The sequence below is a fragment of the Marinobacterium profundum genome (assembly GCF_001528745.1).
Classification (GTDB): Bacteria; Pseudomonadota; Gammaproteobacteria; order Pseudomonadales; family Balneatricaceae; genus Marinobacterium_A; species Marinobacterium_A profundum.
This window is the reverse complement of the sequence record NZ_BCNS01000145.1, coordinates 1-113,199: the sequence shown is the minus strand read 5'-3', so window position 1 is coordinate 113,199 and position 113,199 is coordinate 1. Positions and strand designations below refer to the sequence as shown.

Below are 113,199 nucleotides of genomic sequence, written 5' to 3'. Positions count from 1 at the left end.
ATGATGAAGCATCCCTGCTTCATGTATTAACCGCCGGGTAAATAACGCCATGAGGATTAACGCGAGACATTTCCGGACTCAAGCTTGAGGCGATACTCATTGGCCATCATCTTCCAGCGCGGCAGGTTTTTCAGCACCCCCAGGCGCTCCAGATAAGATTCAGACAGTTTGCAGGACAGGTCAGCGCCGGGGCCATTGGACAGCGCAGGCAAGAGCGCGTCGGCCAGGTGAAGCGCGCTCAGGGGCTCAAAGCGGGTGCTGGGGGATGCAGTGGGAAAATGATGCAGCAACACGGCCTCGACCACGCTGAAGGGCAGGTTCCACAACCCCAGCAAATAAGCCGCGGCCTCGGCGTGGGTCAGGCCCAGGCGCATTTTCTCCATGGCATACATGGGCTGACCCATGCGCACAGCTTCATCCATCAGTGTCTGATAGGCTTCAGGGCTCTTGTTCGCCAGTACCGAAATGCCAAAATCATGCAGCAGGCCAGCCAGAAAGGCCTGCCCCTGCTGGTTGCGGTCCAGGCCGGCATCGGCACCAATTTGCTGTGCCAGACGCGCCACCAGCATGGAGCGCTGATGCAGCTTGGAGAACGAAAATGCCGTCCAGCTATCGCGCTGGCGATAGCGGCTGAACAGGTGCGTCGCCAGCATCAGGTCGCGAATCATGCGCACGCCTATAATGGTCACCGCCTCATCAATACGACTGATCTGGCGCCTCAGGCCAAAGAGCGCCGAGTTGACCAGTTGCATGATCTTGGCGGCTATCGCCGGATCCTGCTCGATAATGCCCGCAATACTCTTGGCGTCGGACACATCGGAGCTAAGAGCTTCATTCAGCTCACGGTAGACGGTCGGCAGAGTGGGCAGACGCCCAAGGCCACTGATGTAGTCCCGAATGGACGACTTGTTAACCAGGCCTTCAATTTTCAGCGCATACTCAATCGCCGCGGTAATCTCGGCGCCGGTGCTGTTGTCGGGAAGTGTCTGGTGGGCTACTTCCAGGGCTCTGGCGGAACTCGCCGGGGTCAGGTGGCCGCTAATCAGAATACGTACTATGCCAGGGCGTGCCTCAGCAATTTTTTTCAGCAACCCCAGTGCCTTGTAGGGCTGATGGTAGGCCACCACGACCAGCACCTGGGAGTCGTAGTATCTCAGCCGCGACTCTACCTCACCCTCATCATCCAGACACATAACATCCCAACCCGGGTGCCTGCCGACTTCGTGGGCTGCTCCGCGATGACTGAGCTTGGCGTCGCAGAACAGAATTCTGCAAACTTGACCGCTGCCTGTTGCCGCGCTCATTCAATATCCCCGGATGTATAGTGACTCACCCTTTTTAGTCCTAAAAACGCGCTTTGTCGACAGCGCATCGGTTCATATGCAACGTTAAAAAGCGTAGAATCCGACAACTTCGTTTCAGTCCACCAGGTTCCATTAGCCGACTTATGACCCAGAATCCGCGCAAGATCCTCGTTACCAGTGCCCTGCCCTACGCCAACGGCCCCATTCACCTGGGCCACCTGGTGGAATACATCCAGACCGATATCTGGGTGCGTTTCCAGAAGCAGCGCGGTCATCAATGCACCTATGTCTGTGCCGACGATGCCCACGGCACGCCTATCATGCTCAAGGCGGATCAGCTGGGCATCAGCCCTGAAGAACTGATCGCCAAGGTCAGCACCGAGCATCAGCGTGATTTCGCGGGTTTCATGGTGGATTTTGACAACTACTATTCCACCCATTCGGACGAGAACCGTGACTTCGCCGCACTCATCTACAAGCGCCTGAATGACGGCGGCCATATCGCCCGTCGCACCATTACCCAGGCTTACGACCCTGAAAAGCAGATGTTCCTGCCGGATCGTTTCGTCAAGGGTGAGTGTCCCAAATGCGGTGCTGCCGATCAGTATGGCGACTCCTGCGAAGCCTGTGGCGCGACCTACAGCCCGGTCGAACTGAAGAACGCCTACTCCGCCGTCTCCGGTGCCAAGCCCATCGAGAAGGATTCTGAGCATTTTTTCTTCAAGCTCGGCGATTTCGAACAGTTTCTGCGCACCTGGGTTAATACGGACGATCATGTACAGGAGCACATGATCCACAAACTCAACGAATGGTTTGAGTCGGGCCTGCAGCAGTGGGATATCTCCCGCGATGCACCCTACTGGGGCTTCGAGATTCCCGATGCACCGGGCAAGTACTTTTACGTCTGGCTGGATGCGCCCATTGGCTACATGGCTAGCTTCAAAAACTGGTGCGACAGCAACGACGTCGAATTTGACGACTACTGGGGTGAGTCCTCCGAGGCCGAGCTGTATCACTTTATCGGCAAGGATATCGCTTATTTCCATACGCTGTTCTGGCCGGCAATGCTCAAGGGTGCAGATTTCCGCACGCCGACAAAGGTATTCTGCCATGGTTTTCTGACCGTCAACGGCCAGAAGATGTCCAAGTCCCGCGGCACCTTTATTATGGCCGAGAGCTACCTCAAGCACCTGCGCCCTGAATACCTGCGCTACTACTTTGCCGCCAAGCTGGGTTCCGGCATCGACGATATCGATCTGAGCCTGGATGATTTTCGCATGCGCGTAAACGCCGACCTGGTCAACAAGGTGGTGAATATAGCATCGCGTTGCGCAGGCTTTATCGCCAAGAAATTTGACGGCCAGCTCGGTGCCAGCCTGGTTCAGCCTGAACTCTACAACGACGCCGTCAAGATGGGCGAGACCATCGCCCTGGCCTACGAGCAGCGTGAATATGCCCGCGCCATGCGCGAGATCATGCATATAGCCGACAAGGCCAACCAGTATATTGATGCCGCCGAACCCTGGGTGCTGGCCAAGCAGCCGGAACGAGCGCAGGACGTACAGGACAGCTGCACACTGGGCATTAACCTGTTCCGCGTGATTCTCAGTTATCTGGCTCCAATACTGCCCCAGGTAGCCGATGAGGCCGCACAGTTCCTCAACATTGAGGGATTCGCCTGGGATGACATCCAGACTCCGCTGCTGAACCATCGCATCAACAAGTTCAAGCCGCTGATGCAGCGCGTTGAACCCGAGGCTATCGACAAGATGGTGGAAGACTCGAAACAGTCCATGCCGGCACCCGCTCCGACAGCACCGGCCGTAAAAAGCCCGCTGGCGGCAGAGCCTGTTGCCGACACCATCGAGTTTCCGGACTTTGCCAAGGTTGACCTGCGCATTGTCAAGATCGCCAAAGCCGAGCATGTGGAGGGCGCCGACAAGCTGCTGCGTCTGACCCTGGATCTGGGCGGTGAAACCCGCAATGTCTTCGCCGGAATCAAGTCTGCCTATACGCCCGAACAGCTCGAAGGCAAACTGACCGTCATGGTGGCCAACCTGGCGCCGCGCAAGATGAAGTTCGGCGTCTCCGAGGGCATGGTACTGGCCGCAGGCCCAGGCGGGCAGGATCTGTGGATCCTGGAGCCCCACGAGGGTGCTCAGCCAGGCATGCGGATTAAGTAAATCGTGCCCACAGGCCCCGCAGTTTTAATCATTGCGGGGCCTGTCTTCCATCACCTTCTGTTTGCTCCACCCTCCACCCTCCGGCCTTGGCCACCATCTCAATTCCTATCCTGCAGCACCACGACTATCCCATTTGATAATGGCTTTTAGCCAATTGATCCCGCGCAGTCACGCAAAATTCGCGATGCGTTCTGCAAATCATTGCAAAGTGCAACCTGGCTGCCGCACCAAACACAACTCAACTACAGACCAGATAAAGCCTTTTACTTAATAGCCTGATCCAGCATGGACTTCACGTACATTGTCGTAACCACGCCGCCGCCAGCCTGCCAGGACCGGGATCTGACTGATCCACAAGCCTCGCAGCTCATGCCCGTAAACTCGATATTCATAACTGGCCTGATCTATGCAAGTGCAATAAATTGGTGCGCGTTTGGACTCATTCTGGTGTAAATGCCCGGAAACGATATGAGCGCGCTGAGGCAGGAGTCTGAATTGACACTCCCCGCGCTCAAAATCAGCGCGGTTATATCCGTAAGCTGTATCTCGCTTTAACTCGATGCAGCTGCACTCCCAGCCCTGATCAGCTGGCTAAATACTGGGAAACATTAGAGTTTTATCAAACAGATAACGGGCTACTGGTACGCCACTGGCACCCGCGTTTTTATTGACGAGGTGATCAACAAACAATTGTGCCGACGCGCTTAATTCTTTACTGTAAGTGCATATACAGGTCAAATCACATGGTCTATCGTTAGAACGATTCAGTCTATAAAGCAAGCGACAGCGGGAGGCTCGCAGCGCACATTCAGGGTGGTACAGGCAGATTGTGGCACGCCTGTTGCAACACTTCGAAAGACACAGCGCTATCAACTGATAGCGTCCAGAAATCCACAGAACACAATAAGAATTACATGCCTGATCTCAGGAGGATCATTCCATGATGAAGAAAGCTCTCGCAACAGCCATAGTCATGTCTACCGCTATCTCAGGACTGGCTGCAGCGGAAGGTACGCTCGAAGCCGTAAAGGCGCGCGGCGTATTGCAGTGTGGTGTTACCAGCGGAGTACCCGGCTTTTCCGTACCGGATGAGCAGGGCAACTGGAAAGGCCTGGATGTTGATGTGTGCCGCAGTATCGCAGCCGCGACTCTGGGCGATGCCAGCAAAGTTAAATACATCCCTCTGACTGCCAAGGAGCGTTTCACAGCGCTGCAATCCGGCGAAATCGATGTTCTCTCCCGCGTAACCACCTGGACCCAGACCCGCGATACCCAACTGGGCCTGAACTTCACCGGCGTGACCTACTACGACGGCCAGGGCTTCCTGGTCAAGAAAGAACTGGGGCTGACCAGCGTCAAGGAACTGGATGGCGCCACCGTCTGTGTTCAGTCCGGTACTACTACCGAACTCAACCTGTCTGACTACTTCCGCGCCAACGGCCTGACCTTCACACCGGTGGTATTCGATACCAACGAACAGGCGGCTACCAGTTTTGATACCGGCCGTTGCGACTCCTTTACCACAGACCTTTCCCAGGCCTACGGTCTGCGTACCCGCATGAGTGATCCGGATGCTGTTGTGGCACTGCCGGATGTCATTTCCAAGGAGCCCCTGGGCCCCGTGGTTCGCCAGGGTGATGATCAGTGGTTCAACGTCGTCAAGTGGTCGCTCTACGCCATGCTGAACGCCGAAGAACTGGGTGTAAACTCAACCAACGTCGACGAAATGAAGTCCAGCGAAAACCCCAATATCAAACGCCTGCTGGGTGTTGATGGTCCCAAGGGCAAGGGCCTGGATATCGCCGATGACTGGTCTTACCAGATCATCAAACAGGTGGGTAACTACGCTGAATCCTTTGATCGCAACGTCGGCAAGGACTCTCCGCTGAAAATCGACCGCGGCATCAACGCACTCTGGAACCAGGGAGGCTTCCAGTACGCACCACCGATGCGTTAATCAAGCCACAGACACGCCGGGCCTTCGGGCCCCGTACTGACGGTCACCGGCGCCTGTAGCGCCGGCGATTAACAAACATCGGTCCCTGAACCCGTCGGTATTGGGTCACAACATAATACCGGCCGGGCTCCCACGGAGGACAATATGTCCGAAGACACACCCAAGGCCGACAAGCCGGGCCACAAACGCGTACCTGCCAGCGGGACCAGTCTCTGGAATGACCCCGCCAAGCGGGCGCTGATCTTCCAGGCCCTTCTGCTCGGCATTATTGGATTTTTGCTCTATTCCGTTGTCAGCAACACCCTCAACAATCTTGAAACCCGCGGCATCACCACCGGTTTTGGCTTCCTGAGCGAAGAAGCCGGCTTCAGCATTCCCCTCTCCCTGATCGAATACACCGCAGCCGACAGCTACGGCCGCACCTTTTTTGTCGGCCTGTTCAATACAGTGCTGGTGTCAGTCATGGGCATCATCGCAGCCACACTGCTGGGATTCGTACTCGGGGTCGCGCGGCTATCCGACAACTGGATGATCGCCAAGCTCTCGTCCATTTATATCGAGATTTTTCGCAACATACCGCTGCTGCTGCAGATGTTCTTCTGGTACTTCGCAGTACTGCGCGCACTGCCCTCGCCACGACAGAGCATAGAGTTTTTTGGCAGTTTTCTGAATGTGCGGGGCCTGTCCGTGCCTCGCCCCGTCGGCGAAGATGGCATCGCAATGGTGCTGTGGGCCTTTGTGGCAGCCATTGCTCTGAGCTTTGTGCTGGTACGCTGGGCTCATCGTCGCCAGGACGCGACCGGGCAGATTTTCCCCAGTGGCTGGGCCAGCACCGGGCTTATTATCGGCTTGCCATTGCTGGCGTTCCTGATCATGGGCGCACCTGTGTCTTTTGACGCGCCGGAACTCAAGGGCTTTAACTTTGTCGGCGGCATGACACTGATGCCTGAACTGGTTGCGCTCTGGCTCGCACTGACCATCTACACCTCGGCCTTTATCGCCGAAACAGTTCGCGGCGGCATTCTGGCCATACCCAAGGGGCAGCTCGAAGCAGCCTCGGCACTGGGCTTGCCCAAGACTCGCACCCTGCGTCTGATCGTGATCCCCCAGGCCATGCGCGTCATCATTCCACCGCTGACCAGCCAGTATCTGAACCTGACCAAGAACTCGTCACTGGCGACCGCCATCGGCTACCCCGATCTGGTATCCGTTTTTGCCGGCACCACGCTGAACCAGACTGGCCAGGCTATCGAGGTTATATCCATGACCATGGCTGTCTACCTGACGCTGAGCCTGCTCACCTCGCTGTTCATGAACTGGTACAACAAGCGCATGGCGCTGGTTGAACGCTAGCCAATTGCCGGAGAGCACCCCGTTATGAAATATGCTATCGAAGCTGCCCTGCCGCCACCGCCCAATATGGTCGGAGCCATTGGCTGGATGCGGCGCAATCTGTTCAACGGCCCGATTAACTCAGTGGCCACCCTGGTCATCGGATTTCTGGCCATCTACTGGCTGTCGCCAGTGCTGCAGTGGATGTTCATTGATGCCGACTGGATCGGTGAAAGCCGTGAAGCCTGCACCAGCGGCGGCGCCTGCTGGGTATTCATTTCCACCCGCATGGATCAGTTTCTGTATGGATTCTATCCATCGGGTGAATACTGGCGGTTAAATCTCGCCTTTGGGATGATGGCGATCCTGATCGCCTGGCTGATGATTCCCAACCTGCCCTTCAAGGGCTGGGCGTCCTTCATCACCCTGGTAATCTATCCGATCATTGCCTTTTACCTGCTGACCGGCGGTGCCTTTGGCATGCCCTCGGTGGACACCCATCTGTGGGGCGGCTTCAGCCTGAACCTGGTACTGGCCGTTGTCGGCATAGTTGCCGCCATGCCGTTTGGCATACTGCTGGCGCTGGGCCGACGCTCCGAAATGCCAATTGTGCGTTCGCTGTCGGTGGTCTATATCGAGATCTGGCGCGGTGTGCCGCTGATAACAGTGCTGTTCATGGCATCGGTCATGCTGCCGCTGTTCTTCCCCGAAGACATCAACTTCGACAAGCTGCTGCGGGCCATGATCGGCATCATCCTGTTCCAGTCGGCCTATATGGCCGAAGTGGTGCGTGGCGGGCTCCAGGCCATCCCCAAAGGTCAGTATGAAGCCGCCGATGCACTGGGGCTGAGCTACTGGAAAAAGATGATCCTGATCATTCTGCCCCAGGCACTGAAACTGATGATCCCGGGCATCGTTAACACCTTTATCGCCCTGTTCAAGGACACCAGTCTGGTGGTGATTATCGGCCTGTTCGACCTGCTGGCCATTGTGCAGGCGGCGAGCAACGACCCGGACTGGATAGGCTACGCCACCGAAGGCTATATCTTTATCGCCCTGATGTTCTGGATTTTCTGCTTTGGCATGTCCCGTTACAGCCAGCACCTCGAAAATCTGCTGCATACCGGTCACGGCGGCCGCAACTAATGCGTTTGGAGACTAATACCCATGACTGAGCCACAGATCAAGCAGGCAAACCTGGCCGTCGAGCTGCGTAACCTGAATAAATGGTACGGCGATTTCCATGTACTGAAAAACATCAACCTTGAGGTGCAAAAGGGCGAGCGCATCGTTATTTGTGGCCCGTCCGGCTCCGGCAAGTCCACCATGATTCGCTGCATTAACCGGCTCGAGGAACACCAGCAGGGTGACATCATCGTCAATGGCATACAGCTGACCGAGGATCTGAAAAAAATCGAGAATATCCGCCGCAATGTCGGCATGGTGTTTCAGCACTTCAATCTGTTCCCGCACCTGACGGTGCTGGAAAACTGCGCCCTGGCCCCCATCTGGGTCAACAAGGAGTCGCGCAAGGAAGCCGAAGCGAACGCCATGAAATACCTGGAGCGCGTGCGCATCCCGGAACAGGCGAAGAAATTTCCCGGGCAGCTTTCAGGTGGGCAACAGCAGCGCGTGGCCATTGCCCGCAGCCTGTGCATGAATCCCGATGTAATGCTGTTCGATGAACCCACTTCGGCGCTGGACCCGGAGATGATCAAGGAAGTGCTCGACGTCATGATTGAGCTGGCGCAGGAAGGCATGACCATGCTGTGCGTAACGCACGAAATGGGCTTTGCCAAAACCGTGGCCAACCGCGTTATCTTCATGGATGCCGGGCAGATTATCGAGGAGAACAATCCCCATGAGTTCTTCGACAATCCGCAGCATGAACGCACCCAGTTGTTCCTGAGTCAGATCCTGCAGCATTGAGTCCAAAATTTAACTCATGGGTGCGTTGAGTCGACAATCTCCAACAGGACGAACGCTCCCAGCTGTTCCTGAGTGAGCAAGATACACAACACTAAGCCTCAGCTACATTACCCGCCCGTTAAATGCCTGAATCAGAGCGCATTTAACGGGCACCCAGCGAGCCGCCCCCTACACCACGCCTTGCTCCACCCCAGTACACAGGCCTGCCCCACACCCTTTTTCGTCAAACTCGCACCCTGCCCTTGCTCCCTCAGCCTTTACCCCCGGCATCACAGATGTTAGAAAGCCTGTTTGCCTACCTATGGAGTTTCGACTATGGATCTGGATTCTTTTCTCGCCGCTATCGGACAGGACGACAGCCTGGATTTCAAACACAGCATGGAGGTCATCCAGGCTCACTATGATTACCAGCCCAGTGGCTTCACCAATGGCAAGGTACGCAATGAAGCTGGCCAGAATGAAGGCAGCTGCAAAATCTTCGCCTTCGCCAAACTGAACGGGCTGAGCGAAGCCCAGGCACTGGCCTGCTTTGGCGGCTTTTACCGTGATGTGCTGAATGCGCCCCAGGGCACCGACCACGGCAACATTCGTGCCTTTATGGCGACCGGCTGGGACGGCGTGGTATTCGATACAGACGCCTTGACGCCCAAGGGCTGACTTGCCGACCGGGTCAACTAACAGGACTCAGAACAGTGCCAACTGATCGGGTTGGCCACCGTCACTATGTTCGCTCAAACGATAACCGACTCCCATCAGCCGCACCGGCCGAGCGCCACGCTCGAAGGCTTCGCGCACCAGGCGCTCGTACAGCTGGATATCCGGCGCCATCGCGGCCTGAACCCGGGTCGCCTGTTCCGCCGTTGTCTGAGTGAAATCGTGGAACTTCAGTTTCACCACCGCCCCCGCGATATCCGCCGGACGCGACAGCCTGCCATAGCGCCCCGCCAGCGACTCCAGCAGTGACGGCAGTTGCTCAAGGCAAGCATCGAGATCAGGCAAATCCCGTGTATAAGTATGTTCGACGCTCACCGACTTGCGCTCCCGGCTAATGCGTACCGGGCGATCATCCTGCCCCCAGGCCAGCTCCCACAGACGCTGACCGAAGCGCCCGAAGCGACTGATCAGCACCTCAGCCCCCTGATCCCGCAGATCCGCACAGTTGTGCACCCCCATGTGCTCCAGTTTCTCGGCCGTTTTAGCCCCGACACCATGCAGCTTTTTCACCGCCAGCACCTGTACAAAGGCTTCCACCTGCTCCGGACGCAGCACAAAAAGACCATCCGGCTTGTTCCAGTCACTGGCGATCTTGGCCAGAAACTTGTTGGGCGCAACACCGGCCGACACTCGGATGCCCACCTCCTCGAACACTCGCAGGCGTATTTCCTCCGCTATGCGCGTGGCACTGCCCTGACAGCGCTGTGTGCCAGTCACATCCAGATAGGCCTCATCAAGTGACAGCGGCTCAATCAGCTCGGTGTAATCGGCATAGATGGCCATGATGCGGGCCGACACCTCACGGTATTTATCCATGCTGCCAGACACCACCACAAGGCCCGGACAGAGCGCCAGGGCTCTGGCCGTAGACATGGCCGAGTGCACGCCGAAAGCACGCGCCTCGTAGTTACAGGTAGCCACCACACCGCGCTGGTCGGCACGGCCACCCACGGCCAGCGGAATATCCCGCAAGGCCGGGTTATCACGCATTTCAACCGCGGCGTAAAAACAGTCGCAATCGCAATGAATTATTTTTCGATCCACGTTGAACTATCTGCTCCTGGCGCTGTGCGAATAGTTCGCGGCTAAGACCTGGCGCCATTGCCCTGGTGGATATTCGCGAAGGAATGTTCCAGGGAAGCACCTTGAGACAAAGCCCAAGGCAATATCGCGGCCAACTGCTAATCTTAACCCCAATGCCCATAAAGCATCCCGGTCATGGAGCCGTAGAATAATGGATGAAGATAAAGAAAGCTGGAATGATAGTGAAAGGCGCTCAGGTTCGGATCAACGCAAGAACCAGGACCGACGTGATGAGGTAAGGTTCGAGCCCGGCAAACCCGACCGGCGCAAAAACCGCGGCCGACGCGAGCCGGATCAGGATCCCTGGAGTAAAGGCAGCGTATAAACCCACTCCACACAAAGTCACTGCCAAGCACTGCCATCCAACCAAGAGGCGACCCGCAACCGGAATTGCACCAGCGCCCATTACAGTCGTGGCTCCCGGCGGCCACGACTGTCATCTTGTTGTCACCCCAGATTCAAGCCCCAGTCACATCAGAGCCATAGAGTGTGAGTCCTCCGACAAAGGACACCTCTGATGCAGCTGAATGTCGAACAGGTCGTTACCCAGAAATTCCCCGCCTTTATCGCCAGGCCCGCACCGGTTAAACGCTCAACCCTGTTTTGCCTGCGTCATCTGGTGCGGGAGCGGGAAATCAATCATTTCCTGACCGAGCACAGCGCCAGCACTGGCTTTGAGTTTATTGATCGCGTACTGGACTACTTCAATTTCAGCTACGCCCTGAGCCATCAGCACCGCATGAACATTCCTGCCACCGGTCGCGTGCTGATCGTCGCCAATCATCCGCTGGGAGCCCTGGATGGCCTTGCCCTGCTGAAACTGGTCGGGGAGATAAGACGGGATGTACGTATCGTCGCCAATGACGTGCTCTCCAGCATTGATCCGCTACAACCCCTGCTCCTGCCCGTGGACAACCTCGGCAAGGCCACCCGCAAAAAGGATATCGCCCGCATTACCCAGGCTCTGCAGGATGATCAGGCAGTTATTGTGTTCCCCGCCGGCGAAGTATCCCGCGCAGGCCTCACCGGCATCCGTGACGGCAAGTGGAACAGCGGCTTTCTGCACTTTGCCCGCAAGGCCAACGCCCCCATTCTGCCGGTTTTTGTGGGCGGCAAGAATTCTTCGCTGTTTTACAGCATCTCCGCGCTGAACCGTTCGTTTTCAACCCTGCTGCTGGCACGGGAGATGTTCAACAAGCGCTCGGTCACCATTGAGGTACGGGTAGGCGAGCCCATCGCTTTTAGCCAGATCGATGCGCTGCCACTGTCGACCCGCGAGAAAGCCCGCATTCTGAAAAAGCACCTGTACCGCATAGCCCGCAACAAGTCGCCACTGTTCATTACCGAGAAGACCATCGATCACCCCCAGGACCGCGGCAGCCTTAAAAAGGAACTCAAGGCCTGCGAACTGCTGGGCGAAACCGGCGATGGCAAGAAAATCTATCTGTTCGACTACCGCCCTGACTCCGCCGTCATGCGCGAAGTCGGGCGTCTGCGCGAGATTGCCTTTCGCAGTGTTGGCGAGGGTACCGGGGAAAAACGCGACCTGGATCGCTATGACCGCCACTACCGCCATCTGATCCTGTGGGACGAGGAGGATCTGGAAATTGCCGGCGCCTACCGGCTGGCCGAAACCGCGGGCCTTGCGATGGGTAGCGCTGACGACAGCACCCTCTACAGCGCCAGCCTGTTTCGCTACACCGACGCCATGGCACCGGTGTTTGCCCGCGGTATCGAGCTTGGCCGCAGCTTTGTGCAGCCACGCTACTGGGGGCGACGCAGCCTGGACTACCTCTGGTACGGCATAGGTGCCTACCTGCGCCGCCATCCCGAGATCCGCTACCTGTTCGGCCCGGTCAGCCTGAGCAACAGCTACCCCAAGGCTGCCAGAGACCTGGTGGTCTGGTTCTACAGCCACTATTTCCCGGATCATGACAATCTGGGTCACTCCCTGAGTCCTTTCACCATAGACGTCGCCAGCCGTGAACACCTGAGCCAATTATTCAGTGGCAGCGACTATAGCAGCGACTTTCGCATTCTGAAGGAGCAGCTTGAATGCATCGGCGTATCCGTCCCCACGCTATATAAACAGTACAGCGACGTCTGTGAAGAAGGCGGTGTACGTTTTCTCGATTTTGGCGTCGATGCCGCCTTCAATTACTGTGTCGACGGCCTGGTACTGGTAGACCTGGAGTACCTCAAGCCACGCAAGCGCGAACGTTATCTGGCAGCCCCACCCCTGCTTCAATCCGGAACCGCCTGAACCAATCAGGCTCTTGTACGTCAACTTTTTCTGGCCCCAGCACTCCAACGCTGTATTCTCCTATACTGATCGGAAAAGGAGTGCGCCATGGGTGACGTTCAAAAATCCCTCAGCCAACGCTCTAGCCATCGGGAAATTGACCAGTTCCTGCATCAGCTGGCCAAAGCTTCCACCAGTGGCGGCGGTCGGCTGGTATTCGCGCTGGATGCCACAGCCAGCCGGGAACCCACCTGGGATCATGCCTGTCAGCTGCAGAGCGAAATGTTCGAGCAGACCCGCAACCTTGGCGGACTCTCGGTACAGCTGTGCTACTACCGCGGCTACCGCGAGTTCCACGCCACCGACTGGCTGTGCAATACCGATCGTCTGATGCAACAGATGAACGCCGTGCGCTGCCTCGGCGGCCACACCCAGATTGCCAGGCTGCTAACCCATATTCGCCAGGAAACCCGCCTTAAGAAGGTTCAGGCCGTCATCTTTATTGGTGACTGCGTCGAAGAACCCGTGGATGATCTCTGTGCACTGGCCGGTGAACTTGGCCTGCTGCAGGTCCCAGTGTTCATCTTCCACGAAGGCCATGAAAGTTCAGCTGCACGGGCCTTCAAGCAAATCAGCCAGCTGTCGGGCGGCGCCTGTTGCCAGTTCGATCAGCACAGTCCACAGTTAATGCGCGAACTGCTGGGCGCCGTCGCGGTCTATGCCTCCGGCGGCCACAAGGCACTGGAACACTTCAGCCAGGGCAAGAGTGCCGTACTTTTACGCCTCACCCAGCAGCTACGAAGCTGAAACCAAACCAGACATGGACGAGGTAAACGTTGAATCCTTTCGGCCTGATCATTCTAAGCGCGGTCGCACTGGCGGGTATAATGTGGATCCAGTCACGGCCACCGCAGTTGCGCGAGCGTGCCAAGTGGCAGCTCATCATCATTATGTGCGCCCTGTTCCTGCTTTACCTGAGCGTTACTGGGCGCCTGCACTGGCTCGGAGCTCTGGCGGCGGTTCTGCTGCCCTTCAGCCGCAGGCTGATTCCGCTGCTGCGCTACCTTCCCTTCCTGCATCAACTGTATAAACGCCGCCAACAGACACCCAGCAGCAATAATCGCTCGCGCGTGCAGAGTATTATTCTGGAGATGAGTCTGGATCACGATACCGGCGCCATGCATGGCACTATCCTGCAGGGGCCGCTAACCGGCCAAACGCTGGATGGCCTGAGTGAACAACAGTTTATTGAATTGTTGCAGTACTGCCGCGATCATGACCAGGAGTCGACCCAGTTGCTGGAAGCCTATCTCGACAAGCGTTTTGGGGATAGCTGGCGCGAAGATGATCCCGGCGCCGGCAAAGACAGCCACACGAATCAGGCGGGGCCACTGAGTGAAAATGAAGCCTACGATATTCTCGGCCTCGAACCCGGCGCCAGCGAAAGTGACATTATCAGCGCCCACCGCCGCCTGATTCAAAAGCTGCACCCTGACCGGGGCGGCAGCAATTATCTGGCCGCCCGTATCAACGAAGCCAAGGACCGCCTGCTTAACTGAGGCTCGCCTCAGGCAGCGGTCCCATAGCGCGGATTTTCTGCTATGATCGCCGACTCAATTTCTGCGCTTCGGGCAATGATTACCCGCTATGACAAGGCTTTCGTTTCTATTGCTCCAGGGACCGGCAACTCCCTTCTTTGCCCGCCTGGCCGATACCCTGCTAGAACAGGGTCATAAGGTATGCAAAGTCAATTTTTGCGCCGGTGACACCCTGTTTCGCACAAAAGCCACCTCAGTTGCGTTTAACCGCCCGCTTGATGAGTGGGACAGTTTTCTCGGTGAACTGCTGGAGTTGCATGACATAGACCGCGTTCTGCTGTTTGGCGACTGCCGGCCACTGCATATGCAGGCTATTGCTCAATTAAAACAGCGTTCAATACCGTTTTTCGTCTATGAAGAAGGCTATTTTCGGCCGAACTGGATTACCCTTGAAGCAGGTGGAACCAATGCGTTCTCCGATTTGCCTCGGGACCCCGCCTGGTATATTAAACAGGCAAAAGGAGTTCCCGTTTATGCCGATGGCAACACCGTAGGCGGATCTCTGAAAATACGAGCAGGACAGGATATGGCCTATCATCTGGCCAATATCACCAATGCTCTGCGATTCCCGCATTACCGGACCCACCGCCCCCATGGCAGTCACATCGAATACCTGGGCTGGGCCCGACGATTTCCGCTGCTGCCCTGGCATGAACGCCAGGCACAACACAACTTTGAACAGATACAGGCGCACCGCCGCTCATTTTACCTGTTTCCCCTGCAGCTGGACGCCGACTATCAGATCAAGGTGCACTCTCGCTTTGATGGAATAAGCCAAGCCATTACCGAGGTTATGCAATCCTTTGCCAGCCACGCGGCGCATAATTCTGTTCTGATAATAAAGAACCACCCTCTGGATACCGGTCTGATTAACTATCGGTCGCACATTCGTCAGCTCGCCACACAGCTTGGCCTGGGCATGCGAGTCGTCTTTATCGATGGGGGCCACCTGCCAACGCTGCTGCACCATTGCACCGGCGTGATTACCATCAATAGTACCGTCGGCCTTTCAGCGCTCTACCATGGCCGGCCGACTATTGCACTGGGGCGGTCAATCTATGACCTGCCGGGCCTCTGTTTCCAGGGACCACTGAATGACTTTTGGGAAAAAGGACAACCACCTGCAAAGAAATTGTTTCGGGCATTTCGTAATACGGTGATTCACCGCACTCAGCTCAACGGTGGTTATTACAATGCCCGCGGCATAGAGCTGGCAATAGCCGGTTCCGTGCAACGCCTGACCCAACAGGAACCGCTGACAGAAACCGGAGCAAGCTACACAGGAGTGCCTTCGTGGGAAGGCTAATCAATCCCCGACATGTTCTGATTACAGGTGCCAGTGGCGGCATCGGTGCGGCACTGGCCCAGGCATACGCCCGTGACGGCGTGCTTCTGAGCCTGTGTGCACGCAACCTTGTGAACCTGCAACAAGTTGCAAATGCCTGCGAGAGAAAAGGCGCCAGGGTTAATATCAACAGCATTGATGTAACCGATATTGATGCCTTGCAAAGCTGGGTACTGGACCGCGACGCCGCTGAGCCCATCGACCTGGTTATCGCCAATGCCGGCAAGACGCTGAATGTGGGCCCTAACGGCGAAGAAGAAAGCTGGGCCGATACCAAAGCCCTGCTGTCGATCAATGTCGACAGCGCCCTGGCCACAATCATCCCGCTGATCGCCCCGATGCGCCAACGGCGCCGGGGCCAGATTGCCCTGGTCAGTTCGCTGGCGGCCTACCGCGGCATGGCTATAACTCCGGCCTATTGCGCCAGCAAAGCGGCGGTCAAGGCCTATGGCGAAGCGCTACGCGGCCTGGTGGCGGCGGAAGGCGTCGCCGTTTCGGTCATCTGCCCAGGATTCGTCGACTCCGACATGAGCCGGGAATTTCCCGGTCGCAAGCCCTTTATGATCAACGCCGATCAGGCCGCCATGATCATTCTCAAGGGGCTGGCCCGAAACAGGCCCAGGATAGCCTTCCCGTTTCCGCTTAATCTGGGCACCTGGCTACTGGCCATGCTTCCGGCCTCTTTGGCGGACTTTATTCTGCAACATATCAGCTATGGCCGCAGCCGCTGATACGCCAAGAGCCCGCACTGATCATGACGTTTACCCAACTTGTTTTGCTGATGATAACGGCGCTTGGAACAGTCCAGCTTGAGCGACTGCGCAAACCTGCCAGCTCGGGCCTTGGCGCAATAGCACTGCACCTGCTGATCATGTTTACGTTATTTCTTACGGCCTACGGCCTGACACGACGTTTCTATTTCTCCCTGCTGTGCGCACTCTGTGTCCAGCTAATTTTCATCATCGTCAACAATGCCAAGTACCGATTTTTACGTGAAGCTCTGGTATTCGCAGATTTGGCGCTCTATTCCCAGGCCATTCGCTTTCCACGCCTTTATCTTCCGTTCATTGGCGCAGCTCCCGCCATTGGGGGCGCCGTAGCCATCATTGGCAGCATCACTATTGCGACCCTGTATGAGCCACCCAGCGCCCTGTTTGCCCAGTCAGCCTGGCTTGATGGCCTTGCCGCCTTACTGCTGGCTGCGCTGCTCATTCCATTGCTACTGAAGCTCGCAGCCCACCGACCTGTGACCCTGGACGCGAATCACGACACAGCCCGCTACGGCCTGCTGCCGACCCTTGCTATCTACGCCAGCCAGGCCAGCCAAATGCCAGAACTCGAGCCGCGTACCTTTGTAGCACCGTCTTCACGACCGAACCTGATCGCTATCCAGAGCGAATCCTTTTTCGATGCCAGACGCCTGGATAACAATATCCGCCCAAATGTATTGCAGCACTTTGATCGCCTGTGCGCCCAGTCACAGGCATTCGGCCGCCTGCAAGTACCGGCATGGGGCGCCTACACGATGCGCAGCGAGTTCGCCTTTCTCACGGGGCAGGCCAACTCTGCGCTCGGTTTCGGTCGATTTGACCCCTTGCGTTACTTTCAGGGCAAAGTGCAAATTTCCGGAGCGGGATCCCTGGCGGCAAACCTGAAACAGCAAGGATATCGCTGCATCTGCATCCATCCCTACCCGGCGGAGTTTTTCGCACGTCATCGTATTTACCCTGAGCTGGGGTTCGATGAGTTTATTGATATTCGCAGCTTTGCTAGCACCGATCGCACGGGCCCCTACACCTCAGATGCCGCTGTCTGCGAGCGTATTATCAGTGAGCTGTCGAGCTCGACTCAGCCCCTGTTTATATTTGCCATCACCATGGAGAACCATGGTCCGCTGCATCTGGAGAGCATCACAGCAGACGAGCGTAATGCCTTTTTCAGCCAGCCGACTACGGCAGCAGACGACAACTTGGCGGTCTACCTGCGTCATCTCAACAATGCTGATCAGATGCTGGATCAGCTCAGCCGCTACCTTACAGACGAAGATCCAGCCGCAGTACTCGCCTGGTACGGTGATCATGTGCCGGGCATGCCGGATATCTACCAGACACGCAACTATGAAGACCCCTCTACCGACTACCTGATCTGGTCGGCAAACAGTGCTACCGCCTCACCCACTACAGCGAAAGATATCTGTGTCGAAGTACTGCCGGACCACTTGCTCGGCACCACAGAGAGTCCGAAAACTTAGTGCCACTCAAATGCTGAACAGCCGCCAACCAGGTTAACCCGCTACATTTAGCCAGAATGGCAATGGGCAAAGCGAAACAGCCTGACGCTATCTTGACCGCCCTCGCACAAGTTTCAGATAGTCCCCCAGACCCAGCACGCCGGTGACCCTTGCCACATCCGCCGCCAGGGGCCAGCCGTCATAATTGCCCCCCTCCGGCTGCCGCTTGCCGCTCTGGTTATCATCCAGCGTCGCAAGAACCCTGATCGCCAGCGCCACACCGCAGGAAAACAAACTGACATAACCTGCCATCAGACTATCGTTTGGGTTTAGTACGACGCACTGCTGTGCCAATACGCGGCCGGTATCGAGCTGAGCATCCAGCCGATGCACCGTAACACCCATTGTCGCCTCAGCTCGCAGTCGGGCATGAAACAGAGGATCAACACCCCGGTTATGCGGCAAAATCGACGGATGGATATTGATGCACCCCAGCCGGGGCAAGTCCAACAGAGGCTCTGCCACAATCTGATTGAAATAGGCAGAAAGACAGACATCGGGATCAAGGCTACGAATAAAGCTCACCGCACCGGCAGCATTAATATCCCTTGTATCAAGCAGAGGTATGCCCAGGGCTTGGGCCCTGGCATGCAGGCGACGCCTGGGCGCCAGTAGTTCAAAGCCCGAGGTCGCCAGAAGCAGATGCAGTGCATAACGCAGACCCGAGCGCTGCAGCAGACGTTGGACATCAGTTAGCGCAGCGCCATTGCGGGACAGCATCCGGGTGGAATTGACGATACCCACCACCTCAAGTCCAGGTGCCTGCAGTAGCGCCTCCAGTACCAGACTGGAGTAAAGGCTCGAGTGGGTACACAGGATCAGCCGGTGTTTCATCCGCTCAGATCACCCAGCGCAAAGCCGCTGCGGGATTGCACCCGGCTGGAATTGACAGTACAGGTACCACCGGCACTTCCATACGCATCGCGTCAGCATCACAGCTGACTCAGGGCATCGCTGATGGCGGCAAGAGTAGTGTCGATCTGGGCTTCGGTGTGAGCGCAGCTGATGAAAAAGCGCAGCCGAGCGAGTTTTTCTTCAACCGCGGGATAAACAATGGGCTGCACATTTATGCCCCGATCCAGCAGCAGATTGGACAGGCGCACCGCCTTGATCGAGCTGCCGCAGAGCAGAGGCACCACCGAGTAGCCGCAGCTAAGGCCCGTATCCAGCCCCCGCTCCCGGGCGCGGGCCAGGAAATACCGACTGCGATCACGCAGCTGTCGCACACGTTGCGGTTCTTCCTCCATCACGCGGATGGCCTCAAGCGAGGCCGCCGCCATGGGAGCCGGCATACCGACACTATAGAGAAAACCTGGCGCGGAAAACTTGAGATGATCGACTAGCGCCTGCTCACCGGCAATGTAACCGCCACAGCCAGCCATGGACTTGCTCAGGGTTCCCATCCAGATATCAACGTCCGAACCGGCAACGTCATAGTGCTCGGCAATGCCCCGCCCCCGCTCACCCATAACGCCAATGGAATGTGCCTCATCCACCATCAAAAATGCCCGGTGACGCTTCTTCAATTCAATGAACCTGGGCAAGTCCGGATGATCGCCATCCATGCTATAGATGCCTTCCACCACGATCAGCACGCGCTCAAACTCATGGCGTCGCTGTTCCAGAATGCGCCCGAGCGCCTGCCAGTCGTTGTGCGGAAAAGACAACCGGAAAGCCCCGGACAGCTGGATACCCTGCAGTACGCTGTTGTGAATCAGCGCATCGTGCAGAACCAGATCCTTGGCACCAAACAAATAACCTATGCTGGTGACGTTGGTGGCGTGACCACTGACGAATACAACCGCGTCCTCGGTGCCGTGCAGGGTTGCCAGCGCACTTTCCAGTGCCTGCTGTACCGGCCGCTCACCGGACACCGGACGACTGGCTGAAACCGAGGTGCCGTACTGGTCTATAGCGTCCTTGGCTGCCTGCGACACGCGCGGATGACCACTGAGATCAAGGTAGTTGTAACTCGAAAAGTTGATGCACTGCTGACCGTCAATGACTGATGTTGCCGTCGCGGTACCTTCGTGCAGGCGAAAAAACGGATTACTGATATTGAGCTGTTCCGCCGCCAGTCGCTGTACCATCAGCTCTCTGTAGCCCGGCAGCTTGTCAAATCGGCACAGATCATCGGACACTGGCCGACGCGAACCGGGCGACGCCCGGTGCGACGCCCGGTGCGACGCTTGGGCTTCAGGCTCACGTGCGCTGCGCTTGTCGAGCGCTTTCTGGATCAGGCTTTCCTTGGCCTTGCCGGTAAGGCCGAAGAGACCCTTGTTGAGTTTGTTCATTCAACCAGCCTCAGGGTGCCAGGCGCACTTTCCAGTGCACTGGCGATGCGCTGCGTCTCTTCCGCCGAGAAAGACTCGGCGTGACGGGCCGCCACCTGTGCGACCTGCTGGGTCGCATTCTGGCCGGTATCGTCTTGCTCTCTGTCCTCATGACACAGCTGCGTGACGATACGTTCCGTCAGGCGCTGTACCGTTGGCCCCTGGGACAGAACCATCGCCGGCAGGCTCACACCAAAGCGGCCCTCGATGGCCAGCGCCAGCTCAACCCCCATCAGTGAATCCATACCCAGATCCAGCACCGATTGGGTAATATCGATTTTCTCCGCTGGCAGACGCAGGATCTGGGCGATCTCATCGCACAGCAAACCGCTGACCAGCGCTGCAACTTCCTCGGGTGCCATACCGATAATCAGGCTGCGGATATCATCGCTGTCTTCATCATCATCGCCGTGGCGGGCATCAAGCCGACGCAGTACATCAAATTTGGGGGACTGGGCCGACGGCATCAGCCGCTGCATGTCACGCCAGCTGAAGTCCATTACTGCGGCGCCAGCGCAACCGCGGGCCAGCAATAACTGCAACATCGCCAGCGCCTGAGTCGACGTTAGTGCCTCACTGCCCATGCGTGACTGCAGCGCCTGCTTGATGGCTTCGTTGCGCGCCAGGAAGCCAACATCGTCAATCGCCCCCCAGGCCACATAGAGACCGCTCAGACCCTCGGCACGGCGTTTGCGCACCAGCGCCTCAAGATAGGCATTGGCAGCCACGTAGTTGGCCTGCCCTGGATTGCCGAAGAAGGTTGTCACAGACGAGTAGAGCACGAAGAAATCCAGCTCCAGCGTCTTGGTCAGCTCATGCAGATTAAGCGCCCCCAGCAGCTTGGGAGCCAGCACTCGCTCCAGGCGCTGCTGATTGAGGTTGCGCAGCAGACCGTCGTCGAACACCACTGCCGCATGAATGACCCCTTTAAGCGCCGGCAGACGGGTGCCGAAATCGGCGAACAGGCCTTGCAGCGCCGCTCGATCGGTCACATCAACAGCCTCAACGGACACCCGCACACCCTGGGCTTCAAGTTTGGCAATCGCCGTAGCGGCCTCTTCGGTCTGAACACCGCTGCGACCCATCAGCACCAAATGACGGGCGCCCTGTTCCGCCAGCCAGCAGGCAGAGCGCAGACCAAAGCCGCTAAGGCCGCCGGTCACCAAGAAGCAGCCATCGGCGTCCAGTGTCAATGCGGGTATCACCCGCTCAGGCTGCTCCGCAACACGCGGTGGCTGCTCAAATCCAATAACAATCTTGCCAATCTGCTTGGACTGCTGCATGTAGCGAAAGGCATCACTGGCCCGCGCGGCCGGGAATACCCGGTGTGGCAGAGTGCGCAGCACGCCTTCGTCGAAGCGTTCCATCACCTCGCGGAACAGCCGAGCGCTCAGTTCTGGGCGCTCTACCATCAACTGATCGGCATCGATTCCGTAATAGGTAATGTTGTTACGGAAGGGCCTCAGCCCCATCTTGCTGTTCTCGTAAAAGTCGCGTTTGCCCAGCTCCATAAAGCGCCCAAACGGACGCAGAATGGCCAGGTTTTTAGTGATCGCCTCACCGGCCAGTGAGTTAAGCACCACATCGATGCCCTCACCGGCGGTCAGCTGCATGATCTGATCAGCGTAGGCCAGACTGCGTGAGTCCAGTATGTGATCCACGCCCATCAGGCGCAGGAAGTCGCGTTTCTCGTCGGAGCCCGCGGTAGCGAACACCTCGGCCCCCAGATAACGGGCCATCTGAATCGCGGCTATACCCACGCCACCCGCGGCACCATGAATAAGGATTCGCTCCCCTGGCTGTACCCGGGCCAGATAATCCAACGCATACCAGGCGGTAACAAAGACCGTAGGCACCGTGGCCGCCTCGGCACAGCTCCACCCCTGGGGCAGCGCTGCCAGGGCCGAGGCCTGGGTCAACACTCGGGAGGAAAAGCAGGATGGTGCGAACCCCATGACGCGATCACCGGCCTTGAACTCAGTAACGCCCGGTCCCACGTCAATCACTTCACCGGCAAACTCCATGCCCAGGGTCGGGCCGGAAAAACCATTCTCCACCGCCTCATCGGCCAACAAGCCCATGGCGTACATTACATCGCGGAAATTGAGACCGCTGGCAATGGGCCTTACCGCCACCTCGCCCGCACCCGGTGCCAGGCAGGCCATGGGCACCCATTTCAAGTTTTTCAGCGGGCCTGGCTCAACAAAATCCAGTTTCACTTCTGTCGTTTCTGTCGGCGGCACCGACATCAACGCCAGAGGTTCCAGGCGCAGGCCATAACAGGCCTGGGCACTTAGCAACAGCTCATCTTCCGGGCTGTCCGACAACAGGAGCCGTGCGAGCTCCGGCATCAGCGGCGCCAAGTCTGCGCCCGCCAGATCGACCAGGCGGGCATTGAGCTCTGGATGCTCATTCATCAGTACCCGTCCCAGCCCCCACAAAGGCGCCTGGGACGGCACCACGCTAAAGCGCTCTGAGCCCGGGGCCGCGCACAACGCCGCGCCCGTTGTTACCAGGGTCAGGTGCGGTGGCGCAGTCCAGGCTACCCGTTCAAGTGCCTGGACCAGGCTGAGCACCGGCACGCAGCGCAGGTCCTGCAGACTTAACAGCGAAGCTGGTATCGCATCGACCGACTCCAGCCCCATCAGCTGTACCACCTGATCACAGCCGCCTGTGGCGGCAACGGCATCGAGCAGCTGCTCCATGCTATCGACTGAGAACGGATCCACCTGGAAGTCGTCACCGTCAAAGTCATAGGCAGTGCCTTGGCGCGCCAGCATGACTCGCTGACCGGATGCAGTGAGAGCCTCGCCAAGCGCCTGTGCCATACCCTTGTCATCGGCCAGCAGCAGCCAGCGTTGCTGCTGTGGCAGAACCGGCTCCACCGGAACCTGGGGAGCCTTGGCCGCCAGCAAGACGTAACTACCTTCCGTGCGGCTCGCCGCAGGCTCACGCAATGTTTCGAACTGTTCGAAGCCACTTTCATGCAGCAGCTCGGCCCAGTGTTCAGCCGGCATCAGGCGCGACAACGGACGCTCTGCGTCTGTTGTGTCCCACCAGTTTGGCAGCAAGCCCTGGGTCAGGTCGCTGAAGCGGTCCTGATTGCGCTCCAGCAACAGCAGCTGACCATCGTCAGCCAGTAGCCGACCCAACTGCGACAGCACCGTCGGAATATCATCAACCCAGTGCAGCCCCTGTCCCGCCAATACCAGATCGAAGCGGCGAGAAGCCACGGCATCCAGTAAATCCTGCCCGGCATTCATATCAAAACAGGCAAAATCCACGCAGGAATAAGCCGCCAGTTCAACTTCGGCACTGGCCAGCAATGTCTCATCAGCATCCGCCAACAGGTAGTCAGTACGCTCCTGCGGCAATAGCGCCATCAACCTGCGTGCCAGAGCGCCGGCGCCACCACCGAGGTGCAGTATGCGCAGGCGTCGGTTCGCCGGCCAGGCTGCGACTAGCTGGGCCAACAGTTCACTCAAGGTCTGGTGAACACCGGCCACGGACTGCGCTGAATCCGCCAGATGTTCCTGCAGGCTGCTCTTGGCTGGGTGCAGTAATTCAGCAACCGCACGCTCCCCCTTGAGAACCTGCGTCAGATGCAAGCCACAACGACCGGCCAGTAACAACTCGGGAAGATAAGCGGGGTAATCTCCCTGCAGCGCCAGCCAAAGCTGCTGCGCCACGGGCCATTCGTCGCCAACCAGCAGCCGGTATTGATTATCTTCACGCTCGGCCAAACCGTCTTCGACCAGAATATGCAGGTAACGCACCAGCGCCGAGCGGTAGCTGGCGCTAAAGCCCGCCTGTTCGATCAGGCCATCAAGGCTGAACCATGCATTACAACCAGCCTGGTCACGCAGTGACTCGTAGGCAAAACCGCTAACCATCATGCCGATCAGCGGTTCAACTTCTTCGAAGTGACTGGCCCGTGCCGCCTGATGCGGTTCAAGTTGCAGTCGCGCCGCCGCAGCAACAACTTCCGGCAACGGCAGAGCCGCGGGGCCAACAGGATGCAGCAAGCGGGGGCGGTAATCATAGGTCGCCGGCAAGCCCTGGTCATGGGTAAAGTTCACGCCGCGAAAACGGCAGGCCTCAGCCTCGACCAGAACCCGGCCCGCATCATCGGTGAGACAAAAGCTGGCCAATACCGACCGCGGGCTCTGCTTGATAATTCGGGCGCTGAAATGACTGACCTGCTGACAGTTACCGTACACCCGCAAGCGGTCAATACGCACCGGTATCAGGGCCGCATGCTGGCTCTCGCCACTGTTGGCGGTAAAGATACCCACCAGTACCTGGAAGCAGGCGTCCAGCACCGCCGGATGCAGCACGTGCTCCGGCAAATGAGCCGCAACGGATTGCGGCAGCGTCAACCGGGCCAAGGCGGACAAATCCCGGGTCCAGACATCGGCGATGCCCTGGAACGCAGGACCATACTCAAGCCCGACAGCATCGGCCAGACGGTAATGCTGCTGGCCGCTAAGGCGGCCATCGGCCTGCTCCCTAAGCTGGGCCAGATTCAGCTGCTGTTTGGCATCAAAGGCCGGCGCGCCGCTCAGTCGCCCCACAGCATGCAGGGTCCAGGGGTCTTCACTCAGGCGCACCCGGCTTTCGATGGTAAAGCTGCCATCCTTGGGGTAGAGGGCAAAACGCAGCGTTTTGAGGTGATCTTGCTCGAACACCAGGGGCGCGCGGATTTCCAACCCCTGAATTTCGAACTTATCTGCAGGCTCCTCGACCGTACCAAACCAGGTGCGTCCCGCCGCCAGCGCCATTTCGACATAGCCTGCGGCGGGCATCACAGCGGCGGTCCCCACCACATGATCCGCCAAGTACGGCACTAGCTGGGTATCCAGTGCATTTTCCCACACAGGCTCACCCGGCTTGATACGATAACCCAGTAGCGGATGCTCCAGCGGGCGATTGACCAGGTTGTAACCCTCCGAGGTCGTCTCATACCAGTGACGCTCCCGCTGCCAGGGATAAGCAGGCGGACGCACCAGGGCACCATCCAGGGGGAAATGGCGCGACAAATCGACCCGAGCGCCTCCCAGCCAGGCCGAGAAAACAGCCGTCTGCAAACTACTAAGGTCGTCGGACTTGCGCTTCAGCGTCGGAATAACACCGCCACTGAGGTCATGTACTTTAAGGCAGTCCCCGATATAGCCACGCATGATCGGGTGCGGCCCCACGTCCAGAAACAGACGCACACCGCGCTGAATAAGCGTCTCTATCGCGGCACCAAACTGCACCGGCTTGCGAATATTATCCCACCAGTAGGCCGCACCCAGCCTGGTGCCATCCAGCTCGCCACCGCTCACCGTCGAAATGAAGGGAATAGTCGCCTGGCACGGCGCCAGATCCGCCAGCCGTTGCATGACCCGCTCGCGTACCGGGTTCATCAAGCTGCTGTGAAAGGCGTAGTCCAGATCCAGGATGCGGAAAAACAGGTTCTGCTGCTCCATCACAGCACCCAGTGTTTCAAGCGCCGCCAGCGAGCCGGCCAGGGTCACCGCAGCGGGGCTGTTGATACCGGCAATCTCAACCTGGTCGCTAAGCTGCAGCTCTGCAATCAAAGCGGCAATCGCATCGGCCGACATCGACGCCGCGGCCATGCGCCCCTGCCCACGGGTGGTGCCCTGTGCCGCGCTACGCTCAAAGATCACGCGCACCGCATCAGCCAGACTCAGCGCGCCGCTGGCCCAGGCGGCAGATATCTCGCCAACACTGTGACCAAGCACCGCGGCGGCGTTAATGCCCTGCGCCTGCAGACAGCGGGTCAAACCTACCTGGAGCGCGAAAAGCGCAGGCTGGGCGACCTCAGTACTCGCATAGTCAGCGTCCTCTTCCGACTGGAACAACTGTCGGATCGATAGGTCCGTATAGGACCTCAGCAGCGCATCGACTTCATCAATCGCCTCGCCAAACAGCGGCTCGGCCTGTATCAGCTGACGTCCCATGCCGACCCACTGCGAGCCGTTACCGGAAAACACCAGAGCCACTGGCAAGTCCTGCCCCAGATTCTCAGCCGTGAACAGTCCACTGTCGGTCTCCCCTGCAGCGTAACGTTCAAGCCCATGGCGGATCTGCTCCAGACTTTGCCCCTGTACCGCAAGACCCCTGGGCAATAACTGGCGACGGCTGGCCTGGGTCCAGGCCAGGTCGTAATAGGACTGGGCGGGATCGGCCAGCCATTGCGCCATTTGGCCGGCTTGAGCCATCAGTGCGGCATCATTGCGCGCACTTAGCAACAGCGGCGGCAGTGCTTCAGAATCCCTGTTTTTCGCACCTGGACTGCCGGCGCCTGCCTGGCCTCGGTATTCAGCCAGTACCGCATGGGCATTGGCGCCACCAAAGCCAAAGGAATTGAGACCCATGATCAGACGCTGATCACCTTCAATCGCTGTATATTCGGTAACTGGCGCCAGGTTCCAGTTGACAAAATCAATGTTCGGATTGGGAGTCTTTAGGTGAACGGTTGGCACAAGAGCTCGTTGCTGCAGGCAGTTGATCACTTTGATCATGCCCGCCATGCCGGAAGCCGTTTCCAGATGCCCGACATTGCTCTTTACCGAGCCAATCGGCAGAGGGTTGCCGTCGCCGCGAGCCATGGCCAGAGCTTGGGATAACGCCTTGGTTTCAAGCGGGTCACCCACCGATGTGCCTGTACCGTGGGCCTCAAGATAAGTGAGATCCAGCGGCGACAGATTAATTTCATCGTATACTTTGCGCAGCAAACGGGCCTGAGCATCAGCGTTGGGTACCGTAATGCCGTTGGTGCGACCGTCCGAATTCACACCGGTATTAAGAATCACCGCATGGATAGGGTCACCATCGCGCTCGGCAGCGCTAAGCGGCTTGAGATAAAACACCGCACAGCCTTCAGAACGTACATAGCCATTACCGCTGGCATCAAACGTCTTGCAGCGACCGTCCGGAGACAGCATTGAGGCTCTGGAAAAGCCAATAAACGGAAACGGATGCAGCAGCATATTAACGCCGCCCACCAGAGCGCTAGTCGCCTCGCCTTCCCACAACGATCGACAGGCCTGATCCAGTGCCACCAGCGATGACGAACAAGCCGTATCAACCGACATGCTCGGCCCATGCAGATCGAACACATAGGATATCCGGTTCGAGGCGATGCTCGCAGTACTGCCGGTCATGGTATAGGAGTCGGCTACCGAGGGATCGTCAATGCGCCGGTACGAGTAATCTGTTCCCGCTATACCAACATATACAGCACAGTCACTGCCGGCCAGTCGCCCAGGATTCTGGGCACCGTTTTCCAGCGCCTCCCATGAAAGCTCCAGCAACAGACGTTGCTGGGGATCCATCTGACAGGCCTCCCGTGGCGAAATGCCAAAGAAATCCGCGTCAAATTCCTCTATTCGCGACAGTACGCCTGCAGCCCATGTATAGCTTTTACCCGCCTCGGATTTTCGAGGATGGTGGTAAGCGTCTTTGCCCCAGCGGCTGTCATCAATCTCGCCGACCAGATCTTTGCCATCCTTCAGTGCCTGCCAAAATTCATCAGAATTGGACTGATCTCCGGGAAGCCGGAATGCCATGCCAACGATGGCAATATTTTCCTTAGTACGACGCAAAATTATTTTACCTAACTATACTGAGCCAACTCCTGCAGCGGCAGGCACTCTTGAAATCGCACCAAATCAGGGCGGACCAAAGCGGCTATGTTACCAATTTTACTGCCGCCAAGGAATGAGTTCCGGCACAAGCCGACCCATGGTTCTCAGCGCAGCAGCAGCTCAAGAATTTCTGCGGTTTTTTCCTGCATCAGCGCCTGATCAGCCCGGCTCTCAACATTCAGCCGCACCACCGGCTCCGTATTGGAGCTGCGCAAATTGAAGCGCCACTGTGCGAACTCGATGCTGATGCCATCGGTCTGATCCACTAACAGGGCTTCGGGCTCGTAGGCCGCCCGCACTCGAGCAATGGCCGCCACAGGATCGGCCAGCTTGCTGTTGATCTCGCCGGAGCTTGGGAATGCGGCGATACGCTCAGCCACCAGGGACGACAGTGATTGCCCCTTGTTGCTCAGCAACTCGGCCACCAGCAGCCAGGGAATCATGCCACTGTCGCAGTACGCAAAGTCACGAAAATAGTGATGGGCGCTCATTTCACCGCCGTATACCGCATCTTCCAGCCGCATGCGCTCCTTGATAAAGGCATGCCCCGTCTTGGACAGCACAGGCACACCACCGGCCGCTTCTACCATATCAATGGTATTCCAGGTCAGACGCGGATCATGAATGACACGGGCGCCGGACTGCTTGTGCAAAAAAGCTTCAGCCAGCAGGCCAACAATGTAATAGCCCTCGATAAACTCCCCGCTTTCATCGAACAGAAAGCAGCGATCAAAGTCTCCATCCCAGGCGATACCCATATCAGCACCCTCGGCAATCACAACATCAGCTGTCTGGGCGCGATTTTCCTGCAGCAGCGGGTTGGGAATGCCATTGGGGAAGCTTGCATCGGGCGCATGGTGCACCTTGATAAACTCAATCGGTGCACCCAGCGCCTGTAACTGACGCTCAATGGCATCCAGCGCAGGGCCCGCAGCGCCGTTACCTGCATTAACCACCAGCTTCAGCGGCTTCAGTGCCTTGACGTCTATATAGGACAGTATCTTGGCCGCGTAGGCATCCTTGAGATCCAGCTGACTATAGCTGCCGCGCTTCGCAGGCGTTGCTGGCCATTGCTGCTCTTGTGCAATCAGCTGCATCTCCTTGAGACCGGTATCACCGGAAATCGGCCGACTGCCTTCGCGCACCAGCTTGAGACCGTTGTAGTCGATCGGGTTGTGCGAGGCGGTGACTTCCACGCCGCCATCCAGCCCCAGATGGACGGTAGCAAAGTAGATTTCCTCGGTACCCACCATGCCGATATCGACTACATCGACACCCCCATCCTGCAATCCGCGCGACAGCGCCATTTTGAGCGCTTCCGAGGTTTCCCGGATATCGCCGCCCACCACCACCGAGCGTGGTGCAAACTGCTGCGCAAAGGCACGCCCGATGCGGTACACCACATCGTCGTTCAGTTCATCACCAAGGCGACCTCGAATATCATAGGCCTTGAAACAGGTCAGTTCTGTCACGTTTCGAATCCAATTCAGTTTTAAAGATTTTGTAGCGACTAAGGCACGATCATGGGAGCCCACGCTGTGGGCTCCCATGATTAGTCAGAGACGGCCGATGCCGTAGTAGTCGAATCCCTGGGCGCGCAGTAACGCCGGATCATAGATATTGCGCCCATCCACTATCACCCGAGTGCGCAAGGCCTGAGCCAGACGGACAAAGTCCGGCGACCAGTATTCAGGCCACTCGGTCAGCAACAGCAAGGCATCGGCGCCCTGGGCCGCATCATACTTGTCGGCACAATACTGCAGTCGTGCGTTATTACCGTAGCGTTCACGCACCTCAGGCAAGGCTTCTGGGTCATGCAAGCGCACCTGGGCGCCCTGGGCCAACAGCGCATCAATGGTGCGCAGCGCCGGTGCGTTGTCGATACTCGCCACTCCCGGTTTGAAGGCCAGCCCCCAGAGCGCCACTGTCTTGCCCTGCAGATCGCACTCAAAGTGCTGCCAGAGTTTTCGAAAGGGTAGTTCCATCTGACGCTGGTTTTCGGTCAAAACAGTATCCAGCAAGGTAGAGCGGCGTTTCTCGCTAAAGAGCCCGGCCAGTCCCTCAATATACTGAGTGAAATGCTGACCACCAAAGCCACAGCCAGGCGCCAGATAATGCCGCCCGATACGCTCATCCGAGCCCATACCCTCACGCACGACTTCGATATCGACACTCAACAGATCGGCGAGATTGGCTAACTCATTGATATAACCCAAACGCAGCGCGAGCATGCCTGTAATGGCGAACTTGGTAAATTCAGCCTCACGCCGGGTCATCATCTGCAGACTCTGCACACCGCCAACAAAAGGCCGCAGCAATGCTTTTAGCAGCGCTAATCCCGCCTCGTCCTCGCACCCCACCAGCAAGCTCTGCGGACGCCCAAACTGGCTCAGGGCACTGCCCTGCTGCAGGGTGTCGGGCAGACAGATCACGTTCTGGCCTGCCCTCTGATTCAGCAGCGCCTGCAGCTTGTCGCTCGCACCTATACCGAAATTGCTCTGATTGATCAGCAGCAGCGGCGCGTCTGTGCGTTGCGCCAGACGCCTTACCAGCGCTATGGCCTGCTCTTCCTCATCCGGCGCCATGGCCAACCAGTACACACTGGCATCCAGACTCTCGTGCGCCAGTGCTGTGCTCAAGTTCCCCTGAGCTATCGCAGTTTCCAGCAGCCCCATCAGGCCAGGTTCAGCCTGTACGCTGCTCTGGCCGGGCCTAATACTGGCAACGGCAGTATCGGCATGCGACAGCGATACGCAGACATCGTTACCAAAAGCGGCCAGCTGCGCCGCGGCAACCCAGGCGGCGAGCTCGTCTCCCCAGACTGCAATTTTCATTGATAGGTTTCCATTCGTTGTGCTGCTCCGCTCCATCGTGTTCGACGCTGCTGCATGACGAGAATCTGACTCATGATGATGCCCCCGTATCACTCCTGCGCGCACCTATGGCGGCGAGCAAACCATTAGTGGCCTGATCAAAGGAGGCCCGCGGATGATCGCCACTATCCAGCACCGCCAGCAACTGTGTCGCCATGGTCTTGCCCAGCTCCACGCCCCACTGGTCAAACGGATTAATCCCCCAGATAACGGACTGCACAAACACCTTGTGCTCGTACAGCGCAATCAGCGAGCCAAGCGCCCGCGGTGTCAGCTCGTCCAGCAGTATCACCGTACTCGGCTGATTGCCGCGATAGCGCTGCCAGGGCTGAGAATTATCCTGGTCAGCGCCCAGGGCCGCATCCCCCAGCGCCAGCACCCGCGCCTGAGCCAGGCAGTTCGCCAGCGACAGCTGATGCTGGCGCTGCAGGGTTTCGCGCTGGCCGGTATAACGCCGTGCTGATACCACAAAGTCACACATCACCGGTTCCGTGCCCTGGTGCAGCAGCTGATAAAACGCATGCTGCGCATTGGGTCCGACTTCACCCCAGAGCACCGGACAGGTCCGGTGCGTGCTAGCGGTGCCATCACGCCTTACGCTTTTGCCGTTACTCTCCATCTCCAGCTGTTCGAGATAGGCCGGCAGATGCGCCAGGCGACCGTCGTAGGGCAAAATTGCGTGCGCATGAATATCCAGAAAATTGATATTCCAGATTCCGACCATCGCCAGCAATACCGGCAGATTCTGCTGCAGCGGCGTATGCCGGAAGTGCTCATCCAGGGAGTGGGCGCCAGCCAGCAGCTCCTGAAAATTATCGATACCAATTTTTAGAGCAATTGGCAGGCCAATGGTTGACCACATGGAATAGCGCCCGCCGGTCCAGTCCCAGAAATGCAGCTGACTTGCCAGAGGAATACCCCACTGCCGAGCCTTCTCAGGCGATGCCGTGACGGCGATAAAGTGCCGGCTAACCAGCACCTCGTCACGCAGCTCGCTGGCATCCTGCAACCAGCGACGCGCCGTGGCCGCGTTAGCCAGTGTATCCATGGTCGTGAACGACTTGGACGAGACGATAAAGAGGGTCGTGGCCGGGTTCAATTGCTCAAGCAGTGCCGCCAGCTGGCTGCCATCCATGGAGGATACAAAGTGCACCTCGATGCTCTTGGCCTGCTCGGGCTCAAACTCATCCAGTGCCCGGCACGCCATCATGGGCCCCAGATCCGAGCCGCCGACACCGATATTCACCACCGTATCGATAGGCTCGCCGGTATAACCTCGCCACTGACCGCTGTGCAACATATCAACCATCTGCGCCATGCGCTCAAGATTGGCATGCACCTTGGGCACCACATCTTCACCGGCCACCTGCAAGGTTGCACTGGCCGGCAAGCGCAACGCCGTATGCAGCGCCGGGCGCTGCTCGGTATTGTTCACCGCCTCGCCCTGGAACAGCGCTTCAATCCAGCCCGGCAGGTCGCTGGCCTGGGCCAGCTCCATCAGCTTGTCCAGCGTCTGCGGCAGCAGACGCTGACGAGACAGATCCAGCAACAGGCCTTCGTGACCAAAACTCAAGGCGTCAAAGCGCCCGTCCTGTAACATCAGATCCTTCAGATGCTGCTGCTTCAATACATCAGCATGGGCGCCGAGACCCTGCCAACAGCTTTCGATAGTCAATTCCCTAGTCTCCCACAGGCCATATTCATGCGCGATATCAATAAAGCGCGTCAAAAACGCCCTTAGCGCTTCTGCACTTTCTGGATGTACTCAATTAATGGCTCGCGCCAGCCCTGCCCTCAACCTGAGACGATGCCGCTCCCGCTGTTGGACATGACCAATCAGGGCCTAAAGACCGCAGTTCCAGCTCAGAAAACTGTCGGCAAAAACAGACAAAAGACCCTCGGAGCTGAGACCGAGCACCCCGATCGCCATTCAGCAGGCATTTAACCATAGGCGCAGCCATATAGCCGCAAACCGATAACAAGCAGATGTTTGAGAGTAATTAATAGACCTTTTGAATCACTCGGTTATCGGCCTTGAAGTCATGCGTATTCCGTTGCAAACAGAGTGCCACAAAAGATTGCACCCCTATAACACCCAAATGCGCACTGCCCATAACCAACAGGTCACCATGATGGTGACCTGGGTCAACGGTTACAACAAATTGAAACTTACTGCGGCGCCAGCGCTGCCCAATCCTGCGCACTCTTTCCGTGCACAATAAAGAATGGGTTCAGAATGTGCGCAGTGTTGGCATAGCTCAGAGGGGTGCCATCAAGCTGAATCACGGCACCACCGGCCTGTTCAACCACGGCCTGGGCGGCAGCGGTATCCCACAATGACGTCGGGCCGAGACGCGGATAGACATCAGCCGCCCCTTCTGCCACCAGACAGAGCTTAAGCGAACTGCCCATGGCAACCATCTCGTGCTGCCCCAGCTTTTCCAGCCAGGCGGTCGTCTCAGCACCAGCATGGGACCGACTACCCACCACGCGCCAGCTATCACCCTCAGCGTGCTCAGCGACCCTAATCGACTGACGCCCATGGGCGTCAACCTTGAAGGCGCCCAACCCCTTGAGCCCGAGATAGGTCACATCAAGCACCGGGGCATACACCACGCCCAGCACCGCAACTCCGTTTTCAATCAGAGCGATATTAACGGTAAACTCGCCATTGCGCTTGATAAACTCCTTGGTGCCATCAAGCGGATCCACCAGCCAGTAACGACCGCTGGCATCAGCACCACCAAAAGCCGATGTATCCTCTTCCGACAAAATCGGCATCTCTGGCGTTAGCACTTTGAGGCGGGCCACGATCAACTCGTGCGCCGCAGCATCAGCTTCAGTCAGCGGCGACTTGTCGGCTTTTTCTTCAATACTGAAATCACGGCCATAGATAACCATGATGGCATCGCCCGCCTCGCGCGCGATCTGCTCCACACCATCGAGCAACACCTGATCAATTGCTGTCATTTTCCCTACCCTAAATTTTCAATTCTGCGGGAGCTTGACTGCCCTGCAGTAGCCGCCCCCGCCATTGCCTTACCCGACCGCCAGCATCCCGCGCTCTTCAAGCACCGCGACTATGGAATCCGCCGCCTGCTCTGGCGTCTGTTGCGTGGTATCAATATGTATCTGTGGATTTTCCGGCGCCTCGTAAACCGAATCGATACCGGTGAAGTTCTTCAACTCACCCCGGCGCGCCTTTTTGTAAAGTCCCTTAGGGTCACGATCCTCGGCCACGCTGAGCGGAGTATCGATAAAGACTTCGATAAACTCACCCTCGGCCACCAGATCCTTCGCCATCTCTCGTTCAGAACGGAACGGTGAGATAAAGGCCGTCAGCACGATCAGACCGGCATCTACCATCAGTTTGCCGACCTCTGCTACGCGCCTGATGTTTTCAACTCTATCGGCATCGGTAAAGCCCAGATCCCGATTCAGACCATGGCGCACGTTATCGCCATCCAGCAGGTAGGTATGGTGGCCGCGAGCATGGAGCCTGGTTTCCACCAGATTGGCGATGGTCGACTTGCCGGCACCAGAAAGACCGGTCAGCCACAGTAAACAGGGCTTCTGAGACTTGTTAGTGCCGCGGGCGTTTTTATCAACATCGACGTGCTGCATGTGAATATTCTGACTGCGGCGCAGCGCGAATTTCAGCATACCCGCACCCACGGTGCTGTTGGTCATGCGATCGATCAGAATCAGACCGCCGGTATCCTGATTGACTTCGTAGGGGTCAAAGGCAATGGCACGGTCGAGCGTCAGATTGCAGACACCGATGGCGTTCAGCTCCAGCTTCTTCGCCGCTGTATGTTCGAGGGTATTCACGTTGACCTGGTACTTGATCTCGCTAACCTGGGCAGTCACCGTGCGGGTACCTATTTTTAGCAAATAGGAACGCCCCGGCAGCAAAGGCTCTTCGTGCATCCACACCAGGGTCGCTTCAAACTGATCCGCCGTTTCCGCCGGCGCCGAAATACCGGAAATAACATCGCCACGGGAAATATCGATCTCATCCGCCAGGGTCAGCGTAATGGACTGACCAGCGACGGCCTGCTCCAAGTCGCCATCATAGGTGACGATGCGGGCAATGGTGCTCTCCTTGCCGGAGGGCTGCACGCGAATGCGGTCACCCGGGCGTACCACGCCGCTGGCGATGGAGCCGGCAAAACCGCGGAAATCCAGGTTCGGCCGATTGACCCACTGCACCGGCATGCGGAATGGGCCCTGCTGCAAGCGCTCTTCTTCCAGCTCGACGGTTTCCAGATACCCCATCAGAGTAGTGCCATGGAACCAGGGCATACGCTCGCTGTGACTGGTGATATTGTCGCCCTTGAAGGCTGACATCGGGATAAAGGTCACCTCGCCGAGACCCAGCTGACGGGCAAACTCGCGATACTCTTCAACAATACGGCTGTAGGTCTTTTCCGAGTAATCGACCAGATCCATCTTGTTAATCGCCACGACTATATGGCGAATACCAATCAGTGACATCAGGTAACTATGGCGGCGAGTCTGGGTCAGAATACCCTTGCGCGCATCCACCATCAGGATGGCCGCATCTGCGGTTGAGGCGCCGGTCACCATGTTGCGGGTGTATTGCTCATGCCCCGGAGTGTCGGCAACAATAAACTTGCGTCTATCCGTGGAGAAGAAACGATAGGCCACATCAATGGTGATGCCCTGCTCACGCTCAGCAGCCAGACCGTCTACCAGCAGCGCGAAATCGATCTCGTCGCCCTGGGTACCGAACTTCTTCGAGTCAGCTTCAATCGCCGCTAACTGATCTTCAAACAGCATCTTGGATTCAAACAGCAGACGACCAATCAGGGTACTTTTGCCATCATCAACGCTGCCGCAGGTAATAAAACGCAACAGCCCTTTGCGTTCGTGCGCCTTGAGGTACTGCTCAATATCCGTTGAAATCAGATCCGATATATGTGACATCAGAAATAGCCCTCCTGCTTCTTCTTCTCCATTGATGCCGCCGAATCGTGATCGATAACGCGCCCCTGGCGCTCGGAGGTCTTGGTCAACAGCATTTCCTGAATAATGGCCGGCAGCGTATCGGCCTCCGACTCAACAGCGCCGGTCAACGGATAGCAACCCAGGGTACGGAAGCGCACCTTGCGCATCATCGGTACTTCGCCAGGGTGCAACGGCATGCGCTCGTCATCCACCATGATAAGTGCGCCGTCGCGCTCGACAACCGGGCGCTCCGCAGCCAAGTACAGCGGGACAATCGGAATGTTCTCAAGGTAGATATACTGCCAGATATCCAGCTCGGTCCAGTTGGACAGCGGGAAGACTCGAATACTTTCACCCTTGTGCTTGCGCGAATTGTAGAGTTTCCACAGCTCCGGACGCTGCTCCTTGGGGTCCCAGCGATGCTGGGCGCTGCGAAAGGAAAAAATCCGCTCCTTGGCGCGGGATTTTTCCTCGTCACGACGCGCGCCGCCGAAGGCCGCATCAAAGCCATACTTGCCCAGCGCCTGCTTAAGGCCTTCGGTTTTCATGATGTCGGTATGAATCGCCGAACCATGGGTGAAGGGATTAACGTTTTTCTCGATTCCTTCAGGGTTGGTATGCACCAGCAGATCCATACCCAGATCCTTCACCATCTTGTCACGGAAGCTGTACATTTCACGGAACTTCCAGCGGGTATCCACATGCAGCAGCGGGAACGGCGGCACTGAGGGCGAGAACGCCTTCATCGCCAGATGCAGCATAACCGCGCTGTCCTTGCCGACCGAATAAAGCATGACCGGGTTTTCAGCCTCAGCCACCACCTCGCGCATGATATGGATACTTTCGGCTTCCAGCCGTTGCAAATGTGTCAGTGCCATCGTTTTCCTCGACGTTTCTGTGTTTCCGAGCGGACCCGGGGCTGCCCGGGATGCAAGTATCGTGTGCGTTACGTTCTTTCGGCTCACCGGCGGTGCTTGCGCCGGCATAGCCAGAAGCTTGAATGATGCCTCATGACGACTTAGCCAGGCATTCAGCTCTGGCTCACGGCTGAGCTGTGCGCCATGAAAAACCAGCCCAACGGGGCCTTTGAAAGTCTCCAACAGGCGCTGAAAAAATGCCTGATAGAGGCTGGCGAGCGGCGGCTCGTCACTCAGCAACCAAAACTGCCGCCCACGCCCTGCGTGTACGTACAGCTGATAGCAGTACTTTCCATCGAGTGGATTGGCGATACGGCGCAAGCCACCCCACAGCAGGGAACCACCCTGCTTGCGGATACTGGTATCAAGCGGTTTAAGCTGATTCTTGCTCCAGCGCTGCAAGGCCACACTCTGTGGTATTGCAGTCAGCGTTGCCTTGAGCTCAGGTGCGCTCAACTGCCACTGCTGCAGCAGACGCGTAAGACTGCGGCCTGTTAGCGCGACGCCGAGCTGCTGCTGCACCCACTCGAGAATACCCTCGACTTGCCAAAGCTCGTTTCTATCCGGCTCGGCCTGCGCCAGCAGCGCAAAAAGATGCTGCAGCAACGCCTTTTCCTGTTCAGCATCAAGGCTGCGACCGGACCCGGTCTTGCGACCACGCGGCTTGACATCAACAGCGCCCCAGCCGCCTGCAACAAAGGCCTTGTAGGCGGCGATCACGGTGGGCGCACTGAGACCTGCCTGCTTGGCAGCTTGCGCCACCGTAGCACCGTCAATACGCCACTGAACTGCCCGATGCCGACGCTTGTTCAACTCTTCAGGCGATAAATGTTTTACCAACATATTCACACTAACTCATTGAATAATAATGAAAAACATTAAAACACCAGCGTAATAAGCCTGATAACTATCGACAGAGTATAAAACATACTCCTACAATGACAAGCCGACAGACGCAGAACAGCGAAGCCGAGCGATAAACAACACCTCAGCTACCCCTCGGCAGGAATGCTGTAAGCCCGCAAGAAACAACAAGGAAACTGACAATCCATGCAAAGCTGGAGCGTACTGATATCGGTCGTCGCCCTACTGGGCCTGCTCGCCAGCGGTCGCATCCCTCCCGCTATGCTGTTTACAGGCTGGGCCGGCGGCTTTGTCCTGTTCGGGGTAATTGATAGCAGCGACATGCTGGCCAGCTTCGCTAATCCGGCCCTGGCGACGCTGATACTGCTTATGCTGGTTTCACTGGCGCTGGAGCGCTCCCAGGTGCTGGACCTGTTGTCCGAAAAGCTGCTGCGCGGCAGGGAATCAGTGGCTCTGTTACGCCTGATGGGTACCACTGCGATACTGTCCGCCTTCCTTAACAATACAGCGGTGGTCGCCTCCTTTCTCGGTGCCATCAGCCGCCAGCGAAAAATCACTTCGTCGCGACTGCTGATCCCTCTCTCCTATGCCTCGATCCTGGGCGGCATAACCACCCTGATCGGCACCTCGACCAACCTGGTTGTGAGTTCGTTCGCCGTCAATGCAGGGTTGCCGGCACTAGAGATGTTCCAGTTCAGCCTGGTGGGTGTGCCCGTGGCACTACTCTGCATTCTGGTGCTGCTGCTCAGCGCCCGAAACCTGCCTGCCAATCAAACAGACGCACAAGACAGTAGCCTGGAATATTTTCTCAACGCCCTGGTACTCAGCGACTCTGCGCTAATCGGCAAAAGCATCGAAGTAAATAAACTCAGAAACCTGGACGGGCTTTTTCTGCTGGAGATCGAGCGGGATGGTCATCTGATCAGCCCAGTCGGGCCCGAAGAAATTATTCAGGCCGGCGACATTCTGGCATTCACCGGGGAGGTGCAGAAAGTTCAGACGTTGCAGCGCTTTCAGGGACTTGAGCTGTTCGGCAGCCGCGCCGACGACCTGCTCGCCACCAACCTGGTGGAAGTGGTGATATCAAACCAGTCCGAGCTGGCCAACCGCACTCTGCAGGAGGTCGATTTTCGCACCATGTTTAATGCCGGCGTGGTGGGTATAAGGCGGGGGGAAAAGCGCATGCAGCAACAGCTCGGCCGGATCCCACTGAGGGTAGGCGACAGCCTGCTGTTGGCGGTGGGGGCGGACTTCCGCCAGCATCGCAACCTGGACCGAAACTTCCACGTACTGAGTGGATCCTTGCAACGCCCAAGGCTCAGTGATACCCAAAGCGCCCTGGCGCTAAGTGGTTTTGCCGCCGTGATAATCGCAGCCACCATCGGCCTGGTGCCGCTGTTCAATGGCCTGCTGCTGTTGCTCGGTGCACTGCTGGCAAGCCGCATCCTGTCCGTCAGCGAAATGCGTCGGCGCTTCCCGTTCGAGCTGCTGTTAATGGTCGGGTCTGCCTTGACCATTGCCAGGGGCCTGGAAGCCTCGGGCGCAGCACAGCTGGTCGCCAATTTTATCCAGAGTTACGCCAACGGCTTTGGCACAATGGGCGCCTTGGTCGGCGTCTACCTGCTGACTCTGGTACTCACCGAAACCGTGACCAATAATGCAGCGGCAGCACTGGCGTTCCCTATTGCCCTGTCGACAGCCGAAGCCTTTGGCGCCGACCCACTGCCCTTCATCATGATCGTCGCCTTCGGCGCCAGCGCCTGCTTCCTGATCCCCTTCGGCTACCAGACCCACCTGATGGTCTACTCACCGGGGCGCTACCGCTTGCAGGACTATGTAAAAACAGGCCTGCCCGTCAGCCTGACCTATTCCGTCGCTGTGCTGGTACTGGTGCCCTGGGTGTTTCCGTTTTGATTTAACGTTTCGACTTATCGTTTCAGGAATCGGTTTCTGATCAACCGATAGGCTTTGGTCTTAAAATTATCGGGCCGGGCTCGGGCACGCTGAATCGCGAGCAATGCTATCGCAGTTTCGGCATTGATCTGATGGTTCGTCCTGGGGTCGACATAAATCGGATAACTGATCAGCGTACCGGCGACCAGCTCCTCCAGAGTCAAGCGCCGAGTGCGCCTTGAACACTGCAGTCTGTCCTGGGTCAGGCCCCATCCAGCATAGAATGGCATCCCATAGGTCACGACGCTCACACCGCGCAGCAAGGCTTCAAATCCACTAAGGGAACAGAGCGTATGTACCTCATCAACCTGATCCAAAAGATCGGTAATGGCGACATTCTTTACCTCCAGATCGCAGAGACGCGCTGCGTTAATATCACCATAACGCCCCCCTCCCACCACATCGGGATGCGGCTTGTAGATAATAAAAGCATCTGGGTTGGCTGCGCGTGTGGCCTCGAGCAGCCCGAGATTCGTTTTAATAACTGGCGAGCCTTTTGCAATTGAAGCGTCGGTTTCTACCTGCCCCGGCACCAGGATCAGGCGCCGGCCCTGCGGTAAATCAAGTGGTGTCGACGTGCCGGTGTTGTATTTCGACACACGAAGCGAAACAAGTTTTTCCCGCAAGTAACTCCCGCGCTCAATCATATCGGGCGTAAAGTCTGTTTCCTGCAGCAATGCCTCAAGATCACTTGGCGCCGACGCATCGTAATAGATCCCCCGCGAATCAAGCACCAGCGACAAAGGTCGCACCAGGTCAGCACCCAACCCAACCGAACGCACAAACCCATCTTCCATTCGCCAGAGAGTGACTCCGGCACCTGAACAGGCAGAGACAAATTCCGGCTCAAGCGCGCTGGCCCAACTGACGATAGCCGTCTGCGAGTCAACACCCTGAAGCACCGTGGGATGGCGGCGGCCAAAGCGCAGCTGCGCTGCCGATCCGAGAAATGCAGGTACAAAGGAGCGCTTCCAGCGCGAAAATCCGGCTCCCAGCCAGTCACCGCGCAAGCGCTCCTGAACGCGCTTTTGGTCAGCAATCAGCGCGATAGTATCTTCCAGCTCACAGCGTTCCCCGGTGTAGGGGTTAATGTAACGGCAATAGCGCAGATAGGCCGCGGCGAACACTTGCTCTAGCGAACGCTGAACGCCCCGTCGCTCACACGTCTGCTGATCCACAGTGAGGCCCCAGCCGGCATAGAAAGGCATACCGAAACAGTGCACTTCCTTAGCCGCCATCAGCGCCTCAAAGCCAAGCTGGCTCGTAACCACGTAGACCTTGTCAACGGCATCAAGCAATGCCCAGGGCGACAAATCCTCCCCAATCAGCCTGCAGTCGCGCTGCCGGGCAATTTCAAGCAGGTAGCCCTTCTTCTTGCCGCAGATAACATCGGGGTGGACCTTGACCAAAACCTCCGCGCCCGGATTCTGTGCTATCGCAGCGTCAAGCATCTGCGCAAAAGTGGCTTCTTCAGCCAGGCCATAGCCAACCGATGGGTCACCGAATGTCTGATCAACGACCAGTACTCGCAGAGTGCCATCAACTTGCTTGAACAAAGGAATATCAGGCGCGTGGTTGTATTTGGAGAGCCGATAGTGGCGCAGCAGCGCCATACACGCCTGAGCCCGCGCCAGTTGTGCGGCGGAAGAATCCGCCGCTGTAATCAAGCATTCAAGATCACTGGAGCGGGTCGCATCGTAGTAGATGCCAGTAGCGTCCACAATCAGGCTATGCAGTGGCGCTCCCCATACCCCAAGCCCAAGGGATCGCACGAAACCGTCCTCAAGCGACAGGTAAGGCAACCCCTCTGCGCCAGCATAGCGACGGGCTTTGTCCGCAGAGGGTTTCAGCCCCCAGCCCGCCACCTGGCTGATTGCCGTGCGCGGGGTATTCCAGCCAATACGCCGACTGGGTGATTGCAGCAACTGATCCAGAAAGGCTATGCGCGAAATTCCCGCTGAAAAATATCCGATCATAGCGAATTACGTGCAGCTTGCAGCAGCTGAGTGCGATAGTCCTCATCCCCCGCCAACTGCATAATCGCATCAACCCAGGCATCTTTTTCCATCGGTACCAGCAACCCATTGTCACCGTGCCGCACGATACGCTCGTAAATAGCTCCTGGCGCATAAATACCCACTGCACCAGCCTGAGTAATATCAAAAAATTTGGTGTGCGATCGCGCGCGATTGAAAGGCGAATCAAGTAGAGGCGCGAGGCCAACAGTACGCCCGGGCCGCCGCAATAAGGCCTGATACGCGGACCATTTCATCGAGTGCAGTACATGGACCCGCGGCAGGTTAGCAAACAGCTTGCGTACCTTTTGGTTACCGATGATTTCGAATGCAAGCCAGGGTGCACGCTCCAGTACTTCAGCAACAACAGGATATAACCACTCGATCTCGTCATAATGTGAAGCTGACCCATGATAGAACAGCGTTTTGACAGGCTTAGCCTGCCTGGCTGGAGCCTTGGGTTCCAGTAAAATCGGCTGCCAATCGGCGTATTTTTGAGCCAGATATGGGGTAGACACCCAGAGTTGGGCACCCATTTTTTTTAGCCAACCCTGATGGCGCCAGGTCAGATTGAACAGCTTCCAACGGTAGCGTAAAGACATACCTTTGGCGGCGTTGAAATCAAATAGATCATCGTCAATAAATACAACGACCTCACCGACTCGCGCTAAATTTTTCTCCAACCATTGCCTCCACTGTGGCGTGATATATCGCACGAAAACGACAAGTCCAATGTCATCCACATTAGCTGGAGGCGTGTCACACAACTGGTATTGTTCACAACTATAGAAAGCACCATCAAGTTGCGGTAGTACAAAGAAATCCGTCGACGGGTTTGAATGCTGTTCGACTAAAAGCACCCTAGTCATGACGAACTAAAGATTGCAAGGTTTCGGGCCTGAATGGTCAACTTTTCAAACTTCATCGCTCACCTTTCGATCTACTCAATCCAGGGAAAACCAACACGGGGCAACCTTCCAAGACGGAAGTCGGCACGCGAATAATTCAAGTTGGGGTTATAAAACGGGTCACGCTCGATCACTGCCGCCCATCGACTGCGCATATATTCCGATTCCCGCCGAGCTCTTGCCGTCTTAACGGGATCATCGTCCTTCCCCCGCGATACCGACTCATGATGATAGAGCTCAGCATAAGGGGTATATATCACTTTGTAACCGCTTTCTCGCACACGCAGACAATAGTCGACATCATTGAATGCGACAGGCAAGCGTTCTTCTTCAAGACCTCCAAGCGAGAGGTACAGCTCCTTCTGTGTTACCAGGCAAGCCGCCGTAACTGCAGAAAGATCCTGCGCAAGTAACGCTCGACCCATATAACCTGGATCGTCTCCTTCTATAGGGCCATGCAAATGACTGGCACAACCACCCGGCCCCAGAACGTCACCCGCATGCTGTATACGACCATCAGTGAAGTAGAGGCGTGCGCCGACAACGCCAACGCCCGGCTGCAGTAACCTTGATACCATCTCCTCAAGCCAGCCAGGTGTCAGCACCTCTGTATCATTATTCAACAGGCACACGACTTCTCCAGCAGCATGCTCTACCGCAAAATTGTTGATTGCGGAAAAGTTGAAGGCCTGGTTATAACGCAAGATTCTGACCCTGTCGTCTATCTCCACGGTCTCCATGAACGTCAGGGTGTCGCGGCATGTCGACTGGTTGTCGACGATCAGGATCTCGTAATCCGGCCAGGTCGTCCTCGCCAGCAGGCTCTCAATGCAGGGCTTGAGGAAGTGCAGCATATCCCGAGTCGGAACGATGATACTGACCTTCGGCGGAACAGCCGGCAATTCATAGCGCACTCTCAGCAAAGTATCGCGATCCGGCACTACCTCTGCCGCCACACCGCTGCGCCTTAAATGAGACTCAAGACTCTCTTTGTCAGGCACCGAGACCCTACCCGCCTGATGCCAAAGGATCGCAGGCACATGATAAACAGCCTCACTGCCACAAAGACGAGCGAACTCAAGCACCATAGCGTAGGCCGAACCCAGCCCAGTGCTCCGCACGACGTCTCGGAATTCGCCTTCGCGAATGGCCAGCAGGTCGCCTACATAAGCGGAACTGCGCGCCAGCTCCAATGAAAAGTCTGGTTTAAACTGCGGCTCGCGGCGCTCGCCATCCGTAGACAAGTAATCGTGATCCGAGTACATCAATGCCACACCGGAGCGACTCAACGCCTCGCAGGCAAGCCAGGCCATCGCCCAGGGCGCCAAAACCACTGCGGTGGACACATATACCACCCAACGCCCTTGCCCGACAGGCTCTTGCAGCAGTTCCGCTTCGGTGACCAGACTCAAGCCCGCAAGGCTGTTATCAAGCGCAGCGCGTTGCGACAGGGTATCCTCAATCAAAATCCGGGATATTGCCCGCACCTCCCATTGCCTCGCCACAGCCTCGACGGATTGCCTCACCGCAGACATGTCGCCCATGCCCCTTGCATCGATCAGAACACTGAACTCTAACCCGGCGGCATCCTGGCGTTTCAAACGCTTGCGCAACCGCTTGGCCTGCCGGGGGGTCACCTCCTCGAACCTCTGGATCCACTCCTTGTAACAAGGAGCAGGAAAGTAGGCTCGCAGCTTGCTGACCTGCCGATAACTACGGTGCGGCTCAAGCAACCCCGCGGGCCAACTTAACCCAAGAACCCGTCGCTGAGACAACGGCATCCCGGGCAGAGCGCCAAACACTCGACTCCACATCAGCAGCCGCGCCATCACAGACGTCACCCGGCGTACAGTGAGCTGTAGTGGCTCGACATCCGCTCCCCCTGCTTGCGCAAGGACCGATAGATTTAGCGACTTCGCCGGAATCGATACGAGCTCGAAAATACGCCCCTTCAGCGTTACGGGAAGGGGCATCCGCTCCACACCTTCCTGGCCATCGACGAGAGTCCAGGCGGCGAGCTCTCCATTACCTGATGGCAGCTGGCAATCAATCAGATACCAGCCTTTGACCAAGCTAGAACCCGAACTACCCTGCAACGCCATCAGCTCTCTGTTCCTGTCGGGGCCGAAAAAACGCTATCCCCTAGAAGCTGGCCAGTTTCACTTACGGTGCAGCTGACACGGTCGCCCGACGTAAGCTTCAGCGGCAGTTGAAAACTGACATAACCTCCACGCGGCGGGTTAAGCCTGCACAAATGCGCGGCGAAGTCACGCGCGATGACACGGCCTTGCAGCTGACCATTAACAGCAATATCGACCACCACCGGCTGATCACTCAGGCCTGCCCACCAGGCCCAACCACCAACATGGCTGGCCTTGACCTGGGTCAACAGACCATGAACATAAGGCTGGCCTTTGCAAAACAATTGCCAGCGCTCCTCGAAAAGCACCAGACAACGGCGATAGAATATTAGATCTGTTCGGTTGAACTCTTTTAGTTCGCGCAGCTCTTCTTCACCGAAGTGGTGCGTGCGACCGATACTGCCGCCCCCCAAATTATCCTCGCGACGGGAAACGCCAAAGCCTGTCAACTCATTAAGCATGTCCAGACTTTCGTTGTACCGCTCGGTCACACCAACGAATCCTGCACTAATCAAGGGCACCTCTTTGAAAGCGCGACTCAAGCGATTATGCATCCGAGATTGCGAATAGAACTCTCTGAAGCTGCCCTTGTAACCTTTAACCCGTACGAAGTGCTGGTACTCAGAGGCGATACGCTGAAGGGGCTCACGTACAAAAGTGATGATATTCTCGACGCCGAAACCATTCACAAAACGGTTGCAGTTCATGTGACCGCCAACTAGAGCTGCACCACTCTCATAACAGGCGCTATAAAAGGCCCAAAAATCCTGATTCTGATAAATATGCTTTTGAGCAATCACCGATGTTTCCGGAGACTGCGCACCATAATCATAAACGATGCGATCAGCCCCCAGAGCCTGCTCTGCACCCAAGCGGAAACTGGTACCTGCGGTTTTAGGAATGTGAACAAATAGACGTATGGTCATTTACTTATAAAAACTCTAACTATAAACGATTACTCAGGACTGTCGATAAGACCTCTGACAGCGCTTTTTTCATACTTGAAAGGCCATAGAGCCGAGAGGCCCTCAACCTTGCTGCCTCACCCATGCGCAAGCGCCCGCTTTCATCTACTGCTAGTCGCTCTAGATAATCCGCAAGCCTGGATACATCCCGAAATGGAGCAAGATAGCCGGTTTTACAGTGCACGACCAGCTCCGGCAAAGCACCCCAGCGGTAACAGACAACAGGTCGCCCAGCAGCCATCGCTTCGAGAACGGTTCGCCCGAAAGACTCTTCAAAGTGCGACAGGTTGACGACGACGTCAGCCTGCGCCAGTGCCGCCCGCGCGGAGTGCGCGTAACCAGCCAGCTCCAGCCTTGACGGCAGCTCGCCCTTAGCGGCGATAACCCTCAATCTTTCCACATGGGTATTTTCCGGCCCGATAAGCAGGCAACGAATATGGCTGCCGCGGCGCTCAAGTAACCGCGCCAGTTCAATGAAGTCGTCCAGCCCCTTCTTTGGAAGGTTACTGCTGATCAGGGCCACCGAGAGACCGGGGCCTTCAGGCAAAGGCACATCAAAAGCCGACATATCGACGATATTGGGAATCAGGAAACTACGGTCAGCACCATAATAGTGTGCCAGGCAGGCAGAGTTGGCGACCAACACGCCAGAATTGCTGCGCACCTGCTCGACGACTTGCTCGGGAGTGGCCATCAGCAGTTCACACAAGGCAGGATCGTGAGCCGGCATTTCCCGGCCGTGAACGACCACCGGCACGCCGGTGCGACGCGCGGCTTTCAGGGGCTCGTCGAGCACGACGGTATTGACGTACACCAGCCTTACTGAGTAGCGCTGAATCAGCGCCGTCAGGCAGTCGACAGTGGGCTTCTGCGTTTCCCGCCCACGCCGCCACCATAGCAGCGGCACAATTGCGACCTGCTGGCACAGCCCGGATAAGGCGTCCAGATACGCATCATTAATCGCAGACGGCAGCACAACAATGACATTGAGCCGCAGCGACTGCATCGCGCGCGCCAGGTCCAGCAGGCTGCGTTCTGCACCGTATAACTCGCGCCCGGCCTGGTGGCCGCAAAGCATCACCCAGGGTCTGGCCTCCGTCTCCGGCAGGCGCCCTTCGAATACTGGTCGCGCTGCCAATCCCTGCTCCCGACCTTCCCGGACAAAGTGCAGAATCGGTCTTTGCTCCCCGATCAGCCCCGCATAAAATGCCCGGTAGCCGCTGGTGCTGAACGCCGGCCCTGGGTCTCGCCCCTCGGCTTCCCCCTGCACCCAATAGTGTTCCCAAGGATCAACCAGCAAATCCCGAACATCAGGATTCGCCAGCACGTACCACCGCGGATCGAACAGACCCGACTCCAACACCAATGCTTTGTCCCAGCCCGGCACCGACGGCGGGGTCCTATCGTCGCACAGACTCGCCGGCGCGAAGAAGGGCCGTTGTGAGGGTCGTTCCGGCAAATGGAGTGCACCGACGGCAAGCGCCTGCGCGTGCCATTGGCGGGCCGCGTTTTGATAACGATAGCGCACGCCCCAAAACTGGCCACTCAGACTCGTTTCTTTACTCCGGGTCAGAGAAGTTGGAAGGCTCCTGCCGAACGACAAAGGTACACCCGGCATGACCTCCCCAATGGCATCCTCTCCGAACGCCGCACGCATACGGTAATAGAACTCAGTATCACCATCGGCCCGCACCCGGTCCCAAAAACCCAGGGATTCGTGAACGTCCCGGCGGAGCATTAACGACGAGACATTCCGGTAAACCCAGCTACTCTCAACCCGCCAGTGATGAAAGCGCAATTCAGGCGTGCAGCGCACCCAATGCGACAGCACCCCTTTCAGTTTGGGATTATCCATCAGCGCACCTACCTGCAACTCGATCTTGCTGGGGTGCGACCAGTCATCGCTGTCATGCACGGTGATGAAAGCGCCAGTTGCTGCCGCCAGCCCCCGATTCCGCGCGGCATAAGCACCAGAATTCCGGGGCTGCCGACATAACCGGTAACAGCGCCCCGGCCGCTGCGAACGACGAATAAAGGCTTCTGTAATCTCAACACTGCGATCGCTGCTGGCGTCGTCGACAATCAGCACTTCCAGGTTCGGCCAGGTCTGACCGCTGAGCGAGCGCAACGCCGTTTCCAGCGTCGCTTCGGCATTGAAAAGAGGAACAATTGCAGACACCAAAGGTGCCTCTGCCACCTGGCGTTCGTCGAATACAGGCCCTGGCGCCGCCAGCCTATCGAGAGGGGACACACCTTCGGCTGTAAGCTCTTCCACCGGGCCAAGACCCACGGACGCGAACAGCCCGTTGATCCCATTGAGCCAACTGCCCGCTGTTGGGACGCCTGAGGCACCTGTACCCGTGACTAGGCAAAGCGAGATACTCGCGAGTTGACGGTCAGTTTCGGAGGCCCTTTCAGTAAGTGCTCCAGCCAACAATGCGGCCGCCTCATCGAGGCGGCCAGTTTCGAGCAACAACTCGAACAGCAACAACAAGGGTCCGGCATGCCTCGGCGACTGATAGCGCCCGCCGCGAAACCGATCAAGCAGATCCAGCGCTTTAGAATGCTCCGGCTGGGCGGAAACATACCAGCGAGCACAGGCCCAAGCCGCGTATTCTCTCTCGCCTGCAGCGGCAGTGTCGTTTTCTGCAAGGGACTGCAAACTGGCCAGCATATCGCCGCAGCCACGCCAGAGATGCGCTTCCCAGGCCAGTGCCCGGTTTGGGCCGGGCAGGCGCCCTTCCCGCCGACCATAGCGCAGGTAATGCACCAGTGGATCCATGCCGGACGCCGTGATATCTGGGTACTGGGTCAGATACCAGGCAGCGTCAAAATCGATTTCCGCCGCCAGGCCCGCCTCACCAGGTTTCTTTAGCAATAGGCGCAGCAAGCGGCCAACGAATGGCAGGCGGCCTGCATCAATCAAATACCGTCTCCCGGCCCTCGTCCTTGCCGAACTTGAGGTAGTGCACCAGAGGATTCATGCCTGATTCGCGGACATCGGGATATAACCGCAGATAAAATGCCGAATCGAAATCGGGCCCCGGATTACGCCCCTCAAAGCCCCCGAACTTCAAGTAATGACGGACTGGCTCTTTTGCGAAAGCCCTCTCTGCAGCGATATCCGGATGCTGAGCCAGATACCAGTCGGCATCAAACAAACCGCTCTTCGCGATCAGCTTCAGTTGTTGCCGCTCAGTCTTGTTGCCTGTAGTGAAACCTGCCAGCCCGCGCGCCCAGGATTCCCTTTTTCCATCAACAATGCTTGCGGACGTGGCGGATACCGAACGTTGCGCTTCCAGCAGGCGGGTCAGAACAACCAGCTCCTCCGTCCGGGTTTCGAGGCCTATCTCCAGTTCACGCTGTAACCGCTGCAAATTCACGACCTCGCCACGCAGTTCCTGCAACGCCAGATCCGATTCTTTTTGCGCCCGCTCAGACCGCTCCAGCTTCTGCTGCAATGCCTCGATCTGCCGGGTACCCTGCTGCCGCTTGTCTTCTTCCTCTTTCAGGCGTTGCGTCAGGTGCGCAATCTCTTCAAAGCGCTCAGCCTGTTCAGCCTTATGATGGGCCAGGAAATGAAAAGCGTTTTCGAGCTGTTTTTTCTTGTCCAGGAATAGGGACTTCAGCTTCGAACCCCGAACCTCGGGCTCTTTATCGTTCATCTTGTAACCTTGCTTGCTAATAATCCTGATGGTCTTTACCGCGTGCAAACAACTTCATCCCAGAGCGTTCAGCACATAGCGACATTCCGGCCCCCGCCCGGGTGAGGCCTTACATCCTGAGCCGTGGGGCTTCACCCAATGCTTTGGGCAGCTCAGATTTGCTCGATTACGGCCGCGAGACGCACAGCCGCCTGCCGCGCTACTGCGGCGTCGACGGCCTCGACCATAACACGAATCAACGGCTCGGTACCCGACTTGCGCAGCAGTACCCGCCCGATGCTCGCCAGCTCAGTTTCAATCTGCTGCAAGGTCGTCTGGACCTGTGGCTGACCCAACGGATCTGAGCCGCTCACAAGCGAATAACCAACATTGATCAGCGTTTGCGGATAGCGCTGCATTTTTCCGGTCAAGGCGTGCAAAGGCAGGGGTGGGGACTCGGTGGACATCAGCTTTAGTACCTGCAGCGAAGCAATAATGGCATCCCCGGTGGAACCGTGGTCGAGCAGCAGGATATGACCAGAATTTTCACCGCCCAGGCGCCATCCCGACTCTCGCAGCTGTTCGCTGACATAGCGGTCGCCGACCTTCGCACGTAAAAACTCCACGCCCAGTTCCTTTAGCGCAAGCTCGAGGCCGAGATTCGACATCTGAGTCCCCACCACACCGCCGGTATAGCCCTGGGCGCGGGCATCCTTTGCCAGCAGGTACAGAATCTGGTCGCCGTCGACAACTTCTCCAAGGGCATCGACCATCATGATCCGATCCGCGTCGCCATCAAGTGCAATGCCGACATCCGCCCCCTGCGCAACCACCGCCTCCACAAGGCTCTTTAAGTCGGTCGCTCCACAGCCCGCATTAATATTCATGCCATCGGGCTGGTCGTGAATGCTGATAACTTTAGCGCCGAGCTCTTCGTAGACTTTAGCGGCCACCTTGTAGGCGGCGCCATTAGCGCTGTCGACGACGATCTTAAGCCCACGCAGGCTAAGGCCAGCGGGGAAGGTACCCTTGCAGTACTCGATATAGCGCCCGGCAGCATCCTCGATACGCCGCGCCTTGCCCAGCTGCTCCGAGGGCACACAGTCGATACCATTCGCCAGCGCCTGTTGCAACAGCGCCTCGATAGCCTGCTGCTGCTCGTCGCTGATCTTGGCTCCCTGGCCGGAAAAGAATTTGATGCCGTTGTCATAATAAGGATTGTGCGAAGCGCTGATCACCACCCCCGCATTCGCCCGAAAGGTCGACGCCAGATAGGCGACAGCCGGTGTGGGCAATGGTCCGACCAGAGCGATACCGACACCCGCCGCGGACAATCCCGCCTCGAAGGCCGATTCCAGCATATAACCGCTGGCGCGGGTATCCTTGCCGATCAGTACCTCGCTGGTTCCATCCGCGCCCAGTACCTTGCCGGCCGCCCAGCCCAATTTCATGACGAATTCCGGCGTCATCGGAAATTCACCGACGCGGCCACGAATACCATCAGTGCCAAAAAACTTGGATTGCATACAGTTCACCCTGAAAGTCTTTTAACGGAACTTTTACACCAAAACAACTAAATATTTCGAAAAGCCCAAGCACGCCACACATGCTCCTATCAACCGGAAAGGCTACTAGAAGTAGCGCCAGCTTTGCAGCAGATGTCATGTATTTCAAGAACTTAAAAAAATATTAGCCTAAAAAACAAAATTAAATTCGCTATGAACATGAAGCCCTAAACGCTTTTTAAAAAGAACCCTTATAATCTGACTACTTTCATAACTATTGGCTTTATAAGAGATACAGCTTAATACACGATCTTTTCTTATACCGGTAGCGAACGAAATATTATCCGGAGCATCTCCTCTAAAAGAAATCTCCATTCTTTTTCCGTCCTGAGCCGAAATAGAAATCAACCCATCGTCAATATTTATCTTTTTATCACTAGGCACATGCCAAAGCAATGTATAATTCCTCTCAAAAATATCATCCGACTGAATTGTATCAACAACTTGAAGTGAAGTGGCCGCCTTATCAAAAAGCACCTTTCTTACTTGAGAAATGCCATCCAAGACGCCAATTTGCATGGAAACATAAGGTTTATGTTCATCTTCACTTGAGGACAACACCTTCCATGAAGCCAACCTATTCTCAAAACTTTCTGAGTAGCGCGTGTTTTCTATTATTGGAACATTATGTGCCAACCGACTTCTCATATATTTTCTTACAGGGTCGTTATTCACGTAATTATAGAGTCCCGAGTCGATCAACCAATCTTCTCCTCCGGCATACAGACTGATATGACCTTCATCCTGCTGGTGATGGTAACGACTTGAACATCCCACCTTGGTGATCAGATGGAAGGCATTACTGAAGTCTCCTTTGGAGGGCCAGCGATCACGGAAAACAGCATAGCCAGACTGGGGATACACGCGATTTAAAGCAGGTGGTATTGTTCCCTCCTGTCCCTGAGTCAGGGCGTAAAGAAAATACCGATACTCCGGCGTATCTCCGAACATATCCCGGTAGGCGTCCGATGTAGGCAACTGCTCAGTATCGCCAATGGGCGGCAAAAGGCCATCAGGACGCAGGATATGCGTTATAAAGCCCAACGCTTTAGTAGAAAAGTGCTCAAACTGTTCAGCGAGATCACCCAGCAAGTTAGCCGGATAATCTTTTAATATGCCAATAAAGACCTTAAACACAAAGATATGATAAGCGGGACTATTCTCGACGTGGACCCCCTCCCTGGTAAACGAAAAGTTCAGTTCACTACTGATGCGGCGAATGGCTTTTTGCCGCCACTCACCAGCCTGCACACCGTCAAAAACTGTTCCCAGCAACAGAAGCACTCTGGCCTGTTCCAGACCATGGTTAGTGTGTTCGGAATAGAAGCTGTCCTTAGCTAGCCACTGTCCATGTACCACCAATGCATTCTCCATATATTGGAGAAACTTGGCATGCAGCTCGGCCCACTCGGGCGCATAATACCGACAGTAAAAAACAAACAGTATCAACTGCTCTGCACGTAGTGCAGTGGCATGGTCGTGCCAAATAAACTCAAAAGGGTAGGTGGTATCTGTTTGTAGGTACTTATCTAACCAGGATTGTATGGCCTCACAACCAAAACCCAGTACTTCATCATTACGAACTGCCCGATGGTGCGCCAGCAAATACGGTAGAAAAGAGAACCAATTCAGCCTCCACTGCCAGCTGCGATTATTAAGCGGATCCTGCTCCCAGCTATCCCAACCAGAATGGTTCACAGCCTCAAAAGGAGCAAGTTCTAACTTCTTATTTTCAAAAAGATTCTCTCCCAGCAATATATTATTCGAAGCAGACAATAGCTGTTCAAGTCGCTTATGAACGCAATATTTTAATTCAAACGAGTCATCTGATCTTAATATCATGAATACCTGTTTCTTATTTTCGAGTGAGTAGAAAGGTGCACATCCACGCTGAAAGTCGCATAGTAATTGATAAACATCGGAAGCAAGCAAACTTAACTTTTCATCATCCACATCCAAGGCTTTATTTCTTCCCGGCTGAACTTTCAACAAAAACTCAGGATTCAACACTAGCATATCTTCATCTTTAGACCGGCCAGCCAAATTAAGAGCAGTGCTACTACCAAGACAGCGAGATTTTGTTAACAAACGAAACCAAGCATTTCGTACTTTAGTTTCCAGCCTCATAGTGTTTAACTGCCGAATCAACTCTACCTCTTCAGGCTGAAGGCTAACATTACTAATCTGAGGCACCTCTATTGGAAGCTTTTCTTGGACTAGCCAGTTTAAAATGCCTTCTACAACTCTAGAACCAAAGTCAAACACTCGAACAGATGAGTCCGAAACCTTTTCTAGTTTATTTACAACAGCATCCACATCAACTAACTGACGTACAGAGGTTAACTCAGCAAAGTCGAGAAGAGTAAGTGGCGTCGAGTAAATACTCATCAGCGGTGATAACTGATTCACGACTGCCTGTTTATAGTAGGATTTAAAGAAACCTTTCGAATCACGCTTAATCAAGAGTAATTCCAAGGAGCCAAGCAGCTTAATTTTCTCAAAAAACTCTACCCAACGGGACTCTTCAATATGGTATAGCTGATTAACAATAGATTCTGTTGATAGAATAATCGTATGAATATTATCATGCTGAGCAAGCTCTTTCTTGAGCACTTTCAAGGCTTGATCAACACGATTTAAACGTAAAAGACGAAATAGCTCCTCGTGCTTGGTAGACTCTCCTATCATTAGTACTTCTGGGTAAAGCACTCCATTTTTCTTCAACAGACACCTATAGTGAAACAATGTATCTTGAAGAGCTGTTGATGCCGACTTTGGGTACCCAACATGAATCAGAAAGCGGTATTTAAACACTTAAAATCCTACTTAATTCAGTCATCCCAATGAGTAACCAAACTCATTTATTTCAAACCTATGCACACTTTCAATTTTTTTCTTAAGACAAACATGCCTTGAGTAAATATCAATCAGATCATAAGACTCAGGACTTCTAATCCCTGATTTGGCCTTAATTGAGCTGAAAGAATTATACAATCCCTTCAGTTTTGGAAAAAAATCCTCTAAAGACAATATACCTTCTTTCAATTTTTCATATCTTATAAAATTATCAACAACGAGTCGCTCAGCTATGTAATATTGCTTGTGATTGACACCTAGGTATGCCTCCCCCTCACCTCCGATATACCACTCAGAAAGCCTCGAAATATCCGCAGCCGGTCCGTTGTGATAAAAGAACAAAGAGACATACACATCAAAAGGATTTCGAACAATTGAAACTTTTTTCAACGAATTCCACGCCCCGCTGCCAAGTTTCTTCCTTGCTTCAGCTGCAGAAATGTGGTTTCTAAATACTACCTGGCCTTTTTCATCCATAAAGTTTCGAGGCGAAGTGAATCCCAACGCTTTCCTAAGCTCCTCGTCATTTGGGGATACCGGAGTGACAATATCATTATTACCAGCATAGCGACTAAGAGCAATCTCAAAAGACGTGCCAGCAACTTTTCTAGGCTTCAAGAAAATAAAATTATCTTTTAACAGTACCAATTCTGATTCCCAATAACTAAAAAACTAAATACCAAAATGCATAAACTAAACTACCACCGACAATCACTTATTTAACAAAAACACGTTATACATTAAGGTCCAAAATGTGTTAGCACACTGCCTACAATTCGCTTACTTATTTTATTACACACAAAATAGCGTTTAAAAGCCAAGTACCGTATCTATTCCGCCATTCCAAGCCAAAGAAGACTATAATGACTTAGACTGTTCGATAGACTTGACGATATCTACATACGCTCCATCAGATACATTTCTAAAAATAGAAAAGGTACTCTTATAACTTAAGCAATTATCGACAGTTATTTTACCAATAATTTTTGAAGGACTACCTGCCACAATCGATAAATGCGGGACATCCTGTATTACAACAGCGTTAGCTCCAACAATACTCATACTTCCTATTGTCACACCTCCTAAAATTACAGCACCGGTTGCGACATAAGCGTACTTATCAATCAAGGGCACATAAACTCTTTTGCCATCTTCTGATATTCTATACTTTGATCTAGCCCGCCCACCAATCGTCACATTGGAACCAATTACCGCATAATCTCGTATTTCACAGTCGTTATGGATAATCAATCCTATACCACCATAAGCAAACTTTACACCTTTTCCAATTTTCGAAGAATTTGGCACATGTGAATTATGTAACAAGTGATTTAGCTGATAACATTTATTCGCCTCTTTTAAATCCCCGCTATTCAATTTAGCTTGTGCTACCTCCCATATATCCGTTACTGACGGTAATGGAGAATCCAGTAAATCACCGAAAATGGAGATTATCTTTTCAACAGAATTTTCATTTTTCGACATATCAATTCAGTCCCTGTCACCAGAAGTAAGCAATGCTACCAAGAATTCAATAGCTGCATCTTTCACTTCAGCGTCTGTAGGAGCTATTGTTTCTTCTGGATACATACTAAAATCACCAGAAAACAAATCATTCCTACCAAGCCATTTATTCGCTACCATACGATTACTTTGATCAAACAGCCCATAAAACCTTTCGGCACTCTCTCGCCCCGGATAGAATCTTGCATGCAATTGTTTTGCCTTTTTAGCATAAGGCTGAGTTATACCTGATATACCAGCTTGCTTATACAAGTCCAAATTTTCTTTAGAAAGTCTTTCATTTAGACAACGCACAAACTCGAGTGTCGCTGCTGATAATGAAGAGTTTTCTTTCGTCTCAGCACTTTTGGATACAGGAAAACTAACCCCAATAGCATCTTGAAAATCTGAAATAACATTGCCAGAAATCGTATATTCGGGATCTAGAGTTCTTACTTTTATAACTGACTCTCCGAAAACATTAGACCATTTCTGCAAAATTTTATCATATAAAAAAGCCGGAGTTGGTGTACTTGAAAAAGAAAACGAGTCATGAAACAACTTATAGCGCCCTGATATAACTTGAGTATTATATCCACTAACAGCCATTAGATCCTGACGACGAAAATAAACTATCACTGAAATGGATGAAAAATATGGGCTAATGAAATCATAAAGGTATTGTATTTCCCTCTGACCCAGCGATGCCAACTGCTCACATGAAATAATTACTTTATTATAATCCTGCCCAGCTTCAAGAAATTTTTTAATATTCGCTTCAACTCGAGATATTATTTTATTTTTTTCATTTCCGTCTTTTGCATTTCTTAAATATATTCCTGCATCATACTCACCAAACTTACCTTTCAGAAAACTAAAAATCATCCTATGATTTTTCTTTCCTAAAAAATCAGGTATCAAAAAATCCCTTACGGACAGTTCATTTCTAGATTCATAAATGAAATTTTGAATTGTACTTGATGCCGACTTTGGCATTCCGATATGCAGATATAACTTCATATTTTATACTTCAACCTACTCTAAAATTCTATTAGTTATATTTCTTAAATAACGAAATAGCCTCACTCACACCATGATTTTTCCCATGAGCGGACTGAGGCCTAATTTCTACATACATGGGCTGTTTGAACGAATGCAAATGAGTTATAAAATCAAGACCTTGTTCAGATAAATAGTTTGATCCTTCAAGCTGGTTGAAGCATAAAAAATATTTGCATGACGTTCTTAGAATCAAAATTTTCTTTAAATCATTATACTCACTCTGTTCGTTTCCATTGAAGATAGGGGAAAAAAACTTAAACATTCCATTACAAGAGTACTTGGACCCCAAAAGCAGGGTCTGAGGAACATTAGCATATATCGCACGAGCCCCTAACAGGTGCCCGTAGAGAATACTGGCATAGCCGCCCATACTAGAGCCCCACATATAAAGCCTGCCATTGCCTGCATACTCTCTTACATAACGTAGGATCTCTGCCATAGCATCCACCCAAAATAGATCTCCACTTTCTCCTAGATACCAAGACCCCAGCCCTTCGTAGCCATAATTATCCATTGGACACACAACATTCCAATTAGGGCTTTTAAAACCCGATGGCGTTGATGAATAGCCATGCCCGTGAAATATAAACAATATAGGCTTATCTTTATCCTGAGCAGGCGTGAAGTAAAAAACAAAATTTCGACCGCTCACCTCAATTTCAATTCTTTGCGTATCCATTTTCTACAGCAAGCCTTACTAGATAAGTTTTATAAAATAATCGAAAGTGACGTTAATATCAAATTTTGACTTGGCAAATTCTTTTATTCTAAGCCGATCACCAGACCCGGCTTTTATGCCCTTCGCAGCGACTTTGATATCAGGGTAGACCCACTCTTTCGGATAGATCTCATCCGCACCTTCCCAAGGCAATATGACCGGCGTACAGCCTGCCGCGGCGCCATCGGCAATGGTAAAGTGGAAGCTTTCAAAGTCACTGGTCGAGAGCACATAATCGATGCCGGCATACCACTCCGGCATATCGTTACCGTGGGGATCGAAAATGACGGCACCTTTCAACAGCAGGTCTTCTTCCAGCCGGCTGTACTGCTGCTCGTACCAGGCCATTTCCTCGGGGCGGTTGGCCATCCAGGGATAATCTTCCGGTCGCTTGCCTTTGATGCGCAGGGTGTAATCGCCATCTTCCTTGCGCAACTCCTTGAGAATGTCCAAAGCGCGATCCAGCCGCTTACTCTGCGGCACAATTCCCACCATGCCGAGCACCTTCTCATTAGTGGGTTTGCGCGGCACGGCTTGCAGCCCTTCAACATCCACGCCGTTGTACACCACGCTGCCGTTCTTCTTCAGTATCGGATTCTTGGCAACGCCCTGGCGCAGCATGTGAGGGCCGACAAAAAGTACCGTTTCAAACTGTTCGAACGGCACCTTGTCAAACAGTGCACTGCGCAACTCCTGGGCGTGTAGCCGCCCTACCAACTTCTGGCCTTTTCGCTTGTGCTTGCCGTACCAGATGGCATTGCCCAACATCCATTCACAGAACACTGTGTCGGCCTGCTCCACCAGCCGCTGACTGGCGGTTTCGTTATGCTGATTATGGCCATTCCAGAAATCAAGCAGGATTCGATTACCCTCTTGGGTAAAGTAAGGATAGAACGGCTTGATGAACTTGAGGTCGTGCCCGGCAATTACCACTGTTTTCTTCGGTGCTATATTGGGCGCCTGTTCATAGGCTCGAGGCGGTTTTCTCAAAGCCAGCGTCGGCTGTTGCTCGGCCCAGCTGGTGAGCTCCTGCAGGCGCTGTGGCTGAATATCGTGCAGCAGCTGCAGGCCTATATCAATCTGCTTGCTTTCCAGTGCTACGCCCGGCCACTGGTTTTCTGCCACTACAGTATCATGTACAAATCCGATGCGATTCTGAGGCGCATAACTGGCTGCCCAGGCCAGGTCCTCAATATCCTCAGGCTCCAGGTTTTCCAAGGCTCCTGGGGTGGCAAGCAGCACTTGCTGGCTGGAATTCAGAACAATCTGTTCTGGCGATTGGCACCCTATGCCAGCAGCTTCCAGTTTGGCTCTGTCGGCAGGCCGGCAGCGCTCACAAACCACACTTGCCGGTTTTACAGTCTGTGCCAACAGTCGATCAGCTGCGGTTTCGGTAAGCTCCAGGGTGTACAGCAGAATGCTGTGTAGTTCCGGTGCCTTAATTACCATACCGGCGGTCCTGAGCATCTGGGCGAGGCGGAACCCGGTTGTATGCGCACGCATCACCGCCCGCGCCCCTTTCAGGGCCAGGCGCCAGCGGTAGGCGGGATGGTGCTGCAGGTTTTCCAGCACCTGAGCCGCTTCGCTTTCGGTCTGTACCACCTGGCCTGCCCCTTCCAGATAGCGGTTCATGCCCAGAGCCGGGCCAGAGATGATCGGCGAGCCACAGGCCGCCGCTTCCATCACCCGGCGTGAGAACATGGTGGGGGAGTCGAGTACCGAGTTGACGTTGATCTGCACAGGGTGGGCCTTGTAGGCCTGGATCATCTCTTCGTAACTGAGGCTGCCGGCGACATAGCCGCCTAGACCGCCTGGGTATTTGTAGGGGGATTCCGAGTCGCCGTGCTGGCGGTCGTAGATGGTCAAGCCTAAGGGCGCAGCCGCACTCATGATCTTGTCCATGTACTCGGTACGTTCCGGGTAGCGTTCGCCGTAGTAAGTGCCACCATAGGCCGCAGTTGGCTGCCATGCCCGTGTTGAAGGCAACAGGTTGTGGATCTTGGGCGACGCATAGAAAGGACAACCGCTGACCGTTCGAGTGACGGCATCCGGCGTGGACAGATAGGGAATAATCCGGCGACTATCGGTCGTAAAGACGTGATCACACAGGCTCGCAGCTTTGCGGAAGCGGTCAAAGTGAACCGGGTCTTCCTTGTTCCAGAACAGCGTGGGTATGCCGTCGTTGCGACAGTGCGACAACAATACCTTGAGATCAGCGAACTCTTCATCACTGTAGTAGCCCACCTTACGGTGCCACTGCCCCTCGTTGCCCTTCCAGGCGGATTCCACAAAAAGTGCATCAATCGGCTGATGCTGCAGTTCCTGCCGCCAGTTGTCGGGTGACAGGCGCACTACTTTGACCGCACTGCGCAGAGTATCGGTGGTAAATTGGTCGGCGATCAGGCCCAGAGTGATCTGTTGCAAGTTTTTATCAGCCGCTATCGGCTGCCGATTCGCCAACAGCTCATCAATGGCCCGGCTGTAATTATCAGTAACCCGGTTCCAGGTGCGTTCCTGCTCTATCCACGCACGTGCCGCCTTACCCAGTCGCTCACGTTCCTCTGGACTGGCAATCAGCTCCTTCAGTGTATCCCTAAGGGAGGCAAGGTTATCCTTGCTAAACAGGCGACCACGCTCGTTGTTGCCGGCAAAGACTGCATGCGGCGAGACATCTGACAGCACTACGGCTTTGCCCATCGCCATCGCTTCCAGCGGCTTGAGCGGGGAAACCATCTCGGTAACGGCTGAAGACAGACGCGGGATCGGCATGATATCCATGCAGGCGAGATAATGCGGCACCTGATCAAACGGGATACGCCCCGTGAAGCGGCAGGCCTCTTCGATCTTGAGTTCTTTAGCTTTGGCTTTAACGGTATCGATCACTTTGCCATCACCCACCAGGACGAAGTAGAAGCTGATACCGGCCTTTTTTAGCTCGGCTAGAGCTTCCAGCAGCAATTCCAGGCCTTCATAAGCCACAGTACTGCCAGCGTAGCCGATTACCGGCACGCCAGCCTTGAGGTTGAGCTGCTTAAGAATCTCAGGGGCTGCCGGCCTGGGGGTAAAGCGGGTTGCATCCACTGCATTGGGGACCACTTTGATTCGTTCACGCTGGGTACCGCGCTGCACCAGCTCATCGGCCAGTTCTTCGGTCAGCGTAATCACAAGATCCGCTTCCCGTGCTGTGTGTGCCTCCAGTGCCTTCATCAAATGGTAACGGTCGGAGTCCATCCACTCCGGTTGTGTAGATGCCTGAGTGACCTCCCAGAGCCCGCGCACCTCATAGACGAACGGCAAGCCCAGTCGCCTGGCCGCCATCAGCGCCGGCAACGCAGTGATATGGTTGGAAGCCGCGACGATCACCTCAGCACCACAGGTCTGTGCTTCACGCAGGAAGTGATCGGCGGCTTCCGCCAGATAACGATCCAACGGGGTTTTGCTAAGACTCCAGCCGGCAGCGGCGGTATAGGTAACACCGTCCACTTGCTCCAGGTGGTAGCCCTTTCCCGCTACCTTGATATTGGAATCCCAAGGGAAGCCTGTACGGGTACTTGCACTGACTTTCCAGCCGGCGTGCTGTAACCCTGTGGCAATACCATGAGAGCGGGTTGAGTACCCATTAGTGGTATGCGGCACTGACTGGTGCAGGCAGTAAAGCAGCTGTTTGCGGCGTGTCAGCAGGCCTGCATTGGGTTGGCGCGGTGGCAGCTGCCAGCCGCCCTGCAGGCGCGCCAAGCCTTTAACAAACTCATGAAAATCACGTTGGGCTTTATCGAACTTAACCTTCTTCTGCAGCAGGTGGTTCAATATCTGCAGAGTTTCATTCAGGTTGCCCTCTTTATAAAACAGCTGACTGGCGGTTTGATAATCGCACTTATCCAGATCGACCTTGGCAGCCTTGCCAGCACGCAGAGGAGCGACAGGCATGCTTTGCTGGATTGGAGCACCCAACCCCTTCGCCAGTGGCGTAACAGCGCAGCTAAAGCTCAGCTCGGCCAGATTGGACTGGGTCTTTTTGGCCTTGCCCAGACAATCCTTGAGGCTAGCTGCAAGGGACTGGGTATTATCAGCCTTAAATGTACTTATCTGGGAATAGTGTTTTGCGAACTCCGCCAGTGGAGCGATATCTGAAACAACGACTGCTTTTTGGAAAGAGAGCGCCTCCACTGCCTTCATTGGCGGAACAAGTTCACATACAGGCAGCTTCTTACGAGGAATCACCACCAGGTCAATCAGCGCATAGTAGTCACTCACCTGCTCATGTGGAACACGGCCCACCTGAATCAGCCAGGGCTGTTCGCCGAGCTTAGTTACGGAACCAGTGGCAGTGGTTACTGGCTGATCATCACCTACCAGTAGAAGCTTGATCGGCTCGCCCTGTTTGACCAGGTCCGCACAGGCTTCAATCAATGTATCCAACCCTTCATAGGGGTTGAAGCTGCCCACATACCCCAACACCTTGTCCCCTGCTTCGATGCCAAGACTGACTTTAAGCGCCGGGTCAGCGGGTTTGATATCCGGCAGCTCGTTTACCCCGTTGGGCATGATGTCAATACGACTGGCGTCAACGCCACGCCTGATCAGCTCTTCCTTCATGGGGTGATTGAGTGTGAACACCTTTGGCGCCTGCTTGGCCACGAAGGTGTCGCGTTCGGTTTCCTGCTTGAACGCTGCCATCTTTTCAAATACAGGTTCGCGGGCAGCTCGCGACAGCTCCCAGAACCCTCTCACCTCGTTGTAGAACGGCAAACCCAGGCGCTTGGCGGCGACCCAGGCGGGCAGCCCTACTATATAGTTGGATGCTGCGACTACCACCGCGGGGCGGTAGACGCGAAACAGCTCGATAAAGCGCTCAACGCTGGCCTCCAGGTGCTCACTCTCGTCTTTCGGGGCGCGGTCGTGCGGCCAGCGGCTATGGATATAGCGAACGCCTTTTACCGTCATTTCTGGCCGAGTGCTGCCTTTTCTGGCACCCAGCTCCCAGGGCCTTCCTGGCCTTACGAAACAGAGCGTCTCAAAGCCGTGCCCATTCAGTGCCTGCGCAACGCCCTGGGTGCGCACTGCATACCCATTGCTCGCATAGCTGGCGCCATGACTGACAACATAGGCAATACGCCCTTCGATCGGACTTATTGGGGTAGACGGCTGACCGGCCAGTTCAGTGGCCTGATATATCAAAGTATCCATTTATAAAGAGCAATCCAGGAATGTAGAGCAACAGACTTTTGCCTGGTCGTTATTCTTGCGTCGAATAACGGCCAGGTGGGGAGGGTGATCAACCGGAAACAGGCTCCAGCGTTGATGCGGTTATGGGGGTTTTCTATTCACTACGAACAGCATCCTGATTAGATGCTGCTCGACGTATAAAGGCAGGCTACTAGGAGCTACCCTCTTTTTAGGAGCTACCCACCTTTTTAAAGTAGACCCACGGCATCGACGACACTGGCTTTCTGGCGCACTGCGTCAGCCTGCTCGATAAACGGCTTGTGTTTAACCAGCACACAAATGACATCAGCCTGAGTCAGGGCTTCATCGAAGCTAACCAGAGCTACATTCCCACCTTGCAGCCGCTTCGGCAGGGCTTCAATATTGGGCTCGACGACCTGTACCTGACACCCCAGTTCGGCAACCGCCTCGGCGATTCCCAGCGCCGGGCTCTCGCGCAGATCATCAATATCAGGCTTAAAGGCAATGCCCAGGCAGGCCACTGTGATATCGGCGCGGGTCGCACCCGGGTGCCCCTGGTGATAGGCTTCTAGCTTAGCCCTCACCTGCTCCAACACCCATAGCGGCTTGCCATCATTGACTTCGCGGGCAGTGCGGATCAGGCGTGCCTCTTCGGGGCAGGAATCCACGATAAACCAGGGGTCAACAGCAATACAGTGCCCACCGACACCAGCACCCGGCTGCAGAATATTGACGCGCGGATGACGGTTGGCCAGCGCGATCAACTCCCATACATTGATATCAAGCTTGGCGCAGATAACCGAAAGCTCGTTTGCGAAGGCGATACTGACATCTCGGGAGCTGTTTTCCGTGAGTTTTGCCATTTCCGCTGTACGGGCATTAGTAATGACGCACTCGCCCTGTACGAAGATCTTGTAAACCGCCTTTGCTGCTTCCGAACACTTCGGGGTCATACCACCGATGACCCTGTCGTTTTCCACCAGCTCACGCACTACATGGCCCGGGAGCACGCGTTCCGGGCAATGGGCAATGCGAATATCGGATGCTTCACCGTGCGTCTGCGGAAAGGTCAGGTCCGGGCGCGCCTGGGCCAGCCACTGCGCCATCTGCTCCGTTGCGCCAACGGGACTGGTTGATTCCAGAACCACCAGGTCGCCTTTCTTCAGCACCGATGCGAGAGACTCGCTGGCGGATTTGATGTAACTCAAATCAGCCTTATGAGTACCGCCAGTTGCATCATGGATGAAAGGCGTAGGCACCGCCACCAGAAAGGCATCAGCGGGCTCCGGCTTGGTAGTGGCCCGCAGATAGCCCTCAGTAACGGCCGCATGTACGACAATATCAAGCTCTGGCTCGACTATATGTATCTCGCCCTTATTGATGGTATCGACAGCGTGCTGATTGACATCAACGCCGATGACCTTTTTCTTGCGCGAGGCGAAGACAGCAGCAGTTGGCAGACCAATGTAACCCAGGCCGATTACAGAAATGGTTTCAAAATTCATCATAAAGTCCTTAAATCAAAATCAGAGAGCGGCAAGAGTATCGCGGATGCGCTGGCAGGCTTCCCCATCGCCGTAGGGGTTATGTGCATAGCTCATGGCGTTGTAGGCATCCTGATCGGTCAGAAGCGTATTCAGCTCCCGGATAATAGTTGCGACATCCGTTCCTACCAACTTTACCGTGCCGGCCTCTATCGCCTCAGGCCGCTCGGTGGTGTCGCGCATGACCAGTACCGGTTTGCCAAGGGAGGGCGCTTCCTCCTGGATGCCGCCGGAATCGGTCAGGATGATATGGGCGCGGTTCATCAGGTAGACGAAAGGCAGGTAGTCCTGCGGGGCGATCAAGTGGATGTTGTCGTGCGCCGCCAGTAACCGCTTAACCGGTTCCTGTACATTTGGATTGAGGTGGACCGGATAAACAATCTGTACATCCGGGTGCGCCTCGGCTGTTTTGGCCAGTGCCTGGCAGATGCGCTCGAAACCGCCACCAAAACTCTCGCGACGGTGCCCGGTTACCAGCACCATCTTTTTATCATCGTCGAGAAAACCGAACTGCTGGCGCTGCGCTATCGCAAGCTCTGGTTTCTTGTCCAGCTTTCGCACGACCTCCAGCAACGCATCGATCACCGTATTGCCGGTCACATGGATGTGCGCTTCGCTGATTCCCTCTTTCAGCAAGTTCGAGCGGGACGTCGCCGTCGGGGCAAAATGGATATTGGCCAACGCGCCAGTCAACTTGCGATTACCCTCTTCCGGCCAAGGAGAATAGATATTGCCGGTGCGCAATCCCGCCTCCACATGCCCAACCGGAATCTGTTGATAGTAGGCCGCCAGCGTAGTAGCAAATGTTGTGGCAGTATCGCCATGCACCAGTACGATATCTGGTTTGTACTCGGCAAATACGCCTTTCAGGCCATGTAGAATACCGGTAGTGACATCGGTGAGGTCCTGCCCCGGCTTCATAAGGTTCAGATCAAAGTCTGGCTTCAATTCAAACAGACCGAGCACCTGGTCCAGCATCTCCCGGTGTTGCGCGGTTACACAGACTTTCGCCTCGAAGCGTTCATCCATAGCCAGCTGCAGCGCCAGCGGCGCCATTTTAATAGCTTCCGGACGCGTCCCAAATACTGTCAATACTTTCATCATAATTTTCTCAACGGTCCATCAGTTTGTATTCCAGTTCCTGGCAACGAGTAAAATAGTGCTCAAGGAGTTTCTGAGTATCTGGCAGCTGACTTTCGGGCCAATGCCCATCTGATACAGTTGCCGCTTTTTCTGTAGCGGGTATTAGCGATGGAGGGACGGCAATATCCGTTTCCACTCGATTTACGGGCGGTGCGCTGCGCCCTTCCGTCATGCCTGTGCGAATAAAGTGTAACAAAGGATTAACGCCAGCCTGCTCGACATCGGGATTCTGACGTAAATATTCGCGGGTACTAAATCGAATGGAAGGGTTTCGTCGCATCATCCAGCCATAGCGGATAAAATGTTCAACGGGATCCATTCCAATTTTTTTCACATCGAAATACTGACTCAAATACCAAGATGAGTCGAATAAATCTGATTCACTTAAAGCTTGATAATCACTATCCATAGCATTCGTTTTCTTTTTCACTTTATCATTAACTCTTGCTTTTCATTCAAAAACGACAGGACTCAACGATGAAACCAAAAAATATCGACCTGGCCTGTAACCATCGCCTTAAAAACTGACCATTACTGACGGGCGGCCTCAAGAAGCCGCACCGTCGGTGATCAAGACCACTTTCTTACCCACACTCTGCCTCATTATCAGTCTCGATGATCTTTTACGATGAGCACCAACATTTGTAGTATCAGGACCAAAAAAAGCGTAATAATAGCGAAAACTATTATGTTATAGAGACGGCGAGGCTCTACTGGATATTCGGGCAATGTCGGGCTCTGCAAAACAGAAACTTGTTTAAGCTTGCGCGCGGCTTCAATTCGGGTGTTCTCCAGCGCTGCCAGTGCACCGGAGTAACTGTCCTGGGCAAACTGAGCCCTCAGCTCCAGCGTTTGATATTCTGATGACATAACGTTCAGAGCACCGCCAGACTGCTGCGCCATACGCGCGCGCTCCTGTTTTATCTGCTGATTAAGGGCATCAATTTCACTACCCACACGCAGTACTTCGGGCGAGCGCCTGCTCTGATAACTCGCCAATACAGTGCGCTTCGCTTTAAGGTTGGCGAGCTGTGCCTCAAGATTGGCTACGACAACGCTGAGGCTTTCCACTGTTCCTGTAGGTGACACCAGGCCATTCTTGTTCTGGTAATCAAGCAGAGACTGGCGGGTCGCATTGAAGCTTTCGCTCAGCTGGCTCACTTGGCCTTCCAGAAAACGCACCTGCTCTTCGGCCAGCCGTTGCCCCATGGCATTCATATGGGCTTCACCCTTGCTCAGCAGCAAAGAGGTAATCGCATGGGCCATTTCAGGGCTGAATGCCTGGACCCTGATACGCAGTACCTGTGCGTAATCGTCGAGCTCAACCGAAACCCGTTTTAGATAGTACTCATGCAGATCCTCGATAGGCGCATTCTTGTCGAAGAGACGGGAAAATATATCGAATTCAGTGCTGGAATAATGCTCGCGAAAGCCCAACTCACTGTCTATATAACGCAGCATATCAACAGAAAGAAGATAGTCACGCAGCAGTAGCATATCGCCACTTGTTGCGCCTCCACCACTTAGCAAAGAAGAAAAGCTAAGTGTCGGCGCCGCAATCTGTGGACTTTCCAGAACGACGTTACTTTCCGAAACATAACGATCACTTGCCCATAGACTCCAATAGACTGTCACTACTAAAATGGAAATGGCACAAACAAACCAGTAGGGGTATTGACGGAAGAACTGCTTCATCTCGGACTCACTATCCTTAAGCACCATTTGAATATGAATTAATATTCGAGGTATTCATAAAAATTTATTTAGTCTTGGTTCCAGCGCCAGAACTACCGTGATATGCATTGATAGCATCATTGATATCATCAAACCAGATAGCGTTTCCCTGGTGGAGCCAGATACCAGCCTGACATAACTCCCGGAGTATTCCCTCACTGTGGGACACCATAATAAGGCTGCATTTTCCCACTCTATCCCTGAAGGCCTTTGAAGCCTTCAGTTTGAACATCCGATCACCGACCGCCGTAGCTTCATCAGACAAATAAACGTCAAAATCGAACGCCAGAGACAGGCCAAATGCCAAGCGAGCGCGCATACCTGAAGAGTAAGTTCTAACTGGCTCATCAAAAGCAGCGCCAATCTCTGCAAACTCCTCGACCCGCTCTATCACTTCCCTTAGATTTCGCTCACCACCGTGAATACGGGCAACAAACTTTACATTTTGCCTACCCGTCATAGCACTCTGAAACCCGCCCGATAAACCAATAGGCCAGGAAACTCTGCAGTCACGCGAGATAGCACCTCGATCCGGGTTATCCATACCACCAATCAGGCGTAGCAGGGTTGACTTTCCTGCCCCATTTCGCCCTACCAGCCCTACGCTTACATTGGCTGGAATCTCCAGATTGATATCACGTAACACCCAGTCGCTACCATGATGATTATGATAACGTTTATACAGGTTGGTTATGCGGATCATTGCGTTTTCAATCTCATCTCGAACCGCAGATGTAGAATTAAGCCGAGCGATGTCAGACTTAATGCCCAAAACCAGAGATAAGTAAGACTTACACCATCAAGCGAACGGTACTCCGGAAAAAAGCTTTCCCTCATATGCTCAAGACCATGCACAATAGGATTCCAGAGCACATACTGTTGAAAATCGTGAGGTAGATAATTCAAAGGAATAATGACACCGGAGATGATCAGCAAGGGCAAGGTTATGATGCGGACAAGTCGCCCTATCTCTGGCACAAGTGAGGAAGCCGCCGATAAAGTCAAGCCAACCCCTAACCCTAATACCCAAAGAGATATCCAATCGAAAAGAGCCGCCATCGGATTGGCAGGTGTCAGCCCTGCATCAAGCAGAATACCTGTAGCAATAAACAACAGAAATATAAATGTCTTCAGCATACCTTCAAGGAAACAGCGCACCAACACTGGATCGACAGTTTTCACTTGACGATATGCGAAAAGCCCCTTGTTTGATTCCACAGCCCCTAAGGATCGCATCATATTCTCGCGAAACAGGAAAAACCCAAGTAGACCCGTAATTAGCCAGGGGACAAAGTCAGCTCCAGCTATATGCCGCCCTCCCGACACCACGCTTCGAATAGCGACCATAATGGCAATAACTGCTACCGGCTCTGCAATCATCCAGAACCAGGCCATGCGGTCGGCCATGGTACGGGCGACAGCCTCACGCATAAAGAGCGCGTACCAAACCGACCGGGTAACCTGCCAGGGTGTACGGGTTTTCAAAAGAATAAGACTCCGCTTAAAAATAACGCGGGCTCAGTGGCCCGCGTGTCTGTATCAACCAGCAAGATCAATCCAGTGCAACTTTGGCGGCGACGGCGATCTGAAAGATGATCTGGGAAATACTGGTGGCCAGCTGCAGGTTTTTGGTCGGTACATCCGGCAACACCAGAATTTCATCACCCGCGCGCAGTTCAACATCATCGGCATCACGCACCTCGCCATTCTGGCGCACGACCAGAATACGGTCGTCATCCGCGTGTTGGGTATAGCCGCCCGAGGCCTCGATATAGTCATTAACCGAGAGCCCTGGCGTAAAGACCACCGACTGCGGCACCAGTATTTCGCCGCTAATGAGCAGGGAGTCACTGAGTTCAGGCAGAGTAATAACATCGCCATCCTGCAGGCGGATATCGGTGATACGGTCGTTGTGCGCCACCACCAGGCGGCCACTGGGCTCGACCTGGGACGCACGGGCAACGAACTGAGTGATCAGCTCGGCTTCCTGCACCCGTACCTGCGCTTCCTGCGGCGTCGCAGACGGCGCACCCAGGTAGGTGGTTTCCAGGCGACGCAGACTTTCCTGCAAGGCCTGTTTCTGCTGCTCCGCCACGCTTAGCCTGCGCAAGGAAATGCTGTGTACCGCCGTCAGTTCACGCGGCACGGCCACGGCATCAAGCAATTCATTCAGGCGAGCGCTCTTGGGTAACGCATAGCGCGAAGGCCCGTAGTAACTGCCTTCGAGCTGTACCACTATGGTTTCGTCCCGCTGATCGGCACTGAACAGCACTTCGTCGCCATTCGTCAGCGTCTGTTGTGGAAATTCTGCCAGTGAGTAGTACAGCGATATAGGCCCGTCCGTGCGACCGCCCCGCAGCAGTACATGGGATACATCCGGCTTGAGGCGCGCAAGATCCAGCAACGCGGCACCGTTCATGCTGTCATTCGCCAGCTCGTAGCGATAGCTGCGCTCCACATCACCAGTGACTGTTACCGCCGGCCCCCGCTCTGCCACTACGACCGTATCGCCATCCTGGAACTGCAAGCGCGCCATAGTGCCATTTAGCAGGAAATCATAGAGATCAGCCTTGGCGACAACCTTCTTGTCACGCAATACCTTAACCTGGCGGTAGCTGCCCAGCTGGGCATCGATACCGCCGGCCTGGTCGAGGAAATACAGCAGTGAATCACTGGGGGTGCCAGCATAACGACCGGGATTCGTCACATAGCCGGTGACAAACACGGCCACCGGTTGCACGCCCTGCAAGTTGGTATAGACCTGAACGTTTTCCGGGTAAACCGACCGTACTGCCCTGGTAACACGGCTGTTAAGCTCACCGTTAGTCAGCCCCTGCACCATGACAGGGCCAATGGCTGGAAGGAATATATTGCCCTGCGCATCCACCGGCAGCACACGTTCGAATTCAACAGCGCCCCAGATACGCAGTGTAATCTGATCGCCAGGCACCAGCTGGTAGGTTGAATTCAGGCCATCGGCACGTACACCGCGAAAGCCGCCACTGAACAGGTCAGCGCCAAAGGGGCGAATTTCGGTGCCATCAGTCATTGGAGGCAGGGGCTGTACGGGCGATGCATAGGTGCCGGTACGCCAGTTGGTATTCACCTGATCATCAATTTTTTCCGGGATCAGCTGGGCCTGCTGACTCTCGGGAAGCACGGAGGATTCGATGCCGATAGCACTTGCCAGCGACGATACCGTAGCCAAAATGGCAGCAAACACGTACGGCGGGGTGATTCTACGATAAACAACAGATTTCATTGCAAGAGTTCCATTCGCTGTACTGAGTGGCTATACGCCTGTATGCAGATCACTGGGCGACCAGAGTACGACCAAGTGGACGCACGGCGGCCCACTGACCGCTGCTGGTCTCACAGGTCAGCCAGCGGCCGGACTGAGTACCCGTAGCTGTATCGATTGCCACCTCACGACAGTAGCGACCACTGGCGGCAAAGTAGCGTGCACTGGCGGTCACGTCGACACTCTCACCCCAGTAGCTGTTCGGGAAAGACCGGCTCGAAAACTCGGCACTTTGTGCCAGAAACGCAGAAACCTCGGCGGACAAAGCCTGTCCCTTCGACGCCGGGGACACGCTACCTGCATATGCGGACTCATTGCCACCGCCCCATGCGCTACAACCCGCCAGGACAACCACTGCCAGCGCTGCGACTGACAGTTTGGCGAAGTTCTCTATATTTCGATGCATCTGCTACAGAAACCTCTTTTATGCTCTTTCATAACTATCGGATTCGTCGGCGTGTTCTGATTGGCAATCTTTGCTGTGCGCAAAAACGCCCAAAAAAAACAGAATGACTGCCTGGCCCGACGGAACAAGGACTAACGAGTTTTTATACATCCACTGGCACAACACAAGCTTCAAACACTGCCTGGCCACTATACTGAATCCTGACGGGATAGGCCGCGCGCCAAGAATACTACTATTCTGCAGGGGGCAGCCACAAGGCTGAACCTATATAGCCCCCGCGACTCAAGCGACTGATTTAGTGGAGCCAATCGACGACAGCTGCGCGTTGCGCAGCGCAACCCACGCGCCTTTTCCGCAGTAGGTCAGTGCTAAGTCCGACAAGCTGCAGATATGCGCCAGACACGCTACCGCCCGAAGGTTGTGTATTGGGCAATCCTCAACGCCCCGGCTAATCTCGCTTGTATGTAACATTTCACGGGGCTCAATCCGACACCTCGACCACTCGACACAGCGAGAGGCCGCGCATTTTTTCAGACTTTGCCCCGCCTGGCTATAGGCACAAGTACTAAATCCGCATGCCTACCAGCTGACACCAGAAGTAACCTGGGCACGCTTTGTACAACTCTTGCAAGCGCTTCAAGATTGACCAGAGCCCACCTCAGCCGCGAACCCGCACTCAAAAAACAGCCTGCGAGCATTATACAGACACAATATGTAGGTTGTGGTGCAACGAAGCGAAACCCATCAATCAATCGATCGCTCATTGTTTGGTTACGCACCTTTGGGGCTGCACCCAACTTACATTTTCGGGTTCTAACCGGCAGACTTCTGCCACGTAGGATGCGGTGCAGCGCAGCGAAACCCATCAATCGATGGTTCATTGCAGGGTTACGCCCTTTCGGGCCTGCAACCTGCGCATAGTAAAAAACACCTGGTCAGTACTCGCGAGACAGCCGCAAGCCTGGACCATCAGATGCGAAAACCCGGCCTTCCAGCACCAGGGTCCCATCTAGCTGGCGATTGAACAGGCGCACCTGTTGCTCATCCAGGCCATCACGCTGAAAAAGGTGCAGCATCAGCTTGCCCGTCGACAACCAGCGCCAGCTGCCATCACGCCTTACAGCAGGCCTTGCATCGTGTGTATCCTCGGTCAGAATGGCGCTCCCCTCTGCACTTAATTCAAGGACAGTGCTGCGTTGCGGCCCATCGCCGGACACCAGCACCCGGGAGTAGCGTCCGGCCAGTGACGCACGGGTCAGATCACCGTAGCGACCACAGCCCTGATAGCGGCGCCCGTCGAGTCTCATATCGACACTCAAGCCATACCAGACACCCGAATCATCTCGACAGCCGGACTCATCGGCACCGGATTCCGTCAAGCGCAGCTTAAGGTCGCGACTCTTGCCATCCGGGGTTGTGAGACTGCCACTCCAGAGTGGATCACCACGCCAGCTTGTCCCCTTCTCTACAGTGAAGCGAAAGCGCACGCGCCGGCTCTGATCCCGCACTTCCAGCCGATCACCCGACAGATCCGCCGCCCAATCGGGCGCCACTCCGGCTGCACGCAGAAATATGCCATCGAGCTCAGCGGCACAGGCGCGACTATCACCACCGACCAGCAATAGCTGCTTAACCTCGCCGACCGCACTGGCCCTGAGCTCCATATAGAGTGGCAAGCCCGGCAATACGCTCTGCTCAGCGTAGCGTGCCGCCAGCAGGCCCTGCGGGTCAATCAAGATCCTGCTCCGGCGGGAATAACAGGGGCGCATCACCCAGCCATCCCCCTTGGGAGACACTTCTCCTCGGTAAAATTGCAGTGCAACGCCATCTGTCGGCCGCGGTAGCAAGGTGCATCCAGCAACAAGAACCGCCGCGGACAGCAGGCAGACTGCACCTGCTCTTAAAATAAGCATATTAAATGTTACTTTTAGGTTGAATGTTCTACGAGGTTACCGATAATAGCCGCATTTGATGTGGAGAACACACCCATGGCCAGACCGGTTGAATTTGTTCGCGCCGAGGTCATCTCGTCTGCAATGAACGTATTCTGGCACTTCGGCTATGGCGCAACCTCCATCAATACCCTGGTGAAGGCCACAAAACTCAAGCCCGGCTCTCTGTACGGCGCCTTTCACAGCAAGCGCACTCTTTTTCTCGAAATTATCGACACCTACGCCGGCAATCGCCTGGCGGGTATCGAGGCAGAACTCGTTGCCGCAGCGACGCCAATGTCAGCAATTGAAGCTCTGTTCAGCCGCCTGCGCCTGGAACTGATTGCGGATACAGACGGGCGCGGCTGCCTGATGGTCAACACTCTGCTGGAGCTGGGCTCCCAGGATGACGAAATGCGCCAGCGCATCAGCGCACACCTGAACCGCATCGAGCAGCACCTGGCCACCACCCTGCAGCGTGCCATTGACAGTGGTGAACTGCACACCGACACCAGCGCTGCCATCCTGAGTCAGTTCCTGATGAACGGCATTTGGGGACTGCGCGTCATGAGCAAAAAGCGCCCTGAGCCCTCGGTATATGACGGTATCATTCACCAGCTACTGCTCGCACTCAACCCCGCTCGTACAGCGCCCGATCTTGCATCAACGCCCGCCACTGCGCACACTGACAGCCTCCACGCCTGACCAGCACGACTTGAAGAACAGCCAAAAACAGCCGCCAAGATTGGAGCCCGCCCATGCGCTTGATCACCTTTGAACACCAGGGGCGCCAGTCCGTCGGTGCCCTGATCGATGACCGAATTATCGATGCCGCCGCCGATCCAGAGTTACCCGGCGACATGATTGCACTGCTCACTGCAGGAGCTCCTGCCCTGCAGCGACTACAGCAGCTCGCCTCAGAGCCCCGCGCCAGCATCGCGCTGGATCAGGCCCGTTTGCTGGCGCCGGTGCCGCGCCCGGGCAAGTTTCTCGGTGTCGGCCTCAATTACGCCGACCATATTCAGGAAACAGGCTTGGCGACACCCGAATTCCCCACCATATTCAACAAGCAAACCAGCTGCGTTATCGGGCCCGGCGAGGCGATTCACAAACCCCGCATCTCCGATAAACTCGACTACGAAGGCGAACTGGCCATCGTCATCGGCCGGCGCTGCCGCCATGTCCCCCTGGACAAGGCCGCCAGCGTGATTGCCGGTTACACCATTGCCAATGATGTTTCAGTGCGGGACTGGCAGGTAAAATCCCCCACCTGGACGCTGGGCAAATCCTTCGATACCCATGGCCCCATAGGACCCTGGATTGAAACTGGCGACTCGATTGACCCGCACAATCTTGAGCTGCGTACCTGGGTCAATGACGAACTGCGCCAGCACAGCAACACCCGCCATCTTATTTTCAACTGCTACCAGCTCATCGCCACCCTTTCCACGGTCTGCACGCTGGAGCCGGGCGATATCATCGCTACCGGCACCAGCTCCGGTGTAGGGGTCGCCATGAAGCCACGGGGCTATATGAAGCCGGGCGACCGGGTAAGGGTGGAAATTGAAGGAATTGGCGAATTATGTAACCCCATCATCGAAGAACCGGACACCCGCTGCTATTAGTTAAGGACAGCCGCCGGTTGGTGCGGCCGCCAATAGCGAGGTTTTCCCAATGTCAGAACATGTCTACAAGCTGATCGAAGTCGCAGGTTCATCCACCATCGGTTATGACGATGCCATCCAGAAAGCGGTTACCAAGGCTGCTGCATCACTGGAAAATCTCGACTGGTTCGAAGTCAAGGAAATGCGCGGCCACATCCAGGATGGCAAGGTCGCGCACTTCCAGGTTGTCGTCAAAATCGGCTTCCGGCTCGATTAACAAAGCCCCCGCAATAACAACTGCAGCAACACAGCTGCGGCAATTCAGCCGTGCCGGGATAACCGGCACCGCACCCTGTCCATGATCGCCTGCTCGCCCCTTGGGCGTCGCCGTCAAGCGACCACTAATTCACTGTTTTTGTTATGTTTTCATATTGCGGACGCTGAGGCGTCTCCCAAAAGAGACAGATTTATTCTTCAACGGTAACCCAAAAGCTACAGTGGCACCGTCAGCCAGGCACTGAACGAAATAACCATTTGTTTTTAAACATATAAATTAAAATGGCACGACTCTTGATATCAGAGACACCAATAAGGGCAGCATCAGCCCTGATCTAATCTGACAAGGAGTTCAACCGTGAAAGAATCTGTCCTGCTGCTGTGCGGCATTATTGTTGCCGCTGCAACCCTTGGCGCCGCCAATGAAGCTATGAAGCCGGGCCCGGTTCAACCGGTGGATATTGAATCCCGAATTCCCGCACCTGCACTGCCAACACAGCCTGCCGAGGCGCTCTCAACCCACTCTTACCTGGGTGATGCCCCGACGCGCCAAGGCGACGACACGGCACATATAGCTCTGCCGCCACGCACAAGCTTTCCCATCGACGATCATGGCGAAGCCAGCCCAATTCCAGACAACCTCGCCTGAGCCGGCGCAGATAATGAATAGGGCAGACCCCGCTGTCTAAGCACTGACACTCGCAAAACGCCACCCACTGTCGCCATATTGATACACCTCAAGTTATTGATAATTAATAAATTAAAGATAAACACTAAGCATATGTCTGCATATAGAGTCATCAATTCAGGTATGTATCGAGGGTCAGGCTCAACAGGCGCAGCAAAAATCCGAAATTAAAATTTTAACTAATTGTTTTTATTACATTTATTAAGCTACGGCATGTATATTGTATTACCGCTTCACTTCACCGACAGGGAAAGCCTGAATGATAATTTCCTCCACAATTAAGGCCGGCACCCTGACATTACTGGCGCTCTGGCTGCCGTTAAGCCCCGCCGCAGCCACCGAAAGAATGCCTGCAGGCCTCCCCCGGATTTCCATGCCAGCGTTCTACCAGCTTGATCGCAATGCCGATGGCAAGCTGAGCTTTATCGAAGCACGCCAGCACAAAACCCTCGCTCTGGTATTTTATCGCATGGATCTGAATCTGGATGGTTACCTTAGCCCGCAGGAGCTGGACTCGGTACGCGTATAAAGAGACCTGCGCCAAGGGTACCAACCCCTGACTGCACCCTCTGCGCTTAACGGCAGATTTCATTTGATAGATAATAACTACTCATCCAGTCTTCGGAACCGCCCCATGACCCCGACACATCGCTGGCGCGCCGGTTCACTCAGACAGTTGATCCTGCTGGCGTTTTTGCTGGTCGTCACACCTTTGGGCATACTCCTGCTGCAGGCCAGCAACGAGCTTGTCGAACAGGCACGCCAGGGCCGCGAAGAAGCGCGCCTGTCGCTGGATATCAGCCAGCGCAACCTGCAGCTCAATGTGCTGGCCGAGGATATACTGCGTTCGGCGCGCCAGTACGCCATCTTGCAGCGCAGTGAATTACGCGAACGCCAGCAGGAGCAGATCGGCCATTACCGCAATCAACTGGATATTCAGAGCTTTCTGCTTAACGGCAATCCGGTTATACCCTCATTGCAGGATACGCTGAGCCTGATCGAACAGGCACAGGATGGTGAAATCGGCCTGCCACTGCTGGAGCAGCTAGCATTATTGACCGGCGAGCTTATCAGCGAAAGCAACCTCCAGCTGGAGCAGCGACTCGCTGAGCTGGACAGCCAGGCCCGCGCCACACAGCAGGCGCTCTGGCTACTGGCAGCCATTCTGATTGCCCTCTCGGCGCTGCTGATGCTGTTCTTCAGCCTGCGCATCAGTCGCCCGGTCAGCCAGCTGATTGGACGCATCCGCGCCCTGGGTCATGGCCAGCCCCAGAAAACCAAACCGCTGCGCGGGCCGCGCGAACTGGTCGACCTGAACGCCCAGCTCGACTGGCTGGGCGATCATCTAAACGAACTCGAAGAGGAAAAGCAGCGCTTTCTGCGCCATATTTCACATGAGCTTAAGACGCCACTGTCCACGCTGCGCGAAGGTTCAGACCTGATGGCAGAGGAAGTTGCAGGCCCGCTCACGGACAACCAACGCGAGATTATTGAGCTGATTCAACGCAACAGCTTCGAACTGCAAACCCTGATTGAGCAATTGCTGGACTACAATCGCCTGCAGCAGCCCGGGCCGCTGGATGTGCGCAACACCAGCCTGGACAGTTGCCTTAATGCAGCCCTGCATCCGCACAAGCTGATGCTGGAACAAAAACAAATTCTACTGGAACGGCCGGAGAAAGACGTCAAATGGCCTACCGACAAGGCCATGTTGCATCGAATTCTCAGCAATTTGATCTCAAATGCGATTTACTACGGGGATGAGAAGGGAGAACTCAGTGTCTGCTATCAGATACAGGACGGCCAGATGCATATTGATATAGGCAACATAGGGCCAACCATTCCGGCCGTCGAAATTGAACAGATTTTCAAACCTTTTTTCCAGGGTATAAATCGGCGTCGAGGCCCCCTCAAGGGTTCAGGCATTGGCCTGAGCGTTGCGCATGACGCCGCCGTCGCTCTGGGTGCCACACTATCCCTTGCCCATAATGCCGATCACAAAGTGGTGTTCAGAATCATGTTACCCGCGGTGAATGACAGCCATGCCTCGTAATCTGCTGGCCGCACCCTTTTTGTTGAGTCTCCTCGGTTGCCAGATACCCGAGGCCTTGGAGCCAATAACCAGTAACTCGGGCCCCGCCTGCTACGTCAGTAATGATGCCCTGGCAGATCTGCTGCAACAGCAGCAGCGCTACCTGACGCAGACTGACCTGACTCGCAAACAGCAATTGGCCGAGGCCACTCGAAGCAACGACAAGGCGCTCGAAGCACTGCTGCTCACCAGTCCCATGGCCAGTGCCGAACAATTCAGCCAGGGTCGCAGCCTGCTAGCCAGCCTGCCGCTTTATCCCAGCGCTGATTGCACTGCAGACCGCTACATGGATGTTCACAAAAGCCAGCTGGAAGTACGCCAGCAACAAAAAGTCCTGATACAGCAGCAGAATGTCCAGCTGGAACAACAGAATGCCCAGATACAACAACAGAGCTCCCAGATCGCTGAATTAACTCGCAAGATAGAAGCGCTCACAGATCTGGAACAAGAGATCACGCGACAACGCAAGGATTTATGATCATGAACAGAACCCCACACCTCCTGCTAGTCGATGACGACAGCGCACTGCTAATGCTGCTCAAAATGCGCCTGCAGGCACTGGACTACCGGATAAGCACCGCTGAAAGCGGCCAGGAAGCGCTGCAGCTGCTGTCCGGCGATACTGTGGATCTGATCATTACCGACCTGCGCATGGACCATATGGACGGCATGGCGCTGTTTGAACAGGTGCAGCGTCGACGGCCCGATCTGCCTGTCATCATCATGACCGCCCACGGCTCGATTCCAGAAGCCGTATCTGCAACCCAGCGTGGCGTCCATGCTTTTCTGACCAAGCCCATTGACCGCGACCAGCTGCTGGATACAGTCCGTGCAGCGCTCAAGTCCAGCGCACGGCGTCAGGATCAGGAATGGCGTGCCGGCATCATTGGCGCCAGCCCCGCCATAGAATCCCTGCTGCTGCAGGCTCAGCGTGTCGCAGAGTCCGACGTCAGCCTGCTGATTACCGGTGCCAGCGGCAGTGGCAAGGAGTGCTTTGCCAAGGCCATCCACAAGGCCAGCCGCCGCGCCAACAAGGCCTTCGTCGCCATCAACTGCGGCGCTCTGCCAGAGCAACTGCTGGAATCCGAGCTATTTGGTCATAACAAGGGCGCCTTTACCGGCGCCATTACCCAGCATCGGGGACTGTTTCAGGCGGCGCACGGCGGCACTTTATTTCTGGACGAAATTGGCGACATGCCCCAGCCGCTGCAGGTAAAACTGCTGCGGGCGCTGCAGGAGCGCACCGTTCGCGCTGTGGGCTCTACCGAAAGCGTGCCCATTGATGTGCGCATCATTTCCGCCACGCACCGCAATCTGGAACAGGCGATAGAGGCGCAGGAGTTCAGGGAAGACCTTTACTATCGCCTCAACGTCGTCAATCTGGACTTGCCAGCCCTGCGCGAGCGCCCGGAAGATATACCACTGTTGGCGCGACACTTCCTGAGCAAGGCATCTGATCGCCACAACCCCAAGGTACGCGGCATTTCACCCGGCGCCATTCACCTGCTGGCTCAGGCCGCCTGGCCCGGTAATGTGCGGCAGCTGGAAAACGTGCTCGAGCAGGTCGTCGCGCTCAGCAACAGCCCCATTGTGTCCGAAGGGCTGGTCTCCCAGGCGCTGGCTAATCAGGAACGCGTTGTACCCTCGTTCAACGAGGCCCGGGCCGATTTTGAACGCCGTTACCTCATCAAGGTTCTGCGTATCACTGAAGGCAATGTAACCCACGCAGCACGCATTGCGCAGCGCAACCGTACCGACTTCTACAAGCTGCTGAATCGCCACAGCCTGGAAGCCAGCGACTTCAAGCCAGGCGATATGAGCAACCGGGCGGACAGCCGCGACAGCGCCCGGGTTTCCACTCGCAAGATCAGCTAGAGCATTTTCACGAAACACTTATCTGTCGAGGTTGCTTTGAGTACTTCCTTACTTCGAGGCGCCCGGCTGTGGGTCGAGGCAAGATGAAAGTGCTCTAGTTACCTACGGTCACTGAAACATCAGAGCGGCTCTTGCTTCCCCCTTATGAAGCCGGCGAGCACTGTGGTCATGCGGCGAATTGGCCCGAAGGGGCGCAACAGGGACTGTTGCGCCTCCGATGAGGTACATGGATGTGCCTTCAGCGGAGCCCGCCGCAGGGGCTCAGAGCGCAGCGAAAAGGCTTCATCGGGGGCTGTACGTATCAACCACATAGGCGCCTTTCTTTGGTTACTTTCTTTGCGCGTGCAAAGAAAGTAACACGACCAGGAGGTCGTAACAGGGAGCATCAGAAAGTCACCGTAGCCGGTTGTAATACGGACTCTTTCGAAGGATGCCCTCCTGTTCAATGACCAAAACCAAGTAGCTTGAGTCTTGTCGGACGGCCTCCAAGAGAATTTTCACGAAACACTTATCTGTCGAGGTTGCTTTGAGTACTTCCTTACTTCGAGGTGCCCTGATATGGATCGAGGCAAGATGAACACCCTGTGAAACGGTTCTAGTACATTATAAATTTTGGTGTGCGGACCAGGTTCAGAATACTGAACCTTAAAACAGAGAAAGCGTGCAGCAAAAACCGCACAGCCTCTATCAATCCCGGCCAATAGGCGCCGTAACCGCGCCGGTCAGCGCTATCAGATCCGTGGCCGCCATTTCGATTTCCAGCCCGCGACGACCCGCGCTTGTGTAAATGCTGGGAAATGTCAGGGCACTGCTATCCAGCACCGTTGGCAGGCGTTTTTTCTGCCCCAGCGGACTGATTCCGCCGAGCACGTAGCCGCTGGTGCGTTCCGCATCAGGGGCTTCAGCCATAGTCACTTTTTTGCAGCCCAGCGCCGCGGCTACTGCCTTTAGATCCAGCAGGCCGGATACCGGCACCACCGCAACCGCCAGACGGCGACCGTCACCATTAAGTGCCACCAGCAAGGTTTTGAATACCCGCAGCGGTGACTGGCCCAATGCATCCGCCGCTTCCAGCCCATAGGATGGCGCCGCTGGATCGTGGGCATACTCATGAATCTGGAAACTGACTTTGGCCTTTTTCGCCGCATTGATCGCCGGTGTCATGACGCTTTCCGCTACAGTAGAAGCTAACGCACCAATATATCAGCAATATCAATTACATCCAGTACCGTACCCTGACCCGTGGCGACTCTCACAACGCGATCTTCCAGTAACAACAGTTCGGTACCGGCATCATAGCCCCGCAACCTCTGGTTAAGATCAGCGGGCAGACGCTGCGCATGGCGGATCAGATCCGGCTCCAGCACTTCACCCCGGGTGACCTTTTTTTGCCAGCCTGGGGGCAGCTCTCCGCCACGATCGAGCTTTTTCTGCAAGCCAGATGGCAAGGTCTTGTGCTTGCCCTGGCCATCATCAGAGTTGCCCTCAAAGCCGGCATCGCCGGTGCTCAAGTACTGGCGGATATGATCCCGGTCCTGGCTTACCAAAGGCGCAAGCAGGAGCATGTCCTGGCCATTACGGGCACTGCCCGCTGTGCCATGTGCTTCCAGGCTGTTTGCATCGACACGCTCGTGCTTATTCCCTGCAGCTTTATCCGATTTTTTCTCACCTTGGTTGCCGTTCTTTTTGTCATGCTTTTTATCGTATTGCTTGCCGTCTTCAGGCTCCGGCTTTTGCGAGAAAGCCGCTCCTGAGAAGGATAGGGAAAACGCGGCCACTAAAAGAGCCACAGGTACTACTGACTTGATTCGCATCATTTGTTCATCCGTGTGAATTTTGAGCCTTCCAGCGTAAGGTTGTACATCAATCCCTTGTTGGAAAATATAAAGCCGATAATGGGCGACTGCAGCGTATTGGAGTCGATAGTGCCACCGGCGCCTATATCCGCAATGGCAACACTGCCATCGACGCCAGCCTCCCAGCCATCGCCGCGGCGAAAGCGATTCAGGGCGTCCTGCGTCATAAACAAAATCACCTGACTCTTGATCTGCGCACCCAACTGAAACCCGATGGAGGCCGCGGCTGTACTGTAATAATCGACCGTAACGCCGGATACCCGGAGCGCACCTTCACCGTACTCACCGCCAATGCCAACACCCGCCTTGTAAACCTCTGGGAACACCAGCACACCGGCGGCACGCTCAGCCAACTCTCGCCCGGCGCTGCTGTGCTGATAGAACCGCTGCATGGCTTCAGTCGCCTTGGCATCGATTTCCTGGCTCGATGCGGCCTGGGCCGGCAGTGCTAGCATCAGCCACAGCAACGGTATAAACAGAACCTGAAGTTTCATGATTTTTCTCCCCTGTGCTGTCGACGCAGTGGTTCGACCACCGCCTCCAGCCCGTTGAGTTTGATTTCGTACAACATGCGCAACAGGTTGCCGAGCTCGCCGCCGGGAAAGCCCTGCCGAGCGAACCACACCATATAAGGCTCAGGCAGATCCAGCAAAACCCGCCCCTTGTATTTGCCAAATGGCATTTTCATATTGGCAATTTTTACCAGCTGTTGCGGATCAAGATTCATAGTACTCCTGTGGCTCTGCGCATCTGTGTCAATTATAGCCGTAGTGCAAAATCCGCTGTCGAGGGCAGCTTCAAAGTCCGCGTCCTGATCAACCCTCTACAGGGTTACGCCTGTGGTGGGCCATCTGGATCAGTGATACCGGCATCGATAGTGGTTAAGACAATATTGGTTCTGGTAGCGTCAGCCTATACTGTCGGCACAGGAGGGTCACCCCATGCATAGCTACACGCCCATCAACTGTGAAGTACACGACGGATTTGAGCTCGCGTGCATGCGCCGGCTGCGCTATGAGGTGCACTGGCGCGATGCCGATGGCACTTTCATGCAGGATCGGATCGAATTTGTCGACCTTGAATACCCCAGAGGGGAAGAATATCTTATCGCCCTATCCAGTCACGGCGAGCCGCTGCGTATCCGTCTTGATCGCATTATAAGCAAGCTACCCTACTGAAACACGTCCAAGGAGCAACGATGCCTTACCTGTCCGACCTGCATATCTATCCCATTAAATCGACCGCAGGTCTGCGCCTTGAGCGCGCTTTCGTGGAACGCGCAGGGCTCGCCTTCGATCGGCGCTTTGTACTGGCCGACAGCCACGGCCGTTTTCTCACCGCCCGCAAGCACCCGGCCCTTTTGCGCGTGCGCGCCACGCTTTGGGCTGATGGCCTGATTCTGAGCGCAGAGGGCTGCCCTGATCTGCATTTGAGCTACAACCAGTTTTCAACCCGCTACCAGCCCGTTCAGGTCTGGGACGATGAGGTACAGGGCCAGCAGTGCAGCGAGGCGGCGGATCGCTGGTTCAGCGACTACCTCGGTTTGCCCTGCCAGCTGCTCTACTTCGGTGCAGCATCAAGGCGCGTAACCGCACTCAACCCCGAGGCCCCTGTGGCCTTTGCAGACGGCTATCCGCTGTTGCTGATTGGCCAGGGTTCACTGCAAGATCTTTCCAGGCGCTGCGAGACACCGCTCAGTATGGGTCAGTTTCGCCCCAATCTCGTCATCGCCGACAGCGAGCCCTATGCAGAAGACCACTGGAAGCGCATCCGCATTGGCAGCCTGGAGCTGGAGTTCGTCAAACCCTGCTCTCGCTGCCTGATGGTCAATCTGGACACCCAAACCGCGCTTGCCAACCCGCAGCAGCAACCGCTGCGCACCCTGGCCAAATATCGCCGTGGCGAAAAGGGCCAGGTGTTGTTCGGCCAGAATCTGGTACCGCAGAACGAAGCTGTACTGGAAGTGGGCATGGAGGTCGAAATACTGGAACTTTGGACGCCTCATTAAGCACTCTGGCGGGAGGCATTCGGGGCCGGCACCGACGGGCGGCTCCAGATGTACAAGAGTCCACAGAGAATGGACACACCGGTCAGTGCCTTGAGGCGCCAGTCAAAATCACGAAACAGCATGGGATAGCTGACCAGTACCAGCATCATGGTCGTAGACAGGCACTTGATGCGCAGCGGAATGACGCCATGGGCTTCCCAGTCACGAATCAGCGGCCCGAACAGGCGCTGATTCAGCAGCCACTGGTGCAGCCGCTCGGAACTGCGTGAAAAGCAGAAGGCCGCCAGAATGACAAAGGGCGTGGTCGGCAGCAGTGGCAACACAACACCGATGGCACCGAGCAGCAGTGCCAGCATCCCGGCTACCAGATAAAATCCCCGCACCACGCCTGGCCGCATCCACCCCTCCTGACAGGCAAGCATTGCCCGTCCTGCCCGATTTCTGTTATTCCAGTAACGGCCACTGCAATGCACAGGCCCGGATTCAAGTTACCTCATCATGCCCATCGGCGGCACACAGAGCAACCGCCCCGCTACCTCTCTCAGCTGCCTTACCAGCAGGCGACGCCCGCCATCACTGGTTGCGGCGATGGCTTCCCAGCTGTGGCGCTGCAGCAGCTTGCGCACCAGCAAACACTGCGCCTGTGGGCTAAGACCCGCCCGCTGCCAGTACTCAGGCCCTGCGCTGCAAAGCGTCCACAACACCGGCTCGCAGCTTTCAAAAGCGCGTTTGTGCACAGCGAAAGCATTGAGCTCTGCGCGTTCGTCATCCGCCAGCTCCACGTCAGTACTGGGCAACAGCGCTACCACGAGATCGGCCTCCAGCTGCCTCAACTGTGCCGGCAACTGATGCAGCAGACGGGTCCGCAGTCGCTGACGTGCCGCACGAATCAGCCCAGCCCCCGCCACGCTGACCGGCTGCGCCAGGATGCCGGCGAAGGTTCCCCCCACTGGATCCCTGGTGATGCCCAGGCGGATGGCCTCGTAGCCATTGTGACGCCAGAAGCCCAGCAAATCCTGGCTGATGCCAAAACAGGTGCCAAGGTAGTCGACGGCACCCTCGCCATCCTGATTTTGCGCCCAGCTAGCCAGCTCAGCCAGCAGTGCACTGGCAATGCCGCGACGTTCCAGCGCCGGATGGGTCGCGATGCGCATCACCCTTAAGCAACGCAACGGCGCCGCCGCCAGCAGGCCTTCCTGGCCAATCAGTGCCTGGGGGATCAGATGTCCTGCCGGGCGCCGGTAGCCGTCGTGAATCGCCGCGGCAAGATCTGCTGGCAAGTCGCCTTCTTCAACGACCAGCAAGGCCCCCACCAGTTGCCCTTCTGCACAGGCAACCCAGACGGAAAGATTGGGACTGTCCAGCAGGATGCGCAGGTCGCCAGGCGTGGTGCGATAATGCGCCAGCACCAGCAAGCCAAACAACTGTTCAAGCAACGCCGACTGCTGCAGCAGCTGATCGCGATCCAGGCGCCTATATTCCAGCGCTGCCGTCGTCAAATGGCGCACCGCTGAAGGCTCAGCGGGCTCGGCATCCAGTAGTAGCATCCGAAACGACAGCGCCTCCAGCGGATCATTCGCGCCCCAGCGCACGGGTTCTGTCATGCTCAGCGCCCGCCAGCCCGGCGCCCGACGCTCTAGCTCACGCCTAAAGCGCACCGCAAAGCCGCGCCCGGTGCCTTCATATCCATGTACCGTAGAGGCAAACAAGATGCGATCAAAACGCGCCAGCAGACCGCTGAGCACCGGTGCCGGAATGGCAGCGGCTTCATCCACCAGCAGCAACTCAGCCTGGACGCACAGTGTGGAATCCGCCTGCAACAGCCGCTCGGGTGCCAGATAGCGTACCGAACCCCGTACATGACTGTAACAGCCCGCCTTGAACTCACCGCCCGGCAATTGCGCCTGCACGCGCTCAAAAAGCGCATCCAGCGCACTTAATGACGGAGCCGTGACCAGAATGTCACCGCCGTGCTGCTCAAGCCAGCCCGCTGCCGCCAGCCCCAGGGCCGCACTTTTGCCACGCCCGCGATCCGCCGTCAGCACCAGCGGTACGGCATCGTTCAGCGCCTGCAGGATCTCGGCCACAGCCTGTTGCTGATCCCGACTGCGAAATGGCGCTACACAATGGCTCAAAGGAAGGATTTCAGAGGAAGCGCTCGCCTGCAGGGCACGCAGCCTGGCAGAGAGCTTATGAATAGACAAAAAATGCCTCGCAGGCAGTTCCTGGGGGGCATCTTGTAGTAGAGACAGAACCTGACGGTCTGCCTGCAGCACCCGTATCAGGTGCGTTAAAAAGCGGTTCCCTACGTCAGTGGACTCATAGGGCAAGGTCGTCAGATTCTGGTGTTCAGGGTCATCAAACCGGCACCAGTGCGCGGCCGCAGGCGTCAGCAAAAACAGCACGCCACCTGCCCGCAGGGTACCGACACTCTGACCAAAAGCATTGGGGTTGAAACCCGCGTAAGCATCAAGCACCACGGCATCGGTTTCGCGCCCCAGCCAGCGCTGCACCCGAGGCGCCGGGACTGCCTCGAAAGGCGCAGGCGCCTCCTGGCCAATCCACAGCACCTGCTGCGCACCGGTGGCCGCCAGCAGTACAGCGGCCTGTTGCTGTGTCCAGAGTGCATCACCCTGCAGCCATACCAGCTGGCGCCAGCGCGCACTGGCGCTGACATCTGGCGGGGATTGCAGCAATTCGGACATCAAGGGCTCCGGCAAACAGGGGACTGAAGCGCCGGCAGTCTTTGGCCGCCTGGCGCGGGTCCCATAGTGTACCGATTTTACCTCCGTATCGCTGCCAGCCAGTGGTCAGAAGTCGGCTTCAGAGACCAGCGCGCAGACGCTTTGCCGCCGCCACCATGTTCTCCAGGCTAGGCCCGACCTCTTCCCAGCCACGGGTCTTGAGGCCGCAGTCGGGGTTGACCCACAGACGCTCGGCTGGAATGCGTTCGGCGGCCTTTTTCATCAGCGCTTCCATCTGCGCCACCTCAGGCACATTGGGGCTGTGAATGTCGTAAACACCAGGCCCGATCTCGCTGGGGTATTCGAAGTCGATAAAGGCATCCAGCAGCGTCATGTTGGATCGGCTGGTTTCGATGGTAATCACGTCCGCATCCATGGCCGCAATTGCCTCGATAATGCCGTTGAACTCCGAATAGCACATATGGGTGTGGATCTGGGTTTCGGGCGCCACACCACAGGCCGAAACACGAAAGGCATAGACGGCCCAGTCGAGGTAGTGATCCCACTCGCTGCGCTTTAGGGGCAAGCCTTCCCGAATGGCGGGCTCATCGATTTGAATAGCGGCGATACCAGCGGATTCAAGCTCGCAGACTTCGTCGCGCAGTGCCAGTGCCACCTGCAGGCAGGTTTGCTGACGCGGCTGATCGTCCCGCACAAAAGCCCACTGCAGCATGGTCACGGGCCCTGTTAGCATGCCCTTGACCGGCTTGGCGGTCAGCGACTGGGCGTAACGGCTCCACTGCACCGTCATGGCGGCATCGCGGTAAACATCACCGTAAATGACCGGTGGTTTGACGCAGCGTGAGCCGTAGGATTGCACCCAGCCGTTCTGGCTGACGGCGTAGCCCTGCAGTAATTCACCGAAGTACTCGACCATGTCGTTGCGCTCGGCTTCACCGTGCACCAGCATGTCCAGCCCGCACGTCTCCTGACGCACAATGCAGTCGGCGATCTCGGCCTGCATCTGGGCCACATAGAGCGACTCGGTCAGCTCGCCGCGTCTGTAGCTGGCGCGGGTCTGACGAATTTTCGATGTTTGCGGGAAAGAACCTATGGTCGTGGTGGGAAAGGCCGGCAGCTGCAGGCGTTCGCGCTGGCGTGGCGCCCGCTGTGCATATTCAAGACCCCGCTCGCCATCCTTGAGCGAGAGTCGCTGACAACGCTGCTTGACACTCTCACGATGCACCCGCTCAGAGCTGCGTCGCCCCGCCAGGGCCAGAGCGTTATCCGCCAGTGCCGCCGCAACATTACCGCCATTGAGTGACGCTTCCAGCAGCTGCAACTCTTCGAGTTTTTGCACTGCATAGGCCATCCAGTTACTCAGCTGTGCATCAAAGGCCGTCTCCTGGGCCAAATCCACAGGTACATGCTGTAACGAACAGGAACTAGCCAGCCAGAGTCGATCACCCAGCTGCTCAGATACTGACTTCAGCTCGTTCAGCCGTGCCGACAGATCGGTTTTCCAGATATTGCGTCCATCCACCACCCCCAGCGACAGCACCTGGTCATCACCCAGTTCGGCCAGTACACGGCGATACTCAAGCCCGCCACGCACCGCATCCAGATGAAAACCCTGCACTGGCAGCGACAATGCCAGATTCAGATTATCTCCCAGGTTGCCAAAGTAGGTCGTCAGCAACAGCCGCAATGGCGTACCAGAGAGAACCTGATAAGCCTGTTGCAGCGCCTGCTGCCAGTTCGGTTCCAGCTCCTGGATCAGAACAGGCTCATCGATTTGGAGCCATTCCACGCCCTGTTTTGCCAGCACGTCAAAGAGTTCGCCGTAGGCCTGCAGCAATGCGGGCAGCAGCTGCAGACGATCAAAGCTCTCGCCTGCGGATTTGGCCAGCCAGAGGTAGGTCACAGGCCCGATCAGCACCGGCTTGACATCAAAGCCACCGGCCCTGGCTTCGGCAATTTCCGCCAGCAGCTTGTCAGGCGACAAGGTAAAACGCTGCTGCGCCTCGAGCTCCGGCACCAGATAGTGGTAGTTGGTATCGAACCACTTGGTCATTTCACAGGCACGTACCGCCGTACCCGACGGCGCCCGGCCGCGGGCCATGCGAAAGGCCGTATCAAAGGCATCGCTTGATCCATCCTGAAAACGCGCCGGAATCACACCCAGCAGGCAGGAATGGTCCAGCACCTGGTCATAGAGTGAGAAGTCGTTCACGGTCACCCGCGCCTGACCCGCCTGCTGCTGCTGCGACCAGTTCTGCTGGCGAATGCGACTGCCAATCTGCAATAGTTGCTCACGCGTGCTGTTGCCATTCCAGTAGGCTTCCAGGGCAAACTTGAGTTCGCGCTGAGCACCAATGCGTGGAAAACCGAGTGTATGAGTGGTTGCCATTGAATTCATCCCTTAATGCAGCCGTTGAAGTGGCAGCCATTATGACGAAGCATGACAATTAGTTAAATTGATGTATTTTTCAATTTTATTGAATTAAATTCATGATGACATTTTCAAAGGAATCAAAATCCGACCCTGCTCTACTGACCCCAGCGCCGGTGCGACTGATTTAGATAGGCCAGTTCCTGCTCCGTTGAGACCCGTTCAAGGGCAACATTGCGGTGGGGAAAGCGCCCAAAACGCAGGATCAACTCACGGTGCTGATGGGCAAAATCCAGCGCATTATCAATCAGGCTGCGATGCGCACCATTGAGACTCTGGCGCAGTGACTCCAGCTGAGCCACATGCAGATCCTGTGCTTCCAGCGACTCTGCATGCTCCAGGGGCATATAGAAAAACAGCCTTTCGGTGGTTTCCAGCGCAAGGTCGTGCCCCAGGGCTATACCCTGACGGCAGTTCTGCAGCGCCCTGGCGTCACCGCCAAAGGCATCGGGCGTGCCGCGGTAAATGCTGCGACTGAACTGATCAAGCAGCAGAATCAGCCCCAGTCGCCCGCGCGGGTTGCTGCTCCAGGCGTCAAGTTCGCCCCGCATGGCGCGGCGCACCAGAGCGCCAAAGAGCTCATCCAGCTGGCGATCATCCTCTTCACGCCCCTCCCACCAGAGCCGCTGTTTCGATTCACAGGCAACGCCATTTTGCAGCGGCCCGAACCAGAACAGCAGCACCTCTTCGATCGTCTCCGTCATGACCTACTCCATCTGATTGCCACAGCCAGTGTGCTGGACTCAAAAGTATAGCGGGGCCCGGGGCAAGCAGCCGGACTTCCAGCCTTGCTGCGATACTTTCCCCCCACTCTGATCTGTTCTACAGTGGTCGCGGCGCTTAGCGCCCTTCAATCTGCTCAGTAACCTTGACTGTTTGTAACCTAGTCCGTAAGCAAAAAGGGGAGCCCCACCGATGCAACGACTGCTACTGATTGTGACCGTAGCGCTGGCCATTACCGCCGCCTGGCTGTTTCTTGCACCGCAGGACGCTACTGAGCCCACCGAAGTCGTTATCAGCGATCAGGAGCGTCAACAGGCCCAATCCCATATAGAGCAGCTCACCGCCAATGCCGACCAGCCGATAGATATAGGCCGCGCCAACAGCTTTGTCAGCGCCAATCAGCTATTGCTGCTGCCTGAAAGCCAGGTGCTGTCGGACAATGTCGAACTGGAAATGGAACTCAATGCAGACCTGATTGATGCCGCAGCAGCGACGGCCTATGCCGTAGACATGCGCCCGTCCATCAAGCGCGCTGATGCCAGGAGCCCGCAGCAGGCACTCTCCAGCGGCACCCTGCCCCAACTGGCAGGACAAGTCACGCTGCAGGAATTGCTCAGCAATCCGGAGCTCGCCAACGGCAAGATTTTTTATATCCATGCGGTGAATGAACTGGATAAGGAAGGGCTCTGGGGCATTCTTAACAACGGCCTGATCACCTCCTTTGCGCAAGGTCTGGAACTCCCCCAGGCGGGCGGATCCATCCAGGTTGCCATTCCCCAGGATGCCGACGAACGCCTGCAAGACAGCCGCAGCTCCTTTCTGGGCAAGGTGCTAGATGACAAGGTCCGCGAAACCTATATCTACAATTATGAGCAGGGCTTGGTGGGGCTAAATCCGGACCTGATACATCCGGGCCAGCAACTGGTGGTGGTGACCTTCACCGAAGACGAGCTGGTGCAGATCTATCATCATTTCATGTCAGAGGGCCGCTAAGGAGTTCCTCGAAACTATCCGCATCACAGCCGCAGTAAGACAGCGGCAGCCCTTGGACCACCGCTGTTCCCGCCGCTTAGCCTCAGTTGGCGCGCACGAACGCTATCAGCGTATCGATTGTGCCAAACTGGCCACGCTGCATTATCATGGCACGGCCGAGCTTGAGCACCTGACTCTCGGCCAGAGCACGCTGCTGCGGATCTTCAATTGATTCCAGATCGGCCACATGAGCCAGCCCCAGGGTACGGCGAATCATCTCGGTACCCGCATAACCGATGCTGTCGGCCAGCAGATCAGCCAGGTAAGCCTCGCGATAGAGCGCCAGATTCAGCGACGGATCCTGGGTTTTCTCCACCATCAGCGCATCAAAACGACTGGCAAAGGTATTCCAGAAACCGGCGATGGTTTCCAGCAGCCAGTCCTGATAGGCACTGCGCTCGGCATCTGAGCCCGGCAGCTGTGCCTGACCGGCATAATTCAGCAACAGATTGCCCAGCAGGCTGCCGACATCAAAGCCGATAGGGCCAAAGTAGGCGAATTCCGGATCTATCACCTTGGTGCCCTCGGCACAGGCAAACACGGACCCTGAATGCAGGTCCCCGTGCAGCAGGGCCTCGGCGCAGGTCAAAAAGCGATGTTTGAGCCTCGCCACTTCCAGCTTCAGGGGCGCGTCCTGCCACAGGGCTTCGGCCTCGTCCCACAATAACGGATTGATATTGTTGCGCTCGTGATCGCAGTACGGATCCCAGAAGAAAAGGTCTTCGGTAATTTTGCATAGATCCGGGTTGATAAAGCGCCCCACCAGTTCTTTCTTGCGGTGCGCATCCAGATACAGATCCGAAGTATGGAACAAAGTCTCCGCCGCAAAGCGCCCCAGATGTTCGGCCAGCAACGGCAAGCGGGTTCTAGCGATCAGGGCATGACGCAGGTTTTCATGGGCGCCTATGTCTTCCATCACTATGGCAAAACGCTCGGTATCAAAATGATACAACCGAGGTACCAGGTCGGGGCAGAACTCCGCTTCCTGCTGCAGTGCTTCGGCTTCGATGCGGATACGATCCTGGGACAGCGGCCAGCCCTCACCGATGATGCGGATATAGTGCAGTGCCTGCTTGATAATTACGCTGGTACCTTCGTCGGAATAGACGCGGTACACAAAATTGATATTGCCGTCGCCGATCTCTTCGACACCCAGCTTGGCTCCTGCCGGAAACACGCCGGAATTATCCCGCGCAAAGGCAATTACTTCGGCGTCGCTGGAAAACTTGCAGTCGGTCATGGTCTCTGCCCGTCAAATACAGTGTAAAAGCGCCTATTCTGGCAAAAACGCCGGCGATTTGCTTACAGCAATTTCATCTATTTTCATCGCAGCCACTTTGCTATCGTATCGCACTCCTCTAGACAGCCAGTTGTGACTCGCCATGAAAGACCTTATTTCCACCAGTTTGAAATACCAGCAGGGGCAGCTCTGGGTACTGGATCAGCACCAGCTGCCGGACCAGGAAAACTGGCTGGAATGCACCTCGGTGGAGGCCATGGTGGACATGATCCGCAAGCTGCAGATTCGCGGAGCCCCCCTGATCGGTATAGGCGCCAGCCTGCTGCTGGCACACCTGGCCGAACAGGGCTGCGATACTCCAGCGCTTGAAAAGGCCGCAGCGACCCTGCGCGATGCCCGCCCCACGGCGGTAAACCTGATGAACTGCATGGACCGCATGCTGGCGGCACTGGTGCAGCAAGGTGCCAGTGCATTGACCGGCTGCGCCGAGGGCATCTTCGAGGAGGATATACAGCTGTGCCTGAACATGGCCCGCAACGGTGCCGCCCTGATTGCCCCTGGCGCTCGCATCCTGACCCATTGTAATACCGGCAGTCTGGCCACCGCCGGTGTCGGTACCGCCATAGGCGTCATCGGAGAAGCCCACCGCCAGGGCAAGGGCATTCATGTCTACGTGGATGAAACCCGACCGCTGTTACAGGGCGGCCGGCTGACCTGCTGGGAAATGCGCCAGTTGCAGGTACCCTACACCCTGATCTGCGACAGCATGGCCGCCATGCTTATGGCCCAGGGAAAGATAGACTGCATTCTGGTGGGCTCAGATCGTATTGCCGCCAACGGCGACTTTGCCAACAAGGTGGGCACCTACTCACTGGCGGTCAACGCCCAGTATCACCAGGTGCCGTTTTACGTCGTTGCGCCCTACACCACGGTTGACCCTCAGTGCCCGGACGGCAGCCAGATTCCCATCGAGCAGCGCGCCGCGGCTGAAGTTCAGGGCGTTAGCGGCAGCTTTGGCAAGGTGCGCTGGAGTCCGGAAGATGCCCCGGTATACAACCCGGCTTTTGATGTGACGCCGGCCAAACTGGTCACCGGCTGGATTCTGGATACCGAGGTACTGTCGCCACAGCAGATTGAGGCCGGCGCCCTCAGCCGCCTCTCCGTAGTACCAGCTCGCCTGTGAACGAACCCCAGCAGCTGTAAACAAAGCCCGACCGGCGCTGCAGCCGGTCGGGCTTCTCCCAGTGACTATGCCAGGTGCTCTTCGCGCAATACCCCCTGTTTCCCAACAGCCTGCTCCTCAGCAGCACTGCTGCCTGGCACATTGTGTGCTCACCTCCTTGCCCTCTGTCGCCAAAAGAAAACATCCTAAGTCACTGAATTAGTTATATTTATTGAATCAAGACAAGATAATGTCTCCAATAAGTAACAGTTATTGCAGCCATTCTCTCGCCATAAGCTCCAATTCGACACAAGGGCAGCAATATTTTTATTTAACTACTTGTTATATATGGTGTTTGTTTTTCTGGCACGGATATCGCCCAAGGCACTGCGAGACTTATCAGAAGGAGAGGAGATGTCCATGAACAGACTGACCACACACAACCTAAGCATGACTCTGGCTGCAGCCCTGATTGCCGCATCCACCAGCCTGCATGCCGACCCGGTGCAAGAACTGTTTAATGATCTGGATGCGGACAAGGATGGCAAAATCAGCTGGCAGGAATCCATCACCTTTGCTGACCTGAAAAACTATTTCAGCTCACTCGATGCCAACCAGGACGGTTACCTGACACCCATAGAGTTTGGCGTTACGCCTCGGGCCCAAAGCTAACGGGCAAAACTCCGAAGCCGGGTCCTCCTGTGTGGAAGGCCACTATGATGCAGAGTGAGATTGGGCAGCACTGGGAAAAGGCGAACTAAAAATCGATTGAATCCACCCAGAGTTGCTCTTCGGGATCCAGATACAGCTGCTCGTGTAGTTTCATGGCCCAGTCTTCGCGGCCGATAAAGCTATCCAGCAACGCAATGGCCAGAACCCGGGTCGCCGGTGTCTGGCTCCACACGGCCCTGGTGAGGCAGCGCCAGTGATGCGGGTCGCGTTTTTTGGGGTGGATAATCTGGTGCATGCAGGCTTCACACAGCATGACGCAGTGTTCGAAATTGGCCTGCGCCTCCATCGGAGGCACTTCGAATACCTTGAGCCTGACGCCCTGGCGGTCACACAGCTCGCAATGAGCGCCACAGCGTCGTACCAGATCCTTGCCAAAGACCGACAGCCCGTGCTGCCGCTCATGATACCTCTCCTGTCCGCGGGACATCACCGTATCCCCTCTGTGAAAAAGTCTGCTTCAATAATAGACCAGCCAGGAGTTAGTTGCGCGGCGTCACGGGGGCTACCTCAAACCCTAATATTCCTCAGCACAGGCAAACTGCCGACTAGAATCCCTTCGCCGACGAGGTGCTGCGCCTGGGATCAGCGCCGCCATAAAAGGTGCCATCCGCGCCCACCATAATGCTCTGGATAGCGCCCATGGCGGCCTGCTGCGACACCTTGTGCCCCAACCCTTCAAGCAATTTCACGGTATCCGGGCTGATCCCCTCCTCCACCCGAATTTCATCCGGCAGCCACTGATGATGCACCCGCGGCGCACTCACCGCCGCCTGGATATTGAGGTTGTGGTCAATCACGTTCATCAGAACCTGCAGTGTGGTGGTAATGATGCGCGACCCGCCGGGGCTGCCAGTCACCAGGAAGTTCTTGCCATCCTTCTGCACTATGGTGGGTGACATGGAGCTGAGCATGCGTTTGCCAGGTTCAACCTTGTTTGCCTCGCCCCCCAGCAGTCCGTAAGCATTGGCTACACCGGGCTTGGCGCTGAAGTCATCCATCTCGTTGTTCAGCAAAAAGCCGGCGCCATCGACCACTATGTGCGAGCCATAACTGAAATTGATGGTGTAGGTGTTGGACACGGCATTGCCAAACTTGTCGACCACCGAAAAGTGTGTGGTCTCGTTGCTCTCGTAGGGCACCGGATTGCCAGGCTTGAGGCTGGCGCTGTCGGTGGCTTTGTTCGGATCAATACCGGCACGCAGCTCGGCGGCGTATTCCTTAGAAGTAAGTCCGGCCACCGGCACCTTGACGAAATCCGTATCGCCCAGATATTCGGAACGATCGGCGTAGGCTCGTTTCATGGATTCGGCCATCAGGTGAATGGTCGCCGCGGAGTTATGTCCCTTCTCTGCGATGGGATAGGCTTCCAGCATGTTGAGAATCTGCACTACATGGGTGCCGCCGGAGCTCGGTGGGCTCATGGAGTAGACGTCATAACCGCGGTAGCTGCCATGCACCGGCTGGCGAATCGCGGGCGCATAATTTTTCAGATCGTCAAGGCTGATCAGACCACCGCCACGCTGCATCTGCGCCACTATAAGATCGGCGGTCTCGCCTTCGTAAAAACCTTTTACACCCTGGGCCGCAATGCGCTTGAGCGTGGCCGCCAGGTCCTTCTGCACAAAGACTTCGCCGGGCTCGTAGAAACTGCCATCGGGCTTGAAAAACACCTTGGCGCTGGAGTCAAACTTGCCCAGCGTCTCGGCACTGGCCTTAATGCCGTCACTGAATCGCGACGGTATAACGAAACCCTCTTCCGCCAGTCGGATCGCCGGTGCCAGTGCATCGGCCAGTGACAGAGTGCCGTATTTCTCCAGCGCCAGCGCCAGACCCGCTACTGTCCCTGGCACACCGGCCGCTTTGTGGGAGTATCGACTCAGTTCGCTGTCGGCATTGCCGTCCTTGTCCAGGAACATGTCCCGCGTGGCTCCAGCGGGCGCCTTTTCGCGGTAATCGATCGCCACGACTTCGCCGGCTGTCTCCGAGGACACCAGCATAAAGCCGCCACCGCCAATATTGCCCGAGCGCGGCTGCGTGACCGCCAGCGCAAAGGCTGCCGTGACGGCGGCATCAATGGCGTTGCCGCCATTTTCAAGCACCTTCAGGGCTTCGTCGGTGGCCAGGTAATGACTCGTAACGACCATGCCATTGCGGGCATCGACCGGTACGCTGCGATCCCCCTCCAGAATAGCTGCAGCCTGAACGGCAGTCGGCATCAGCCACACTGAGGCACCGAGCAGCAGGGAAGCCAGGGCTATTCTGCCCTGAGTTAGGGACATTGAGTTTGTTAATCTGATGGGAAGCTGCATATGAACATCCTTGAATGACTACTGTTCTGCGGGTCCGCATCCACGGACAGCCCACAGTGTAGTCACAAGGTCGCACGAGCGGCAACGCCAGGGACGTTTTCAGTCAATCGAAACGGGTTCAGGCCCTGTAACCACCAGCAGCATCCGCGAAGGCTACCGGTGGCTGCCGGCTACTCAGGCGGGCTGATAATCAGTCAAACTTGGGGAACTGTTCTGCAATGCTCGAACCGGTAAAGTTCGCCACCCAGCCAGCCGGATCATTGAACAGGCGAATGGCGCAAAAGCGCGGCTCAGGCCCCATGTCGAACCAGTGGGTAGTATTGGCCGGCACTGAAATCAGGTCGTCCTTGCAGCACAGCACCTGATAGACCTTGGCATCGACGTGCAGATAGAACATGCCCTCACCAGCCACGAAGAAACGTACTTCGTCTTCGCTGTGGGTATGTTCGGCCAGAAATTTCTGCCTGAACTCGGCCTTTTGCGGATGATCCGCTGACATATTCACCACATCCACGGTGATATAGCCGGCACTGCGCTTGAGGTCATCAATCTGGCGACTATAGGCAGCGATAATTTCGTCGCCGCTCATCTGCGGGCTAACGTCGCAGGCTGCCTGCCAGCGCTCGAAATTGACGCCGATACCCGCCAATATCTCGCTGATGCGCTCGCCCTGTTCGCTTTGCAACAGCACCTGCTGCGGATTGTTATCGGCATAGACCGTTATGGCACTCATGGTGTTTTCCTTACCGCTGTTTGCAGAGAGAGGTTTGCAAAAAGAGTTTACAGAGAAATATCATCGAAACAGCTAACCCACTCATGGCCAGGCGCCGCAGGTGGCTCGTCGCGGGCCACCAGCCTTGTGTGCATGCCGGCCGCGCGCGCGGCATCGAGCTCCTGTTCGATATCGGACAGAAACAGGATTTCATCGGCAGCACAGCCAATGCTGGCAACGATGGCGCTGTAGGACTGGGCTTCGCGTTTGGGGCCCGTGGTGGTATCGAAGTAGCCACTGAACAGCGGTGTCAGATCACCGTAATCGCTGTAGCCGAATATCAGCTGCTGGGCCTTGACCGAGCCAGACGAAAATACGTAGAGCTCTATCCCCTCGCTGTGCCATTGCTGCAACAGGCGGTGGGCGTCCTCATACAGGTGTCCCCGGAAATCCCCCTGCTGATAGCCCTGCACCCAGATAAGCCCCTGCAACGCCTTGAGTGGCGTGACCTTGAGGTCCTGCTCAATCCAGTGACGAAAAGCACCGATCAGGCTTTCCAGATCGGCCGCAGGATCTTTCAGTTCATCGCGCGCCTGCTCCAGAATGGCCTGTACCGCGCTCTCATCGGCGTGGGCGCGCAGGTAGTCAGCCAAACGCTCATAGGCGTAGGGAAACAGCACCCGATGCACGAAGGCGATATCGGTGGTGGTGCCTTCAATATCGGTCAGTATGGCTTTGATGCTCATGGTGCAACTCTCAGACGCTTCAGTTCAAGCTGGCAGGCAAACAGGAACTCAAGCCCTTCCAGGTGACGCCGCGCCTCCGCCATATCACGCCCCCAGGCATAGAGCCCGTGGCCGCGAACCAGCAGGCCCCAGGACAGCGCAGCCTGTTGCCAGCGCTGCGCCACTGTTTGCGCCAGTGCCTGCATGTCCTGGGTGTTGTCGAAGATGGCGATACGAATGGCCGCATCATGGGTCTGATTACCACTGAGGGACTTCTGCATTTCAAGCTGCTCGATGCCCAGCCAGTCGCCAGGGGTTGTCAGCGACAGCACAGTGGCGCTGACCGAATGGGTGTGCAGCACGGCACCGATCTGCGGGTCTAGCTGGTACAGCTGCGTATGCAGCAGGGTTTCGGCAGAAGGCTTGAGGGTCGAATCCAGTGCGGTACCGGCCAGATCTACACGCAGCAGGTCGGCCTCGCACAGATGCCCCTTGTGCCGCCCCGAGGCGGTTATCAGCACCTCGTCGGCTTCGTTGCGCAGTGAAAAGTTGCCGCCGGTGGCCGGGCACCAGCCCTGGGCGTCGATCCAGCGACCGGCATCAATGATACTCTGGGGGTGACTATTGCTCATTGCGGGCCTGTGATTAGGGATTGAACTCGGCGGAGTACGCGCACCAGCACACAGGCTGCAGCGTCCCGCCTGACAGGCTCGCTAGTGTAAGGGATTTGCACGATGGAGCGAAGCCTGAATAAGGCAGAGCCTCAGCAAGAACAGAAATCGGTGCGGGTTTTTAACCCTGCATACTGTACAACCTAAAAGTAGGTCGCCTATCAGCGGCAGGCAAGGAAAGGGGCAGGCTCTCGGCCTGCCCCCTCAAGCCGGAACAATGCCGGCAAAACGCCCATTAAAGGGCAATTGGTGTTTGGTACACCCACCTTGTGGATCTGCCTTGATAACGATCAAAATCCGTACAGGCGCCACAGGCGTGTATCCAGTATAGCGCCCTCCTCAGCGGCGCCCGTGAAACCTTTTCAAGCAGACGTTTTAATTGGACTGCTCCCCCTACACCAGCTATCACCTATTACTCGGGCGGCCGGCAAGCCCCTGTTACAGGTCCGCAAGCTCGAAAGCATCGGCGTCCTGCCAGGCGGGGAAGGCTTCGCGAAATGCCGTTAGCGCCGCAGCACTCAGGGTTGTGGTGGCAACGAAGGGCTCACCGGCCGGCTGGTCCAGCACCGCCTGCCCCTTGAAGTCCACCAGCATGGAATCACCACTGTAGTCATAGCCCTTGCCATCCTGACCCACCCGGTTGACGCCGGCCACGTAACAGAGGTTTTCGATAGCACGCGCCTGCAGCAGAACCCGCCAGGGATGGCGCCTGGCTGAAGGCCAGTTGGCTACACAGAGCAGCAGATCATAGTCATTGCGATTGCGCAGAAACACAGGGAAACGCAGGTCATAGCAGACAGAGGGCAGAATACGCCAGCCGCGGTATTCTATCAGCGCCCGGCAGGCGCCCGCTTCGTAATGCTGATGTTCATTAGCCATGCGAAACAGATGCCGCTTGTCGTACTGATGTACCTGACCATCAGGGGTGACAAACAGCAGCCGATTGACATAACCCTGGGCCTTTTGAGTCACCACACTGCCGCACAGCGCTGCACCCAGCAACGCCGCCTGCTGGCGCATCCAGTTCAAGGTAGGGCCTTGCTCAGGTTCTGCCAGGCCTTCGGGGGCCATGGTAAAGCCGGTGGTAAACATTTCCGGTAGCACCACCAGGTCGGTCGTACCGGCCAGGGGCGCCAGCAGCTGTTCAAACTGCTGCCAGTTAGCGGCAGGGTCCTGCCAGTGCAGTTCGGTTTGCACCAGGCTGATCCGAAGGTCCTGCACTGGGTTCATACCGTGCGCAGTGCTTAGATCTTGCATAGTCGTGCCGCCGCCTCCCGCAGAGTGTCCTCACCCTTGGCAAAGCAAAAGCGTACCAGCTTGCGCTGCATCGGCTGCTGACAGAAAACCGAGACCGGAATGCTTGCGACACCGGCCTCACGCGTTAGCCATTTGGCAAAGTCGGTATCGGGCAGATCACTGATAGCGCTGTAATCCGCCAGCTGGAAATAGGTGCCAGGAGCCAGCTTCAAACCGAAGCGACTGGGCGCCATCAATTCGCTGAACAGATCGCGCTTGGCCTGATAGAAGGCCGGCAGCTCAAGATAGTGCTCAGGCGCATCCAGCATAAAATCCGCCAGCCCAAGCTGCGCCGGGGTCATGGTGCTGAACGTCAGATACTGGTGCACCTTGCGAAACTCCGCACTCAGGGGCGCAGGCGCAATGCAGTAGCCCAGCTTCCAGCCGGTGGCATGGTAGGTCTTGCCGAACGACGACACTACAAAGCTGCGCTGCGCCAACTCCCGGTGACACAGCAGGCTTTGGTGGGCAGCACCGTCAAATACAATGTGCTCGTAGACCTCATCGCCAATCAGCAGAATATCGGTATCGCACACCAGCGCGGCAAGGCGCTCAAGGTCTTCGCGACCGAACACACTGCCGGTGGGGTTATGCGGCGTATTGATCACGATCATGCGGGTACGTGGGTTGATCGCATCCGCCAGGCGGTTCCAGTCAATACTGAAATCCTGTTCATCCAGCGGCAGATGCACCGCCTTGCCACCATTGAGTTCGATGGCAGGTTCATAGCTGTCGTAACAGGGATCGAACAGGATGACTTCATCGTCGCGCCTTACCACAGCGCTGATCGCGGCGAACAGGGCCTCGGTGGCACCAGAGGTCACGGTCACTTCTGTGTCCATGCAAGGTTTGTAACCATAGAGGCGCTCACACTTGAGGGCGATGGCCTCGCGCAGCGCCGGCACGCCGGTCATGGGGGCATACTGATTGGCGCCGCTGTTGATATGATGGATGACCCGTTCACGCAAGGCGGCGGGGGCATCAAAATCGGGAAAGCCCTGGGACAGGTTGATAGCGCCGGTGGCATTGGCCAGCTGGGACATCTCGGTGAAGATGGTTGTTCCGACCTTCGGCAGTTTGGTCTCGGGATACCGCATTGTTCAGGCTCTTGTGGCGACGGAAATTGCAGCGAAGTGTACCTTAGCCGCCCCGACAGCGACCAGCGTCACTGACAAGACGGACCTTCGGCCTGGGTCGCTACTCAAAAAGCCAGATCATCAGAAAATCAGCAGATGCAGAACGCCGCGCAACAGCATACCCGCCAGCGCACCCCAGACCGCAGCCCGTGCCACGCGCCCGACGCGCTTGCCCGCCGCCGCCATGATAGCGACGCCGGCCAGATCCAGCGGATTGGTAACAAAGCCCGCCATGCGATTCAGATCGGCGGCACTGATCAGACCCTGATTCATCAGATCCAGCACAACACCCATAAAAGCCGTGCCGCCGGCGATGAACTTGGTGACGATGGGCAGAACCGCGGCCTCCGGCAACCCCAGCAAGGCCAGCAGCGGCGCCAGCACCGCGCTGATCAGAGTAATGGCGCCGCTGGCCTCGAGTGTATACACAAAGCACAACGCCAGAATCAGGATCGGCAGAGAGGCAAGCGCTATTTTCATGCCCTCCTGGCCACCTTCGGCCAGAATTTCCATGGTGCCGCGCCGCTCACCCGGCACTATTACTGGCACTTCTACCGCAGGCTCAGAGGCTGAGGCCCGCGCCAGCAGATAGTAGGTCACACTGGCAGCAAAGAGGCCGCCAATCACTGAAGTCGCCATGATCACCGGCAGGTTCAACCCGACCGACAGCATCGGAAACACCACATTGGCCTGGGACATGGTCAGCACCATGGCCAGGGTCGCGGCGATATGGCGCGACGAGGTGCCATTGCGGTCCATCAGCGCCAGTGTCGCCACCGGCGCCGAAAAGCTCACCAGCAGCAATTTGACCATGGCAAAGATGCCCAGCCCCGGCAGACCGAAAATACGTAGCACCGGCGCCAACGCATTGGCCACCCAGGCCAGTACACCGCGGGCTTCAAGCAGTTTCATCAGCGCCAGCATCACCACCATGATGGGTAACAGAACATAGAGCGCAAGCTCGATACCGGTACGCCCGGCCTGCATTATAACGCTGACTATTGAGTCCATGCTTAGTCCCTGATCATGCTGCCCGGTCGCACGGCTCTGCGCAACGAGCGGTTTATTCGGTGTCTATTCGCTTTTTACTCGGTGTACGGCTCTATGCGATAAGCCTCAATGCTATAGCCCGACGCTGCGACCTCGTGGGCGAAGCTCTCCACCTTGAGGGTACCGGTAATCCAGACCGCATCGAACAGGTTTTTCACATCGGTGCCGGGTTCGAAGCGGGTCAGGATAATCTGATTGGATGGCGGTGGCGGGGTGTGAATACAGGCGCCAAAATAGGGCACCAGGAAAAACTCGGTGACCTTCTGCCCGACCCCATCCAGCGGAACCACAAAGCCTGGAATCCGTACCATTTTGCCATCGAGTTCCGGCACCACCGGCGCTGATTGCAATGCCTGCATCATGTCATCGAGTTTCTGCTGCGCCCGGGGATCGAAATCATCCAGATCACCGAAGTCCTGAGTGCCATACACCTGCTCGAAGGTGAAATCCGGTGGCATAAGCGCATCCCACTCCAGCGCCTCAACCTCCTGGCCATTGAGGGTTTCCAGCGCCCAGAGTGATGGACTCAGGGTCAGCAGCAACGCGAAAAACGCCGTAACAAAGATTTTCATAAAACGCCTTTCATATACGAATAGTCATGCCATCGGCCAGCGAATAGCGGTATGCCCGCCAGCCCGGAATCAGGCCCGTGAGTATACCGGCTGCCTGCACCAGTGCGAGGAAAATCCATTGCCGGGCGCTGGGCAGCGACACATCCAGCTGCAGCCCGAGCCATTGGGCAAACAGCGGCTGACTCAGCGCAATACCCATATAGAGCAGCGCCATGCCCAGCACCGACCCCAGCAGCGTCAGCAAGGCCGCTTCGAAGGTCAGTAAAGATAACAACTGCCAGGGACGCGCCCCCAGGGACCGCAAAATGGCGATCTCGCGCCGGCGCTCATTCAGGCTCCCCAGCAAGACCGTCAGCAGGCCGGCAAGGCCACTGAACACTACGGCCACGGAAATCACCAACAGCGCCTGCTCTGCCACACCCATCAGACTCCAGAGTTCAGCCAGCGCCACCCCTGGCAGGATCGCCTGCAGCGGCTCCTTGCGGTAGTTGTTGATCGAGCGCTGCAGCGAGAATGTCGACATTCTGGACTTGAGCCCCACCATAAAGGCCGTGAGTTCGGTGGGTGTCAGGTCCTGCTCGCGGGCTTCTTCAGCGGACACCGAATTCCCCGGCAGCTTGACGCCCGCCTGCCAGTCCAGATGAATCGCCTGGATCGCCTGCGGGCTAACCATCAGGGTACGGTCTATGGGGGTTGCGGTGGGCGCCAGAATACCGACAACGCGAAACGGCTTGTCGTCATGCTTCACAAAGCTGGTATTGCCCATGCCATGGGCAATCACGGCCTCCTGGCCAAGCTGATAGCCCAGTTCACGCGCCACCTGGGCCCCGAGCACGACCTCGAACAGGTCGTCAAACGGCTGACCGCTACTGAAGACCAGATTACGATCACGGGCGTAGCGGTAGTGGCGAAAGTAATCGCCGTTGGTCCCCAGCACGCGAAAGCCGCGGTGCGAGTCACCCAGCAGCAGCGGTATGGTCCACTCTACCTGCGGATGTGCCGCTATGGTGCGGTAGCTGTCCCAGCCGACATTGTTGCTGGCATTGCCTATATGAAATACCGAATAGAGCAGCAACTGCGTCTGGCCGGTGCGCGCCCCCACAATCAGATCGGTTCCGGACAGCGTATTGGCAAAGCTGGTGCGCGCCTCGGTGCGAACCTGTTCTACACCGATCAGCAACATTACGCTGATGGCGATCGTCAGCACCGTCAGGGCCGCACTGCCGGCACGGTTTCTGAGGCTTTTCAACGCCAGGGATAACATTGCCATCAGACAGCCTCCGGCCAACACAGGTAACAGTCGAGTAAAAGCACCGCCGTTCCGTGCTCAACACCGTCCGCTAAGAACAACATTACGCTGATGGCGATCGTCAGTACCGTCAGGGCCGCACTGCCGGCACGGTTTCTGAGGTTTTTCAACGCCAGGGATAACATCGCCATCAGACAACCTCCGGCAGACGCACTGTTTCCAGCACCAGGGTGCGATCGAAACGCGGCGCCAAGGCCGCATCATGGCTGACAAAGAGCACCGTGGTGCCCTGCCCGGCGCACTCCTGCAACAGCAGATCGACAAAGGCATCCCGACTCTCTGCATCCAGAGCCGAGGTCGGCTCATCGGCGATGATGATTTCAGGCCCACCCATCAGTGCCCGTGCCGCTGCGACCCGCTGCTGCTGCCCGATAGACAACTGCGATACTTGACGACCCCAAAGCTCCGGTTGCGTCAGTTGCAGGCGCTGTAGCAGCCGTACCGCTTCGTCCTCCAGCGATGACGCCCGCGCCAGTACCCGCTGCCGGCGCACGCTGGAAAAATGACAGGGCAACAGCACATTCTCCAGCACCGACAGATAGGGCAGCAGATTGAACAGCTGAAAGATGACGCCCAGATGATCGGCGCGAAAGCGATCACGGGCCGCAGCTCCTAACTCCTGCATCGACTGGCCCAGCAGCCGAATCTGTCCTCTGGTTGGCACCACAATGCCCCCCATCAGGCTCAGCAGCGTACTCTTGCCACTGCCGGAACGCCCCTGTACGAACAACCTCTCGCCGCGTTGCACGCTGAGCTCGGCAATATTGAGCACATCCGTGCCCGGGCGCCAGGCAAAGCCAAGACGGTCAATTTCAATCGCAGGTGATTGCACTAGCGCAGTCCGATATCGATGTTGTGGGAATCCAGTGTCAGCGCTCGCTGGCCATCCGCTGTAATCATGCGCACATCCAGAGTTTCGAGGCCGGGAAAGCGGGCAAAGAATGCTAGGCCGATGCTCGTTAGTTTTTCGGGCGCCGTGCAGTGAAACGCGTAGCTGACCTCAAAATCGGTGTGCGCTCGCCCAGCTTCACCCTGCCCTTCGGGCTCATGTGCGCGTGTGTGGTCGTGCTCATCTTCGTGGGCATGTTCCTCTGCGTGACCATGCTCCGCAGTTTCAGAGCGCTCTTCCGTATCCAGCAGCGCCTGGGTGACCTCGGCATGCCTGAGCGTGCAACCGGCTGCCGCGTCAAGCTTGATCATCTGCTCTGCCTGGTGCAGCCCTTCGAGCGCTGCATCCACCGCCTGACGCTCAGAGGCGCTGCGGGCGCGGTGTTCAAAACCCACCAGATTCATGGCCGGTGAGTACAATTGCAACATAAGTTCGGATCCATCCAGCACCAGGTCCAGTTGCGCAACGCCATGGGCATGGCCGTCGTACTGTTGCTCAAACTCCGCCGCATGACTCATCCCCGTGCCGGCAGCCATGGCCACCACTGTCGCCATAACAAAACGCCGCTTTGCCCCTGTCCCTTTTATCACGCTCATCTGTATCCAGCTTCCAATCCGTTACGGGTCCTTGCAAAGTCCCGCTGTTAAATTTCGATAAATGTTACGATATAACAAAACAATAATCTAGCCGCATACGCCTGTACCCCAGACGCCGCCGGTGGCAGTATTAGGCCCTGTCAGACTCCAGCCAACCGCGCCTTGCAGGAAGCTTCCGCCACCATGTCGAACGCCTTTATCCGCCGTACCCGCGCGCGCAGCGAACAATTGACCCGCCAGGCCGGCATTCAGCTGGACCGCCTGCGTGATCGACGTCTGTGCATTGGTGTTACCGGCCTGAGTCGCAGCGGCAAGTCCACCTTTATCACCAGCCTTACCAACCAGCTGCTGCAGCACAAAAACGCCAGCCTGCCCGGGTTTTCACCGGTACTGAGCGGCCAATTGATCGATGTACGCCTGCATCCGCTGGAAACAGAGGGCCTGGCCGCCTTCCCGTACCAGAGCGCCTGGGATCGGCTCTGCAACCAGCCACCCGCCTGGCCCGAGCCCACCCGGGACACCAGCGGCTGCCTGCTGGAGCTGCGTCTGAAACAAAAGTCCGGACGCCTGAACCCCTTCGCCCGGGATCATTTTTCCCTCTGGCTCGAAATACGCGACTATCCCGGCGAATGGCTGCTGGACCTGCCCCTGCGCGAACTCAGCTTTCGCGACTGGAGCCTGGAGTGCGCCCAGTTATATGCACAGGAACCCCGAGCATCACTGGCTCCACAGCTGCTCGCCACACTGGAAAAACTGGATCCGCTGGCCGATGTGATCCCGGCACAGCTGGAAAAGTTGCATCGGGATTTTTGCGCCTTTCTCGGCACCTGCAAGGAACAGGGGCTAAGTCAGCTGCAACCGGGGCGTTTCCTGTTACCAGGACGTGATGATGACTCGCAGCTGCTGGCATTTGTGCCCTTGCTCAACCTGACTGACCTCAGTGACGAGCAACTAAAGGGCGCGAACAAAACGAGCTGGTACGCCATGCTCAAACAAGGCTATCAGCGCTACGTCAGTGAACTGGTCGAGCCCTTCTACAAGCATTTTTTCAGCCGCATCGACCGCCAGCTGGTGCTGGTCGACGTAGTACAGGCACTCAATGGCGGCCCAGCCCATATCGATGACATGCGCGCCGCCCTGACCCGCATCACTGACAGTTTCCATTACGGCCACCAGAGCCGACTACTACAACTCTTTCGCCCCCGCATCGACCGCGTGCTTTATGCCGCGACCAAGATTGACCAGGTCATCTCGGATGATCACGAGGCGGTGCGCAGTTTTCTGGCAAGCCTGGTTAGCGACGCCTATCGCCACGCCGAATACGACGGCATAGCCCCGTCCTGCGAGGCCACTTCGGCTGTGCGCTGCTCCCGCGAAGTGGATGCCGGCGGCGATCGCGCCATATCGGGCCTGGACGCCCAGGGTAAGCCCATCGGCTACGTACATCCGCGCTTTCCGAGCCGCCTGCCGGAGCCCGAGCACTGGCAGCAACTGATGGACTGGCGCATTCCTGCGCTGCAGCCCCCGGTCGGCCTGTCGGCGCGCAACGGCGACGCCATCCCCCATATTCGCCTGGATACGGTACTTAACCTGTTATTGGGAGACAAATGCCTGTGAACCGCAACTCCGATAGCCCCGAAGACCGCGCGGCCCGACAGTTTCAGCCTGAAACTCTCTCAGCAGAATCCGAAGCGCCGCCACGCCGAGCGCGGCAGTTCGTCCCCGAGGCCGAGGCCCAGCTCGACGCCGTGCCCAGCGCCATCACCGAAACCCGCAACGGTGCGCCTGATTTTGCGCAGTTGCAGCTCGAACGCATACCGGTGCGCGGCCTGCGTGCCCTGGGGCTTGGCCTGCTGGCCCTGGTACTGGTTATCGCCGGCGCCCAACTGATACAGCTGTTCAATGCCGCGCGTGAGGCCCACTGGCTCATCGCCACCGCACTGGGCGCACTGATGGGTGGCGTGGGGCTGCAGGCGCTGCGTTCGCTGTTCTCCTTCCTGGGCGCACGCAGGAGCCTGGATCGACTCAACGGCCTGCGCCAGCTGGCTGAGCGGCTATCGGGGCGACGCAGTAACGGTCGCAGCAAGACGCTGTTGCAGTCGATGCAGGGCTTTTACAGCAACAAACCCCAGGCCGCCCTGCTCGACAAGGCCCTGACAACACTGCCGGATTACAGCGATGACGTCGAAGCCCTGAAGCACCTGGATCAGCACTTTGTGCAGCAGCTCGACCAGAGCGCCATGCAGATTATCTCGCGCTACAGCGCCCAGACCGGTGCCGCCGTTGCGATCAGCCCCTGGGCGGCGCTCGACATGCTGCTGGCGCTGTGGCGCGGTATCAGCATGATCGACGCCATAGCCCAGGTATACGGCGTGGCGCCTTCCCTGCCCACTCGACTAAAACTGCTACGCCAGGTGCTGCAGCAGCTCAGTTTTGTCGGCGCCAGCGAAATCACCATTGATCAGCTATCGGGGGACCTGGGCGGTGCCGCTCTGACCGGCGTAGTAAGCGCCCGGGCAGGCCAGGGACTTGGCGCCGGCATACTCTCGGCCAGACTGGGTCTGGCCGCAATGCGGGCGCTGCGTCCATTACCCTTTGCCCCGGACCAGCAACCGGGGCTGCGCACTCTGTTGCAACCATTGATCGAACGCCTAAAACAGCGCTTTACGGGTACGAAAGGCGGCTAGCAGCCTGTCGGACTTAACACTGATCTACTGCGGAAAAGCCGACTTCTCTTCTGTAAAGAGGGGTCATTTTATGTGTTCTAAGAGAACCACTATTCACAAGCTACATCCCTGTAGCTTGCCCTTCGGGCAGCTAGCGCTGTGTAAACCGGCAATCCTGCCGATTTGTCGCCTCAAAAGAGCCCAAAAACTGCCTCAAATCGGCCTTTCCCTCGCTACGACCGGTCAAGTCCGACAGGCTGCTAGAGTACTTTCACGAAACACTTATCTGTCGATCGAGGTTGCTTTGAGTGTTTCTTACTTCGAGGCGGCCGGATATGGCTCGATGTGAAATGAAAGTGTTCTAGTTGCCTACTGCCACCGAAACATCAGAGCAGCTCTTGTTCCCCCTTATGACGCCGGCGAGCACTGAGGTCATTCGGCGATCAGGCCCGAAGGGGCGCAACAGGGACTGATGCGCCTGCGATGAGGTACATGGATGTACCTTCAGCGCAGCCCGCTGAATGATCTCAGAGTGCAGCGAATAGGCTTCGTCACGGGGCGTGCATCCTCCGACCACCACATCGCAGGCTTACACTACATAACGATCAGAACGGCCCTCAATCCCCTCAGCAGCCGACGAGCACCGGGATTATGTTCCGATCAGACCCAAAGGGGTGAGGCAGGGACTGCCGAGCCGCCGATTAGGGACATGGATGTCCCTTTAGCGGCGTCCGGGACATCATTCCGGCGCGCAGTGCAGCCGAAGGCCGGCTGATGGGGGCGTGCTTTCTTTGGTTACTTTCTTTGCACGAGCAAAGAAAGTAACGCGCCATCAAACCGCCTCCGATATCCCAGCCTGCACAAGCTCCAACAGGGTCACCTTAATCTCGTCAACTATCGCAATGGGTCGATGTAAGGTGAAAATGCTTTAGCCTATCGGGCTTGGCCGGGTAGGTTGGAATGAGCCTGCGACTTCCGACAAGCATCGCGCAGCGACGGTTGTCGATTTGAATAAAAGCCTGCGACCTCAGCCGGCAATAAGTTCCAGCTTGCGCTTGCGGGGCATGCGCTTGATCTGCCACTCCCGGCGCTGCGCCTCAGCGCGACCTTGCAGCTGTTCATGCCAGAGCAGCTCTACCGGGCGACGGGCGCGGGTATAGCGCGCCCCAAGCCGATTATCGCTGTTGTGCTCACGCAGGCGCCGTTGCGGATCAGTGGTTACACCGGTGTAAAGGCTGCCATCGGCACAGGCTAGAATATAGACAAACCAGCACGACTCGCTCAAGACAGCACCCTCTTTCATTGGCAGCTGCCATTGTTGTTAAATCGCCGACACTATTCAAGCCAGCGTCTGCCCAGCAGCCCGCGAATGAATTATCATGCCAGCTCCCCCGGCAGAACCCCCACAGGACACCCATGGCCCGCCGCCGCAACAGCTATTTCCAGTGCCGTGAATTTCGTATCGAACAGGCCAACTGCGCCATGAAGGTCACGACTGACGCCAGCCTGCTGGGCGCCTGGGCACCGGTAGAACAGGCACGGCGACTGCTGGATATTGGCACAGGTACCGGCCTGCTCGCCCTCTTCGCCGCCCAGCGTTGCCAGGCACAGATCCATGCCATTGAACTGGACCCCGCCGCGGCGCAGGAAGCGCGCGGTAACTTCGCCGCTTCCCCCTGGGCCGATCGACTGCAGCTGACAGAAGCGGACATTCGCAGCCTGCCCGCGAGTCAGGACTACGATGCCATCCTCTGCAATCCGCCCTTTTTCAGCGACTCCACCCGCAACAGCTGCGCGCGCCTGGCCCAGGCACGCCACAATGATGCCCTGCCGCTGGCCGACCTGGTACAGGCCATCAATGGGCTGCTCAGTGACGATGGTCGTGCCTGGCTATTGCTGCCGCTGCCGGAATGCGAGCTGCTGATAGCGGCACTGCCTGCAACGCAGCTCCACCCAAGACACAGGCTTTGGGTCAGCTCCTGCACTGGAGACAGCCCGCACCGGGTGATACTGCAACTGGCAAAACAGCCCGGCCCCTGCACCACGCAGCAACTGACACTCTATACCGAACACCCACTACACAGCCCCGAGGCTGCCAGGCTGTTCGAGCCCTATTACACGCGCTTGCGGCGTGCGGATGTTGGCGACCAAGACAAATAAAAAACCAATTAAAGGCATTTTAATAATAAATACGTGCATTAAATCTTGAAAAGCTGCATTCTTTTACCTTCAATCGACTCGATAGCGACATAACATTCAGTACCGAGCGCGCAGGGCGTTAGCAACGACAACGACGCTCAAGCAGCTCTGTGCTCTGGAGACCGCATGTCAGTACACAAGCTTGATCGCACCGATCGCAGAATTCTGGAACTGCTGCAACAGGATGCACGTCTGTCGGTGGCGGACATTGCCGAGCAGGTCGGCCTGTCGGCAACGCCCTGCAGCCGGCGCATCAAGCGCCTGGAAGACAGCGGCTATGTCGCGCGCCAAGTTGTTATCCTGGATCCGGCCAAAATTGGCCTGCCCATGACGGTACTGGTGCATATATCGCTGGAAGCCCAGACACAGGAAAAGCTGCGCAGTTTTGAAGCCACCGTCAGCGAACTGGCGGAGGTGATGGAGTGTTACCTGATAACCGGCAGCACGGCGGACTATGTGCTCAAAGTGGTAGTACCGGACCTGGATCACTATCAGCAATTACTGCTGAATAAACTCACCGCCATCGCCGGCGTTCGATCAATCATTTCGAATTTCGTGCTGCGCCAGCCCGTGGACCGTACGGCCTATTCACTCGATCACCTGGCACGTTAACGGCAAGCCCTCACCGAGCAGGATAACGGCTTGCACAGCAACCGAAAAACTCAGAGTTCGCCAATCTGGCGCTTCAGATCTTCAATCTTGCGGGCAACAACCTTTTCAAGGTGATCCAGTTCTTCAAGCAGCAGTTCCTTGCGGTCCAGCGAACTCTTCTCCTGGGTCACCAGCTTATCCAGCTCGGCAACGGCGCGCAGATAATAGGGTGAAGACTCGGTTGTAGCACGGTAAGGCACCAGGCCATCGCTGACCTTTACGCTCTTGTGCAGACGCTTGAACTTGAATTTCTTGCTCTTGGCAAACCACTCACCCTGATGGCGGTGATAATAGAGTTTCAGGATATCCACATCACCTTCTGTACGGGTACTGTAACGCTCGACATCCTGCACGTCTTCAACGCCCATGGCCATCAAGGTCTCAAACTGCTTATCGCTCATACTGTCCGTGGCTCCCGATCAGGCCCATGCAAAGTTGCCATCAGTATAATCCTTTTGAATCACCGATTGCGCTCCAGCAGCTCCCGTTACAGGACGATTTTCTCACCAAGCAGCAGCGCCGATATTGACTATACTTTGCTCAGCCAAGCAGGGACATTTCGCTCCAGTGCGCGACTAATTTATCCAATGCAGTTTCCCGGCTGCGTCTAGCCCGGCTTTCTGGCGCCGGCAACGTACACCAGGTGTTACATCAAAAACACAGGATGTTCGATGCGAACACTACCGGGGCAGCGCGCGTCCCGACTCCGCCGGGCACTCCGGCTTACCCAATTCGTTGACAGGGCCTTTACATGGACTGCAAAACTTCCGGACTATCCGCCGCCACCATTCTGCGTACCCTGGATACCCATCCCGGCGCTGAGTGGGTAACCATCCCCTATCGCTGTCCGTTCAACAACACGCATTCCAGCCTGCCACTGATCTCAGACCGCATGGCTGAACGCATCCGTTTTACCCTTCCATTTGCCGCCAGCACCCTTGAAATTCGCGTTCTGGCGGCACTCTGCGGCGGCAAACTATATCAGGACGATCTGGTGATGCTGCTCGGCGGAGACGAAGACGACAGCGAAGAGGCCATCGAAGCCCTGCATCAGCGTGGCCTCATTGCCCTGTGCGAAACCCATCACGTACGCCACTGGCTGCTGGCCACCCCGGTGTTCGAGCAGCAGCTGAGACGCGAACTGGACAGCGCCTGATAGCAGAGGGCCTACCCCCGGTTACAACCGGCCCAGGGGAAAACGCTCGCCACAGCTGTACACCACCAATTCTTCACCCCCATCGGCGGCGGGCTCCGCTGCCGCCATTTCGACCAGCTGATAAAACAGATTGCGCCCGACCCGACCCCACATGCCAAAACGTACTTCCAGTTCAGGTGCCGGTTCGTCGCTGTCCGGCCGTGGCAGCACACGCAACGGGTGCGCAGGGCCCGCCACAATTTTATCCCCCGTCTTGCTGGTAAAATGCAGCTCAGGGCCGGTTTCCGTTTGAAGCTGTTCAAGTGTCACGAATTGAAACGGCAGGTCATCCACCTGAATACCCACCTTTTCGACCGGGGTTTTCAGAAAATAACGCCCCTCTTCCTGCCAGAGTACACGGGAAAACAACCGCACCATGGGCGCCCGGCCTATGGGTGTACCCATGTAATACCAGGTGCCATCACGGCCGATACGCATGTCGATGTCACCGCAGAAGTCAGGATTCCAGCGTTCCAGCGGTCCAATACCGTCACCCTGCTGCTGCAGTGCGCGATGGGCTTCATTGAGGTCAAATCCAGTCATGGCAAGGGCTCCTGGTGTATTGCAGTGCCTGAAAAAAGGGCTAATGAGACTGCAGATTAATCTCATTCAACATAAGTGTAAAAGATTTCACCTTATAACCTAATTACATGAAATTCACTCACTGTTAGACTTATCCGCACTTAACTGACAGAACATACGGCCCAACGCGCTATGAGCATATCCTTACAACAGAAGTTCTCCGATCCCACTCGAGGCGTCTATTTCGTCGGAACCACGCCGCCACGGGATAATACGGAGCCTGAAAAAGTGACGGATATCGCCGACAAGCTACTCGCCCGTCTGCGCCAAATCGATTACGACGGTCTGATTGTCTATGACATTCAGGATGAAAGCAGCCGTACCAGCAAGCCGCGCCCGTTCCCCTATATGCAAACGCTGGACCCGCGCGAATACTCAAGCCTGCTGCGCACGCGCTCCAACCACCCCATCATCACCTACAAGAGTGTCGCCCAGCGCGACCGCGCCGATTTCGAGCGCTGGCTCGAAGAATCCCGCAGCCAGTACGACGTGCAGGATATGGTACTGGTTGGCAGCCCGTCATCGGACGGTGATATTCAGCTGTCCCTGCCCAAGGCCTATGAAGCCCTGCAACAGCATCCACTGGACTTTCACCTGGGTGGTGTCACCATCGCCGAGCGCCACGCCAGCAAAGGTAACGAACACCTGCGACTGCTCGCCAAGGCTGAACAAGGCTGCCAGTTTTTTATCTCCCAGGCGGTTTACAATGCCCAGGCGACGATCGACCTGCTCAGCAGCTATGCCCGCGAATGCCGCAGCCGCGGTGTGGCTCCGCAGCGTATTATCCTGACCTTCACGCCCTGTGGCAGTGCCAAGACGCTGGAGTTCATGCAATGGCTGGGCATTTCGGTTCCCGACGCCACCCGCTGGCGTATTCTGGATGCCGCTAACCCGCTGGCCGAGTCCATCCGGGTGTGTCGCAGCAATCTGGAGCAGATACTGGAATCCGTGGCAGACCTTGGCATTCCACTGGGGCTGAACATTGAAAGTCTGACCAACCGCAAGGACGAGATCGATGCATCGATCCGCCTGTTCAAGCTGCTCAAGGCCACGCTGGATCTGAAACTCGCCGAACAGCAGCTCTAAGGTTCACTGCAGCAGTGTTGGGGTCGCGCTACTGGCGTCGAGCCCCTGCAATAGCGTCTGCAGTTCCTGGTAACGGTCGGGCTCCCACAGGATAAGCTGGCGCTCATAGTCGATGCGATAACGCACGTTCATCAGAAAGTCCATGCCCAGTAGCCCATCAGACCCAACCGCCGGGCCCTGGTGCTCGATCACCATGGCACGCACATTCGTCGGGCTATAGGGGCCGATTTCAATACGGTCAAAGCTCACCAGTTCGGTATTGATACTGCCACCGCCCGCCACCCGCGCCCGACCGCCAGGCTGGGCCGCATAATTCAGCCCCGCCAGCGCGCTCTTGTGAAACACCGTATTGGTAGCGCCAGTATCCAGCACCATCTCGGTTTTTGCCTTGCGCCCGCCGTAAACCACCGTGACCGGCACCACCACGCGATTGTTGCCAACCTTGACCGGCGTTTCACTCTCTCGCATCAGTTTTTCCAGCTTGCTACGCTGACGGGAAAGATCCGTATCCCGCTGCCGTTCGGCCCGGGCTGCAGTCTGCTCTGGTGCCTCGCCACGACCTGGCAAAGCCTGGCGACGTGTTTCCACCTGATCCCGAAACTGCGCAGGTACTCTGGAAAGGCTGTCGACAAAGACCTGGCGCCCACGCTCATCCACATACTTGTAGATTTCGGCCTGCACCGCAGATGACAGCAGAGCCGGCAGCATCAGCACCATGCCCATGAGCACTGCCCTGAACCCCGCCAAGTCTGAGTTGTTTACGCGCATAGTTCGCCCCTCCTAGCAACCTGTCGGACTTAACACTGATCTACTGTGGAAAAGCCGATTTTGGTCATTTTTCGCGCTCTTTTTCGTTAAATAGAACCACTATTCGTCTCAAAAGAGCTCAAAAACTGCCTCAAAACGGACTTTCCCTCGCTACGACCGGTCAAGTCCGACAGGCAGCTAGTGTAGTGTTTCATTCT

Annotated in this window: 92 protein-coding genes; 33 read left to right on the top strand and 59 right to left on the bottom strand. The window is 56.3% G+C overall.

What is annotated here, in order from left to right:
• Window positions 1-56: 56 nt before the first annotated feature.
• The gene (locus tag MPRO_RS17605; protein WP_082708948.1) at window positions 57-1,304 is read right to left on the bottom strand and encodes an HDOD domain-containing protein; all 1,248 of its coding nucleotides are present in this window, start codon (window positions 1,302-1,304) and stop codon (window positions 57-59) included.
• Between the two features lie 143 nt (window positions 1,305-1,447).
• Here MPRO_RS17605 and metG point away from each other — a divergent pair, with 143 nt between their 5' ends.
• The 6 genes from metG to MPRO_RS17575 all read left to right on the top strand — a co-directional run bounded on the left by metG (window position 1,448) and on the right by MPRO_RS17575 (window position 9,362).
• The gene (gene metG, locus MPRO_RS17600; RefSeq protein ID WP_067295901.1) at window positions 1,448-3,487 is read left to right on the top strand and encodes a methionine--tRNA ligase; all 2,040 of its coding nucleotides are present in this window, start codon (window positions 1,448-1,450) and stop codon (window positions 3,485-3,487) included.
• Between the two features lie 943 nt (window positions 3,488-4,430).
• Window positions 4,431-5,444 carry an amino acid ABC transporter substrate-binding protein gene (locus MPRO_RS17595; protein ID WP_216821325.1) on the top strand — a complete coding sequence of 338 codons (1,014 nt, stop codon included), beginning with the start codon at window positions 4,431-4,433 and terminating at the stop codon, window positions 5,442-5,444.
• 144 nt (window positions 5,445-5,588) lie between these two features.
• Window positions 5,589-6,797: an amino acid ABC transporter permease gene (locus MPRO_RS17590; RefSeq protein WP_067295894.1), complete on the top strand. Its 1,209-nt coding sequence runs from the start codon at window positions 5,589-5,591 to the stop codon at window positions 6,795-6,797.
• Window positions 6,798-6,821: 24 nt separating this feature from the next.
• Window positions 6,822-7,922: an amino acid ABC transporter permease gene (locus tag MPRO_RS17585; protein ID WP_067295891.1), complete on the top strand. Its 1,101-nt coding sequence runs from the start codon at window positions 6,822-6,824 to the stop codon at window positions 7,920-7,922.
• Between the two features lie 21 nt (window positions 7,923-7,943).
• The gene (locus MPRO_RS17580; protein ID WP_067295888.1) at window positions 7,944-8,705 is read left to right on the top strand and encodes an amino acid ABC transporter ATP-binding protein; all 762 of its coding nucleotides are present in this window, start codon (window positions 7,944-7,946) and stop codon (window positions 8,703-8,705) included.
• Between the two features lie 315 nt (window positions 8,706-9,020).
• Window positions 9,021-9,362 (top strand): HopJ type III effector protein, encoded by a 342-nt coding sequence (locus MPRO_RS17575; RefSeq protein ID WP_067295884.1) that lies wholly within the window; start codon window positions 9,021-9,023, stop codon window positions 9,360-9,362.
• A gap of 27 nt (window positions 9,363-9,389) precedes the next feature.
• On the opposite strand, the gene dinB is transcribed toward MPRO_RS17575, so the two are convergent.
• Complete coding sequence (gene dinB / locus MPRO_RS17570) at window positions 9,390-10,463, bottom strand: DNA polymerase IV (protein WP_082708947.1); 1,074 nt, start codon at window positions 10,461-10,463, stop codon at window positions 9,390-9,392.
• Between the two features lie 190 nt (window positions 10,464-10,653).
• Here dinB and MPRO_RS26090 point away from each other — a divergent pair, with 190 nt between their 5' ends.
• The 7 genes from MPRO_RS26090 (at window position 10,654) to MPRO_RS17540 (ending at window position 17,938) form a co-directional block, all read left to right on the top strand.
• Entirely contained in the window at window positions 10,654-10,827 is a 174-nt protein-coding gene (locus MPRO_RS26090) for a hypothetical protein (protein WP_173645520.1), read from the top strand.
• Window positions 10,828-11,019: 192 nt separating this feature from the next.
• Window positions 11,020-12,765, top strand: coding sequence for a bifunctional ornithine lipid synthase OlsF (gene olsF / locus MPRO_RS17565; protein WP_067295881.1), 1,746 nt, complete (start codon window positions 11,020-11,022; stop codon window positions 12,763-12,765).
• Window positions 12,766-12,852: 87 nt separating this feature from the next.
• Window positions 12,853-13,551, top strand: coding sequence for a hypothetical protein (locus tag MPRO_RS17560; RefSeq protein ID WP_067295878.1), 699 nt, complete (start codon window positions 12,853-12,855; stop codon window positions 13,549-13,551).
• A gap of 29 nt (window positions 13,552-13,580) precedes the next feature.
• Complete coding sequence (locus MPRO_RS17555; RefSeq protein ID WP_082708946.1) at window positions 13,581-14,303, top strand: DnaJ domain-containing protein; 723 nt, start codon at window positions 13,581-13,583, stop codon at window positions 14,301-14,303.
• 88 nt (window positions 14,304-14,391) lie between these two features.
• Entirely contained in the window at window positions 14,392-15,648 is a 1,257-nt protein-coding gene (locus MPRO_RS17550) for a capsule polysaccharide biogenesis protein (RefSeq protein ID WP_082708945.1), read from the top strand.
• Entirely contained in the window at window positions 15,636-16,418 is a 783-nt protein-coding gene (locus MPRO_RS17545) for an SDR family NAD(P)-dependent oxidoreductase (RefSeq protein WP_067295869.1), read from the top strand. The genes MPRO_RS17550 and MPRO_RS17545 overlap by 13 nt, the downstream gene beginning before the upstream one ends.
• Window positions 16,419-16,441: 23 nt before the next feature.
• On the top strand, window positions 16,442-17,938 hold the full coding sequence (locus tag MPRO_RS17540; RefSeq protein WP_067295866.1) for an LTA synthase family protein: 1,497 nt from the start codon (window positions 16,442-16,444) through the stop codon (window positions 17,936-17,938).
• An 87-nt stretch (window positions 17,939-18,025) separates the two neighbouring features.
• Here MPRO_RS17540 and MPRO_RS17535 read toward each other — a convergent pair whose 3' ends face one another.
• From MPRO_RS17535 to cysD, 9 genes are all read right to left on the bottom strand, one after another.
• The gene (locus tag MPRO_RS17535) at window positions 18,026-18,811 is read right to left on the bottom strand and encodes a methionyl-tRNA formyltransferase (protein WP_067295864.1); all 786 of its coding nucleotides are present in this window, start codon (window positions 18,809-18,811) and stop codon (window positions 18,026-18,028) included.
• 98 nt (window positions 18,812-18,909) lie between these two features.
• Window positions 18,910-20,271, bottom strand: coding sequence for an aminotransferase class I/II-fold pyridoxal phosphate-dependent enzyme (locus tag MPRO_RS17530; RefSeq protein WP_067295860.1), 1,362 nt, complete (start codon window positions 20,269-20,271; stop codon window positions 18,910-18,912).
• A complete protein-coding gene (locus MPRO_RS17525; protein WP_067295857.1) occupies window positions 20,268-27,923 on the bottom strand; it encodes a type I polyketide synthase in 7,656 nt (2,551 codons plus the stop codon). Before MPRO_RS17525 ends, MPRO_RS17530 begins: the two co-directional genes overlap by 4 nt.
• A gap of 146 nt (window positions 27,924-28,069) precedes the next feature.
• Window positions 28,070-29,437 (bottom strand): phosphohexomutase domain-containing protein, encoded by a 1,368-nt coding sequence (locus MPRO_RS17520; protein WP_067295852.1) that lies wholly within the window; start codon window positions 29,435-29,437, stop codon window positions 28,070-28,072.
• Window positions 29,438-29,521: 84 nt separating this feature from the next.
• Window positions 29,522-30,799 (bottom strand): UDP binding domain-containing protein, encoded by a 1,278-nt coding sequence (locus tag MPRO_RS17515; protein WP_067295849.1) that lies wholly within the window; start codon window positions 30,797-30,799, stop codon window positions 29,522-29,524.
• 70 nt (window positions 30,800-30,869) lie between these two features.
• Window positions 30,870-32,513, bottom strand: a complete 1,644-nt coding sequence (gene pgi, locus MPRO_RS17510; protein WP_067295921.1) for a glucose-6-phosphate isomerase — start codon at window positions 32,511-32,513, stop codon at window positions 30,870-30,872.
• A 494-nt stretch (window positions 32,514-33,007) separates the two neighbouring features.
• Window positions 33,008-33,808, bottom strand: a complete 801-nt coding sequence (cysQ, locus tag MPRO_RS17505; RefSeq protein ID WP_067295845.1) for a 3'(2'),5'-bisphosphate nucleotidase CysQ — start codon at window positions 33,806-33,808, stop codon at window positions 33,008-33,010.
• Between the two features lie 69 nt (window positions 33,809-33,877).
• Window positions 33,878-35,788: a sulfate adenylyltransferase subunit CysN gene (gene cysN, locus MPRO_RS17500; protein ID WP_067295841.1), complete on the bottom strand. Its 1,911-nt coding sequence runs from the start codon at window positions 35,786-35,788 to the stop codon at window positions 33,878-33,880.
• Window positions 35,788-36,795 (bottom strand): sulfate adenylyltransferase subunit CysD, encoded by a 1,008-nt coding sequence (gene cysD, locus MPRO_RS26390; protein WP_439646788.1) that lies wholly within the window; start codon window positions 36,793-36,795, stop codon window positions 35,788-35,790. Before cysD ends, cysN begins: the two co-directional genes overlap by 1 nt.
• A 981-nt stretch (window positions 36,796-37,776) precedes the next feature.
• Between cysD and MPRO_RS17490 the strand changes: the two genes are divergently transcribed.
• Window positions 37,777-39,504 carry an SLC13 family permease gene (locus MPRO_RS17490; protein WP_067295838.1) on the top strand — a complete coding sequence of 576 codons (1,728 nt, stop codon included), beginning with the start codon at window positions 37,777-37,779 and terminating at the stop codon, window positions 39,502-39,504.
• 14 nt (window positions 39,505-39,518) lie between these two features.
• Here MPRO_RS17490 and MPRO_RS17485 read toward each other — a convergent pair whose 3' ends face one another.
• From MPRO_RS17485 to MPRO_RS17390, 22 genes are all read right to left on the bottom strand, one after another.
• Window positions 39,519-41,519 carry a capsule polysaccharide biogenesis protein gene (locus MPRO_RS17485; RefSeq protein ID WP_067295834.1) on the bottom strand — a complete coding sequence of 667 codons (2,001 nt, stop codon included), beginning with the start codon at window positions 41,517-41,519 and terminating at the stop codon, window positions 39,519-39,521.
• On the bottom strand, window positions 41,516-42,241 hold the full coding sequence (locus MPRO_RS17480; protein ID WP_245635126.1) for a glycosyltransferase family protein: 726 nt from the start codon (window positions 42,239-42,241) through the stop codon (window positions 41,516-41,518). The genes MPRO_RS17485 and MPRO_RS17480 overlap by 4 nt, the downstream gene beginning before the upstream one ends.
• A gap of 257 nt (window positions 42,242-42,498) precedes the next feature.
• Entirely contained in the window at window positions 42,499-44,568 is a 2,070-nt protein-coding gene (locus MPRO_RS17475; protein WP_067295828.1) for a glycosyltransferase family 2 protein, read from the bottom strand.
• Entirely contained in the window at window positions 44,568-45,533 is a 966-nt protein-coding gene (locus tag MPRO_RS17470) for a sulfotransferase family protein (protein WP_067295825.1), read from the bottom strand. The genes MPRO_RS17475 and MPRO_RS17470 overlap by 1 nt, the downstream gene beginning before the upstream one ends.
• A gap of 19 nt (window positions 45,534-45,552) precedes the next feature.
• Window positions 45,553-48,498, bottom strand: coding sequence for a glycosyltransferase (locus MPRO_RS17465; RefSeq protein ID WP_067295822.1), 2,946 nt, complete (start codon window positions 48,496-48,498; stop codon window positions 45,553-45,555).
• Window positions 48,491-49,237: a hypothetical protein gene (locus MPRO_RS17460; protein ID WP_067295818.1), complete on the bottom strand. Its 747-nt coding sequence runs from the start codon at window positions 49,235-49,237 to the stop codon at window positions 48,491-48,493. The genes MPRO_RS17465 and MPRO_RS17460 overlap by 8 nt, the downstream gene beginning before the upstream one ends.
• Window positions 49,238-49,389: 152 nt before the next feature.
• Window positions 49,390-50,742 carry a phosphoglucosamine mutase gene (glmM, locus tag MPRO_RS17455; protein ID WP_067295813.1) on the bottom strand — a complete coding sequence of 451 codons (1,353 nt, stop codon included), beginning with the start codon at window positions 50,740-50,742 and terminating at the stop codon, window positions 49,390-49,392.
• A 168-nt stretch (window positions 50,743-50,910) separates the two neighbouring features.
• Complete coding sequence (locus tag MPRO_RS17450) at window positions 50,911-53,595, bottom strand: heparinase II/III family protein (protein ID WP_158651857.1); 2,685 nt, start codon at window positions 53,593-53,595, stop codon at window positions 50,911-50,913.
• A gap of 21 nt (window positions 53,596-53,616) precedes the next feature.
• On the bottom strand, window positions 53,617-54,285 hold the full coding sequence (locus MPRO_RS17445; protein WP_158651856.1) for a hypothetical protein: 669 nt from the start codon (window positions 54,283-54,285) through the stop codon (window positions 53,617-53,619).
• 210 nt (window positions 54,286-54,495) lie between these two features.
• Window positions 54,496-55,122: a serine O-acetyltransferase gene (locus MPRO_RS25180; RefSeq protein WP_082708944.1), complete on the bottom strand. Its 627-nt coding sequence runs from the start codon at window positions 55,120-55,122 to the stop codon at window positions 54,496-54,498.
• 6 nt (window positions 55,123-55,128) lie between these two features.
• Window positions 55,129-56,160: a hypothetical protein gene (locus tag MPRO_RS17440; protein WP_158651855.1), complete on the bottom strand. Its 1,032-nt coding sequence runs from the start codon at window positions 56,158-56,160 to the stop codon at window positions 55,129-55,131.
• Between the two features lie 31 nt (window positions 56,161-56,191).
• Complete coding sequence (locus tag MPRO_RS17435; protein ID WP_067295800.1) at window positions 56,192-56,881, bottom strand: alpha/beta hydrolase family protein; 690 nt, start codon at window positions 56,879-56,881, stop codon at window positions 56,192-56,194.
• 18 nt (window positions 56,882-56,899) lie between these two features.
• Window positions 56,900-62,107 (bottom strand): glycosyltransferase, encoded by a 5,208-nt coding sequence (locus tag MPRO_RS17430; protein ID WP_067295797.1) that lies wholly within the window; start codon window positions 62,105-62,107, stop codon window positions 56,900-56,902.
• A 227-nt stretch (window positions 62,108-62,334) separates the two neighbouring features.
• Window positions 62,335-63,612 carry a UDP-N-acetyl-D-mannosamine dehydrogenase gene (gene wecC, locus MPRO_RS17425; protein WP_067295794.1) on the bottom strand — a complete coding sequence of 426 codons (1,278 nt, stop codon included), beginning with the start codon at window positions 63,610-63,612 and terminating at the stop codon, window positions 62,335-62,337.
• Window positions 63,613-63,633: 21 nt separating this feature from the next.
• Complete coding sequence (gene wecB / locus MPRO_RS17420; protein WP_067295915.1) at window positions 63,634-64,752, bottom strand: non-hydrolyzing UDP-N-acetylglucosamine 2-epimerase; 1,119 nt, start codon at window positions 64,750-64,752, stop codon at window positions 63,634-63,636.
• A 10-nt stretch (window positions 64,753-64,762) separates the two neighbouring features.
• Window positions 64,763-65,224: a hypothetical protein gene (locus MPRO_RS25915; RefSeq protein ID WP_158651854.1), complete on the bottom strand. Its 462-nt coding sequence runs from the start codon at window positions 65,222-65,224 to the stop codon at window positions 64,763-64,765.
• Window positions 65,225-65,400: 176 nt separating this feature from the next.
• Window positions 65,401-66,489, bottom strand: a complete 1,089-nt coding sequence (locus MPRO_RS17415; protein WP_067295790.1) for a KpsE/RkpR family capsule polysaccharide export protein — start codon at window positions 66,487-66,489, stop codon at window positions 65,401-65,403.
• Between the two features lie 64 nt (window positions 66,490-66,553).
• Window positions 66,554-67,231, bottom strand: coding sequence for an ABC transporter ATP-binding protein (locus tag MPRO_RS17410; RefSeq protein ID WP_067295787.1), 678 nt, complete (start codon window positions 67,229-67,231; stop codon window positions 66,554-66,556).
• The gene (locus tag MPRO_RS17405; RefSeq protein WP_281177195.1) at window positions 67,228-68,013 is read right to left on the bottom strand and encodes an ABC transporter permease; all 786 of its coding nucleotides are present in this window, start codon (window positions 68,011-68,013) and stop codon (window positions 67,228-67,230) included. Before MPRO_RS17405 ends, MPRO_RS17410 begins: the two co-directional genes overlap by 4 nt.
• 67 nt (window positions 68,014-68,080) lie before the next feature.
• Window positions 68,081-69,790, bottom strand: coding sequence for a polysaccharide biosynthesis/export family protein (locus tag MPRO_RS17400; protein ID WP_067295779.1), 1,710 nt, complete (start codon window positions 69,788-69,790; stop codon window positions 68,081-68,083).
• Between the two features lie 49 nt (window positions 69,791-69,839).
• A complete protein-coding gene (locus MPRO_RS17395) occupies window positions 69,840-70,235 on the bottom strand; it encodes an RT0821/Lpp0805 family surface protein (protein ID WP_067295775.1) in 396 nt (131 codons plus the stop codon).
• Window positions 70,236-71,170: 935 nt separating this feature from the next.
• Window positions 71,171-71,971 carry a hypothetical protein gene (locus MPRO_RS17390; RefSeq protein ID WP_067295772.1) on the bottom strand — a complete coding sequence of 267 codons (801 nt, stop codon included), beginning with the start codon at window positions 71,969-71,971 and terminating at the stop codon, window positions 71,171-71,173.
• A gap of 252 nt (window positions 71,972-72,223) precedes the next feature.
• Between MPRO_RS17390 and MPRO_RS17385 the strand changes: the two genes are divergently transcribed.
• The 8 genes from MPRO_RS17385 to MPRO_RS17355 all read left to right on the top strand — a co-directional run bounded on the left by MPRO_RS17385 (window position 72,224) and on the right by MPRO_RS17355 (window position 78,701).
• On the top strand, window positions 72,224-72,871 hold the full coding sequence (locus MPRO_RS17385; RefSeq protein WP_067295769.1) for a TetR/AcrR family transcriptional regulator: 648 nt from the start codon (window positions 72,224-72,226) through the stop codon (window positions 72,869-72,871).
• Window positions 72,872-72,924: 53 nt separating this feature from the next.
• A complete protein-coding gene (locus tag MPRO_RS17380) occupies window positions 72,925-73,791 on the top strand; it encodes a fumarylacetoacetate hydrolase family protein (protein ID WP_067295765.1) in 867 nt (288 codons plus the stop codon).
• Window positions 73,792-73,840: 49 nt separating this feature from the next.
• Window positions 73,841-74,047, top strand: coding sequence for a dodecin (locus MPRO_RS17375; RefSeq protein ID WP_067295762.1), 207 nt, complete (start codon window positions 73,841-73,843; stop codon window positions 74,045-74,047).
• A gap of 357 nt (window positions 74,048-74,404) precedes the next feature.
• Window positions 74,405-74,695 (top strand): hypothetical protein, encoded by a 291-nt coding sequence (locus tag MPRO_RS17370; RefSeq protein WP_067295759.1) that lies wholly within the window; start codon window positions 74,405-74,407, stop codon window positions 74,693-74,695.
• Between the two features lie 298 nt (window positions 74,696-74,993).
• Window positions 74,994-75,263: a hypothetical protein gene (locus MPRO_RS25910; RefSeq protein WP_158651858.1), complete on the top strand. Its 270-nt coding sequence runs from the start codon at window positions 74,994-74,996 to the stop codon at window positions 75,261-75,263.
• Window positions 75,264-75,368: 105 nt separating this feature from the next.
• Window positions 75,369-76,787 (top strand): sensor histidine kinase, encoded by a 1,419-nt coding sequence (locus MPRO_RS17365; RefSeq protein ID WP_067295755.1) that lies wholly within the window; start codon window positions 75,369-75,371, stop codon window positions 76,785-76,787.
• Window positions 76,777-77,304 carry a hypothetical protein gene (locus MPRO_RS17360; RefSeq protein ID WP_067295752.1) on the top strand — a complete coding sequence of 176 codons (528 nt, stop codon included), beginning with the start codon at window positions 76,777-76,779 and terminating at the stop codon, window positions 77,302-77,304. The genes MPRO_RS17365 and MPRO_RS17360 overlap by 11 nt, the downstream gene beginning before the upstream one ends.
• On the top strand, window positions 77,301-78,701 hold the full coding sequence (locus MPRO_RS17355) for a sigma 54-interacting transcriptional regulator (RefSeq protein ID WP_082708943.1): 1,401 nt from the start codon (window positions 77,301-77,303) through the stop codon (window positions 78,699-78,701). Before MPRO_RS17360 ends, MPRO_RS17355 begins: the two co-directional genes overlap by 4 nt.
• 687 nt (window positions 78,702-79,388) lie before the next feature.
• Here MPRO_RS17355 and ybaK read toward each other — a convergent pair.
• Genes ybaK through MPRO_RS17335 form a run of 4 tightly spaced genes read right to left on the bottom strand, consistent with a single transcriptional unit; the run spans window position 79,389 to window position 81,284 of the window.
• Window positions 79,389-79,865, bottom strand: coding sequence for a Cys-tRNA(Pro) deacylase (gene ybaK / locus MPRO_RS17350; RefSeq protein ID WP_067295746.1), 477 nt, complete (start codon window positions 79,863-79,865; stop codon window positions 79,389-79,391).
• Window positions 79,866-79,888: 23 nt separating this feature from the next.
• Complete coding sequence (locus tag MPRO_RS17345; RefSeq protein WP_067295742.1) at window positions 79,889-80,518, bottom strand: hypothetical protein; 630 nt, start codon at window positions 80,516-80,518, stop codon at window positions 79,889-79,891.
• Window positions 80,515-81,051 (bottom strand): BPSL1445 family SYLF domain-containing lipoprotein, encoded by a 537-nt coding sequence (locus MPRO_RS17340; RefSeq protein ID WP_067295739.1) that lies wholly within the window; start codon window positions 81,049-81,051, stop codon window positions 80,515-80,517. Before MPRO_RS17340 ends, MPRO_RS17345 begins: the two co-directional genes overlap by 4 nt.
• Window positions 81,048-81,284, bottom strand: a complete 237-nt coding sequence (locus MPRO_RS17335) for a DUF3820 family protein (protein WP_067295735.1) — start codon at window positions 81,282-81,284, stop codon at window positions 81,048-81,050. Before MPRO_RS17335 ends, MPRO_RS17340 begins: the two co-directional genes overlap by 4 nt.
• A 214-nt stretch (window positions 81,285-81,498) precedes the next feature.
• On the opposite strand from MPRO_RS17335, the gene MPRO_RS17330 reads away from it, so the two are divergent.
• Together MPRO_RS17330 and MPRO_RS17325 are read left to right on the top strand one after the other, a co-directional pair.
• Window positions 81,499-81,735, top strand: coding sequence for a Rho-binding antiterminator (locus MPRO_RS17330; RefSeq protein ID WP_067295732.1), 237 nt, complete (start codon window positions 81,499-81,501; stop codon window positions 81,733-81,735).
• Between the two features lie 20 nt (window positions 81,736-81,755).
• Entirely contained in the window at window positions 81,756-82,565 is an 810-nt protein-coding gene (locus MPRO_RS17325) for an MOSC domain-containing protein (protein WP_067295729.1), read from the top strand.
• Here MPRO_RS17325 and MPRO_RS17320 read toward each other — a convergent pair.
• From MPRO_RS17320 to MPRO_RS17305, 4 genes are all read right to left on the bottom strand, one after another.
• A complete protein-coding gene (locus MPRO_RS17320; protein ID WP_245635125.1) occupies window positions 82,562-82,987 on the bottom strand; it encodes a YbaN family protein in 426 nt (141 codons plus the stop codon). The genes MPRO_RS17325 and MPRO_RS17320 overlap by 4 nt on opposite strands.
• A 66-nt stretch (window positions 82,988-83,053) precedes the next feature.
• A complete protein-coding gene (locus MPRO_RS17315; protein ID WP_067295722.1) occupies window positions 83,054-85,270 on the bottom strand; it encodes a tRNA(Met) cytidine acetyltransferase TmcA in 2,217 nt (738 codons plus the stop codon).
• Between the two features lie 118 nt (window positions 85,271-85,388).
• On the bottom strand, window positions 85,389-87,659 hold the full coding sequence (metE, locus tag MPRO_RS17310) for a 5-methyltetrahydropteroyltriglutamate--homocysteine S-methyltransferase (protein ID WP_067295718.1): 2,271 nt from the start codon (window positions 87,657-87,659) through the stop codon (window positions 85,389-85,391).
• 140 nt (window positions 87,660-87,799) lie between these two features.
• A complete protein-coding gene (locus tag MPRO_RS17305; protein WP_067295715.1) occupies window positions 87,800-88,405 on the bottom strand; it encodes a DUF924 family protein in 606 nt (201 codons plus the stop codon).
• 211 nt (window positions 88,406-88,616) lie between these two features.
• On the opposite strand from MPRO_RS17305, the gene MPRO_RS17300 reads away from it, so the two are divergent.
• A complete protein-coding gene (locus MPRO_RS17300; protein ID WP_067295713.1) occupies window positions 88,617-89,417 on the top strand; it encodes a hypothetical protein in 801 nt (266 codons plus the stop codon).
• 82 nt (window positions 89,418-89,499) lie between these two features.
• Here the strand turns inward: MPRO_RS17300 and mtnK are convergent, their stop codons facing one another.
• Window positions 89,500-90,696: an S-methyl-5-thioribose kinase gene (gene mtnK, locus MPRO_RS17295; protein ID WP_067295710.1), complete on the bottom strand. Its 1,197-nt coding sequence runs from the start codon at window positions 90,694-90,696 to the stop codon at window positions 89,500-89,502.
• Window positions 90,697-90,838: 142 nt separating this feature from the next.
• On the opposite strand from mtnK, the gene mtnA reads away from it, so the two are divergent.
• Complete coding sequence (gene mtnA / locus MPRO_RS17290) at window positions 90,839-91,879, top strand: S-methyl-5-thioribose-1-phosphate isomerase (protein WP_067295706.1); 1,041 nt, start codon at window positions 90,839-90,841, stop codon at window positions 91,877-91,879.
• Window positions 91,880-92,278: 399 nt separating this feature from the next.
• Window positions 92,279-92,530 carry an EF-hand domain-containing protein gene (locus MPRO_RS17285; RefSeq protein ID WP_102136329.1) on the top strand — a complete coding sequence of 84 codons (252 nt, stop codon included), beginning with the start codon at window positions 92,279-92,281 and terminating at the stop codon, window positions 92,528-92,530.
• An 85-nt stretch (window positions 92,531-92,615) separates the two neighbouring features.
• Here the strand turns inward: MPRO_RS17285 and MPRO_RS17280 are convergent, their stop codons facing one another.
• The 13 genes from MPRO_RS17280 to MPRO_RS17225 all read right to left on the bottom strand — a co-directional run bounded on the left by MPRO_RS17280 (window position 92,616) and on the right by MPRO_RS17225 (window position 103,855).
• Window positions 92,616-93,017 (bottom strand): phnA protein, encoded by a 402-nt coding sequence (locus MPRO_RS17280; protein WP_067295697.1) that lies wholly within the window; start codon window positions 93,015-93,017, stop codon window positions 92,616-92,618.
• Between the two features lie 118 nt (window positions 93,018-93,135).
• On the bottom strand, window positions 93,136-94,869 hold the full coding sequence (gene ggt, locus MPRO_RS17275) for a gamma-glutamyltransferase (protein WP_245635124.1): 1,734 nt from the start codon (window positions 94,867-94,869) through the stop codon (window positions 93,136-93,138).
• Between the two features lie 220 nt (window positions 94,870-95,089).
• On the bottom strand, window positions 95,090-95,632 hold the full coding sequence (locus MPRO_RS17270; RefSeq protein WP_067295693.1) for a 1,2-dihydroxy-3-keto-5-methylthiopentene dioxygenase: 543 nt from the start codon (window positions 95,630-95,632) through the stop codon (window positions 95,090-95,092).
• Window positions 95,633-95,679: 47 nt separating this feature from the next.
• Window positions 95,680-96,357 (bottom strand): acireductone synthase, encoded by a 678-nt coding sequence (mtnC, locus tag MPRO_RS17265; RefSeq protein WP_067295690.1) that lies wholly within the window; start codon window positions 96,355-96,357, stop codon window positions 95,680-95,682.
• The gene (locus MPRO_RS17260) at window positions 96,354-96,968 is read right to left on the bottom strand and encodes a methylthioribulose 1-phosphate dehydratase (RefSeq protein ID WP_067295686.1); all 615 of its coding nucleotides are present in this window, start codon (window positions 96,966-96,968) and stop codon (window positions 96,354-96,356) included. Before MPRO_RS17260 ends, mtnC begins: the two co-directional genes overlap by 4 nt.
• A 477-nt stretch (window positions 96,969-97,445) precedes the next feature.
• The gene (locus MPRO_RS17255) at window positions 97,446-98,264 is read right to left on the bottom strand and encodes an amidohydrolase (protein WP_067295683.1); all 819 of its coding nucleotides are present in this window, start codon (window positions 98,262-98,264) and stop codon (window positions 97,446-97,448) included.
• Window positions 98,252-99,400, bottom strand: coding sequence for a pyridoxal phosphate-dependent aminotransferase (locus MPRO_RS17250; protein ID WP_067295679.1), 1,149 nt, complete (start codon window positions 99,398-99,400; stop codon window positions 98,252-98,254). Before MPRO_RS17250 ends, MPRO_RS17255 begins: the two co-directional genes overlap by 13 nt.
• A 120-nt stretch (window positions 99,401-99,520) precedes the next feature.
• Entirely contained in the window at window positions 99,521-100,450 is a 930-nt protein-coding gene (locus MPRO_RS17245) for a nucleoside recognition domain-containing protein (protein ID WP_067295674.1), read from the bottom strand.
• A 74-nt stretch (window positions 100,451-100,524) separates the two neighbouring features.
• Window positions 100,525-101,061, bottom strand: a complete 537-nt coding sequence (locus MPRO_RS17240; RefSeq protein WP_067295671.1) for a DUF3299 domain-containing protein — start codon at window positions 101,059-101,061, stop codon at window positions 100,525-100,527.
• Between the two features lie 10 nt (window positions 101,062-101,071).
• The gene (locus MPRO_RS17235; protein WP_067295667.1) at window positions 101,072-102,331 is read right to left on the bottom strand and encodes an ABC transporter permease; all 1,260 of its coding nucleotides are present in this window, start codon (window positions 102,329-102,331) and stop codon (window positions 101,072-101,074) included.
• The gene (locus MPRO_RS25905) at window positions 102,331-102,501 is read right to left on the bottom strand and encodes a hypothetical protein (protein ID WP_158651853.1); all 171 of its coding nucleotides are present in this window, start codon (window positions 102,499-102,501) and stop codon (window positions 102,331-102,333) included. Before MPRO_RS25905 ends, MPRO_RS17235 begins: the two co-directional genes overlap by 1 nt.
• A complete protein-coding gene (locus MPRO_RS17230; RefSeq protein WP_067295663.1) occupies window positions 102,501-103,202 on the bottom strand; it encodes an ABC transporter ATP-binding protein in 702 nt (233 codons plus the stop codon). The genes MPRO_RS25905 and MPRO_RS17230 overlap by 1 nt, the downstream gene beginning before the upstream one ends.
• Window positions 103,202-103,855 (bottom strand): DUF2796 domain-containing protein, encoded by a 654-nt coding sequence (locus MPRO_RS17225; RefSeq protein ID WP_082708929.1) that lies wholly within the window; start codon window positions 103,853-103,855, stop codon window positions 103,202-103,204. Before MPRO_RS17225 ends, MPRO_RS17230 begins: the two co-directional genes overlap by 1 nt.
• A 183-nt stretch (window positions 103,856-104,038) precedes the next feature.
• On the opposite strand from MPRO_RS17225, the gene MPRO_RS17220 reads away from it, so the two are divergent.
• Window positions 104,039-105,472 (top strand): YcjX family protein, encoded by a 1,434-nt coding sequence (locus tag MPRO_RS17220; RefSeq protein ID WP_082708927.1) that lies wholly within the window; start codon window positions 104,039-104,041, stop codon window positions 105,470-105,472.
• Window positions 105,469-106,542: a YcjF family protein gene (locus MPRO_RS17215; RefSeq protein ID WP_158651852.1), complete on the top strand. Its 1,074-nt coding sequence runs from the start codon at window positions 105,469-105,471 to the stop codon at window positions 106,540-106,542. Before MPRO_RS17220 ends, MPRO_RS17215 begins: the two co-directional genes overlap by 4 nt.
• Before the next feature lie 1,006 nt (window positions 106,543-107,548).
• Here MPRO_RS17215 and MPRO_RS17210 read toward each other — a convergent pair.
• Window positions 107,549-107,806 (bottom strand): GIY-YIG nuclease family protein, encoded by a 258-nt coding sequence (locus MPRO_RS17210; RefSeq protein ID WP_369406742.1) that lies wholly within the window; start codon window positions 107,804-107,806, stop codon window positions 107,549-107,551.
• A 131-nt stretch (window positions 107,807-107,937) separates the two neighbouring features.
• On the opposite strand from MPRO_RS17210, the gene MPRO_RS17205 reads away from it, so the two are divergent.
• Together MPRO_RS17205 and MPRO_RS17200 are read left to right on the top strand one after the other, a co-directional pair.
• The gene (locus MPRO_RS17205) at window positions 107,938-108,681 is read left to right on the top strand and encodes a tRNA1(Val) (adenine(37)-N6)-methyltransferase (protein WP_067295651.1); all 744 of its coding nucleotides are present in this window, start codon (window positions 107,938-107,940) and stop codon (window positions 108,679-108,681) included.
• 165 nt (window positions 108,682-108,846) lie between these two features.
• Window positions 108,847-109,332 carry an Lrp/AsnC family transcriptional regulator gene (locus MPRO_RS17200; RefSeq protein WP_067295647.1) on the top strand — a complete coding sequence of 162 codons (486 nt, stop codon included), beginning with the start codon at window positions 108,847-108,849 and terminating at the stop codon, window positions 109,330-109,332.
• Window positions 109,333-109,382: 50 nt separating this feature from the next.
• Here MPRO_RS17200 and MPRO_RS17195 read toward each other — a convergent pair whose 3' ends face one another.
• Window positions 109,383-109,772: a DUF3461 family protein gene (locus MPRO_RS17195; protein ID WP_067295644.1), complete on the bottom strand. Its 390-nt coding sequence runs from the start codon at window positions 109,770-109,772 to the stop codon at window positions 109,383-109,385.
• Between the two features lie 350 nt (window positions 109,773-110,122).
• Here MPRO_RS17195 and MPRO_RS17190 point away from each other — a divergent pair, with 350 nt between their 5' ends.
• Window positions 110,123-110,527, top strand: coding sequence for a hypothetical protein (locus MPRO_RS17190; RefSeq protein WP_067295641.1), 405 nt, complete (start codon window positions 110,123-110,125; stop codon window positions 110,525-110,527).
• A gap of 21 nt (window positions 110,528-110,548) precedes the next feature.
• Here the strand turns inward: MPRO_RS17190 and MPRO_RS17185 are convergent, their stop codons facing one another.
• Window positions 110,549-111,109 (bottom strand): DUF1285 domain-containing protein, encoded by a 561-nt coding sequence (locus tag MPRO_RS17185; RefSeq protein ID WP_067295637.1) that lies wholly within the window; start codon window positions 111,107-111,109, stop codon window positions 110,549-110,551.
• Window positions 111,110-111,280: 171 nt separating this feature from the next.
• Between MPRO_RS17185 and MPRO_RS17180 the strand changes: the two genes are divergently transcribed.
• Window positions 111,281-112,234, top strand: coding sequence for a methylenetetrahydrofolate reductase (locus tag MPRO_RS17180; RefSeq protein ID WP_067295634.1), 954 nt, complete (start codon window positions 111,281-111,283; stop codon window positions 112,232-112,234).
• A gap of 3 nt (window positions 112,235-112,237) precedes the next feature.
• Here MPRO_RS17180 and MPRO_RS17175 read toward each other — a convergent pair whose 3' ends face one another.
• Window positions 112,238-113,002 carry an aspartyl protease family protein gene (locus tag MPRO_RS17175; protein ID WP_067295630.1) on the bottom strand — a complete coding sequence of 255 codons (765 nt, stop codon included), beginning with the start codon at window positions 113,000-113,002 and terminating at the stop codon, window positions 112,238-112,240.
• Window positions 113,003-113,199 lie beyond the last annotated feature (197 nt).

What these genes read in the sequence shown, in the direction of transcription:
- MPRO_RS17605 (WP_082708948.1), bottom strand. Translation starts at nt 1,304, where the DNA reads ATGAGCGCGGCAACAGGCAGCGGTCAAGTTTGCAGAATTCTGTTCTGC.
- metG (WP_067295901.1), top strand. Translation starts at nt 1,448, where the DNA reads ATGACCCAGAATCCGCGCAAGATCCTCGTTACCAGTGCCCTGCCCTAC.
- MPRO_RS17595 (WP_216821325.1), top strand. Translation starts at nt 4,431, where the DNA reads ATGAAGAAAGCTCTCGCAACAGCCATAGTCATGTCTACCGCTATCTCA.
- MPRO_RS17590 (WP_067295894.1), top strand. Translation starts at nt 5,589, where the DNA reads ATGTCCGAAGACACACCCAAGGCCGACAAGCCGGGCCACAAACGCGTA.
- MPRO_RS17585 (WP_067295891.1), top strand. Translation starts at nt 6,822, where the DNA reads ATGAAATATGCTATCGAAGCTGCCCTGCCGCCACCGCCCAATATGGTC.
- MPRO_RS17580 (WP_067295888.1), top strand. Translation starts at nt 7,944, where the DNA reads ATGACTGAGCCACAGATCAAGCAGGCAAACCTGGCCGTCGAGCTGCGT.
- MPRO_RS17575 (WP_067295884.1), top strand. Translation starts at nt 9,021, where the DNA reads ATGGATCTGGATTCTTTTCTCGCCGCTATCGGACAGGACGACAGCCTG.
- MPRO_RS26090 (WP_173645520.1), top strand. Translation starts at nt 10,654, where the DNA reads ATGGATGAAGATAAAGAAAGCTGGAATGATAGTGAAAGGCGCTCAGGT.
- olsF (WP_067295881.1), top strand. Translation starts at nt 11,020, where the DNA reads ATGCAGCTGAATGTCGAACAGGTCGTTACCCAGAAATTCCCCGCCTTT.
- MPRO_RS17560 (WP_067295878.1), top strand. Translation starts at nt 12,853, where the DNA reads ATGGGTGACGTTCAAAAATCCCTCAGCCAACGCTCTAGCCATCGGGAA.
- MPRO_RS17550 (WP_082708945.1), top strand. Translation starts at nt 14,392, where the DNA reads ATGACAAGGCTTTCGTTTCTATTGCTCCAGGGACCGGCAACTCCCTTC.
- MPRO_RS17540 (WP_067295866.1), top strand. Translation starts at nt 16,442, where the DNA reads ATGACGTTTACCCAACTTGTTTTGCTGATGATAACGGCGCTTGGAACA.
- MPRO_RS17535 (WP_067295864.1), bottom strand. Translation starts at nt 18,811, where the DNA reads ATGAAACACCGGCTGATCCTGTGTACCCACTCGAGCCTTTACTCCAGT.
- MPRO_RS17530 (WP_067295860.1), bottom strand. Translation starts at nt 20,271, where the DNA reads ATGAACAAACTCAACAAGGGTCTCTTCGGCCTTACCGGCAAGGCCAAG.
- MPRO_RS17515 (WP_067295849.1), bottom strand. Translation starts at nt 30,799, where the DNA reads ATGAAAATTGCAGTCTGGGGAGACGAGCTCGCCGCCTGGGTTGCCGCG.
- cysQ (WP_067295845.1), bottom strand. Translation starts at nt 33,808, where the DNA reads ATGACAGCAATTGATCAGGTGTTGCTCGATGGTGTGGAGCAGATCGCG.
- cysN (WP_067295841.1), bottom strand. Translation starts at nt 35,788, where the DNA reads ATGTCACATATATCGGATCTGATTTCAACGGATATTGAGCAGTACCTC.
- cysD (WP_439646788.1), bottom strand. Translation starts at nt 36,795, where the DNA reads ATGCCGGCGCAAGCACCGCCGGTGAGCCGAAAGAACGTAACGCACACG.
- MPRO_RS17490 (WP_067295838.1), top strand. Translation starts at nt 37,777, where the DNA reads ATGCAAAGCTGGAGCGTACTGATATCGGTCGTCGCCCTACTGGGCCTG.
- MPRO_RS17485 (WP_067295834.1), bottom strand. Translation starts at nt 41,519, where the DNA reads ATGATCGGATATTTTTCAGCGGGAATTTCGCGCATAGCCTTTCTGGAT.
- MPRO_RS17475 (WP_067295828.1), bottom strand. Translation starts at nt 44,568, where the DNA reads ATGGCGTTGCAGGGTAGTTCGGGTTCTAGCTTGGTCAAAGGCTGGTAT.
- MPRO_RS17470 (WP_067295825.1), bottom strand. Translation starts at nt 45,533, where the DNA reads ATGACCATACGTCTATTTGTTCACATTCCTAAAACCGCAGGTACCAGT.
- MPRO_RS17460 (WP_067295818.1), bottom strand. Translation starts at nt 49,237, where the DNA reads ATGAACGATAAAGAGCCCGAGGTTCGGGGTTCGAAGCTGAAGTCCCTA.
- glmM (WP_067295813.1), bottom strand. Translation starts at nt 50,742, where the DNA reads ATGCAATCCAAGTTTTTTGGCACTGATGGTATTCGTGGCCGCGTCGGT.
- MPRO_RS25180 (WP_082708944.1), bottom strand. Translation starts at nt 55,122, where the DNA reads ATGTCGAAAAATGAAAATTCTGTTGAAAAGATAATCTCCATTTTCGGT.
- MPRO_RS17440 (WP_158651855.1), bottom strand. Translation starts at nt 56,160, where the DNA reads ATGAAGTTATATCTGCATATCGGAATGCCAAAGTCGGCATCAAGTACA.
- MPRO_RS17435 (WP_067295800.1), bottom strand. Translation starts at nt 56,881, where the DNA reads ATGGATACGCAAAGAATTGAAATTGAGGTGAGCGGTCGAAATTTTGTT.
- MPRO_RS17430 (WP_067295797.1), bottom strand. Translation starts at nt 62,107, where the DNA reads ATGGATACTTTGATATATCAGGCCACTGAACTGGCCGGTCAGCCGTCT.
- wecC (WP_067295794.1), bottom strand. Translation starts at nt 63,612, where the DNA reads ATGAATTTTGAAACCATTTCTGTAATCGGCCTGGGTTACATTGGTCTG.
- wecB (WP_067295915.1), bottom strand. Translation starts at nt 64,752, where the DNA reads ATGAAAGTATTGACAGTATTTGGGACGCGTCCGGAAGCTATTAAAATG.
- MPRO_RS17415 (WP_067295790.1), bottom strand. Translation starts at nt 66,489, where the DNA reads ATGAAGCAGTTCTTCCGTCAATACCCCTACTGGTTTGTTTGTGCCATT.
- MPRO_RS17410 (WP_067295787.1), bottom strand. Translation starts at nt 67,231, where the DNA reads ATGATCCGCATAACCAACCTGTATAAACGTTATCATAATCATCATGGT.
- MPRO_RS17400 (WP_067295779.1), bottom strand. Translation starts at nt 69,790, where the DNA reads ATGAAATCTGTTGTTTATCGTAGAATCACCCCGCCGTACGTGTTTGCT.
- MPRO_RS17395 (WP_067295775.1), bottom strand. Translation starts at nt 70,235, where the DNA reads ATGCATCGAAATATAGAGAACTTCGCCAAACTGTCAGTCGCAGCGCTG.
- MPRO_RS17385 (WP_067295769.1), top strand. Translation starts at nt 72,224, where the DNA reads ATGGCCAGACCGGTTGAATTTGTTCGCGCCGAGGTCATCTCGTCTGCA.
- MPRO_RS17380 (WP_067295765.1), top strand. Translation starts at nt 72,925, where the DNA reads ATGCGCTTGATCACCTTTGAACACCAGGGGCGCCAGTCCGTCGGTGCC.
- MPRO_RS17375 (WP_067295762.1), top strand. Translation starts at nt 73,841, where the DNA reads ATGTCAGAACATGTCTACAAGCTGATCGAAGTCGCAGGTTCATCCACC.
- MPRO_RS25910 (WP_158651858.1), top strand. Translation starts at nt 74,994, where the DNA reads ATGATAATTTCCTCCACAATTAAGGCCGGCACCCTGACATTACTGGCG.
- MPRO_RS17365 (WP_067295755.1), top strand. Translation starts at nt 75,369, where the DNA reads ATGACCCCGACACATCGCTGGCGCGCCGGTTCACTCAGACAGTTGATC.
- MPRO_RS17360 (WP_067295752.1), top strand. Translation starts at nt 76,777, where the DNA reads ATGCCTCGTAATCTGCTGGCCGCACCCTTTTTGTTGAGTCTCCTCGGT.
- MPRO_RS17355 (WP_082708943.1), top strand. Translation starts at nt 77,301, where the DNA reads ATGATCATGAACAGAACCCCACACCTCCTGCTAGTCGATGACGACAGC.
- ybaK (WP_067295746.1), bottom strand. Translation starts at nt 79,865, where the DNA reads ATGACACCGGCGATCAATGCGGCGAAAAAGGCCAAAGTCAGTTTCCAG.
- MPRO_RS17345 (WP_067295742.1), bottom strand. Translation starts at nt 80,518, where the DNA reads ATGATGCGAATCAAGTCAGTAGTACCTGTGGCTCTTTTAGTGGCCGCG.
- MPRO_RS17340 (WP_067295739.1), bottom strand. Translation starts at nt 81,051, where the DNA reads ATGAAACTTCAGGTTCTGTTTATACCGTTGCTGTGGCTGATGCTAGCA.
- MPRO_RS17335 (WP_067295735.1), bottom strand. Translation starts at nt 81,284, where the DNA reads ATGAATCTTGATCCGCAACAGCTGGTAAAAATTGCCAATATGAAAATG.
- MPRO_RS17330 (WP_067295732.1), top strand. Translation starts at nt 81,499, where the DNA reads ATGCATAGCTACACGCCCATCAACTGTGAAGTACACGACGGATTTGAG.
- MPRO_RS17325 (WP_067295729.1), top strand. Translation starts at nt 81,756, where the DNA reads ATGCCTTACCTGTCCGACCTGCATATCTATCCCATTAAATCGACCGCA.
- MPRO_RS17320 (WP_245635125.1), bottom strand. Translation starts at nt 82,987, where the DNA reads ATGCTTGCCTGTCAGGAGGGGTGGATGCGGCCAGGCGTGGTGCGGGGA.
- MPRO_RS17315 (WP_067295722.1), bottom strand. Translation starts at nt 85,270, where the DNA reads ATGTCCGAATTGCTGCAATCCCCGCCAGATGTCAGCGCCAGTGCGCGC.
- metE (WP_067295718.1), bottom strand. Translation starts at nt 87,659, where the DNA reads ATGGCAACCACTCATACACTCGGTTTTCCACGCATTGGTGCTCAGCGC.
- MPRO_RS17305 (WP_067295715.1), bottom strand. Translation starts at nt 88,405, where the DNA reads ATGACGGAGACGATCGAAGAGGTGCTGCTGTTCTGGTTCGGGCCGCTG.
- MPRO_RS17300 (WP_067295713.1), top strand. Translation starts at nt 88,617, where the DNA reads ATGCAACGACTGCTACTGATTGTGACCGTAGCGCTGGCCATTACCGCC.
- mtnK (WP_067295710.1), bottom strand. Translation starts at nt 90,696, where the DNA reads ATGACCGACTGCAAGTTTTCCAGCGACGCCGAAGTAATTGCCTTTGCG.
- mtnA (WP_067295706.1), top strand. Translation starts at nt 90,839, where the DNA reads ATGAAAGACCTTATTTCCACCAGTTTGAAATACCAGCAGGGGCAGCTC.
- MPRO_RS17285 (WP_102136329.1), top strand. Translation starts at nt 92,279, where the DNA reads ATGAACAGACTGACCACACACAACCTAAGCATGACTCTGGCTGCAGCC.
- MPRO_RS17280 (WP_067295697.1), bottom strand. Translation starts at nt 93,017, where the DNA reads ATGTCCCGCGGACAGGAGAGGTATCATGAGCGGCAGCACGGGCTGTCG.
- ggt (WP_245635124.1), bottom strand. Translation starts at nt 94,869, where the DNA reads ATGTCCCTAACTCAGGGCAGAATAGCCCTGGCTTCCCTGCTGCTCGGT.
- MPRO_RS17270 (WP_067295693.1), bottom strand. Translation starts at nt 95,632, where the DNA reads ATGAGTGCCATAACGGTCTATGCCGATAACAATCCGCAGCAGGTGCTG.
- mtnC (WP_067295690.1), bottom strand. Translation starts at nt 96,357, where the DNA reads ATGAGCATCAAAGCCATACTGACCGATATTGAAGGCACCACCACCGAT.
- MPRO_RS17260 (WP_067295686.1), bottom strand. Translation starts at nt 96,968, where the DNA reads ATGAGCAATAGTCACCCCCAGAGTATCATTGATGCCGGTCGCTGGATC.
- MPRO_RS17255 (WP_067295683.1), bottom strand. Translation starts at nt 98,264, where the DNA reads ATGCAAGATCTAAGCACTGCGCACGGTATGAACCCAGTGCAGGACCTT.
- MPRO_RS17250 (WP_067295679.1), bottom strand. Translation starts at nt 99,400, where the DNA reads ATGCGGTATCCCGAGACCAAACTGCCGAAGGTCGGAACAACCATCTTC.
- MPRO_RS17245 (WP_067295674.1), bottom strand. Translation starts at nt 100,450, where the DNA reads ATGGACTCAATAGTCAGCGTTATAATGCAGGCCGGGCGTACCGGTATC.
- MPRO_RS17240 (WP_067295671.1), bottom strand. Translation starts at nt 101,061, where the DNA reads ATGAAAATCTTTGTTACGGCGTTTTTCGCGTTGCTGCTGACCCTGAGT.
- MPRO_RS17235 (WP_067295667.1), bottom strand. Translation starts at nt 102,331, where the DNA reads ATGGCAATGTTATCCCTGGCGTTGAAAAGCCTCAGAAACCGTGCCGGC.
- MPRO_RS25905 (WP_158651853.1), bottom strand. Translation starts at nt 102,501, where the DNA reads ATGGCGATGTTATCCCTGGCGTTGAAAAACCTCAGAAACCGTGCCGGC.
- MPRO_RS17225 (WP_082708929.1), bottom strand. Translation starts at nt 103,855, where the DNA reads ATGAGCGTGATAAAAGGGACAGGGGCAAAGCGGCGTTTTGTTATGGCG.
- MPRO_RS17220 (WP_082708927.1), top strand. Translation starts at nt 104,039, where the DNA reads ATGTCGAACGCCTTTATCCGCCGTACCCGCGCGCGCAGCGAACAATTG.
- MPRO_RS17205 (WP_067295651.1), top strand. Translation starts at nt 107,938, where the DNA reads ATGGCCCGCCGCCGCAACAGCTATTTCCAGTGCCGTGAATTTCGTATC.
- MPRO_RS17200 (WP_067295647.1), top strand. Translation starts at nt 108,847, where the DNA reads ATGTCAGTACACAAGCTTGATCGCACCGATCGCAGAATTCTGGAACTG.
- MPRO_RS17195 (WP_067295644.1), bottom strand. Translation starts at nt 109,772, where the DNA reads ATGAGCGATAAGCAGTTTGAGACCTTGATGGCCATGGGCGTTGAAGAC.
- MPRO_RS17190 (WP_067295641.1), top strand. Translation starts at nt 110,123, where the DNA reads ATGGACTGCAAAACTTCCGGACTATCCGCCGCCACCATTCTGCGTACC.
- MPRO_RS17185 (WP_067295637.1), bottom strand. Translation starts at nt 111,109, where the DNA reads ATGACTGGATTTGACCTCAATGAAGCCCATCGCGCACTGCAGCAGCAG.
- MPRO_RS17180 (WP_067295634.1), top strand. Translation starts at nt 111,281, where the DNA reads ATGAGCATATCCTTACAACAGAAGTTCTCCGATCCCACTCGAGGCGTC.
- MPRO_RS17175 (WP_067295630.1), bottom strand. Translation starts at nt 113,002, where the DNA reads ATGCGCGTAAACAACTCAGACTTGGCGGGGTTCAGGGCAGTGCTCATG.